Below are 112,496 nucleotides of genomic sequence, written 5' to 3' on the forward strand. Positions count from 1 at the left end.
AGACGAGCGGCTCACCCAGAATCGTCCGGCCGAGCAACTCCTCGCGCCCGACCTCGGTGCTGTAGGCGGCGACGTACCACTGGTTCCTGGCGAATGCGGTCGTGTGCGGCATCGTTGCGGCTCCCGTCTCTGCTGGTGGTCGCATCGTCGGGGCGGGCGTCATGGGGGCGCAATACGGCTTCCGTCTCGCGGAAGGGTCTTGATGAACAGCCTGGTCAGGACGACATGGGTTCTTCGCCGTCGAACTCGGCACCGCGCGGCTCGTCCTCCTTCTCCGAGGGGCCGGGCCGCTTCTCGCAGAAGTGAAGAGGCAAGCGGTCCCAGGCGCTCGCCTCCGAGCTGAGCACTCGTGGGACTGCGTCGCACGGTCGACGTGGCTCGTGCGGGGCACAACCCTTTGTTGGCGTCGCGAGTCTTCGTCGGTGATCACGTTGTGGTGATCGCACCGACGAGGAGACCATCATCACCGCCATACGAAAGACCTTGACCGCCACCGCAGTTGTCGGCGCTGTCCTGGCGGGTTCGGCCGCCTGCGGCACCGTGGAGCAGCTCACCGCCGGAAAGAAGCTCGACGAGGCCTTCGAGAAGCTCGCGAGCGAGAAGTCGATCTCCTTCGAGCTCGATCTCGACACGGACTCCCGGAGTCTGAAGGCGCTGGACGCCTCGATGGATCCGGAGCCCGGTGAGGAGCTGCCCGACGAGGTCGCCGACCTGCTGAGTGGCGCCAAGATCAGTGTCACCGTGCAGTCGAAGAAGCCGATCGGGGAGTCCGGAGAGAAGGACTACGTCGGGATGGCGCTGAAGATCAGCACCAAGGACGGGGACCTCACCGAGTACCGGGTCGTCGGCGACTACACCTATGTCCGCTCCGACGTGAACGCCCTCGGCAAAGCCATGGGCTTCCCTGTGCCGTCGATGAAGGACCTGCCCCCGGAGGCGAGCGGGCTCAAGAAGGTGCTCGACGGCGAGTGGGTGAAGGTCAACACCAAGGAGATGGAGCAGACCGCGGCGGAGATGGGAGCGGAGCCCGGTGCGACGCCCGCGCCGGAGCCCACCCTCGACGCCAAGGCGCAGAAGCAACTGCTGGAGGCGCTGCGCGGGACCATCGCCCGCGAGGTCGACTTCAAGACCGCCGGTGACAAGGACGGTTCCGAACACATCACCGCCACCGCTCCGTTCCGTACGCTGATCACGAAGTTCCTCGGCGAGATCCGCCCGCTCGCGAAGACCTTGCCGCCGGGCATGGAACTGCCCACGGACGAGGACCTCAAGGACGCCCCGAACGCCAAGGTCACGGCGGACTTCACGCTCAAGAACGGCGAGCTGACCCAGGTCTCCGTCGACCTCGCCGAACTGGCCGAGAACGCGAAGGTGAAGAAGCTGGGCCTGGTGGTGCGGATGAGCGAGGGCCGGAAGCCCACGGCCCCGGCCGACGCCACCGAACTGAACATGGACGAGATCCTGGGCGGATTCGGCGCCGCGATGATGGATGAGGATGCCTTCACCGAGGACGCGGCATAGACACGCGCCACGCCGCGCCAGCCCACGCACGCACGGAGGCGAGTACGCCCAAGTCGCCTTCGTGGTGATCAGGTCGTGGGCCCGACACCCCGCCGCCTCGACACGGCAGTATCGGGTCAGGGCCGGTCGAAGACCTGTACTGACCCGAACGGATGTGGACGAAGCAGTCGCAGAACTCGGTCACGATCCCGACGTCGCCCATCTGACCTTGCTGACGGCCCCGGACGGTACCTGACCGGGGCCGGTCGTCATGCGGATTCTGATCCGGGCCCGGTCGGCTGTTCGATGGCGGGCCGGGAATTCCAGCCGGCCTCGGGATCGAGGGGCAGTTCCGGGTGGTCGTGCTTGAACGCCTCTGCCTGTTGCTCGAGCTTCGGCAGGGCGTGGTCGGGCGCGCCGAAGCCGCGGAACAGGGTCGCGCAGTATTCGCGGGACAGGAACGCCGCGTCCCACTGCCCGTCCGTGCGTACCCACTGGTAGGTGTGATTGTGCAGATTGAGGAACTGGAGGGTGGCGAGCCGCGGTGGCATCGCGCGGAAGGTGCCCTGGTCGACGGCCTCCGCGAGCAGCCCCGAGATCACCTGTTCGAAGTCGGAACGCTGGCCCAGCAGGGTCTTCAGCTCCGCGCCGCTCAGACTGCGGTAGTCGTGCTCGTAGACCCAGATGTGGTCGAGCCTGCGGAAGATGATGGTGAGCAGCGATTCGGACAGCAGGCGCAGCCGCAGCAGGGGATCCGTGTCGAGGTCCGCGATCTGGCGGGCGCGGGAGAGCAGCGGCCCCATCACCCGCGCCTGGATCTCGACGAGCAGGTTCTCCTTGGAGCCGATGTAGTAGTACAGGGCTCCCTTGGCGAGGCCGACCGCCCGGCCCAGGTCGTTGATGGACGTCGCCGCGTACCCCTGCTGGGCGAACAGCGACGCCGCGATGTCGATGATCTTCTGGCGTCTGACCTCGAAACCCGGTCCATGGCCCGGCGGTCGTGGCATCGCTTCTCTCCCCGCTTGACGTGACGACGTCGATCAAGGGCGACCCCCCGGGACCACGTCGGACGGCTTTTTCGGCAGTTCCGGGGGAAGCGGGCTCCGGGGCGTCGCTCGGTTTGCTAGACCAGACGGTACGTCAAAGGGGCGAGCCCGGGTGGCGCGGTCACGGCTCCCCGGAGGCGCGACCGGCGTCCGGGCGGTCCCCGACGCCGTCGGCCGCGAGACACTCGTCCTGTGACGAGTGTCCCCAGTGAGGAGTGACGCATGACCACGGTAGGTATCGCCACCGGCGCGGGTCGCGGGACGGGAGAGGCGTGCGCGAGGCGTCTTGCCGACATGGTGGACGTGCTGTTGCTCGCCGACCGGAACGAGGCGGCGGCGGCCGCGGTCGCGAAGGACCTGGCCGGACGGGGCGTGCGGGCCGTCGTCGAGCCGTTCGAAGCGGACGTCACCGACGGGGAGGGCCTTGCCCGGCTGGCCGGACGGGCCGGGGAGCTCGGCACCCTCCGGGCGGTCGCGCACGCCGACGGCGTCGAGGCGGGGGAGGCCGGCTGGCGCCGGATCCTCGAGGTCGACTTCGTCGGAACGGCGCTGGTCGCCGAGGCGCTCCGTCCGTTGGCCACCGCCGGTACGGCGTTCGTGTACTGCGCCTCGGTGTCCCCGCTGATCGCTCACATCGACCCCGACCCGGTGGTCGCGGCCGTCCTGGACGATCCGCTCGAGGAGGGGTTCCTCGACGGGATCCGCGAGGCGATCGGACCGGCCGTCGAGGATCCCGCGTGGGCGTACCCGTGGGCCACCTACGGTGTGCACCGCTTCGCCCGCGCCGAGGCGGTGCGGCTCGGGCCGGTGGGCGCGCGCGTGTGCTCCTTGTCGCCCGGTGCCATCGACACCCCGGGGACCCGGCAGGAGGCGGCCCGGCACGAGTCGGTACGGCAGCTCATCGAGCGCACGCCGCTGGGCCGCACCGGCCGGTACGACGAGGTCGCCGCGGTCGCCGCGTTCCTGCTGTCGGACGAGGCGAGCTTCGTCAACGGCGTCGACATCGTCGTCGACGGCGGCCTGTGCGCGGCGGTGCAGGACGAGTGACGCCGGGCGGCGTGCCCTCGCGGTCACCACGGCTCAGGAGGACGTCGCCCTGAGGTCGTCGAGGTCCCGCCCGGCGCTGTGCCGTGCCGTGGATCAGGGGACCGACGCCGACCTGGACCGGCAGGGCGGCGCCGGGCGGGGGCACCTCAGCACTCACGGCCGTCGTCGATCTCCTCGATCTCGTCGACCAACCCCCACCGCAGGGCGGTCGACGCGTCGACGCGGGCGCCGCTCAGCATCATCCACGCCGCCCGCCACCGGCCGATCCGCCGCGGCACGCTCACCGTGCCGCCGGCGCCGGGCACCAGACCCATCGCGACCTCGGGCAGCTGGAAGAAGGCCGTGGGGGAGGAGACCACACGCCCCGCGAAGGCCGCCATCTCCACCCCCGCGCCGACCGCCGCGCCCTGCACGCGGACCGTCACCCGGTCCCGCATCCGGTCGATCAGCCGCCAGGGCGCCCGGTCCAGCCGTACCAGACAGGCCGCGACCGGGTCCGTGGCCGTCCCGAACTCGGAGAGGTCGCCGCCACTGGAGAACACCGGTCCGGCACCGGCCAGTTCGACCCGGTCGACCGTGCCGTCGAGCAGGGCGAGTTCCAGGGCCTCGAACAGCTCCTCGCGCATCCGGAAGCTGAACGCGTTGCGCCGGCGCGGGCGGTCGAGCAGGACGGACAGCCGATCGTCGTCCCGCCGGACGCGGACCGGTGGGCCCTCCTCCGGAGCAGCCCCGGGCGTCCCTCGCTCCGCGAGCCAGGACGCGAACTCCGTTCCGCCGAGAAGCATCGAGTAGGCCGCCGCCTCGGCCGCCAGGCCCTCCAGGGTGCCGAGGCGCGGCGTCCGGCGCAGCAACTGCCCCAGCATCAGGCTCGCCTGCGGGCGGCGACCGACGAGCCGGGCGAGCTCGCCGAACGCGGCCGGCGGATCGTGGACGGTCACCGACTCCCGTGTCTCGGCGCCCGCCCGGGGCGCCGCCAGGGTCAGCGTCACCGCCTCCAGCAGCGGTCGCAGCCGGTCCGGCGGCTGCCGGGTCGCGATGCCGAAGGTCAGCGGCAAGGAGTCGGCCAACCGGGCGGCCTCGGCCTCGACCCGGCTCGCGGCCGCGTCGTGCCAGTCGTCGAGAACCAGGCACCGCACGGGATTCCCCACCCGCCCGTCGGGACGGAGCATCAGCCCTTCGTCGCCGAGCGTCGGTATGGCGTCGTGCGCCGGGACGCCGCCGAGCGTCGGGTCGCCGCTGCCCGGCGGGCTCGTCGGCGCGGTCCGCGGGACCTCGTGAGCGGTCCGACGACGTTCCGCGCGGCCTCCGGACCGGTTCACGTCAGGCCGCGCCGCATGGCGTCGGCGACGAGTTCGCCGACGAGGACGGCGGTGGCCGCCGGGCCCCGCAGCGGGGGCGCGGGCAGGATCGACGTGTCCGCGACCCGCAGACCGCCGACATCGTGCACCCTGCCGTAGCGGTCGACGGCGGCCCGGGGATCACCGGCGGGGCCGAGCGGAACCGTGCCGCACGTGTGGTGGGCCGTGCCGAGACGGCCGAGGATCCACCGGTCGAGCAGGCGGTCGTCGTCCAGCACCCGCGTCCCCGGTTCCACGAGCCCGCCGGAGACCTCCCCGAAGGCACGCGTGGCCGCCAACTCCGCGGTGACACGCACCGCTTCCCGCATGCGCCGCCGGTCCCGCGCGGTCGACAGATAGTGGTAGTCGAGGCTCGGGGGTGTCGCGGGATCGGTGGAACGGGTCCGCATCCGGCCGCTCAGCCGCGGGGTCTGGACGGAGACGAGGAACGCGAGGGGCGCGCCGGGACCGGGAACGGGCACCCGTCCGCCCGTCAGCCCGGCCATGGGCACGAGGGACTGGAGTATCTCCAGGTCACCCGGGTGGTCCCCGTCCGGCGAGGACAGGTGCAGGGCCCCGCCGAGCCATGAGTCGGCGGGCGCCGGCAACGGCCGTCGGGGCGTCCACTCCACGGCTACCTGGGGATGGTCGCCGAACCGGGCCCCGACGGCGGGAGCGTCCCGGACGACGGGGACACCGAGGGCCTCCAGGTCCCGACGCGGCCCGATGCCCGACAGATGCAGCAGGTGGGGGGAGCGGAACGCCCCCGCACAGAGCACGACTTCGCCGCCGCCGACCAAGCGGCGGCGTCCGTGCCGCTCGACCTCCACGCCGGTCGCGCGGCCGCGCGTGACGACGACCCGGTGGACCGTACTGCCCCCTTCCACCCGGAGGTTGGGGCGGCCGGACGCGCCCAGCAGGTATCCGATGCCGGTGTTGACGCGCACCCCGTCCACGGCGTTGGACGGCACCGGACCGAAGCCCGGCGGTTCCTGGGCGTTCTTGTCCGGCTCCGCGGGAAAGCCCAGCAGGTGAGCGGCCGCCCGGAACGCGACGGCGGCGGGGTGGCCGAGCGCCGCACGGCGCACGGGTACCGGCCCGCGGTCGCCGTGCAGCGGGCCGGCACCGTGGTCGAGGTCGGTCTCCAGGGCGCGGAGCAGGGGCAGCGTCCGGTCGTAGGACCAGGCCGCGCCTCCCACGGCCGACCAGCGGTCGAAGTCGTCCCGCCGGGCGCGGACGAAGTACCCGCCGTTGACGGTGGTGGAGCCGCCGAGGCCGTGCCCCCGGACGACCGTGTACGGCCGCGTCGGAGTGAGGTGCACGGCGTAGGCCCGGACGGCCGGGTGGCCGGGCTGCGCGCCGGGGACGAGCCGCGCGTCCAGCAACTCAGGTGCGAACGCTCCCGGTTGACGCGGGACCGGGCCCGCCTCCAGCAGCAGTACGTTGCGGTCGGGGTCCTCGCTGAGCCGCGCCGCGAGCGCGGCGCCGCTGCCGCCGGCGCCCACCACGATGACGTCCGGGTGGCGTGCCCGGCGATGCCCGCGCCCGGCCTGCTCGGTCCGCTTCGGCCGCTCGGGCTGCTCGGTCCGCTCGGTCCTCTTCATGGGCACGTGATTGAAAGCGCGGTGGCCGGCCCGCGCTGCGGTGCGTCCCGGTGGCCGGGACCTGCCCGGGTACCGGGCGCGCCGCTGACCTAGCGTCGGACGCCGCACGCGAGTCGGCCGCGCGGACCTCCTCGGTCGCGGCGCGCACCTCTTTCCGTTCCGACACCGGGCGCCGAGGGCGCCCAGGGAGAGTCGCATGAACGAGCTCCGCTCCGCCCAGCCCGACGACGCCGTCACCGAGGCGCTCATCGATGCCGATGCCGAGGCCTTCACCTCGGATGTCATCGAGGCCGAGGATCTCCTGGAGGAGATCTCCATCGACGGCATGTGCGGCGTCTACTAGGCGCCGCCGGATGTCAGCGATGGACCTCGACCGCGCCTGGGACCTGCATCCGCAGGTCTCGGTGCGGCCCGAACCCTTCGGCGCGCTGCTCTACCACTTCGGAACCCGCAGACTCTCGTTCCTCAAGGACCGCCGGCTCCTGGCCGTCGTCCAGGGCCTCGCCCACGCGCCCACGGCCCGTGCCGCCTGCCGGGCCGCGGGTCTCGGAGAGGACGAGCTGCCCCGCTACGGCCGGGCCCTCGCCGTCCTCGTCCGGTCGTCGATGGTCGTCGGAAGGACCTCATGACCACCACGCCCCGGCTGGTCGACCTGTTCGAGCACGGGCTCGACGCACCGATCTGCCTCACCTGGGAACTCACCTACGCCTGCAACCTGTCCTGCACGCACTGCCTGTCCGGCTCCGGCCGGCGCGACCCCCGTGAGCTGAGCACCGCGCAGGCCAAGGCCGTCATCGACGAACTGGAGGCCATGCAGGTCTTCTACGTCAACATCGGCGGCGGCGAGCCCACCGTCCGCGCCGACTTCTGGGAGCTCCTGGACTACGCCACGGCACACCACGTGGGCGTGAAGTTCTCCACCAACGGCGTCCGTATCACTCCCGGGGCCGCCGAGCGACTCGCCCGCAACGACTACGTGGACGTCCAGATCTCGCTCGACGGCGCGACCGCCGACGTCAACGACGCGGTGCGCGGGGCCGGTTCGTACGCGACGGCGCTGCGGGCCATGGAGAACCTCGCCGCCGCCGGACTGCGCGACTTCAAGATCTCCGTGGTCTGCACCCGGCACAACATCCCGCAGCTGGACGACTTCAAGGCGCTGGCCGACCGCTTCGGCGCCCGGCTGCGGCTGACCCGGCTGCGCCCCTCCGGACGCGGCGCCGACGTCTGGGACGACCTGCATCCGACGGCCGCGCAGCAACGCGAGCTGTACGACTGGCTGTCGGCGCACGGCGAGCAGGTGCTGACGGGCGACTCGTTCTTCCATCTCTCCGCGTACGGCGAGGCGTTGCCCGGCCTCAACCTGTGCGGCGCCGGACGCGTCGTCTGTCTGATCGACCCGGTCGGGGACGTGTACGCCTGCCCGTTCGCCATCCACGAGGAGTTCCTCGCCGGGAACGTGACCGGGCCGGGCGGCTTCCGGGAGGTATGGCGCGGCTCCGAGCTGCTGCGGCGGCTGCGCACCCCGCAGCACGGCGGAGCCTGCGCCTCCTGCGCCTTCTACGACACCTGCAAGGGCGGCTGCATGGCCGCGAAGTTCTTCACCGGGCTTGCGCTGGACGGCCCCGACCCCGAGTGCGTGCAGGGGCACGGTGAGGCGCTGCTGGCCCGCCGCGACGCGACCGCGGTGCCCAGGCCGTCCGGCGACCACTCCCGCAGGACCGTGGCTCTCGTCCTCACCCGTCGGCCACCGGTCCGTCCCTGCGACGAGAACCCGCTGGCCGGGACGGCTGTGGCGCCGACCGGAAAGGACGCGGCACATGCCTAGGAACCCCTGGTTCGAGACGGTCGCCGAAGCACAGCGCAGGGCCCGCAAGCGGCTGCCGAGGCCGGTCTACGGCGCGCTCGTCGCGGGCTCGGAGCGCGGCCGTACGATCGACGCCAACGTGGCGGCCTTCGCCGAACTGGGCTTCGCCCCGCGGGTCGTCGGCCACCATGCCGACCGCGACCTGACCACGACCGTGCTGGGCGTGCCCACCGCGCTGCCCGTGCTCATCTCGCCGACCGGAGTCCAGGCCGTCCACCCGGACGGGGAGGTCGCCGTGGCCCGGGCCGCCGCGAGCCGGGGCGTCGTCATGGGGCTGAGTTCGTTCGCGAGCAGGCCCGTCGAGGAGGTGGCGGGCGCCCAGCCGGACCTCTTCTTCCAGCTCTACTGGAGCGGAACGCGCGCGACGATGACCCAGCGCATGGACCGGGCCAGGGCCGCCGGCGCGAAGGCGCTCATCGTCACCCTCGACTGGTCCTTCTCGCACGGCCGCGACTGGGGCAGCCCCGCCGTCCCGGAAAAGCTCGACCTCAGGACCATGCTGCGGTTCGCCCCCGACGTACTGCCCCGGCCCGGCTGGCTGTGGCGGTACGCCAGGTCCGGCCGTCTCCCCGAACTCACCGTGCCCAACCTGCGCGCCCCCGGCGGCGAGGCGCCCGGCTTCTTCGCGGCCTACGGCGAGTGGATGCAGACCACGCCCCCGACCTGGGAGGACGTCAAGTGGCTGGGCGAGGAGTGGGGCGGACCCCTGCTCCTCAAGGGCGTGACCCGGGTCGACGACGCCAAGCGGGCCGTCGACGCCGGGGTGACGGCCCTGTCCGTCTCCAACCACGGCGGCAACAACCTGGACACCACCCCCGCCACCATCCGGATCCTGCCCTCCGTCGCCGAAGCCGTCGGCGACGAGATCGAAGTACTCCTCGACGGCGGCGTCCGCCGGGGCGGCGACGTGGCGAAGGCACTCGCCCTCGGCGCCCGCGCCGTTCTGATCGGCCGTGCCTGTCTCTGGGGCCTCGCGGCGAACGGACAGGCCGGTGTCGAGAACGTGCTGGACATCCTGCGCGGTGGGCTCGACTCGGCCGTGCTGGGCCTCGGGCACTCCTCCGTCCACGAGCTGGGTCCCGAGGACCTGGTGATTCCTGCGGGCTTCCCGCTAGTCCTGGGCGGCGGGGGCCTGCCGGTGGGGCCCTCGGCGGCCCCGGCCGACGTCGAGTCCCCGGTCGCCTGAGCGGGGCGGGGGACGCCATGCCGCGAGTCCTGGCCGACACCGCCTGGCCGGCCGTGCCGCCCGGCGCGCTCGTCCTGGTGCCGGTCGGCTCCACCGAGCAGCACGGACCGCATCTGCCCCTCGACACCGACACCGTCGTCGCCCACGCCGTCGCCCGGCGGACGGCCGACGCCCTAGCCCCGGGAGCGCACGGCCCACCGTTCGTCGCACCGCCGCTCGGCTACGGCGCCAGCGGCGAACACGAGGACTTCCCGGGGACCGTCTCGATCGGGCACGAGGCGCTGCGCGTGGTCGTCGTGGAACTGGTGCGCTCGCTGTCCCGGTGGGCGGGCCGCGTCGTCTTCGTCAACGGCCACGGCGGCAACACCGCCACCCTCGACACCGCCCTCGGACTGCTGCGAGCCGAGGGCCACGACGCCGGCTGGACCGGCTGCGAGGTGCCGGGCGGCGACGCGCACGCCGGGCGTGCGGAGACCTCCGTGCTGCTGCATCTGGCCCCGGAGCGGGTACGACCGGACGCCGCCGTCGCCGGTGACGCCCGGCCACTGGCCGCGCTGCTGCCGGAGCTCACGGCCCGCGGTGTCCGCGCCGTCTCGCCCTCCGGCGTGCTGGGCGATCCCGCCGGGGCCAGCGCCGAGGAGGGCCGCCGGGCGACGGACGCGATGGTGGCCACGACGGTCCGCCGGATCACCGCGTGGAGCTGCGACGCCCGAGGCCGCCTCACCGATCCGGCGCACCCGAAGGCCGTACGCCGGTGACGCTTCCCGTCGGCTTCAGGGTCGAACTCGACCGGCACACCCGGGTGATCGACGGCGGCCGGGCCCTGCTCGGCGGGTTCCCGACCCGGTTGCTGAGGCTGACCCCGAGGGCGCGGCGGCTGTTCGACGGCCGGTCGCTCACCGTGCGGGACGCGGCGGGCGCGCTCCTCGCGGAGCGGCTGACCGACACCGGCATGGCCCATCCCGTCGCCGATGCGCTTCCGGCTCCTCCCGACCTCCGGTACACGGTCGTCGTACCCGTCCGCGACCGCCCACGCCCACTGGACCGGCTGCTGCGGAGCATCCGCGCGGACGCCCCGGTGATCGTCGTCGACGACGCCTCCCGGCGCCCGGCCGCCGTGGCGGCGGTCGCCGCGGGCCACGGCGCCCGGCTGGTCGCCCTGGCAGCCAACGCCGGACCGGCCGGCGCGCGCAACGCCGGGCTCCGTCTCGTCACCACCCCGTACGTGGTCTTCGCCGACTCCGACATCGTGCTGGACCCCGAGACCGTGCCCACCCTGCTGAGGCACTTCGCCGACCCCCTGGTCGCCATGGCGGTACCGCGCATCACCGGCCTGGCGGCCCCCGCCACGAGCTGGATCGAACGGTACGAGAACGCCAGGTCCTCGCTCGACCTCGGCGCGCACCCGGCCCGGGTCCGGCCCGGCACGCCCGTCTCCTGGGCGTCCTCGGCCTGCCTCGTGGCGCGGGTGGACGCGCTGGGGGAGGGCTTCGACGAGCGCCTGCGGGTCGGGGAGGACGTCGACCTGTGCTGGCGGCTGATCGCGGCCGGCCGGCGCGTGCGCTACGAACCCGCCGTCCGGGCCGCCCACGAGCATCGCGTGCGTGTGCGGGACTGGCTCCTGCGCAAGGCCGTGTACGGAACCGGGGCACAGCCGCTCGCCCGGCGGCACCCCGCGTACATCGCACCCGCGGTGTTCGCCCCGTGGGGCGCGGCGTTCGCCGCCGCGCTCGTCGTCCAGCGGCGCTGGTCGGTGCCGGTCGCGGGGGTCGTCCTCGGTGTCGTCACCCTGCGCATCGCCCGCAGGCTCGACGGCACCCCGCACCCGTACCGGCTGGCCGCGCGGCTCACCGCCGACGGGGCGCTCGGCACCCTGGCGCAGACCTCCGCGCTGCTGACCCGCCACTGGTGGCCGCTCACGGCCGTCGGCTGCCTGGTCTCCCGCCGGCTGCGCAGGGCCGCGGCGGTCGCCGCGGTGGCCGATATCGCACTCGAGTACCGGCGCGACGGCACTCCTCTCGACCCGCTCCGCTACGGCCTGGCCCGCCGCCTCGACGACCTCGCCTACGGGGCCGGCGTGTGGTTCTCGGCCCTGAAGGGCCGCTCCACCGCCGCGCTGCGGCCCCGCGTCACCCGCTGAGTCCACAGTCCCGGTCAGCGGAAAGCGCGCAGCGGGTGCCGGTCCCGGGCCCCGACACTGTGGCCGTCCCACCGTCGGCGACGCGCGGCGGATGCGAGGGACCAGTCACCAGGAGGTGTGCGGCGTGACGCATGAAGTGATCGGTCGTGTCGAGGAGCTGGGCGCCGAACTGGCAGCACTCGCCGACGAGAACGAGTCACTCGGCAGGCTGAGCGACCGGACCGTCGGACTGCTCCGCTCCGCGGGGGTCGTACGACTGCTCCAGCCGAAGGAGTACGGCGGATTCGGCGCCCACCCCCGGGACTTCGCCGAAGCGGTGATGGCCGTGGCCCGGCACGACGGAGCCGCCGGCTGGGTGTGCGGCGTCGTCGGCGTCCACCCGTGGGAGCTGGCCCAGATGGATCCGCGGCTCACCCACGAGGTGTGGGACGACGACCCGGACACCTGGATCGCCTCGCCCTACATGCCCAACGGCATCGCCGAGCCGGTGGACGGCGGCTATGTCCTCAGCGGACGCTGGCCGTTCTCCTCGGGCAGCGACCACTGCGGCTGGGACTTCCTCGGCGCGCTCCTCGGGGACGGCAAGGGCAGGCCGGCCGGGCCCATCACGGTGCTGCACGTCGTGCTGCCCCGCTCGGACTACGAGATCATCGACGGCACCTGGGACGTGATCGGACTGTCGGGGACCGGCAGCAAGGACGTCGTCGTGGACAAGGCGTTCGTTCCCGAACACCGCGTCATCCGGCAGGAGGCGGTCCAGGACGGGGCGGCCGCGGAGGCGGTCGGGCTGACCGACACCCTGTACAAGCTGCCCTTCAGCTCGATGTTCCCGCTCGGGATCACCGCGGCGGTCATCGGCATCTGCGAGGGCGCGCTCGACATCCACCTGGCCCAGCAGCGCGACCGGGTCGCGGTCACCGGCGTCCAGGTCCGCGACGACCCGTACGTCCTCTACGCCGCCGGGGAGGCCGCGGCGGAGATCGCCGCGTCGCGGGTGCAACTCATCGACGGCATCAGCCGGTTGTACGACCAGGTCGAGGCCGGCCGGCCGATCACCCTGGAGGACCGGGCGAACGTCCGGCGCAACCAGGTCCGTTGTGCCTGGCGGGCCGTCTCCGCCCTGGACGAGATCTTCGCGCGGTCCGGCGGGAACGCGATCCGGCGGGGCAACGCGATCCAGCGGTTCTGGCGCGACGCGCACGTCGGACTCCAGCACATGATCCATGTGCCCGGCTCGGCTTACCACGCGAACGCCCTTGCCCGGATGGGACTCGAGCTGCCCGAGGCGATGCGGATCCTGATCTGACGTGGACCCGGTGAGATCGCAGAGGCGAGGAGGCCGTATGAGCGACGGCGTGACGCGTCCCCGGACGACGGACGCGATCGACGGGCGCCGATTCCGCGACGTCCTGGGCAACTTCCCCACGAGCGTGGTCGCGATCACCACCACGGACGCCGAAGCCCGGCCGCACGGGATGATCGTGGGCACCTTCACCTCCGTGTCGCTGACCCCGCCCCTGGTGTCCTTCCTGGTCGACCGCTCCTCCACGACCCTGAGGACGATCAGGACCGCCGGCCGCTTCTGCGCCAACGCGCTCGCGGGTGACCAGGAGCGGCTGTCGCGCAAGCTGGCGGCCGGATCGGCCCGGCAGCGGTTCGCGGACACGAGCTGGCAGGCGTCGGCGCTGGGCAGCCCGGTCCTGGACGGAATCGTCGCGTGGGTCGACTGCACGGTGGAGCAGGTCGTCGAGATCGGCGATCACCTGCTCGTCGTCGGACGGGTCCACGATCTGCGCGTCGAGTCGATGAAGACCCCGCTGCTGTTCTTCCGGGGCGGATACGGCGACTACCTGTCGAGCGCGGCGCTGCTGCTCGACAGGCTCGTCGGGTGGGACGAGATCGGTCGACAGCAGTCGGCGAAATAAGGAGCCGCAGATGAAGAAGGACCTCTACACAAGACTGCAAAGAGTGTCGGCGTGGTGCGGTGTCATCCTCTTCGTGGGATTCTTCGCCGCGTTCGCCGTGGGCGATCTCGCCCCGCCCATGAGCCCTACGGAGAGCCCCGAGGACATCGTCGCCTTCCTCAAGGACCATCGCACGGGGATCCTCACCTGTGTGTCCCTGATGGTTCTGCTCATCCCGTTCGAGTACCCGTACGTCATCGTGACGAGCATGCAGCTGCGCCGGGTGGAGGGCGGCTGGGGGATGCTGTCCATGATCCAGCTCACCACGGGCATCATGGCCCCGGCCGGGTTCTTCTTCCCGCTCGCGATCCTCGCCGCCGCGGCCTACCGACCGGAGATCCACTCCGCCGACGTCCTGTCCGCGATGACCGACACCTTCTGGCTCATGTTCGTGGGCAACGCCTGCGTCTTCGTCCTCCAGGTCTGGTCGATCGGATACGCCGCCTTCATCGACCACACCCGGGAGAAGCCGGTCTTCCCGCGCTGGTACGGCTGGCTCAGTATGGCGCTGGGGGTGCTGCTCATCCCGGGCGCCTTCGTCTTCCTCAACCGGACCGGACCGCTCGCCTGGGACGGACTTCTCGCGTACCTGATCCCCTCGATCGCGTACGTCTTCTGGAAGGTCGCCACGCCGTACGTGCTGTTGAAGGCGATCACGTCCGAGGAGAAGGAGCTGGCCGGGAAGCCTGAGGCCGAACCGGTGACCGTGTAGGACAGCCGCACCACAGAGGCCGTGCCCCGCGATCCACCTCGCGGGGCACGGCCACCGGCGTTGTGCCGACGTCAGACCGAGAGCGCGAACCCGCCCGTCACGCGCAGCGTCTCCCCGGTGACGAAGGAAGCCCTCGACGAGACCAGATAGAGCAGCGCCTCGACGACGTCCTGCTCCCGGCCCTCCCGCTGGAGGATCTGTTCCCCGAGGACACGGTCCGCCTCGGCCTGCGACAGCTGGGCCCGCACCGTGTCGGTGAGGATCAGGCCCGGCGCGATCGCGTTGACCCTGATGCCGTCGGCGGCGAACTCGCGGGCGAAGGACACCGTCAGGCCCCGCACGGCGAGCTTGGACACGCCGTAGACGCTGCGGTTCGCGTAGGCCGCCGACGACGAGATGTTGACGATGGAGGCGCCGGCGCGGCCCTTCATCGCCTCCCGGGCCGCGAGGGAGCAGATGATGACGCCCATGACGTTGACGTCGAGCACCCGTCGTACGTCGGCGAGGCCCAGCTCGGTGAACGGCCTGTTGTAGGCGGCGTGCAGGCCGGCGTTGTTGACCAGGACGTCGAGTCCGCCGTGGCGTTCGGCGGCCTCGCTCACGACCGCGCCGACCTGGTCCTCGTCGGCCACGTCACAGGCGACTCCCGTCACCCGGCCGCCCCGTGGGTCGAGTTCCGCCGCCGCCCCGGCCGCGGCGGCGCCGTCGATGTCGGCGAGCACCACCTGCGCGCCGAGCGCCGAGAGCGCCGCGCCGAACGCCTTGCCGAAGCCCCGGCCCCCTCCCGTGACGAGGGCCACCTTGCCCTGGAGTGCGGTGTCCTGTGGCGTCAGCACCTGGTTGTCCGGCATCAGAACCTCACTTCGGGCCGAACCGCTGGCCCGCGTCCAGACGCAGGCACTGGCCGTTCAGCATGGGGTTGTCGATGATCGCCAGGGCGAGCCTGGCGTACTCCTCGGGGCGGCCCGGACGCCGGGGGAACGCGGCGTCCCGCACCAGCGCGGCCAGCTTCTCGGCGGGGATCCGCTCGGTGGCGCCGGTCTCGAACAGACTGGGCGCGATGGCGACGACGCGGATGCCGAGCGAGCCGAGGTCGCGGGCCATGGTGAGGCTCATCGCGGCGATCGCCGCCTTGGCGGCCGAGTAGGCGACCTGGCCGATCTGCCCCTCGAAGGCGGCGATCGACGACGTGTTGACGATGACGCCGCGTTCGCCGGTGGTCTCGGGATCCTCCGGTGCGTTGCGGCTCATGTGCGCGGCGGCCAGCCGGCTGATGTTGAAGGTGGCGACGGCGTTCAGGTCGAGCACCCGGCGGAAGGTCTCCAGGTCGTGCGGACCGTCCTTGCCGAGCGTGCGCCGTACGCTGCCGCCGCCGGCGGTGGTGACCGACACATGCAGCGCGCCGAGGGCCGCCACGGCGGCGTCCAGCGCGCTCCCGGTCGCCTCGAAGTCGGTCACGTCGACGGGATGGAAGCTGCCGCCGAGCGCGGCGGCGACCTCCTCGCCCGCCGATGCCGGACGGTCGAGCACGGCGACGTCGGCGCCGCGGGCCGCGAGCAGCTCGGCGGTGGCACGGCCCATGCCGGAGGCACCGCCGAACACCACGGCCTTCTTGCCCTTGATCTCCATCGGGAACCTTTCGGGTCGTCGGTTCAGGCGGACGCGGGGGGCCGCCGCAGGAGGGTGCAGAGCCGGTCGCGGTGCACGGCGGCGTCGCCGTACAGCACGCTGTCGGCCCTGGCCCGGCGCAGGTGGAGGTGGAGGTCGTGCTCCCAGGTGAAGCCGATGCCGCCGTGCAGCTGGAGCGCCCGGGCCGCGACCTCGCCGGTCCCGGCCGCGGTGTACGAGGCGGCGGCGCAGGCCGCCCGGGCGGCGTCGACGGCGCCCGCGTCGGCGGCCATCGCCGCGTAAGCCGTGGCGGCGCGGGCGCCGTGCACCAGCAGCGCCATGTCGGCGCACGCGTGCTTGACGGCCTGGAACGTCCCGATCGGCCGGGCGAACTGCACGCGCGACGTGGTGTGTCCGACGGTCAGCTCCAGCATCCGCTCCATCGCCCCGAGGGCGTCGGCGCACCGCAGCACCGACGCCTCGTCGAGCAGCCGCTGTATCTCCTCCGGTCCGCCGGCGAGACGGTGTGCGGGCGGCACCCGTACGCCCTCGAGCCGGACCTCGTGGAACGAGCGGGTCAGGTCCAGGGTCCGCTGCCGCCGGACGGTGACGCCGGGAGCCGACCGGTCCACCAGGAACGACCCGGGGACCCCGTCATGACGTGCGGTGACCAGGAGCCAGCGGGCGCCGCCCGCGTCCTGCACCGCCGTCTTGACCCCGTCGAGCACGATCGCGTCCCGGTCGGTGCGGGCGGTGGCGCGGATCCCGTCGAGGGACCAGGGGGCGCGCGGTTCGGCGAAGGCCCAGGTGGCCCAGCCCGATCCCGTGGCGAGCGCGGGCAGTACCGCGGCCCGCAGCTCGGGCGGCCCCGCGGCGGCCAGGGCCCGGCCGACGATCGCGGTCGGCGCGAGCGGACCCCGCCCGAGCGCGCGCCCCATCTCCTGGGCGACCAGCGCGAGTTCCACCAGGCCCTGGCCGGAGCCGCCGTACTCCTCGGGCAGGCCCAGACCGGGCCAGCCGAGGCCGGCCGTCAGCCGCCACACCTCCGGGTCGACGTCTTCGTCGCGATCCGCCCAGGCCCGTACGTGCGCCATCGGGGCCCGGTCCGACAGCAGCTCGCGTGCGGCCGCGCGCAGCATGCCCTGCTCCTCGCTGAGCTCGAAGTCCACGAAGGTAAGGTATCCTCTATTGTTCGTTCGGTCGATAAGCGTGACAGATTCAGCAGGTACTGGGCCCCGCTTCCCCCAATTTAAGTGCTCTGAATTGTGTCACGATCGCGGTCGGGTGCTCAGCGGGCGGCCCAGCTGACCGTCTTGGTCTGGAGGTACTCGTCCAGTCCGAACTCGCCCCACTCCCGGCCGAGTCCGCTCTGTTTGTAGCCGCCGAACGCGGCTCGCGGGTTCACCCCGGCGCTGCCGCCGTTGATCGTCACACCGCCGGCCCGGATACGGGACGCGATCTCGTACGCGGCCGCGGTGTCGGCGCTCCAGACGGCGCCCCCGAGGCCGTACGGGCTGTCGTTCGCGATCCGCACCGCCTCCTCGTCCGTGGCGAACGGGATGACGACGCCGACCGGTCCGAAGAACTCCGTACGCGCGACGGTCATGTCGTTGGCGACGTCGGCGAAGAGGGTCGGTTCCACGAACCAGCCCCGGTCGAGGCCCGCCGGACGTCCGCCGCCGTGGACGAGGCGCGCTCCCTCCTCCTCGCCGACCCGGATCAGCTTCTCGACCCTGTCCCGCTGCGCTTCGCTGATCAGCGGGCCCATGGTGGTGGCCGGGTCGGCCGGATCGCCGACCCTGACCTCGGCGAGGGCGGCGCTCAGCCGGTCGACGAACTCGTCGTGCACGGACTCGTGCACGAGCGTGCGGGTCAGCAGGGAGCAGCCCTGCCCGGCGTGGGTGGTGATACCGGAGAGCGCGGAGCGGACCGCGCCGCCGAGGTCGCCGTCGGCGCGGACGAGGGCCGCCGACTTGCCGCCTAGTTCGAGGACGACCTTCTTCAGGGAGGCGGCGGCCTGGGCGTAGACCATGCGTCCGACGGTGTCCGACCCGGTGAAGCTCACGAGGTCCACCATGGGGTGGGTGGTCAGCTCGCGGCCCGCCTCGACATCGCCGGTGACGATGTTCAGCACGCCCGGCGGCAGTCCGGCGGCGTCCGCGAAGTCGCCGATCAGCAGGGACTCCAGGGGAGTGGCGGGCGCCGGCTTCAGTACGGCCGTGCAGCCCGCCGCGAGCGCCGGGATCACCTTCATCATGCTGAGGAAGAACGGGAAGTTGTAGGCGGAGATCAGGGCGCACACGCCGAACGCCTCGCGGCGCAGCACCCCTTGGGAGATGCCGATGCCCGGCGCGATCGTCGCGTCCATCGGGCGCTCCCAGGCGAAGGCCGGGATCACCCGCTCGGCCATGTCGCGCAGATGCGCCACCGGGACCCGGGTCTGAAGGGTCTCGGCCAGCGCGCGGACCGAGCCCGCCTCCGCCATGTTGACGGCCACGAGTTCGGGCAGCCGACGCTCCATCTCGTCGGCCATGCGCAGCAGGACGGCGGCCCGTTCCGCGGGCCTCAGCCGCGGCCAGGGGCCCTCGTCGAAGGCGCGCCGGGCCGCTTCGACGGCCTGGCGTACATCCGCGGGCGACGAGCCCGGGACCTCCGCGACCCTCTCCTGCGTCGCCGGGTTGCGGACGGTCACCGGGGTGTCCGACCGGCCGTCGGTGCGGCGCCCGTCGATGTAGAGCCGCGAAGAGAACGAGTACGTCGTCACCATGTGCCGTCTCCTGGTCGCCTGCGGACGTCTTCCTTTTGAGTGTACTGAATTACGACTTCGACAGAAGGGGGGAGTGCCATCGGCTCTGTGTCAGCGTTCTGTCAGGTTTCGAGGCCTCGGCCGCTCGGTGAATCCGTATGCTGAATCATTGACTGGACCGGTCGGTACAGCTAACTTCGGCACCATCCGCGGGGTGGGTTCTGCAACGAACGACGAGGTTCGAAAGAGGTACCGCCTGTGTTCAAGGAATTTGTCGTGTCCGGTGATTCGCACATCATCGAGCCGGTCGATCTCTTCAAGACCCGGCTGCCCGAGCACCTCAGGGAACGGGCCCTCTGGGAAGAGGAGTTCACGCTCGACGAGCCGATCGTCGAGGGCGGCCACACCGAGTTCAAGAAGCTGCACACCATCGGATACGACGGCTGGACCATCTCCAAGTACCGGCAGTTCGGCGGGCAGACCCCGGACGGCGAGCCGCAGCACATCATCCGGGACATGGACCTCGACGGCGTCGACGCCTCCGTGATGTTCCCCAACCTCTCCCTCTTCGTCCTGTTCACCGACGACCACGAGCTGTCGATGGCGCACGCGCGCGTGTGGAACGACTACATCGCCGAGCGGTTCCTCCCGTACCGGGACCGGCTGCGCCCGACAGCGGCGATCCCCGTCACGGACATCCCCGAGGCCGTCGCCGAGATCGAGCGGTGCGCGCGCCTCGGGCTGGGCGCGATCCTGATCCCGGAGACCCCGCCCGTGCCGTACGCGTCACGGTCGTACGACCCGCTGTGGGCGGCCGCCCAGGCGAACGGGATGCCGGTCTTCATCCACGTCGCCACCGGCGGGGTGAAGACGAAGGAGAGCACCTCGGAGACGGCGCTGACCGTCCGGAGCATGATGACGGCCGTCAACATGGGCAAGGGCCAGTTGACCGACGACATGGTCTCGGGCCGGCTCCAGAACTCCGCCGCCGGTTTCTCCAGCCCGCAGCGCATCATCGCCGACCTCGTCGGCGGCGGCGTCTGCGAGCGGTTCCCCGGACTGCACTTCAACCTGATCGAGTTCAGCGCCGGCTGGCTGGTCTCCTACATGGGCTTCATGGACAAGTCCTTCCGGACGGGCATCGGCCAGGACCCCGACTGGTGGCTCGGCTTCTGGGACGACAGCCGCTCGCCGAAGGAGCAGCCGGCCATGGGACGGCTGTTCACCGTCAACGGCAAGTGGCCCTACCCCCTCAAGCCCAGCGAGTACATCCGGCGCCAGATCCACGTCCAGTTCGCGGACGACCCGACCGCCGTCAAGGCCCGCCACATCACCGGAGTCTCGACGGTCATGTGGGGGAACGACTACCCCCATGCCGAGGGCACCTTCCGCAGCAGCGCCGAGTGCATCGCGGACAACTTCGACGACACCGTCTCCGACGAGGACCGCGCGGCCATCCTGGGCGGCACCCTCGCCGGCGTCGTGCACTTCGACACCAGCAAGAAGCTGGCCCCCGTCACCGAGGACGCCTGACCGCGACCGGGCCGCGCACCGGGTCAGGAGCGGTCGCGCTCCGGGGCCGGTGCGCCGCGCCGGGTCAGGCCGGCTCCGGCACGGCGCCGACCAGGGCCAGCGCCGCCCTGGCGTACGCGGCCCGGCGCCGGTGGCTCACCATGAAGCTCGGCGGTGCGAAGTAGCCGACGTCGCGGGGGAGCGAACCGGCGCGGCGCGCGAGGGTGTCCTTCGCGTCGGCGGTCGTCCCGCACACGGCGATCCCGGTGAGCATCTCGTCGGTCACGGCGCGCGCCATGGCGTCGGTGTCACCGGTCCGGAACGCCGCCCGGAGCCGGGCGACGGGCTCCTCCCAGCCGTGGTGGGCGACGAACGGGTCGTACGTCCTGACGGTGAGGTAGAAGGCGATCATCCGCCGGGCGTCGGCGACGGCGCGTTCGGGTGCGGCGTCGTCGACCGCGGTGATGATCCAGCCGTGTTCCAGCGGACGCGCGCCGGCCCGGTCCCCTTCGCCCGTGCCGCCCGCGACCGAGGGGCGGACCACCTCGTTCCACCAGGAAGCGGTGAACAGCCCGTGCCCGACGACACCGTCGGCGACCCGGCCCGCGGTGGCGGCCATCCGGGTGTTGAACGCGGCGAGCAGTACGGGAATGTCCAGCCGGCCGAGCACCGGAGCGCGGACGTCGGCGTCGAGTGCGTAGAACTCGCCGGAGTAGCGGACCCGGTCACCGTTCTCGGCGTGCAGCCAGGCCCGGACGGCACCGACGGTCTCGGCGATCCGGGCCACCGGACGCTCGGCGGGCACGCCCAGCCAGTCCCGGTTGATCCGGAACGCCGCGCTGCCCAGGCCGAGGAACAGCCGGCCCGGTGCCCGGGCGTGCAACTGGCGCAGGGCGGTGGCGTGCGCGTAGGGGGTGCGGGCGAACGCGTAGGCGATGGCGGGGCCCGCCAGGGCGTGTTCGGTGTTCGCCACGATGTCGGCCACGGTGAGATAGGCGTCGTGATCGGCGAACTCCCCGGCACAGAAGGCGCCGACGCCCGCCTGCTCCGCCTCCCGTCCGACGTCCCGGCCGGGCCAGGGCATGCCGAACCGCATGAGAGCCTCCCGTTGGATGCCTGAAGCTGGGTTCGTGTACCCGCAAAAAAGTACACTTATTTAGGAGAGGCTAGGGGAGGCTCAGCGCAGTGTCCACCGCCCCCGGGGGACCGCGGAGCGGTCGACCCCGGCCTTCCCGACCGGGTTTCCGATCTGGGTGTACGACAGCCCGGTGCGCAGCGCCTGGGTGCGGGTCGAGTCGAGCGACTCCCAGATCGCCCGGACGGTGCCCTGGACGGCGGCGGGCGGTTTGGCGGCGATGAGGCGCGCGATCCCGTCGGCCCTGTCCCACAGTTCCTCGCGTGGCAGTACCTCGCTGACCAGGCCGATCTGGAGGGCACGGGCGGCCGACACGCGCTCGTCCAGGCCGAGCAGGGCGATGCGCAGCGCCTCGCCGAGCGGGATGCGCCGGGCGAGCCCGATCGGTTCCAGGGCCGCGGTGAGTCCGTAGCTGACATGCGGGTCGAAGAACGTGGCGTCCTGCGAACAGATCATGATGTCGGCCTCGTTGAGCCAGTAGAAGGCGCCGCCGGCGGCCATCCCGTGCACGGCGCACACCAGCGGCTTCCACACCTGGTTCAGCTTCGGCGAGAGGTACTCCCCGGGATCGGTCTGCGACCAGGCGTTGGAGTGCCGGTCGATCCCCTCCTTCACGTCCATGCCCGTGCAGAACGCCCGGTCACCGGCGCCGCGCAACACGACGACGCGCACGTCGTCGTCGGTCCTGACGGTGCGCCAGAGGGTGGCGAAGTCCTCCAGCATCCGCTGGTTGAAGCCGTTCATGACCTCGGGCCGGTTGAGGGTGATCGTGGCGACGTGGCCGGTCACCTCGAACAGGACGGTCTTGAGTTCCATCCAACAGCTCCGTTCTCGACGCGATCGAGGAAAGTAGTATACTTTTCTCTGGTTGCTCGATGCCACTGATCGGTACCACGAGAGCCGCGGAGGACACTGCGATGAGGCCACGCGTGGGGCAGATGCTCGCCAGTACGGTCGATCCGACGGTGGTGATCGTCGTCAGGTGCCCGGACGAGGAGCTGGAGATCACGTGCGGCGGCGCCGCCATGGTGGAGGGGGCCGGGACCGGCACCGGGACCGGATCTGCCGCCACCGGCACCGCCGACCCCGAACCGCCGGGCGGTTCGCTGCTCGGCAAGCGCTACGCCGCCGAGGACCTCGGCCTCGAACTCCTCTGCACGAAGCCCGGACCGGGCACGCTCGCGGTGAACGGCGTCCCGCTGCCGGTGAAGAGCGCCAAGCCGCTCCCGGCCTCGGACTGAGGGGCGGGGCGGCCCCGTGAACATATCGATGCTGTCGGACATGGCCGCCGAGGGTTTCGGCGACCGGGTCGTCATCGGGCGCGCGGACGACGGGCTGACCGCCCGGCGGTTGCGCCAACTGGCCGTGGGCGGAGCGCACTTGGTGCGGGCGGCCGACGCCGACGCGATCGTGTACCTCGCGGCGAACGGTCCCGCCCTCCCGGTCGCGCTGTTCGCCGCGGCCCGCGCCGGAGTCCCCCTGGTGCCGGTCAACTACCGCCTGGGCGAGGCCCAGCTCGACGCGCTGCTGGCCAACCACCCCCGCGCGCTGGGCATCGCCGACCCGGAGCACGGCGAGGCGCTGCGACGCGCCGGGCTGTCGGCGCACAGCCCGGCCGAGTGGCTGGCCCTGGCCGCGCGGAACTCCGGCCGCCCCGCCGCCGACGACGATCGGGCCCACCCCGTGCCGCCCCGGCCCGCACCGCCCGCCGTGCTCATCTACACGAGCGGGACGACCTCCGCGCCCAAGGGTGTGCTGCTGCGCCACCACCACCTGGTGTCGTACGTGCTCGGCACGGTCGAGTTCGCCGGAGCCGACCCCGACGCGGCGGCCCTGGTGAGCGTCCCGCCGTACCACATCGCCGCCGTCTCCGGCGTGCTGACGAACCTGTACGCGGGGCGCCGGACCCTGACCCTGGAGCAGTTCACGCCGGACGGCTGGCTCGGCCTCGTACGGGAGCAGCGGATCACCCACGCGATGGTGGTGCCGACGATGCTCGCCCGCATCATGGACACGGGCGGTCTCGACCTGTCGGTGCCGTCGCTGCGCGCGCTCGCCTACGGCGGAGCACGGATGCCGGTGCGGGTCATCGAGACGGCGCTGCGCGTCTGGCCGCAGGTGGACTTCGTCAACGCCTACGGGCTCACGGAGACCTCGTCCACGATCACGGTCCTGGGGCCGCGGGACCACCGGACGGCCGTGGCGAGCGACGATCCGGTGGTGCGGGCCCGGCTCGGCTCGGCCGGGCTGCCGGTGCCGGGTGTCGAGCTGGAGGTCCGCGACGCGTCCGGCGCGGTCGCGGCCCCCGGCGGGACCGGGCAGATCTGGGTGCGCGGCGAGCAGGTGTCGGGCGAGTACGCCGGGCAGGGCTCCGCGGTCGACGGGCGGGGCTTCTTCCACACCCGTGACCAGGGCCGCATCGACCGGGACGGCTATCTCCACATCGAGGGCAGGGCCGACGACACGATCATCCGCGGTGCCGAGAACATCGCGCCCGCAGAGATCGAGGACGTCCTGCTGGACCATCCGGACGTGCTCGACGCGGTCGTCGTCGGCGTCCCGGACGAGGAGTGGGGTCAGCGGATCGAGGCGGTGGTCGTCCTGCGCGACGGAGTGGCGACCGACGCTGACGCCCTGCGCGCGCAGGTGCGCGGCACGCTGCGCGGCTCGAAGACGCCGGACCGCATCACCCGCTGGCCCGAACTGCCCCGTACCCCGACCGGCAAGCTCGTACGCCGCGACATCGTCGAGGCGCTGACCGCTGACCGCTGACCGCCGAACACTGCCGGGCGGCCGTCGGCCGACAGGGATGAGACCCATGACCGCCATCGCCAACAGCACCGAACCGACCGAGGAGTTGGCGCGACGCACGGCCGTCGCGGTCCGCGACTGGGCTCCCGGGGCCACCGTGGAGTCGGTCGAACCGCTCACCGGCGGCACCTCCAGCCTCACCTACGTGGCCGCGCTGGCGGGTGTCCCGGCGGGCTACGGACGCGTCGTCCTCAAGGTGGCCCCGCCCGGCCTGGAACCGGTCCGCAACCGGGACGTACTGCGCCAGGCGCGGCTGATGCAGCTGCTGGCGGGTGTGCCCGGAGTGCGGGTGCCGAAGGTGCTGTTCTCCGACCGGGGGGCGCCGACGGCCCGTCAGCCCTTCGTGGCCATGGAGCTCGTGCCCGGTCAGTGCGTGGAGCCGGTGCTCGTGCCCCGGGGAACCGTTCCCGCGGGGCAGGTACGGGCCCGCGCCCTCGACGCGGCCCGGATGCTCGCGCACCTGCATCGGGTGGACCCCAAGCGGACCGCCCTGGCCGTGGAGCCCGTCGTCACCCTCGGCGCCGAGATCGACCGCTGGACCCGGGCGTTCACGACCGTGCCCGAGGACCTGCGCACCGGCTACGAGGCGGTCGAGGAGCGGCTGCGCGCCACGATGCCCGCCGCGATGATGCCGGTGTTCACCCACGGCGACTACCGGCTCGGCAACACCCTGTGCGACGCGGACGCGGTCAACGCCGTCATCGACTGGGAGATCTGGTCGCTCGGCGATCCCCGGGTCGACATCACCTGGCTGACCTTCTTCACCGACGAGGCCCGCCACCCGGCGTCCCCGTCGCGGGAGCCGACCGGGATGCCGGGCAAGGCGGAGCTGATCGACGCCTACCAGGAGGCGCGGGGCGGCCCGCTCCCGGACCTGCCCTGGTTCGAGGCGCTGACCAAGTACAAGGAGTCGGCCGCGACCGCCCTGTTGATCAAGCGCGGCCGCAAGGCGGGCCGGCTGACCGACATGCACCGGCGCATGCAGCCGGCCCTGCCGGTACTGCTGTCCGAGGCGACGGCCCTCCTCGGCCGAGCAGCCTGAGCCCCAGGGACACCGCGCCCCACCCCCCAGGGGCGCGGGTTACTGCGCGACCGGCCCCCACCGGCCCGCGGCCGAGGAACCGGCCCGCAGCAGAACGAACCGGCCGCGGCCGAGTAACCGGCCCGCAGCGAAACGCGCCGCGGAGCCGGCGGAGCCTCAGTACAGTCCGCCGTCCACCCGGATCAGTGACCCCGTGGTGTAGCTGGAGGCGTCGCTCGCCAGGTACAGCGCGGTGCCGATGATCTCCGTCGGGCGACCGGGGCGGCCGATCGCGCTGCGCGTGCTCCGGCGTTTCTCCTCGGACCAGGACCGGGAGACGTCGGTCAGGAACGGACCGGCCGAGATCGTGTTGACGCGCACCTTCGGGCCGTACTCCAGGGCGAAGACGGTGGCCAGCGCGTTGAGCGCGGCCTTGGCGCCGGCGTAGGGGCCGAACCTCGGCTGGGGGAACAGCGCTCCCGAGGAGGAGACGTTGATGATCGAGCCGCCGTCGCCCTCGGACATCCGCCGCCCGATCAGCGAGGTGAGCCGGAACGGGCCCTTGAAGTTGACCCCGATCACCTTGTCGAAGAGTTCCTCGCCGGTCTCCTGCGAAGAGGGCGCCAGCGGTGACATCCCGGCGTTGTTGACGAGGACGTCGACCCTCCCGAACTCCGCGTAGGCGGTGTCGGCCAGCCGGCCGAGGTCGTCCCAGTGGCCCACGTGCGCGGCGACCGGCAGCGCGCGCCGGCCGAGGTCGCGGACCTCCGCCGCGACCGTCTCGCAGGCGGGGAGCTTGCGGCTGGCGATCACCACGTCGGCGCCCGCGGCGGCGAAGGCGCGCACCATCTCCCGCCCCAGGCCCCGGCTGCCGCCGGTGACGAGCGCCACCTTGCCGGACAGGTCGAACAGACGGTCCGGGCCGGGGGTGTCGGCGTCGCTCATCCGTCCACCCGGCCGCTGAGGCTGTCGTCGCCGATGATGTGCGCGTACCGCTTGCGGGCGGCCTCCCGCTTCGGCGGGAGGTGTTCGCTGGGGAACAGTCCCTCGGCCGGCCGGTGATTCTTCAGCAGCTGCTTGGCGATCGTGGTGCGGTGCACCTCGGTCGGGCCGTCGGCGAGCGCGAGGTTGGGCACGGCCATCCACCACTTGGCGAGCGGGAGTTCGTCGGTGGTGCCGAGTGATCCGTGCAGGTGCACCGCCCGCTGGACGATGTCGTGCAGCACCTTGGCCGTCTGGACCTTGCACATGGCGATCTGGGTGCGGGCGGCGCCGTGCGGCCGGTTGTCGATGATCCAGGCGGTGTGCAGGACGAGCAGCCGGAACTGCTGAAGCTCCACCCAGGAGTCGGCGATGAACTGCTGCACCGCCTGCTTCTCGGCGAGCAGGGTCCCCTGGGTACGGCGGGACAGTGCCCGCTCGCACATCATGTCGAAGGCGCGCGCGCACTTGCCCACCGTGCGCATCGCGTGGTGCACGCGGCCGCCGCCGAGGCGGGCCTGGGCGACCTGGAAGCCCTCGCCGGGGCCGCCGAGCATGGCGTCGAGCGGGACGCGGACGCGGTGGTAGCGGAGGTAGGCGTGGATGCCTTCGTCGAGGGAGCCGCGCTCGTCCATGGTGCCGACGTTGCGCTTGATCTCGATGCCGGGCGTCTCGGCCGGCACGATGAACATCGACATCCGGGCGTGCGGCGGGGCCTGCGGGTCGGTGACGGCCATGACGATGAGGAAGGCCGCGTACCGGGCGTTGGAGGAGAACCACTTCTCCCCGTCGATCACCCACTCCTCGCCGTCCCGGCGGGCGTGGCAGACGAACTCCTTGGGGTCGGCGCCCGCCTGCGGTTCGGTCATCGAGAAGGTGGAGACGATCTCCCCGTCGAGCAGCGGACGCAGATAGCGGGCCTTCTGCTCCTCGGTGCCGAACAGGGCGAGGATCTCGGCGTTGCCGGTGTCCGGGGCGGCGGTGCCGAACACCGTCGGGGCCCAGTAGGAGCGGCCGAGGATCTCGTTGAGGAGGGCGAGCCGCACCTGGCCGTAGCCGGGCCCGCCCAGTTCGGGGCCCAGGTGACAGGCCCACAGGCCCTGCTCCCGGACCTGTTGCTGCAGCGGCCGCAGGATCGCGCGGGCCTTTTCGTTGCGGGTGTCGTACGGGTCGCCGCCGTGCGGGAACAGAAGGTCCAGCGGTTCGACCTCCTCGCGTACGAAGGCCGCCGCCCAGTCCAGCCGGGCCTGGAAGTCAGGGTCGATCGTGAAATCCAGCATGGCCAAAACAGTATACTTTTTGCTGCCCTCGGTCCATACTCTGGGGCAGACTTGGCACATTGGGTATGCGCAATTGCGATGAGCCGCAGAGGAGTTGGTCCGATGCAGAGGCCGATGGAGGGCGTGCGGGTGCTCGAGGTCGCACAGTTCACCTTCGTCCCGGCGGCGGGTGCCGTGCTCGCCGACTGGGGTGCCGACGTGATCAAGATCGAGCACGCCGAGCGCGGCGACGCCCAGCGCGGGCTGGTCCGGGTGCTCGGATACGAGGCCGCCAGCGAGGGGTCGTCCTTCTTCCCGATCATGGAGGGACCCAACCGCGGCAAGCGCAGCGTCGGCCTCGCCCTGGAGAAGCCCTCAGCGCGTCGCGTGCTGGAGGAACTGATCCGCACCAGCGACGTGTTCCTCACGAACTTCCTGCCCGAGGCGCGGGCGAAGCTGCGGATCGACCTGGAGGACGTGCGGGCGGTCAACCCCGACATCGTCTACGTCCGCGGCAGCGGCTTCGGTACCCGGGGGGACGAGGCCGGCAAGGGCGGCTACGACAGCACGGCCTTCTGGGCCCGCGGCGGAAGCGCCGCCGGTGTCACCGCGCCCGGCGCGGACCGGATGACCAGGATGCCCGCGGGCGCCTACGGCGACTCGATGGGCGGTATGACGCTGGCCGGTGGCATCGCCGCCGCCCTCTACTCCCGGGCCACGACCGGTGAACCGTCCGTCGTGGACGTGTCGTTGGTCGGAGTCGGCGCCTGGGCGACCCAGTTCACGGTCAACCTCGCGCTGATGACCGGCAGCCCGCTCCCCGCGCCCGCCCGGCCCCGGCACGGCTCGGCCACCAACCCGCTGATCGGGGCCTACCGCACCTCGGACGGCCGCTGGATCGAGCTGTCGATGCTGCAACCCGGCCGGTACTGGGCGGAGTTCTGCAAACTCGCCGGACGCGAGGAACTGAGCGGCGACACGCGCTTCGACAGCACCGAGAAGCTGATGGCCAACGCGGCCGAGGCCGCCGGGATCGTCGCCGGCATCATCGCCGCCCGCCCCTTCGCGGAGTGGACCGAGATCCTCTCCCGCGGGGAGGGCCAGTGGGCGGCCGTACAGAACGCCTGGGAGGTCGGCCAGGACCCCGCGCTGCGCGCCAACGGTCTGATCGCGCCCGTGGTGGACGCCGACGGAGTCGACCGTGAACTGGTCGCGAGCCCGGTCCAGTTCGACGAGACGCCGGCCGGCCTCACCCGGGCACCCCGGTTCGCGGAGCACACCGACGAGGTCCTGCGCTCGCTCGGCCTCACCGAGGACGAGCTGATCGCGCTCAAGATCGACGGCGCGGCGACATGACGGACGGACCGGACGCACGACGACAGGAGCCGTGATGCGTACGACGCCCGAACCCGACGGAACCCACGACGGCCTGCCCGCCTACCACTTCGACAACCGGCTCGGCGGCCCGGTCCTCAGCCACCAGGAACGCTGGGACGAACTGGCCGGCACCCACTCCGGGTTCCGCAGCACCGTCGCCCGCGGCTACTGGGTCGTCACGGACGGCCCGGAGGTGCAGAAGGCACTGCAGGACTGGCGGACCTTCTCCAACAGGTCGGTCACCGCGCTCGAGGCGGACCCGAAGTTCCTGTGGATCCCCGAGATGCTGGACCCGCCCCTGCACAACGTGTGGCGGCGGCTGCTCGGCCGCTACTTCTCGCCGGCCACCGTCGCCGCCCGGGAACCGGAGATCCGCCAGGTCGCGGCGGAGCTGATCGACGCCCTGAAGGGCTGCGACGGCGCCGATGTGCTGGACGAGTTCGCGCGCCGCTTCCCGACCCTGATCTTCATGCGCCTGATGGGCCTGCCGGAGGAGGACCTGGCCGTCTTCCTCGCGTGGACCCACGAGCTGCTGCACCTCTCCCACGCCGAGGACCCGGACGGCGCCCGGCAGTTGACCGCCATGCGGGAGGTGTCCTCGTACTTCGAGCGGCAGATCGCCCTGCGCCGCACGACGCCGCGCGACGACCTGCTCTCACACGCCATGACCTGGACGATCGACGGCGAGCCGATCGGCGACCGCGACATGCACGCCTTCTGCGTCCTGATGTTCCAGGCGGGCTTCGACACGGTCCCGATCTCGATCGGCTGGGCGCTGTACCACTTCGCCACGCATCCGGAGCAGCGGGCGGAGATCCTCGCCGACCCGTCGCTCGTCCCCACCGCGGTGGAGGAGATCCTCCGCGTCTACTCGTTCGTCGTCCCGGCCCGCAAGGCGACGAAGGACGTCGAGATCGGCGGCTGTCCGGTCAGGGCGGGCGAGATGGTGATGCTCCCGCTGGCGGTCACCAACCGCGATCCGGAACGCTACGTCAACCCGCTGGAGGTGGACCTGCACCGCAGGGACACCCACCACATCGCGTTCGGCTCGGGCCCGCACCGCTGTCTGGGCTCGCACCTCGCCCGCCTCGAACTCAACGTGGCGGTCGAGGAATGGCACCGGCGCATCCCCGGCTACCGGATCGCACCCGGCCAGGAGCTCTGGCAGCACGGGAACATGTACGGCATCAAGTCGCTCCGGCTCCAGTGGTGAGGGGCCGGCCATGACGCCTCCCCTCCGAGCGGCGGACCTGTACCACACCGGCATCGTCGTCCCGGACGTCGACGCCTGGAAGGACCGGATGGGCGCGGTCGCCGGACACCGGTGGACCGCGACGCTGTCCGCGGAGCTGCCGGTCCGGCTGGCGGACGGCGACCGGGTGCTGAACCTCCGCTACGCGTACTCGCTGGACGCCCCGCACATCGAACTCGTCCAGGAGATCCCCGGGACACCGTGGACGGCGTCCGAGCACCTCGCGACGCACCACCTCGGCTACTTCTGCGACGACCTCGCGACGACGTCGCTCCGGCTGGCGGAGTCGGGCTTCGCCCTGGAAGCCTGCGCGGTGATCGACGGGACACCGTCGGTCTTCGCCTACCACCTGGCCCCCTCCGGGCTCCGGATCGAGATCGTGGACCGCGCCCGGATCCCCGACTTATCCGCCTATCTGCGGTCGAAGACACCCCAGTGACAGCCCAGGACGGGAAGACGTGGCACCGACCTTCACCTCCACCTCCGACCCCACCCCCCATCCCACCTCCCACCCCCTCTCCCTGCTCACCTTCACCGAGGAGCACGAAGAGCTCCGCTCCACCCTGAGCCGTTTCCTCGCCGACAAGGCGCCGAGCGAGGCGGTCCGCCGCGCCATGGAGTCCGCGCCGGGCCACGATCCGGCGCTCTGGCGCCGGATGGCGGGCCAACTGGGCCTGCACGGACTGGCGTTGCCGCAGGAGTACGGCGGCTCCGGCGGCGGCCCCGTCGAGCTGGGGATCGTCCTCGAGGAACTCGGCCGGGCCCTGCTGCCCTCGCCCTACTTCGCCACGGTGGCCCTCGCCGGACAGGCGCTCGCCGTGTCCGGCGACGACACGGCGAAGGCACGCTGGCTGCCCGCGATCGCCGACGGTTCGCTGACCGGCACGCTGGCGCTGGCCGAGGAGAGCGGATCGTGGAACGTGGCGGACGTCGCGGCCGAGGCCGTGCCCGGCGACGACGCCTGGCGGGTCTCGGGCACGAAGATGTTCGTCGTCGACGGGCACAGCGCCGACCTGGTCCTGGTCGTGGCCCGCGCGGACACGGGCCCCGCGCTGTTCGCCGTCGACGGCGCCGCGCCCGGAGTGACCCGCACCCGCCTGGAGACAGTCGACCCGACGCGACGCCTGGCGCGGATCGACCTCGACGGCGCCCCGGCGCTGCGGGTCGGCCCGCCGGGCGACGCCACCGGATATCTGCGCACGGTGCTCGACCTCGCGGCCGTGGCACTGGCCGCCGAGCAGGTCGGCGGGGCGCGGGCGTGTCTGGACGCGGCGGTGGAGTACGCCGGGACGCGGGTGCAGTTCGGCCGCCCCATCGGGTCGTTCCAGGCCGTCAAGCACAAGTGCGCCGACATGCTGCTGAAGGTCGAGGCCGCGCGGTCGGCGGCGTACCACGCGATGTCCGTGGCCGCCGGGACAGCGGGCGAGCAGCCGCTGCCGGCGTCGGCCGGGCGACCGGACGCACTGTCCGTGTCCGCCGCGCTCGCCGCGGCGTACTGCGCGGACGCCTTCACCCACGCGGCCAAGGAGAACATCCAGATCCACGGCGGCATCGGCTGCACGTGGGAGCACGACGCACACCTCCACCTGAAGCGCGCGAAGTCGTCCGAGCAGCTCTTCGGCAGCCCCGCCGCGCACCGCAGACGGCTGGCCGACCTGGTCGGCATCTCCGTGACCACGGCGACGGGAGGCTGATCCCATGGGAATTCGCGACCGCCTGTCCCGGCTGCTGGCCGAGGCCGCAGCCGACGCCGAGGCGATCGAGTACGACGGCGGGTGGTGGACCTGGGGGCAGGTCCAGCGGACCGCGCGGGCGCTGGTCGAGACACTCGACGCGATGGGCGCGCAGGCCGGCGCCCGCGTCGGGGTCGTCCTGGAGAACCGGCCCGAGCACGTCGCCGTGGTCGCCGCGGTGATCGCCTCCGGGCGGTGCCTGGTGATGCTGAGCCCGCTGCAGCCCGCCGTACGGCTCGCGGCCGACATCGCCGCCTGCGAGCCGCCGGTGGTCGTCTCCGGCGCCGGACCGCTGGCCCGCGAGGGCGTCCTCGCGGCGGTGACCGCCCGGGGCGCCGTCCTGGAGCTGGGCACGGACGGCACCCTGCGCTCCGCGGGCGGCACGGCACCCGCCGGGGCACCCGCCGACCCCGGTGTCGCCGTGGAGATGCTCACCTCCGGCACCACCGGGCCCCCCAAGCGCGTACCGCTGCGCATCGGCCAGCTCGACCAGGCGCTGGTCTCCGGCGGACAGATCCCGAAGCCCGAGCGGCTGCTGTCGCGGTCGGCGTCGCTCGTGGCCACCCCGCTCGTGCACATCGGCGGGCTGTGGCGGGCGCTCGCGTGTCTCGCGACCGGGCGCCGCATGCTGCTGATGCCCAGGTTCGCCGTCGAACCATGGGTGGGCGCCGTGGAACGGCACGGGCTGAGGGCGGCGAGTCTGGTGCCGGCCGCCCTGCGCGCCGTACTCGACGCCGGGGTGCCGAAGGAGCGGCTGGCGAGCCTCCAGGTCGTCACCTCCGGAACGGCGCCCTGCCCGGCCGAACTCGCCGACGCGTTCCTGCGCACCTACGGCGTCCCCGTCCTGATGACCTACGGGGCCACCGAGTTCGCCGGCGCGGTGGCCGGCTGGACACTGCCGTTGCACGAGCGGTGGTGGCGGCGCAAGGCGGGCAGCGCCGGGCGCGCCTACGACGGCGTCGAGTTGCGGGTGACCGGCGAGGACGGCGCCGAAGTTCCGGTCGGCGGGACGGGACGCCTCGAGGTCCGGACCGAGCAGAGCACCCGGGGCGGTCGGGCCTGGGTGCGCACCAGCGATCTCGCCCGGATCGACGCGGACCGGTTCGTCTGGATCGAGGGACGCGCGGACGACGCCATCATCCGCGGCGGCTTCAAGGTGCAGCCGGAGACGGTCAGACGCGCGCTGGAGACGCACCCGGCGGTCCGGGAGGCGGCGGTGGCGGGGCTGCCGGACGCGCGGCTGGGCGAGGTGCCGGTCGCGGCCGTCGAGGTCGAGCCGGCCCGGCCCGCGCCGGACGCCGCCGAACTCGTCGCCCACTGCCGCGGCCGGCTCACCCCGTACGAGGTGCCGGCGCACATCGTCGTCCTCGACGCACTGCCCCGTACCCCGTCGAGCAAGGTGAGCCGCGTGGAGCTGCTGGATCTCGTGCGCGCCGGACTCACCAGGGAGGACCAGCGATGACGACCGCCGACGAACGCTTCGGCGTGCTGACCGACGAGGCGGTCGAGCGCTCCCGCCGCCGCCTCGGCGTCCCCCAGCCGCAGCGCAACCCGCCGCACAACTACGAGGTGACCCGGGACGGCGTACGCCACTTCGCGTACGGCTACGGCGACGACAACCCCCTCTACGCGGACCCGGCGTACGCGGCCACGACCCGCTGGGGCTCGCTCGTCGCACCGCCCACCTTCCTGTACACGATGGGGGAGGACGCCGCCCCGGCGCCGGACCCGCGGACGAGGGCGCTGCTGAGGGGCGACCCGTTCGCCGGACTCGGCTCCTACCAGGCGGTGATGGAGTTCGAGTGGTGGCGTCCCCTGCGACTCGGCGACCGGTGCCGGGTGCTGCAGACCCAGGTGGGTGTGCACCTCAAGCCCAGCAGCTTCGGCGGGCGCACCGCGCATGTCGTCCGCGACTACCTCTACGCCGACGGGCGCGGCGAGATGCACGCCCTGCGACGGGGCACCTGGATCAACGCCGAGCGGCACACCTCGAAGGCGAGGGCCAAGGAGCGACTCGTCCAGCCGCCCTACACCCCGGAGCAACTCGCCGAGATCGACGCGGCGTACGCGGCCGAGAGCCGGCGCGGCGCGCGTCCCCGGCACTGGGAGGACGTCGAGATCGGCGAGGAGCTCCAGCCCCGGGTGAAGGGGCCACTGACCACCACCGACGTGGTCGTCTGGCATCTGGGCTGGGGCATGCAGCTCACCCCGCCCGGCGCGTTCGGGATCGCCGCGAGGGTCCGGCGCAAGGCGCCCGGCCTCTATCCGCCGAACCCGCTGAACGTCCCCGACACCGTGCAGCGCCTGCACTGGGAGCCGGAGCGGGCACGGGAGCTGGGCCTGCCGGGCTCCTACGACTACGGCGGCATGCGCGAGACCTGGCTGTGCCATCTGCTCACCGACTGGATGGGCGACGACGGCTGGCTGTGGAAACTGCGCTGCGAGCACCGGAAGTTCAACTACCTGGGCGACACCACCTGGGTGCGCGGCACGGTCGTCGACAAACGGCGGGTGGACGGGCGGGCCGAGGTGCACGTCGACGTGCGGTGCGAGAACCAGCGGGGCGAGGTCACCACCCCCGGTACGGCCGTCGTCCTGCTGCCGACCCGCGACCGCGCCGTCCGGCTCCCGGCGCCGCCCGCCGCCGATCTGGACGGCATGGTCGCCCACGAACTGGCCCGATTCGCCGTCCCCGGCGATCAACCGCACGAAGCGAGGAGGTAGGCGTGTCCGACGAGGTACTGGTGGAGCGCCGAGGCGCGGTCCAGATCATCACGATCAACCGCCCGGCGAAGAAGAACGCGCTGGACGCCGCGGTGGCCGCCGGAGTGGCGGCCGCGGTGGACGAGCTCGACGCGTCGGACGAGTTGCGGGCCGGTGTGCTCACGGGGGCGGGCGGCACGTTCTCGGCGGGGATGGACCTCAAGGCGTGGCTGCGGGGCGAGACGCCCGCGATCGAGGGCCGCGGCCTGTGCGGGATCAGCATGACGCCGCCGCGCAAGCCGCTGATCGCCGCCGTGGAGGGCTGGGCCCTGGCCGGTGGCTTCGAACTGCTGCTGGCCTGCGACCTGGTGGTCGCCTCCCGCACCGCCCGGCTCGGCGTGCCGGAGGTGACCCGGTCGCTGGTCGCGCGGGCGGGTGCCGCTCTCCATCTGCCCCGCCGGATCCCGTACGCGATCGCTCTGGAGCTGCTGCTCACGGGCGCGCCGATCGACGCCGAGCGAGCCGCCGCGCACGGCCTGGTCAACCGGCTCACCGACGAGGGCGGCGCGCTCGACGGCGCGCTCGAACTCGCCGCGACCATCGCCGCGAACGGCCCGTTGGCGGTCGCGGCGACGAAACGGATCGCCCGCTCCACGGCCGACTGGACACTGGACGAGGCCTGGGGCAGACAGTTCGACATCGCCGAGCCGGTGTTCCGGTCGCAGGACGCCCGCGAAGGGGCGGCGGCCTTCGCCGAGAAGCGGGCGCCGGTCTGGAAGGGACGCTGACCATGACGACAGGACCGCTCGCCGGCTGCCGGGTCGTCGAACTCGGCGGCATCGGACCGGGGCCGTTCGCCGGGATGCTGCTGGCCGACCTGGGCGCCGAGGTCGTCCGCGTGGACCGGCCCGAGCGGGCCGGCGAACCGGACGCGGGCGGACCGGCGGACGTGCTGGGCCGGGGGAAGCGGTCCGTCGTCCTCGACCTGAAGGACCCGGCCGCGAGCGCCGCGCTCCTGCGGCTCGTCGAGCGTGCGGACGTGCTGATCGAGGGGTTCCGTCCCGGCGTCACCGAACGCCTGGGCATCGGACCGCACGACTGCCTGGCCCGCAACCCCCGGCTGGTCTACGGCCGGATGACGGGCTGGGGACAGGACGGACCGCTCGCCGCCTCGGCCGGACACGACATCACCTACATCGCGCTGACGGGCGCGCTCGGCGCCATCGGGGAGGCGGGCGGCCCGCCGCGGATCCCGCTGAACCTCGTCGGCGACTTCGGGGGCGGCGGCTGCTACCTCGTGATCGGCGTACTCGCCGCCCTGCACGCCACCGCCCGCACCGGCCGCGGCCAGGTCGTCGACGCGGCCGTCGTCGACGGCACCGCACACCTGCTCGCCAGCACCTTCGGCAAGCTCGGGCGCGGCGAGTGGAGCGACGAACGGGGTGTCAACCGGTTCGACGGCGGCTGGCCCTTCTACGCCGTGTACGGGACCAGGGACGGCCGCCACATCGCCGTCGGCGCGCTGGAGCGGCCGTTCTACCGAAGCCTGGTCGAACTGCTCGACCTGGAGGTGGACCCGGACCGGCAGCACGACCGGTCGACCTGGCCGCGGCTGCGCCGACTGCTGACGCAACGCTTCGCGCAGCGCACCCGGGACGAGTGGGCGGAGCTGTTCGAGGGCACCGACGCCTGCGTGGCCCCCGTGCTGAGTCTCACCGAGGCCGCCGCGCACCCCCATCTGGCCGCGCGCGCAAGCCTGTTCGCCCGCGACGGGGTGGTCCAGCCCGCCGCCGCCCCCCGGTTCTCGGCGACCCCGTCGAGCGCGGGCCGCGCGGCACCGGCGGTCGGCGCCGACACCCGGGCCGTGTTCCGGGACTGGGGCGTCGACCCCGCCGTGCAGTTCTCCGACTGACCCGAAGGAGCTTCCATGCGAGACGCCGTCATCGTCGACGCCGTACGCACCCCGATCGGCAAGCGGGGCGGCTCGCTCGCCCCGGTGCACGCGGCGGACCTGTCGGCCCGGGTGCTGAACGCCCTCGTCGAGCGCACCGGGGTGGACCCCGGCACGGTGGACGACGTGGTCTGGGGCTGTGTGACCCAGATCGGCGACCAGTCCAGCAACGTCGGCCGGTCCGCGGTGCTCGCCGCCGGCTGGCCCGAACACGTCCCCGCCGTCACGGTCAACCGGGCCTGCGGCTCGAGCCAGCAGGCGGTCGACCAGGCCGCCCACGCTGTGATGGCCGGCCAGTACGACCTCGTGGTCGCGGGCGGCGTGGAGACGATGAGCCGGGTGCCGCTCGGCTCGCACCGCACCACGGGACAGCCGTACGGGCCCGGCGTCCTCGCCCGGTACGACGGGTTCGAGTTCAACCAGGGCGTCGGCGCCGAACTCATCGCCGAACGCTGGGGGTTGAGCCGTACCCGGCTCGACGAGTTCGCCGCCGGGTCGCACGCCAGGGCCGCCGCGGCGATCGACGCGGGCGTCTTCGACGACCACCTCGTGCCGGTCGAGGTCGACGGCGCCGAGTGCACCGCGGACGAGGGGCTGCGGCGGGGGACGTCGGTCGAGACGCTGGCGAGGCTCAAGCCGTCGTTCAGGGAGGACGGCGTCATCCACGCCGGGAACGCCTCCCAGATCTCCGACGGCGCGGCAGCCCTGCTCGTCACCACCCCGGAACGGGCCCGTGAGCTGGGTCTCGCCCCGATCGCCCGCTACCACACCGGAGCGGTCAGCGGCGCGGACCCGATCACCATGCTGCTCGGCCCGATCCCCGCCACCGAGAAGGTGCTGCGCCGCTCCGGCCTGACCCTCGCCGACATCGGCGTCTACGAGGTCAACGAGGCTTTCGCACCGGTGCCGTTGGCCTGGCTGGCCGAGACCGGCGCCGACCCCGCGCGGCTCAACCCGCTGGGCGGGGCGATCGCGGTCGGCCACCCGCTCGGCGGGTCCGGCGCCATCCTGATGACCCGGCTGCTGGCCCGGATGCGGCGCGAGAACCTCCGCTACGGGCTCCAGACCATGTGCGAGGGCGGCGGCACCGCGAACGCCACCATCATCGAGCTGCTGCGATGACCGAACGTCCGCTGCCCCAACCGACACTCGCCAGCGCCGGGTTCTGGCGCTCCGGGGCCGACGGCGTGCTGCGCGTCTCCCACTGCGCCCACTGCGGGCGGTACTTCCATCCGCCGCTGCCGCTGTGCCCCTCCTGCCGCGGCCGCGACGTGGCGCTCGCCCCCGTCTCGGGCCGGGCGGTGGTCGTCGGGTTCAGCGTCAACCACCAGACCTGGCTGCCGAAGTTCCCGCCGCCGTACGTCGTCGCGGTGGTCGCCCTCGCCGAGGACGACCGGGCGCGTCTGACGACCAACGTCGTCGGCTGCGCGACGGACGAGGTGTACGTCGGCATGCCGGTCCGGGTGCGCTTCGAACAGCAACAGGACGTGTACGTACCGCTGTTCGAGCCCGATCCGGCGGCCGAGGGTCCTGGCCCGCTGCCCGGGCCCCGCGACATCGGCGCCTCCGTACGCCCCATGGCCTCACCCCGGAAGTACGAGGACCGGGTGGCGCTGACCGGCGTGGGACAGTCACGGGTGGGCCGGCGCCTGATGGTCGACCCGCTCTCGCTGACCGTCGACGCGTGCCTGGCCGCACTCGAGGACGCGGGCCTCGGCCCGGACGAGATCGACGGGCTCTCCACCTACCCCGGGCCGAGCCCCGACGGCATGAGCGAAGGCGGTGTCACCGCCCTGACCGAGGCCCTGCAACTGCGCCCCACCTGGGTCAACGGCGCCCGCGAGGTGCCGGGCCAGATCGGCTCGATCACCGCCGGCATGCTCGCGGTCGCCGCCGGGCTGTGCCGGCACGTGCTGTGCTTCCGCACGGTGTGGGAGTCCTCGCACGGCGCTCTGCTGCGGTCCGGGCAGTGGGAGTCCGGCGGCGGACGCGCCACGGGCATGTTCGAGTTCCGGGCGCCCTTCGGCGCCATGTCCGCCGCCCAGTGGATCGGCTGCCACGCCTCGCACTACCTGCACCGGTACGGCGTCGGCCGTGAGGCCCTCGGCGCGATCGCCGTCACCGCGCGGGCGAACGCGGCCCGCAACCCCGAGGCCCTGCACCGCGACCCGATGACGCTCGACGACTACTTCGACGCCCGCGTGATCACGACCCCGTTCGGCCTCTACGACTGCGACGTGCCCTGCGACGGCGCGGTGGCCGTCGTCGTCTCGGCGATCGAGGCGGCGTACGACCGGCCCCGGCCGCCCGTCCTGGTCGAGTCCGTCGGCACGGCCGTACTGGAACGGCTCAGCTGGGACCAGGACACCCTGACCCATCTGCCGCAGTCGCACGGCCCCTCCGCGCACCTGTGGAGCCGCACCGGCCTCACCCCCGCCGACGTCGACGTCGCCCTGCTCTACGACGGGTTCACCTTCAACGCCGTGTCCTGGATCGAGGGTCTCGGCTTCTGCGGGCCGGGTGAGGCGACCGACTTCATCGCCGGGGGCCGGACCATCGCCCTCGACGGCGACCTCCCGCTCAACCCGCACGGCGGCCAGCTCTCGGCGGGCCGGCTGCACGGCTACGGCTTCGTCCGCGAGGCGATGAGGCAGCTGCGCGGCGACGCGCACGGGCGTCAGGTCGAGGGTGCCCAGGTGGCGGTGGTCACGGCGGGCGGGGGAGTGCCGTCGGGGGCGATGCTGCTGAGGAAGGCGGAGTAGGCGGAGTAGGCGGAGTAGGCGGAGTAGGCGGAGTAGGCGGAGCGGGCGGTACGGATGGTGCGGCGGTCTTCGCTCAGCGCTCCTCGTCGAAGGTGACGACGACCCTCCCGGCCGCTCCGGGGGCAGCGCCGGTTCGAAGGCCCGCTGCACCTCGGAGAAGGGCACCCGTGGCTGATCAACCTGGCGAACCGCTCCCTGCGCTCCGCCGGTTCCGCCGTGACCTCGAAGATCTCGATGGGGTGGCCCTGGGAGGCGATGAGGGTCAGCTCGCTGCGGAGCATCCCGCCGAGGTCCATGTCGGCGCCCTTCCTCCGTACGGCGACCATGACCAGCCTCGCGCCCCACTCGGCCGAGTCGACGGCGGCGTTGACGACCGCCGGGGCGCCGGCGGCGTCGATGCAGATGTCCCGGTCGGTACGATCAACCCTGCCGACGGGGCTCCCGCGGGAGTCCAAGACCCCGTTCGGCGACCTGGGTGCGCAGCACCTCGTTCGCGCCGCCGGCGATCGTGTACGCGCGCGAGTACAGATGCGCGTCCTGCCACCAGCCGTCCGCCACGGTCTCCGGGTCGTCCTCGGTGAGCAGCCCGTCCGTGCCCTGGAGGCGCAGCCCGAAGTCCGCCAGGTCGTGATGGAGCTCGCTGAAGAAGATCTTGCCCAGCAGGGCGTCCTCCGGCCGTTCCGTGCCGTGCAGCATCCTCGACTGCGCGACACCGGTCATCGCGGCGTTCACCTGCACCCGCGCGGCGAGCTCCCCGAGCGACCGACGGGTCGCCGAGTCGTCGAGCGCGGGCCGGCCGCCCACCGGTGTCTCCTCCGCGAGCCGCAGGAGGTCGTCCAGGACGGCGGACAGCTCGGCGCCGCGCGCGGCCACGCCGGAACGCTCACGGCCGAGGCTGCTCATCGCCACCCGCCAGCCGTCGTGCACCCGGCCGATCACCCGGTCGGCCGGGATGCGGACGCCGTCGAGGAAGACCTCGTTGAAGTCGGTGGTCCCGGTGATCTCGCGCAGGGGCCGCACGGCGACGCCGGGGCTGCGCATGTCCAGGGCGAACGCCGTGATGCCCCGGTGTCCCGGGGCGTCCGCGTCGGTGCGCGCGAGCAGGTAACCCATGTCCGCGTGCTGGCCGTTGGTCGTCCACACCTTCTGGCCGTCGACGACGAACACCGCCTCGCCGCCCTCGCCCTCGAGGCGGGCGCGGGTGCGCAGCGCCGCCAGGTCGCTGCCCGCCTCCGGCTCGCTGAACAGCTGGCACCACACGTCCTCGCAGGTGCGGATGCGGGGCAGGAAGCGCGCCCGCTGTGCGTGGGTGCCGAAGTCGAGGAGGGCCGCCGAGGCGAGCGCGGCCGCGCCGACGGGCGGCCAGGTGCGGGCGCGGGCGATCTCCTCGGCGACGACGGACGGTTCGAGGGGGTGGGCGTCGGGCCGGCCGCCGTACTCGGCGGGCCAGTCGATGCCGAGAAGGCCCGCCTCGTACAGCTTCGCGGTCCATTCCCGGATCGCCGGCATCAGCGCAGGGTCGGGTGCGCGCACCCCGGAGTGCGGCTTGGTCCCGGGAGCGTGTTCCGCCACGAAGGCGCGCACTTGTCTCCGGAACGCCTCGAGGCCGGGTGTGGGTTCCAGTCGCATCGCCGCCGACTCCTTGGTCCTCATGCAAGCGATCTCAAAATGAGGGTACTCTAACGGAGTCATCGTGTCGGTTGCCAGAGCGGGACGCCGGAATCAGTAACCCGATCTCGCTGCTGGACGTCCGGCTCGCGTGTCCTGCGTCCTGGCGGCCAATAGACTGGGGATCCGCAATGTCCCCTCAGAGGAGTTGGCCCATGGCGACTGCCGTCGACCGCGAGCCCGCCGACGGCGAGACCGGTCTCCCGGTCGGCAAGCTGGCCGCGCAGACCGCGCAGCGCATCGAGGCGACCGTGATCCGCCAGGGCTGGCCCGTCGGTGAGTCGCTGGGCTCCGAGGTCGACCTGCGGGAGCGGCTCGGGGTCAGTCGCGCCGTGCTGCGCGAGGCGGTGCGGCTGGTCGAGCACCACCAGGTCGCCAGGATGCGGCGCGGGCCGGGCGGCGGCCTGATCGTCTGCGCGCCCGACGCGGGACCGGCGACCCGGGCCATGGTGATCTACCTGGAGTACGTCGGCACCAGCGTCACGGACCTGCTCCGGGCCCGCCAGCTCCTCGAACCGATCGCCGCCGGACTCGCCGCCGACCGCATCACCGAAGAGGGCATCGCCACGCTCCGGGCCACGCTCGACTCCGAACGCGGCCACTGGGACGACCCGTCGGTCCATTCGCAGGACCCGCTGCACCCGGTGCTCGGCAGGCTCTCGGGAAATCCGGTGCTGCACCTGTTCATCGACGTGCTCACCCGCCTGACCGCCCGGTACGCGCACACCTCCCGACGCATCTCCCGGGCGGAGATGCACGCGGCGAAGGAGACCTCGCACCGTGAGCACCGGGCCGTGGTCGACGCCGTCGTCGCCGACGACGGCGCACGCGCGCAGACCGAACTCACCGCGCACCTGGAGTCGGTGGCGGCCTGGATCGAGAAGCACCGCGTCCGTCGCGGCCAGCGGATCTCGGGCAACGTGGTCGAGCCCGAGCTGGTCGAGGGGCCGCGGGCCAAGCTCGCCGAAGTGGTGGCCGCCCGGATCCACGACGACATCGCCGCGCGGGGCTGGCAGATCGGCATGGTCCTCGGCTCGGAGGCGGATCTGCTGGCCCGCTACGAGATCAGCCGGGCCGTCCTGCGGGAGGCCGTGCGGCTGCTGGAGTACCACCAGGTCGCCCGGATGCGCCGCGGGCCCGGCGGCGGGCTGGTCGTCACCGCGCCCGAGCCGCAGGCCAGCATCGACACGATGGCGCTCTTCCTCGAGTACCAGGGCGTCACGGCCGACGACCTGCGGATCGTCCGCAACGCCATCGAGCTCGGCATGGTCGCCCGGGTGACCGCCCGGCACGCCGAGGGCGACACGGTGGTCGCCGAGCGCCTCGCCAAGGCCGTCCGGCGGCCCACCGAGGGCCCGGCCGGCGACCTCCGCAAGGCCGACCTGTTCCACTCCGAACTGGCCGATCTGGCCGACAATCCGGTGCTCTCGCTCTTCCTCGCCATCATCACCGAGCTGTTCCGCCGGCACGCCTCCGGCCATGACCGGCCGCTCCCCGGGGACACCGCGGCCGACGAGGTCCAGCACGTCCACCAGCGCATCCTCGACGCGATCGTGCAGGGCGACGCGGGGGTCGCCCGTCACCGGATGCGCCGTCACCTGGACGCGCTGATCCCCTGGTGGCACTGATCCCCCGGTGGCACTGATCGTCTGACGCCACTGAACCCTGGTGGCATTGATTTACTGACACTGATTCCCGACGCCCCATGTCTCCGCTTCGTGACATGGGGCGTACCGCTGTGCGGTGAGAGGCGATTGCGTATACTGAATAGGGTCGACGGTCGAAGGAGATCCGATGCGCCGGACCCTGTTCGAGCAGGACCACGAGGACTTCCGTCTCCTGGTCCGCGACTACCTCGCCCGCGAAGTGCTCCCGGTGTACGAGGACTGGCGGCGCGCCGCACTCGTCCCGCGCGAGCTGTTCACCTCGATGGGCGGGCTCGGCATCCTGGGCGCGGCCGTCCCCGAGGAGTACGGCGGGGGCGGCCGGGACGACTACCGCTTCAACGTCGTCATCCAGGAGGAGTGCGCCCGCGCCGGCGTCACCCTGGGCGGCCTGCGTACCCATCTCGACGTGGTCGTCCCGTACTTCACGGGTCTCGCCGACGCCGAGCAGCGGGCCCGCTGGTTCCCGGGACTGGCCTCGGGCGAGCTGTACACCGCGATCGCGATGAGCGAACCGGGCACCGGATCCGACCTCGCCGGCGTCACGACCCGGGCGGTGCGCGACGGCGACCACTACACACTCGACGGAGCCAAGACCTTCGTCACCGGCGGCCACCACGCCGACCTGGTGATCGTCGTGGCCCGCACCGCCACCGACCCGGACGACCGGCGCGCCGGACTGTCCCTGCTCGTGGTGGAGAAGGGCACGCCCGGCTTCACGGTCGGGCGCCGGCTGGAGAAGATCGGCCTCGCGGTGCAGGACACCGTGGAGCTGTTCCTCGACGGCGTCCGGGTCCCCGCCGCCAACCTGCTGGGCGAGGAGGGCGCCGCCTTCACCCACCTCGGCCGCAACCTGACCCAGGAACGGCTGGCCATCGCGGTCGGCGCCGTCGCCCAGACCCGCGCCGCGATCGACCTGACCCTCACCTATGTCCGCGACCGGACGGTGTTCGGCAGGCCGGTCGCCCACTTCCAGAACACGAAGTTCGAACTCGCCGCGATGTCGGCCGAGTCGGCGGCCGCCCAGACCCTGCTGGACGCGGCGGTCGCGGCGCTGGTCGCCGGTGAACTCGATCCGGCCGACGCGGCCCGCACCAAGCTGTTCTGCACGGAGACCCAGGGCCGTGTCGTCGACCGCTGCCTGCAACTGCACGGCGGCTACGGCTACCTCGTCGAGTCCCCGATCGCCCGGCTGTACGCCGACGCCCGGGTGACCCGCATCTACGGCGGGACCAGCGAGGTCCTGAAGACCATCATCGGCAAGTCCCTCGGCCTGTGAGGAGATCCAAGTGAACATCGACGGTTCAGCGGCGCTGGTCACCGGCGGCGCCTCCGGCCTCGGACTGGCCACCGCGCGCCGCGTCATCGACCGGGGCGGCCGCGTCGTGCTGGCCGACATCTCCGAGGAACAGGGCGTCAAGGCGGTCGCCGACCTCGGCGACGCGGCCCGCTTCGTCCGCGCGGACGTCACCGACGAGGACTCGGTCACCGCCGCCCTCGACGCGGCACGACAACTCGGCCCGCTGCGCTTCGTCGTGCACTGCGCCGGACGCGGCGGCGACCGTGCCAGGATCATCGACCGTGACCGCACCCCGGGCGAACTCGCCTCGTTCGCCGAGGTCGTACGGGTCAACCTGATCGGCAGCTACAACGTGCTGCGCCTGGCCGCCGCCCGTCTCTCCGGCAACGACGTCGTCGACGGCGACCGCGGCGCCGTCGTCCTGACCGCCTCCGTCGCCGCCTTCGACGGGCAGATCGGCCAGACCTCCTACACCGCAGCCAAGGCGGGCGTCCACGGCATGACCCTGGTCGCCGCCCGGGACCTGGCGAGCTGGCAGATCCGGGTGAACACCATCGCGCCGGGCATCATGGACACCCCCATGCTCGGCCGGCTGCGCGCCGACATCCGCGAGGGCCTCGCGGCGACCGTGCCGCACCCCGGGCGGCTCGGTGACCCCGACGACTTCGCCCGCCTCGCCGTGGAACTGCTGGAGAACCCCTACCTCAACGGCCAGACGGTGCGGCTCGACGGCGCCCTCCGTATGGCTCCGCGCTGAACGGGCGGGGGAGTCCGATGAGTTCGGCCGACGACTTCCGGTCCCGTCTGCGCGCCTTCCTGACCGAGCACCACCCGGGCCGGCGTCCGAGGGATCCCGTCGCCCGGCTGGCCTGGCAGAAGGCCTGGCTGGCCACGCTGTTCGACGCCGGGTACGCGGGCCCTGGCTGGCCGCGCGAATACGGCGGTATGGGCCTGGACTTCGCCCGCCAGGTGATCTACCAGGAGGAGTACGCGCTCGCCCGGGTGCCCGGCCCGCTCGGCACCGGGCTCGGGATCGCGGCCCCCACCCTGATCACGTACGGCACAACCGAGCAGAAGGACCGCTTCCTGCGCCCCATGCTGCGCGGCGACTCCGTGTGGGCGCAGGGCTACTCCGAGCCCGAGGCGGGCTCCGACCTCCCGGCACTTCGTACGACGGCCCGCCGCGAGGGGGACGTGTACGTCGTCAACGGGCAGAAGGTGTGGACCAGTTCGGCTGACATCGCCGACGTCCTCTTCACACTGGTGCGCACCGGGCCCCCCGACTCCCGCCAGGACGGCATCAGTTATCTGCTGATCGACGCCCACGCCCCGGGAGTCGGGGTGCGCCCGCTGCGGGACCTGACCGGGGACGCGCACTTCTGCGAGATCTTCCTCGACGACGTACGCGTGCCCGTCGACGACCGGATCGGCCCCGAGAACGGCGGCTGGCCGCTGGTCCGGACGAGCCTCGGCCATGAGCGTGCCGCCGGAGCGATGAACCAGGCGGCCCTGTACCGGCGGGTGCTCGACGAGCTGGTCGAGCTGGCGCACGAACGCGGGGCGACCGCCGACCCGCTGGTGCGCGACCGGCTCGCGGACTTCGAGATCCGGGTGACGATCATGCGGCTGACCGGGATGCGGACCATCGCCGACATCCTGGCGAAGGGCGAGCCGGGACCGGCCTCCTCGACGGCGCGGTTGTTCATCGTGACCTTCGAGCAGGAACTGCACGAGTTCGCCCTGGAGTTGCTGGGGCCTCACGGGATGCTCGGCCGTCACGATCCGCACGCCGTCCAGCGCGGACGCTGGGTGTGGGGCTTCCTGCGCACCCGGGCCTCGACGATCGGCGCGGGCACCGCCGAGATCCAGCGCAACACCATTGCCGAACAGGTCCTCGGCCTGCCCCGGGACCCGGTGACACCGACCGCCGGGAGGGCACGATGAGAGCCGCGCGCTGTACGCACCACGGGCCCCCGGACGGTCTGGAGGTCGTGGAGCTGGACGACCCGGAACCCGGCCCGGGCGAGGTACTGGTCCGGGTGCACGCCGCCGCGGTCAACTTCCCGGACGTGCTGCTCGTGGCCGGCCGCTACCAGGTGTCCGTGCCGACGCCGTTCACACCGGGCAGCGAGTTCGCCGGTGTGGTGGCGGCGCTGGGGCCGGGCGTGCCCGGTCCCGCGGTGGGCACAGCGGTGGCCGGAGCGGTGCTGACGGGCGCGTTCGCCGAGCAGGTCGTGGTGCCCGTCGAGGGTCTGCGCCCCGTCCCCGACGGGCTCGACATGGTCCGTGCCGCCGCCTTCCACGTGACGTACGCGACCGCCTACCACTCCCTCGTCACGGTCGGGCGGGGCGCGGCGGGGGAGTGGGCGGCGGTCCTCGGGGCGGCGGGCGGGGTCGGCACCGCGGCCGTCGACATCGCGACCCGGCTGGGGATCCGCGTCGTCGCGGCGGCATCGAGCCGGGAGCGGCTCGCGGTCGCCCACGAACTCGGCGCGCAGGCCGGCGTCGACTACGTGCGGGAGGACCTGAAGACCCGGATCCGGGAGCTGACCGGCGGCGACGGCGTCCACCTCGTGGTCGACCCGGTGGGCGGAGACCACGCCGAGGCCGCCCTGCGCGCGCTGCGGCGGGGCGGCCGGTTCGTGACCGTGGGCTACGCCGACGGAAGGATCCCCCGGATCCCTCTGAACCTGGTGCTGCTCAAGGACGCGGTGGTGCGGGGTTTCGAGATCCGCATGCTGCGCCGGTACGCCCCGGACGCGGTGGCCGCCGGGGACCGGGAGCTCGCCCGGCTGGTCCGGGACGGGATGCGCCCGCTCGTCTCCCGCGTCCACCCCCTCGCCGAGGTGGCCTCCGCCCTGACCGACGTGGCGGAACGGCGCACCACCGGCAAGGTGGTCATCGACCTGACCGGGACCTCGTGAACTGCCCTCAGAACGTGGGTGGTTGCGGACGCCGCTTGACATACCCGCCGGCGTCGACGCGCAACTGCACACCGGTGACGTAGCGGGACTCGTCGGAGACCAGGAAGAGCACGGTGTCGGCGATGTCCTCCGGCTCGACGTACGGGATGCCGAAGCCGGTCGTCGCGGGGAAGGAGGGCAGCGCGTCCTCGCGGCCGGGGTTCTCCAGGTCGGGCCGGAACGACCGGTACATGAGGTCGCTGTTGAGCATGTCGGTGTTGACGTTCGTGGGATGCACCGCGTTGACCCGGATCCGTCGCGAGGCCAGCACCGTCGCCAGGTCGTGCACGAACGCGGCCACCTGGCGCTTGGCGAACGAATAGCCCAGCCCGCCGGGCCCGTTGGCCGGGTTGTCGGTGGTCGCCGGGATCAGCGCGGCGATCGATCCGGTCGCGACGATCGAGGCGCCGTCCGGCAGATGGTTCAGCGCCGCGTCGACGGCGTGCACCACCCCGTGGAAGTCGACGGTGACCGCGTCGAGGAAGGCCTGCGCGGTCTGCCCGGGGCCCAGCGGGCAGATCCCGGCCTGGGCGACCACGGCGTCGAGCCGCCCCAGTTCGGCCACCCCGTCGGCCACGGCGGTCTTGAGCGCCGCCGGATCCCGCACGTCCGCCTTGCGCGCGACGACGCGCCGGCCGAGCTTCTCGACCTCGCGCACCGTCTCGTCCAGGTCCTCCTCGGTGGCCAGCGGATAGCCGTTGGTGGCGATGTCCGCGCAGAGGTCCACGGCGATGATGTCGGCTCCCTCCGCGGCGAGCCGGACCGCCTGGGCCCGGCCCTGGCCGCGCGCGGCCCCGGTGATGAAGACGACCTTGTCCTGCACTCGACCCATGGGGTCTCCTTCCCTCGAAAAAAGAGTAGCCTGAATAGCGACACAGCGAATCGGATGTTTCTTGATGATCTCGGAAATCCGCGTGTTGTTGCTGATCGTTTCCGCTGAACGGGACTTGTTCAGTGCACACAATGTCACCAGTGCTAGAGAGTCCCCGAGACCGAGGGAGCACAAGGATGCCGTTGCAGCCATGGATGAAGTTGCTGTCGACCGACGACCATCTGATCGAGCCCCCACGCCTGTGGTCGGACCGTCTGCCGGCGAGGTTCCGGGAGGCGGGTCCACGCATCGTGGAGCAGCCGCGGGGAGCGGGCCGGGCACCCGCCGAGGTGTGGGTCTACGAGGACCGGATCCACCCCTACATCGGCCTGAACGCCGTCGCGGGAAAGAAGCCGGAGGAGTTCGGCCTCGAACCGACCCGTTACGACGAGATGATCCCGGGCTGCTACGACCCCGCGGCCAGGATCCGCGACATGGATCTGGACGGGGTGTGGGGCGCCCTGTGCTTCCCGTCCTTCCCGGGGTTCTCCGGCCATGTCTTCCTGGACGGCAAGGACCGAGAACTGGCGCTGCTGTGTGTGCAGGCGTGGAACGACTTCGTCCTCGACGAGTGGTGCGCCACCGCGCCGGGGCGGCTCATCCCCCTGGTCATCATGCCGATGTGGGACGTGCAGGCCTGCGTCGCGGAGATCCACCGGACCGCGGCCAAGGGGGCGAAGGCGATCTCCTTCCCGGAGAACCCGGCCCCGCGCGGCCTGCCCTCCTTCCACACCGACCACTGGGACCCCATGTTCTCGGCGGCCGAGGAGACCGACATGCCGCTGTGCCTGCACTTCGGCACCTCGGGCAAGCCGCCGAAGACGGCCGAGGAGGCCCCGTTCGCCGTGACGATCGCCCTGTTCGGCTGCAACGCCATGTTCGCCACCGCCGACCTGCTGTTCTCCCCGGTGCTGCACAAGCACCCCAGGCTGAAGATCGGCCTGTCCGAGGGCGGCATCGGCTGGATCCCGTATCTGCTGGAGCGCAGTGACGGCACCTGGGAGCGGCACCGCTTCTACCAGAACGTCAACCAGAGCGTGCGGCCCTCGGACCTGTTCCACAAGCACTTCCACGGCTGCTTCATCGACGACCGGTTCGGCGTCGAGGTACGCCACCACGTCGGCGTCGACAAGATCACCTGGGAGTGCGACTACCCGCACTCCGACTCCTACTGGCCCAAGTCCCGCGCCTACGCGGCGGAGGTGCTGGCCGACGTCCCGGACGACGAGGTGCACAAGATCGTGGAGCTCAACGCCCGCCGCCTCTACAACCTCCCCGCATGAGCCGGCGCCCGGAGTCCGAGCGGTCCGACTGGACCGACCTGGACCTGCTCACCCGCGAGGAGGCGCACGGCCGGCTCCTCGCGGAGATCGCCGAGACGGACGTACGGCTGGCCGGGCTCGATGCGTCCGACGAGGCCGAACGCGAACTCCTCGGGTCCCGGCTGCGCGCCCTGCGCGAGGCCGCCGAGGACCTGACCGACCACGCGAGGAAGGACTGAGGCCGCCATGGGGCGTGTGGAGGGCAAGGTCGCGCTCATCACGGGAGCGGCGCGGGGGCAGGGCCGCTCCCATGCCGTGCGGCTGGCCGAGGAGGGCGCGGACGTCGTCGTCACCGACGTCTGCCACGACATCAGCGACGAACTGCCGTACCCGCTCGCGTCGAAGGACCAGCTGGAGGAGACCGCGCGGCTGGTCAGGGCGACCGGCCGGCGGTGCGTCGTCGTGCAGGCCGACGTCCGCTCGATCGCCGAGGTACGGGCGGCCGTCGACGCGGCGCGGGCCGAGTTCGGGCGGCTCGACGTGGTCGTCGCCAACGCCGGTGTCATGAGTTCGGGCTCCGCCTGGGAGCTGTCCGAGGAGGTCTGGGACGTCGTCGTCGACGTCAACCTCAAGGGCGCCTGGAACACGGCGCGGGCCGCGATCCCCTGGATGATCGAGGCCGGGGAGGGCGGCTCGATCGTCCTGATCAGCTCCGCCGCCGGCATCCGCGGGCATGTGCCGTACGCCCACTACGTGGCCGCCAAGCACGGCGTGGTCGGCCTGATGAAGGCCCTGTCCAACGAACTCGCGCCGCACCGCGTCCGGGTGAACACCGTCCACCCCACCGGCGTCAGCGACACGGGCATCACCGTCGGCGTGCCCGTGGAGGAACTGGCCGCGCGGGAACCGCTGTTCGCCCTCGCGGCGATGAACCCGCTGGCCCCGTACGTCGAACCGCGGGACGTGTCCAACGCCGTGCTGTTCCTCGCCTCCGACGAGGCGCGGTACGTCACCGGCCTTCAGTTCACCGTCGACGCGGGGTCGACCAACAAGCCGTAGAACGAGGTGGGTTGTATGAAGATCACCGTCGACACGTCGTCGTGCTCCGGGCACGCCCGCTGCTGGGCGGCGGCACCCGGACTGTTCCGCCTGGACGACGACGGCTACGCGCTGCCCCTCGACGCGGAGGTGCCCGAGGACCTCCTGCAGGCCGCCCGGGACGGCGAGTCGGCCTGCCCGGAACGGGCGATCACCGTCGAGTGACACGGCTGAGCCCCACGGCCGTCACGGGCCGTGGGGCTCAGCCGTGTCCGCCCGCTCAGCCGGCCGGCTGCGGCGGCGGGGTGAAGTGATGGCCCCAGAACGCGCCGTCCGTGATCTCGTACACGGGGACGGGCTCCGGCACCTTCAGGCCGTTCCAGCCGAACTCGACGGCGTAGTTCTCCGGCGACCACACGTAGAACGACACCATGTGGTCGTTGGTGTGCTTGCCGAGCGAGTGCATCATCGGCACCTCGTACCGGGCGGCCCGGTCGAGGGCGCGCCCGACGTCGTCCAGGGTCGCGCCCTCCACCATGAAGTGCAGCAGCCGCCCGGGACCCGGCATCGGGGTGACACCGAGCGTGTGGTGGCGGGCGTTGCACCCCATGAACCACGTCGTGCCGGCCGGTGAGCGCATCGTGTTGCGCTCGATGAAGCCGAGGACACCGACATAGAAGTCGAACGTGGTCCGGGCGTCCTCGGCGGAGACGATCGCGTGCCCGAAGCCCATGTCGCCGGTGACGAACCTCGAGACCAGCGGGGTGTGCACGGGCACATGGTCGAGAACCGTGCCGTAGAACAGCTCGACCGGGTTGCCGCCCGGATCGTTGAACCTGACGAAGCCCGTGACCCTCCGCTCCGCCGCCTCGGCCTCGGTGCCGGCCGTCACCTTGATCCCGGCCTTCTCGACGTCCGCGGCCAGACGCGCCAGCTCCCGCTCGTCGAGGACCTCGAAGCCCAGCGCCGTCATGGCGCTCTGGGCCCCCGCCGAGACCACGATCCGGGCCGGGTGGTCGTCCATCCTGAAGGACAGCGACTCGGCGTCGCCGCCCTCTACGGGCATCAGGCCGAGGAAGTCGGCCCCGAAGGTCCTCCACTTGCCGAGGTCGTCGGACTCCAGACGCAGGTACCCGAGTGAGCGCACACCCATCAGGCCCTCCCCTCACAGTCGGTCAGGTCCGGGCCGGCCCGACGGGCTCCCGGTATCGGTATGTCCGCGACGCTAGACAGCCCGGGACGCCCGTGGCCGGGAGCGTCCCACTGATCGGGAGACGCACGGCGCACGGCGTCACCCGGGTGCGACGGTGACGGCCATGACACTCAGCCACGAGGACACCCTGCGCGAACTGCACACCGACGACGGCATCCTGCGCTACCACGAGGCGGGCGACGGACCGCCGCTGCTCCTGCTGCACGGGTCGGGGCCGGGAGTCACCGGCTGGCGCAACTACCGCGCCAACCTTCCCGTCCTCTCCCGCCACTTCCGCTGCCTCGCGCTGGAGTTCCCGGGCTTCGGGGTGAGCGACCCGACCGCCGAGAACCCGATGGCGGCCGGCCCGAAGGCGGTCCTGCGCTTCCTCGACGGCCTCGGTCTCGACCGCGTCGACGTCATCGGGAACTCCATGGGCGGGTTCGTCGCCGTGGGGCTCGCGGTCGCCCACAAGGACCTGTTCCGCAGGATCGTCACCATCGGCGGAGTGGGCCGCAACATCCTCTCGCCCGCGCCCAGCGAAGGGCTCAACCTGCTGGTGGAGTTCGCCGAGGACCCCACCCGGGAGAAACTCGTCCAGTGGCTGCGGGCCATGGTCCACGACCCGGCCCTGCTGACCGAGGAGCTCGTCGGGGAACGCTGGGCGAGCGCCACCGAACCGGCGACGCTGGAGGCGTCCCGCCGGATCTACGGCAGGCAGGCGATGGCCGCCGTCCTGGCCGCCCAGGCCCAGTCGGACCAACCCGTCTGGGCCGCACTGCACAAGATCGCCGTGCCCACCCTGCTGACCTGGGGCCGGGACGACCGGGTGACACCGCTGGAGAACGCGCTGCTGCCGCTGCGCACCATCCCCAAAGCCGAACTGCACGTGCTGCCGGACTGCGGGCACTGGGCGATGATCGAGCAGAAGGCGGCCTGGGAGAGCGCGGTACTGGCCTTCCTGACCCGCCCGGAGGCCGGCTGAGTGCCGACGGCGGGAGCAGCCGACGACAGGGGGGACGACGACGTGCCAAGACCCGCACAGGCCCGGCGGCCCGCCGACCCGGCGTCGAGCCGCCAGGCCGCCCGGCGGGTCCGTATCCTGAGCGCCGCCTCCGCACTCGGAGCGCGCGAGGGACTCTCCCGCGTGCAGATGCACGACGTGGCCAAGGAGTCCGGCGTCGCGATCGCCACGCTGTACCGCTACTTCCCGTCCAAGCCCTACCTGTTCCTCGCGGTCCTCGAATGGCACATCGAACAGTTCCTCGGAGGCCGCGACGGCGGTCCGGCGGCGGACGGACCGGTCGCGGACGGACCGGCCGACCCCGCGACGGAGGTGGCGGAGACGCTCGTCGCGCTGACCGGGAAGCTGCTGGGCAGCCGTCTGCTGGCCTCGGCGGTGGCGCTGTCGTCGTTCACGGAGTACGCGAGCGTCGTCCCGACCCGGATCGACATCGTCGAGAGGGCGCTGGGACAGCGGCTCCTGCGACTGCTCGGGGGCCGCGCCGACCCGGAGACCGAGCGCGGCAGGGTACGGCTGCTCGTCTACAGCTGGTGGGGGCTGTTCGTGGCCGTGCTGACCGAGGAGATCTCCCCCGAGCAGGGGGAGACGGACCTGCGGCTCGCCGCGCGGCTGATCGCCGCGGCATAGCGCCCGGCGCGGCGAACGGCTCGGCGCCCGGGACACCCACCGTGTCCCGGGCGCTGCCGTACCGTCAGTCCGTCGCCCCCGCCATGTCCAGCACCGCGAGATATCCGAACGCCAGGCTCGAACCGATCGGAGTGCCCGCACCCGGGTACACGCGCCCCGACATCGCGGCCGCGGTGTTCCCGGTCGCGTACAGACCTTCGATCGGCTGGCCGTCGGGCCGCAGCACCCGCGCGCGGGTGTCGATCTTCAGACCGCCCTTCGTGCCGATGTCGGACGGCACGATGGTCGCCGCGTAGAACGGCGGTGCGTCGATGGGCAGGAGCAGCGGGTTCGGCCACTCCGGCGCCGGCTTCGCCGCGAAGTTCTGCCGGGGGTCCGCGGGCAGCGGGACGATGTGCTGGAACATCCGGTCCCACGGGGTCTCACCGCGGTGGAACCGCTCGTCCACCCCGGTCCGCGCGTATCCGTTGAACTCCTCGACCGTCTGCTTCAGCGCCTCGAACGGGACGTCGATCAGGCGCGCCAGTTCCTCGAGCGTGTCGGCCTTCTTCAGCGCGCCCGACGCCAGCCACTGCGGGCCCGGCGGCTCGTCCGGCGGGCCGCCGATGCTGTCCCGGTCCAGCTGCCGCTGGTCGAACACCCAGTGGGCCGGGATGTGACGCACGCCGGTGGCGGCGTGCAGCCGGACGATCTCGTGCCCGGCCTGGTCGTACGGCCGCGTCTCGTTGACGAAGCGTTCGCCCGCGCCGTTGACCCAGATCCCGCCCCGGGTACCGGTGTGGAAGACCGGCAGACCGTCCGGGTGGATGAGCCCCGGCACGAACCAGGCCTCGTCCAGCAGGTCGGTGTCCGCACCCACCGCGATGCCCGCCCGCAGGGCGTCGCCGGTGTTGGCCGGGGCGCCTTCGGACCACTCCCCGGTGAGCGGCCACTGGTGCTTCTCGCGGAGTTCACGGTCGCGCTCGAAGCCGCCGGCCGCGAGCAGCACGCCCCGCCCGGCCCGGATCCGGACCCGTTCACCGTCGCTGACGACCTCCACACCGGTGACCCTGCCGTCCTCGACGACCAGGCTCTCCAGCGCGGTGTTCAGCCGCAGTTCGCCGTTGCCCGTCTCCAGGAACGCCGACAGCGCCCGGCCGATCAGCGCCCGGCCACCGACCAGGACCGGACCCTCGTCGAAACCGAACCGCTCGGTCGGAAGCGAGTCACGGACCAGCGCCCTGCGCTCGCGGAGCTCCGCGGCCTCGAGCGGCGGCGGGAAGACGGTGTGTCCCGTGGGTGACGCCCCCGGATCCGCCGCGTAGTAGTCCGGCACCGGCCCGTGGACGAAGGACCGGAACCAGGGGTTCTGCTCCAGCTCGTCGATCAGTCGGACCCCGGCCGCCAGATACGCGTCCTGGAGCGGCTCGCGGGCCGGGTCGTCGACGACACTGCGCAGATACGCCCGTGCCTCCTCGACGTCGTCACCCAGCCCGGCCCGGCTCAGCGGAGCGGACCCCGGGAACCACAGACCCGCGCCGGAGTACGCCACGGTGCCGCCGACCCGGTCGGTCTTCTCGACGACGAGCGTGCGCAGGCCGCGCGAGGCCGCCACGTACGCCCCGACCAGACCTCCGCCCGACCCCACGACGATCACGTCGTAGGCATCCTCGTTGATGCTCATCCGAACCTCCTCATGAGTGCCGACGTTCTGGGTGGGGGGTGGGGCCCCGGCGCGTGCCGCGGTTCACGGAGCCGGGCAGGGCGAACTCCCGGGCGGCCACGGCGAAGGTAACGAGGCGGCGTGGGCCCGCCGTCGCGGCATCTCGCTGACCGAGACCCGCCCCGTGCCCGGTCCGCGAGTCCCGGTGAGCGGAACACCCCGGGCCCCCGTCCGGTACGGCGGCCCAGGCTGAAGGCCGGCACGACCTGAGGAGGGCAATGACAGACGTCCGGGAACCGACGGCCGTCGCGCACCGTGAGACCGCGGTGGCCGAGGCGGCCGCACGACTCACCCGCGCGGCCGATGACCGCCGGCCCTGCGCGCCGGTGCGCGAGCTGCTCGGCGCGACCGACATCGGCCTCGCGTACGCCGTCCAGCGACGCGTCGTCGGCGACCGGATCGCCTCCGGGGCACGGGTCGTCGGCCGCAAGATCGGGTTGACGTCCGCGTCGGTGCAGCGTCAGGTAGGGGTCGACCGGCCCGACTTCGGCGTCCTCCTGGACGACATGGACGTCTCCGCCCTGTCCGCCGTACCGGGCCACCGGCTGCTCCAGCCCAGGGTCGAGGCGGAGATCGCGTTCGTGCTTGCCGCCGACCTGGACGACGACGACCTCGATGTCGAGCGGGTCCGGTCGGCGGTCGGACACGCCGTGGCCGCGCTGGAGATCGTGGACAGCCGGGTGGCCGACTGGGACATCGCGATCACCGACACGATCGCCGACAACGCGTCCAGCGGCCTGTTCGTGCTCGGCCGGCAGCGGGTCGGTCTCGGGGAGTTCACCCCCCGGGACGTGACCATGCGGCTGTACGCCGACGGCGAGCTCGTCTCCGAGGGCGACGGCGCGGCCTGTCTCGGCGATCCGCTCGCCGCGCTGCTGTGGCTGGCGCGCACGGCCAGGGAGTTCGGCGACCCGCTGCGCGCCGGACAGGTCGTGCTCTCGGGCGCCCTCGGCCCGCTCGTCCCCACCCCGCCCGGCGTCACCGTACGGGCCGAGCTGTCGGGCCTGGGCTCGGTGACGGCGACCTTCGCGCCGGAGGATCCCGAGCCTGCCGAGGCACCCGGAGCTCCCGAGGCGCCCAAGGCTCTTGAGGTACCCAGGCCCCCCGAAAAGCGCGAGGAACTCGAGGAACGCGGATGACGAAGACCAAGGTGGCCGTTGTCGGCTCCGGCAACATCGGCACCGACCTGATGATCAAGGTACTGCGCCTGTCCGACACCCTGGAGATGGCCGCGATGGCCGGCATCGACCCGGACTCGGACGGCCTGGCGCGCGCCGCGCGTCTGAAGGTCCCCGTCACGCACGAGGGCGTGGACGGCCTGATCCGCATGGCCGGCTTCGAGGACATCGAGATCGTCTTCGACGCCACGTCGGCGAAGGCCCATGTCGCGAACGCCGAGAAGCTCGCCCCGTACGGCAAGCGGCTCGTCGACCTCACCCCCGCCGCGATCGGTCCCTTCGTGGTGCCCACGGTGAACCTCGACGAACACCTGGAGAGCGCCGCGAGGTCCGGCAGCGCCGTCGACAACGTCAACATGGTCACCTGCGGCGGCCAGGCGACCATCCCGATCGTCCACGCGGTCAGCCGGGTCACACCGGTGCCCTACGCCGAGATCGTCGCCTCGATCGCGTCCAGGTCGGCCGGACCCGGCACCCGGGCCAACATCGACGAGTTCACCGAGACCACGGCCGGCGCCATCGAGCGGGTGGGCGGTGCCCGCCGGGGCAAGGCGATCATCGTCCTGAACCCGGCGGAACCGCCGCTGATCATGCGGGACACGGTGTACTGCCTGATCGGCGAGGCGGACCACGACGCGGTCCGGACCTCCGTCGAGGAGATGGTGGCCGAGGTCGCCGAGTACGTGCCGGGCTACCGGCTCAAGCAGAAGGTCCAGTTCACGCCGGTGCCCGCCGACGACCCGGTGCACACCCTGCTGCCCGACGGCGACCGCACCGCGGCGACCACGAAGGTCTCCGTGTTCCTGGAGGTGGAGGGCGCCGCCCACTACCTGCCCGCCTACGCCGGCAACCTCGACATCATGACCTCGGCCGCCCTGCGCGTCGCCGAGCGCATCGCCCGGCGGCCGATCACCGAGGTGACCCCGTGACCGCCACCCGCAGGCTCTACGTGCAGGACGTCACCCTCCGGGACGGGATGCACGCCGTCCGGCACCGGATCACGCCCGAGTTCGTGGCCCGGATCTCCGCCGCCCTCGACCGGGCGGGGGTGGACGCGATCGAGGTCGCCCACGGCGACGGACTCGCCGGCGGCAGCCTCAACTACGGGCCGGGCAGCAACACCGACTGGGAGTGGATCGAGGCGGCCGCGGACGCCGTCGACCGCGCGGTCCTCACCACCCTGCTCCTGCCGGGCATCGGCACCGTCGCCGAACTGAAGCGGGCCTACGCCCTCGGGGTCCGCTCGGTGCGCATCGCCACCCACTGCACGGAGGCGGACGTGGCCGCCCAGCACATCGGCACCGCACGGGAACTCGGCATGGACGTCTCGGGCTTCCTGATGATGAGTCACATGACGTCCCCGCAGACCCTGGCCGGCCAGGCCCGGCTGATGGAGTCCTACGGCGCGCACTGCGTGTACGTCACCGACTCCGGCGGCCGGCTGACCATGGACGGGGTGCGCGACCGGATCCGCGCCTACCGGGAGGTGCTCGACCCGGACACCCAGATCGGCGTCCACGCGCACGAGAACCTCTCCCTGTCGGTGGCGAACTCCGTGGTGGCGGTGGAGGAGGGGGCGACCCGGGTCGACGCCTCGCTCGCGGGACAGGGCGCGGGCGCCGGGAACTGCCCGATCGAGCCGTTCGTCGCCGTCGCCAACCTCCAGGGCTGGAAGCACGACTGCGACCTGTACGCCCTTCAGGACGCCGCCGAAGACCTGGTCCGCCCGCTGCAGGACCGGCCGGTGCGGGTCGACCGGGAGACCCTCACGCTGGGCTATGCCGGCGCCTACTCCAGCTTTCTGCGTCACGCCGAGGCCGCGGCGCAGCAGTACGGCCTCGACGCCCGCACCGTCCTGGAGGAGGTCGGCAGGCGCGGCCTCGTCGGCGGGCAGGAGGACATGATCGTGGACATCGCCCTCGACCTCACCCACGGCTGACAGCGGCAGGACGCACCTCGCCGGACGTACCGCTCGCCGGACGTACCGCTCCCCGGAAAGACTCTCCCGGGAGCGGTACGTTTTTGCGTTCCCTTATAAATGGACCGATCGTCCCAATAAATCGGTGCACGAGTCTTTCATCGCGGCCCGGGGCATTGATACCTTGACGCCGGCGCCGAACTAGAATTGATTTCAGTTTGATCAGAGAGGCACCGACGATGACGTCTGCCCTTCGCCTGAGCTCGCGATCCTCCGAGGTCGACGGGTCCGCGTCGCCTCCGTCGATGATGGAGCGCGTAACGCTGATCATGGACCTGTTCGATCGTCCCCAGACCCATCTGACGCTCGAATCCGTCTCGCGCAGGACCCATCTGCCCCGCTCGACCACGCACCGGATACTCGACCAGCTGGTCCGGCTGGACTGGCTGCGCCACACGGTGGCCGGATACACGCTGGGCAGCCGTGCGCTCGGCCTGGGCGGCCGGGAGATCGGGCACAGCGCGCTGCGCGCCGCGGCGGCACCCCACCTGCTGGACCTGGCCGTGCGGACCAGGATGGTCGTCCATCTCGCGGTGCTCGACGGGCCGGAGATCTACTACCTGGACAAGGTGGGGGGCCGGGCCGCGGTGGACATCCCGTCGAAGGTGGGCGGCCGCGCGATCGCCCACTGCACCGGCCTCGGCAAGGCCATGCTCGCCTGGCTGAGCCCGGAGGAGATCGACACGCGGTACGCGCAGCTGATCGAGCGTCGCACCCAGCACAGCATCGGTCATCTCGGCCAACTCCACCGCGAGCTGGGCCTGGTGCGCCGACGAGGCGGACTGGCCATCGACCGGGGAGAGTGCTTCCCGGAGCTCGGCTGTGTCGGCCTCGCGCTGCGTGGTCCGGCCGGACCGGTCGGGGCGATCTCGGTGGTCGGCGACGGCCGTTCCTCGCTGGAGCTCGTCGCCCCGCTGGTGGTCGGCGCGGTGCGGGCCGTCTCCGAGGAGCTCTTCGGCCTGCCGGAGTCGTACCGCCGGGACGTCTCGGACGTCCTCGGATAGCGCGCGGCCGCCCCGGCGGGGCCCGGGGCGGCGCTCCTCGGTCCGGGCCGCGTCAGCCGGCCGCCCGGACGGCGGTCACCACGCCGTCCAGCCGCCGTCCACGGTGACCGTCGTACCCGTGACGAAGCGGGAGGCGTCCGAGGCGAGGAACACCGCCGCGCCGCCCAGTTCCCCGGCGTCGCCCACCCGGCCGAGCGGAGTGCCCCGCACGATCCGCTCACCCCAGCGGCTGTCCAGCAGCCCCGAGCTGAGGTCCGTACGGAAGTAGCCGGGCGCGAGGGCGTTGACGCGCACCCCCCGGGCCGCCCACTCGACGGCGAGCGCCCTGGTGAGGGCCTCGACACCGCCCTTGCTCGCGGCGTACGCGGCGATCCGCTCGAAGCCCGTGCGCGCGTGCACCGACGACACGTTGACGATCGAACCGGATCCCTGCTCCAGCATGACCTTGCCGGCCTCGCGGCAGCAGGAGAAGGTGCCCTGGAGGTTGACGTCGAGCACCCGCCGCCAGTCCTCGTCGGTGACGAACTCGCTGCGGGTGAAGTGCGGACTGACCCCCGCGCAGTTGACGAGGACGTCCAGGCGCCCCGTCGCGTCGGTGATCCGCCCGGCCGTCGCGCGGACCGTGTCCGGATCGGCGACGGAGCCCGGCAGGACCAGCACCTTGCCGCCGTGCCCGGCGAGTTCGGCCTCCAGGCTCCCCAGGTCGGCGGCCGTGCGCGCGGTCACCGCCACGTCCGCCCCGGCCTGGGACAGGGCGACGGCGATCGCCCGGCCGAGACCCTTGCCCGCGCCGGTCACCCAGGCGGTCCTGCCGTCCAGGCGCAGATCGGTGTTGACGTCGGCCATCGTTCAGCCCTCCACGGGGATGTCGCGCAGGGTCCGCTTGAGGACCTTGCCCGAAGGGGTGCGGGGCAGTTCGCCGACGAGGTCGAAACGGGCCGGCACCTTGAACTTGGCCAGGCGCTCCCGGCAGAACTCCCGCAGCTCGTCCGCCCCGGCGGCGGCCCCGGGCCGGAACACCACGAAGGCCCGCGGGACCTCGCCCCAGCGGGGGTGGGTCAGGCCGACCACCGCGGCCTCCAGAACGGCCGGGTGCTCGTAGAGGACCCGTTCGACCTCGGGCGTGGCGATGTTCTCCCCGCCGGAGACGATCATGTCCTTCTTGCGGTCGTCGATGTAGAGGAAGCCGTCCTCGTCGACGTGCCCGATGTCCCCGGTGTGGAACCAGCCGCCCCTGAGCGCCGCGGCCGTGGCCTTCTCGTCACGCCAGTAGCCCGCGAAGACCTTCGGGCCGCGCAGCGTGATCTCGCCCAGTTCGCCGGCCGGGACCTCCTGGTCCGTGTCGTCGACGATCCTGACCCGGGTGTGCGGTACGGGACGGCCGACCGAGCCCAGCTTGGACAGCGCGTGCTCCCGGTCGAGGAAGGTGTCGCCGGAGACCGTCTCGGTCAGTCCGTAGGCGTCGGCGAACCAGGCGTTGGGGAAGGCGTTCATGATCCGCCGCAGCACCGGCTCGGGGGTCTTCTCGCCGCCGCCCACGATGAAGCGCATCGAGGTGGTGTCGTACGACTCCCGGTCCGGGACCTCCAGGACCGCGTTGACCATGACGGGGGCCAGCCAGGCGTTGGTGACCCGGTGTTCCTGGATGGCCCGCAGGACGCCCGCGGCGTCGAACCTGCGCTGGAGGACCACCCCGCCGCCCGCGTACAGCACCGGGAGGGCGGGCATGTCGAGGCCGCCGACGTGGTACAGCGGACCCGCCACCAGTGTCGTGTCCGCCGCGGTCAGGCCGAACTGCACGATCTGCGCCACGTTCTTGGCGTGCAGGTTCCCGTAGGTGATCCGCACGCCCTTGGGCCGCGAGGTGGTGCCGGAGGTGTACATCAGACGCTGGAGGTCGTCCGGCTCGACGTCCACCGGCTCCACCCGCGCGCCCCGGTGCCTCTCCAGCAGCGCCTCGTAGCCGGTCCACCGGTCCGAGGGGGCCGCGCCGTCCACCAGGATCCGCCGCTCCAGGCCGGTCAGCCTTTCGGCGATCCGGTCCGCGGCCCGCAGGAACTCCGGCTCGGTGACGACCGCCTTCGCCCGGGAGTGGTCGAGGATGTACGCCCACTCGTCCTCGGACAGACGGTAGTTCAGCGGCAGGAAGACGGCTCCGACGCGATTGACGGCGTACACCAGCTCCAGGAACTCCGGCCGGTTGTAGAGCAGCAGGCCCACGACGTCGCCGCGCCCGACGCCCAGTTCCGTCAGGCCGGCGGCCAGCCGGTTGACCCGGTCATGGAGGGTGCGCACCGTCAGGCGGCGGTCCTCCTGTGTCACGGCCACGGCGTCGGGCCGCTGGGCCAGATGGTGATCGAGGATGCTCGAGAAATTGTGCACGGCGACTCTCCGGCTCGGCGGCCGGGATTGTCCCGACCGGTCGGTTGCCCGCTCTCAAGATTTAGTGTACCTCTTGGTCTATAAAACTCTTGCCGCACTTTACGACGGAGCGCACCGGTCGACAACCATCCAGGCGGGCGTGATGTCGCTTCCCACGGAGGAGGCCCCGTGCCCCGTATCCGCCTCGACACCGACGGACCCGTCGTCACGGTCCGGCTCGACCATCCGCCGATGAACGCCTTCGACACCGCCCAGCGCGGCGAGCTGGCCGCCCGGGTGCGCGAGCTGGCCGACAGCCGTGCGGTGCGGGCCGTGGTGCTGTACGGAGGTGAGCGGCTGTTCGCCGCCGGGGCGGACGTCGGGGCCCTGGCGGCCATGGACCCCGAGGAAGTACGGGGCTGGAACCGGGCGTTGCAACGGACCTTCGACGAGGTCGCCCGGCTGCCGGTGCCGGTCGTCGCGGCGATCACCGGGTACGCGCTCGGCGGCGGCCTCGAACTGGCCCTCGCCGCCGACTACCGGGTGGCGGCCGACGACGCGGTCCTCGGTCAGCCCGAGGTGCAGCTGGGGATCATGCCGGGCTCCGGCGGCACCCAGCGGCTGACCCGGCTGATCGGGCCGTCGCGGGCCAAGAACCTGCTGATGACCGGCCGCCGGGTGGGCGCCGACGAGGCGCTGCGGCTCGGGCTGGTGGACGAGGTCGTGCCCGCCGGCGAGGTGCACGGCACGGCTCTGCGCTACGCCCGGCGGCTCGCCGAGGGGCCCGCCGCCGCGCTGGAGGCGATCAAGGAGGCCGTGGACCACGGCGCCGACTCCGGCCTGTCCGCCGGGCTCGCGCTCGAACGGTCCCTGTTCACGGGGGTCTTCGGCACCGCCGACGCCACCACCGGGATCCGGTCCTTCCTCGAACACGGCCCCGGCAGGGCGCGCTTCGGGGGTCCCGCGGACGACAGCTGACCGCGCGAGGGGACCGTACGACACGAAAGGGGTGGAGACGATGAAGGCACTGCGCTGGCACGGCGCGCGCGACCTGCGGCTGGAGGAGGTACCCGACCCGCCCGAGCCGGGGCCGCACGAGGCCGTGGTCGAGGTCGCCTGGTGCGGGGTGTGCGGCACCGACCTGCACGAGTTCCTGGAAGGGCCGCACATGATCCGCTCCGGTCCGCACCCGCTGACCGGAGCCAGTCCGCCTCTCGCCCTGGGGCACGAACTGAGCGGCACCGTGGTGGCGTTGGGCGCCGACGTGCCCGGCGTCGCGGTCGGCGACCGGGTCGCAGCCGACCCCGTCTGGCGGTGCGGCGTCTGCTTCTGGTGCGCACGCGGCGAGTACCACATCTGTCCCCGCAGCGGCTCCGTGGGCCTGGCCTCGCCCGGCGCCTTCGCCGACCGCGTCACCGTGCCGATCGCGGGGCTCACGCCGCTTCCCGACAACGTGAGCGACGAGATGGCGGCCGCCGCCGAACCCCTCGCGGTCGGTCTGCACGCCGTCACCCGGGCCGGCGTCCGGCCGGGGGACAACGTCCTCGTCGTCGGCGGCGGACCGATCGGCGTCGCGGTCGTCCTGGCCGCCCGTATCGCCGGCGCGGCCGGACTCTATGTGAGCGAACCCCTCGCCGCGCGCCGCGAGGCGCTCCTCGGACTCGGCGTCACCGAGGCCTTCGACCCGCGCGCGACCGACGTACGCCGCGAGGTGTTCGTCAAGACCGGCCGGATCGGCCCGGACGTCGTCATCGACGCGACCGGTGTCCCCGCGCTCGCGGCGCAGGCCGTCACCACCGTCCGGCGCGGCGGCCGGGTGGTGCTCGCCGGCGTCGGCCACGGCAGCGTCGAGTTCGACATGGGCCAACTCGTCTTCTACGAGCGGTCGGTGGTCGGCACGCTCGGCTACAACTTCGACATCCCCCGGGTGATCGACCTGATGAGCACCGGACGCCTGGACGCGTCCGCCCTGATCACCGGACGTTTCCCGCTCTCGGAAGGAGCCGGGGTCTTCGCGGACCTGGCCGCTGACCGGGCCCGCCACCTCAAGGTTCTGCTGACCCCGAAGGGACTGTGACATGGATTTCGACCTGCCGGAGGAGACCCGGGACCTACAGGACATGGTCCGCGAGTTCGCGGCCAAGGAGATCTCCCCGAACGCGGCCCAGTGGTCGGAGAACGAGGAGTTCCCCACCCCTGTCTTCACCAAGCTCGGCGAACTCGGCCTGATGGGCATGCTCGTCCCCGAGGAGTACGGAGGCGCGGGTTCCGACATGGTCTCCTACGTCGCCGTCATGGAGGAACTCGGCGCCGCCGACCAGTCGGTGGCCTCCTCCTGGAACGCGCACTCCACCATCGCCACCCTTCCGCTGCTGGCCTACGGCACCGAAGAGCAGAAGCAGCGCTGGCTGGCGCCGCTGGCCCGGGGCGAGGCACTCGGCGCGTTCGGCCTGACCGAGCCGGGCGCCGGGTCCGACGCGGCCGGCATCACCACCACCGCCCGCCGGACGGACGGCGGTTGGGTGATCGACGGCACCAAGATGTTCATCACCAACGCCGGCACCGACATCAGCCAGGGCGTCACCCTGCTGGCCACCACCGGCCGTGACGAGGACGGGCGGAAACGCTTCGCCACCTTCTACGTGCCGACCGGCACGCCCGGGTACACGTGTGGGGCCAAGCTGAGGAAACTCGGCTGGCACGCCATGGACACCCGTGAACTGGTCTTCGCCGACTGCTTCGTCCCCGACGGCCATCTCGTCGGCGAGGAGGGGGGCGGGCTGCGCCAGTTCCTCTCCGTGCTGGACAAGGGCCGCATCAGCGTCGCCGCCCTGGGGCTGTCGCTGGCCAAGGCGGCCCTCGCGCTCGCCGTCAAACACGCCACGGAACGGCACCAGTTCGGCCGTCCGCTGTCGGCGTTCCAGGCCGTCGCCCACAAGATCGCCGACATCGGCACGGAGTTCGAGGCCGCCCGGTGGATGGTCTACCGGGCCGCCTGGCTCGCCGACCAGGGGCGCCCGTACGGCACGGAGGCCGCCATGGCGAAGCTGTACGCCTCCGAGGTCGCCAACCGGGCCGCCTCCCAGGCGGTGCAGATCCACGGCGGATACGGCTATGTGCGGGAGTCGGAGATCTCGCGGTTCTACGCCGACGCCAAGATCCTCGAGATCGGCGAGGGCACGAACGAGATCCAGCGCGATGTCATCGCCAGGGCGCTGGTGAAGCAGGTGTGAGCGGCGAAGGGGCCCGCGGCGGGTGCCGCGAGCCCCTTCGATCAGCTCGCCACCGAGGCGGACCGCCACTCGGTTTCCGGATCGAGGGGCAGATCGGGGCGCTCGCGCTTGAACGCCGCCGCCGCCTCCTCGACGTCCGGCAGGGCGGCGGCGGGCGCGCCGAACCCGCGCAGCAGGGTGTCGCAGTAAGCGCGGGACAGATACGCGGCGTCCCAGCGGCCGTCCGGCTTCACCCACTGGTAGGTGTGGTTGTGCAGGTTGAGGAACTGGAGGGTGGCCACGTGCGGGTCGACCGCGCGGAAGCTGCCCCGCTCCATGGCCTGGGTGAGCAGACCCCGGACCAGCCGCTCGAACTCGGCGCGCTGGCCGAGCAGGGTCGTCAGGTGGTCGCCGGTGAGGCTGCGGTAGTCGTGCTCGTAGACCCAGATGTGGTCGAGCCTGCGGAAGATGATCGTCAGCAGCGACTCCGACAGCAGCCGCAGCCGCACCAGCGGATCCGCGTCGAGCGCCGCGATCTCCCTCGCCCGGGAGAGCAGCGGGGCCATCACCCGGGACTGGATCTCGATCAGCAGGTTCTCCTTGGAGTCGATGTAGTAGTACAGCGCCCCCTTGGCGAGCCCGACCGCCCGGCCCAGGTCGTTGACGGAGGTCGCCGCGTAGCCCTGGCGGGCGAACAGTTCGGCGGCCGTGTCGATGATCTTCTGGCGTCTGACCTCGAAACCCGGCCCGTGGCCCGGTGGTCTGGGCATTGCTCCACTCCCCGCCTGATGTGCCGACGTGTCGGTACGACCTGTCCCGGGCCCGCGTCCGGACTGCCCGTGGGCACGTCCGGGGGGAAGCGGGCCCGGGGACATCGTTTCTGTTGTGCTCGAAGAAGTTTGCTAGACCAGACGGTACATTAAAAGTAGGACTCAGACGGTGCGGCCTTGAGCCGCCCCGGCGAGCATTGCGAGGACGCGCATGACGACGACCGAGGCACCCCAGCAGACCGGAGCGGGATCCGCGCACGCGGACCAGCTCCTGGAGATGTATCGCCGGATGCGCCGTATCCGGCGTTTCGAGGAGCGGGCGTCCGAGCTGTACAAGGCGACGGAGATCCCCGGCTTCCTGCACCTGTCGATCGGTCAGGAGGCCAGCGCCGTGGGCGCCTGCTGGCCGCTCGGTCCCCGTGACGGGATCACCTCCACCCACCGCGGTCACGGCCATGTCCTGGCCAAGGGGCTGGACTCGGCGTCCATGATGGCCGAGCTGATGGGCAAGGAGGCGGGTACGTGTCACGGCCGCGGCGGCTCGATGCACATCGCGGACCCCGGCCTCGGCATCTACGGCGCCAACGGGATCGTCGGCGCCGGACTCCCGATCGCCACCGGCGTGGCGACCGCGGCCAAACTGCGTGCCGCGGGTGACGTGGTGGTGGCGTTCTTCGGGGACGGAGCGGTCGCGCAGGGCATGTTCCACGAGGCGGTCAACCTGGCCGCCGTGTGGGACCTGCCGGTCGTCTTCCTCTGCGAGAACAACCACTACTCCGAGTTCTCGCCCGCCGCCGAGCAGCACCGGGCCCCGCTCTCCGCCCGGGCCGCGGGGTACGGCATCGGGTACGCGCACGTCGACGGCAACGACGTCCTGGCGGTGGCCGGGATGATGACCGACGTGGTGGAGCGGCTGCGGGGCGGCGGCGGTCCGGTCCTGGTGGAGGCCGAGACCTATCGCTGGCACGGCCACTACGAGGGCGACCCCGAGCGCTACCGCAGCACGCAGGAGGTCGCCGCCGCCAAGGAACGCGACCCGTTGTTGGTGGCCCGCCGGCACCTGGCGGCGGCGGGCGTGCCGGCCGCGGCCGCCGACGCGGTCGACGAGGAGATCGACAAGGAGATCGAGGCGGCGGTCGAGTGGGCCAGGGGCCTGCCCGAGCCGGCCCCCGAGACCCTGTACGACTTCGTCTCGGCCCCGCGTCCCGCCCGGCCCGAGCCCGCCCCGGCCACCGGCGAGGTCTTCCGCTCGATGGACGCCGTACGGCTCGCCCTGGAGCACGAACTCGCGGCCGATCCCGCCGTGTTCGTCGCCGGTATCGACGTCGGCGCGGGCGGGAACGTCTTCGGGCTGACCCGGGGCCTGGCCGAGGCGTTCCCGGGCCGCGTCCGGGACACGCCGATCAGCGAGAGCGCCGTCCTCGGCACGGCGGTGGGGGCGGCCATGGCCGGAATGAAACCGGTCGTCGAGATCATGTACATGGACTTCATCGGCGTCTGCCTCGACATGCTGCTCAACCAGGCCGCCAAGCTGCGCTTCATGACCGGCGGCCGGGCCGCCATGCCCCTGGTGGTGCGCACCCAGTTCGGTGCCGGGCGCTCCTCCGGCAGCCAGCACTCGCAGAGCCTGGAAGCGCTGCTGGCCCACATCCCGGGGCTGACGGTGGTGATGCCGTCCAACCCGGCCGACACCTACGGCCTGCTGCGCGCCGCCATCCAGGACCCCAACCCGGTCGTCTTCGTCGAGAACCGGCTCCAGTACGGCTTCAAGGGCCCGAAGCCACCGGTCGACCACATGGTCCCGCTGGGCCGGGCGAAGGTGGTCCGCGAAGGCACCGACATCACGCTCGTCTCCTGGTCGCGGATGGTCCAGGACGCCCTGGCCGCCGCGGAGTCGCTCGCCGCCGAGGGCGTGAGCGTGGAGGTGATCGACCTGCGCACCATCGCCCCGCTGGACCGGGAGACGGTGCTCGCCTCCCTCGCCAGGACCAACCGGCTGGTCATCGCGCACGAGGCGGTACGGGACTTCGGCGTCGGCGCCGAACTCGCGGCGCTCGCCGTCGACGAGGGGTTCTGGCACCTGGACGCGCCCGTCACCCGGGTGGCGCCGCCCCCGATGCCCGCGCCCTACGCGCCCTCGCTGGAACGGCTGTGGCTGCCCTCGGCCGACACCATCGCCGACACGCTGCGGCGTATCGCGGCGGTGTGAGAAGGATGCGACGGCAAGGGGGAGGCCCCGGGACGTTCGTCCCGGGGCCTCCCCCTTGTGCGGACCGCCGTCGGCCCGGCTGTGCCGGCAGGGCCAGGGCGTGGGCCGACGGCGGATCCGGTCCCGCCCGTGTGTCAGACGGTCGCGACCGGGGTGAGCGGACTGCCCTGGGTGCCGGGCAGGTTGAGCGGGGGAGCGGTGAGCAGGAAGCGGCTGCGGCCGTGCTCGCGGAGCCAGGCCGCGAGGTCGTGCAGGTACCACAGTTCGCCCAGCGGGACGCCGAGCTTGAACAGGCACAGATGGTGGATGGGCAGCAGCGTGTGCGGGCCCTGGGCCTGGGTGACGCCCACGCCCTCGACCGCGTAGTTGTCGGCCACCAGCCCCGCGATCTGCGACTCGGCGATCCAGTCGAGCAGCGCCGGGTCGTCCGCGTCGAGATAGGCGGCGGTCCGGTGGATGGCCACCGGGTCGGGGTTCTTCTCCCAGGCCAGCAGTTGGGTGGCGAAGCCGGTGTGCAGCAGGAGGATGTCGCCGGGCTCCACCACGACGTCGTCGGCCGCCATGATCTCCTGGAGTTTCGCCAGGTCGACCGCCTGGTAGCCGGTGCCCAGGTGGTGCGCGAGGTCGATCAGGACGCCCCGGCCCTGCACCCCGTGCTCCGCCATGTGCTCCAGGCCGAGGTGGCGGGCGAAGCTGAGGCTCCCGCTGCCGTCCCCCTTGGCGTCCTCCCGCGGTCCGACGAGGTCGGTGTCCGGCCGGTAGCCGTTGTAGTAGACCGGCTCGGCGACGCCGTCGCCGTCGGCGTCGAACTCGGCGCCCTGGTGGGCGAGGGAGTCCCACTGGGTCGAGTACTGGAGCCACAGGGTCACCACGTCGTCGGACCACACGTCGACCAGGTCCGGCGAGAAGTGCTCGCTCGCCTTGATGTTGTAGAAGACGTCCTGCTGGTGCTGGAGATCCTCGGTGGGCCGCAGGATCGGCGGGTAACGGCGCTGGTTCAGGGAGGTGCCGCCCGGATAGTCGAGCGGCAGGCTCAGGCTGAAGGTGATCCCGTGCTCGACCTCGCGGACCCCCTGGAGGACCTTCTCCGGCGTCATCAGGTTGATGCGCCCCAGTTCGTCGTCCTCACCGAACTCGCCCCATGTCGAACCGGGCGGCCGCTGCTTCCAACGCTTCGTCACGATAAACGCCTCCTCAGGCGACAGGTCCCCGTTGACTGCCATCCGCATGCTATGAAGATTGTACCGTTCGGTCAACAAGTCTGATTGCTTGAAATTGCGGCTTCAGATTATCCGGGCTTCAGTAATAGACTGACTGGTCGAAACGTCTATCCCTTGGAGGGGCAATGAGCGAATCCACACAGGCGTGGGTCGCGGCGGGCGTGCGTGCCGTGATCGGGGCGCACACACAGGCCCAGGACGCCGGCCGCACCGACGACGTCGTCGCGCTGTACACACCCGACGCGGTCCTGGAGCTGCCGGGGACGGATCCCCTCCAGGGGCACGACGCGCTGCGCGAGGCCTTCAAGGGATGGGCGCCCGTCCAGCCGCAACTGCACCTGGTGACCAACACCGTCGTCACCGCCCTGGGGCCCGACGAGGCGACGGCGGCGAGCGACGTGGCCTTCCTCCAGCGCGGCGAGGCGGGCTGGGCGGTGCAGGTCGTCGGGCACTACGACGACACGCTGCGCCGCGTCGACGGCACCTGGCTGCTGCGGCGCAGGAAGACGACGTATCAGGTCTGACCGCCGTCCTCCCGTCCCACCCCTTCGACCCTGGAGAGAGATGAGTACGACTTCTGCCGACACCGAGGCCTCGGTCGCCGCCGGTGTGCACTTCGCCATCGCCGCCTACGCGCAGGCGCTGGACGCCAGCCGCACCGACGACCTCGCCGACCTCTTCGTGCCGGACGGCGTCGCCGAGATAGCCGGCCTGGCCACCTTCGAGGGCCGGGACGCGATCAGGGAGGGCTTCGCCGGCTTCGCGCCGACCGAGCCGCAGCTGCACCTGGTGGCCAACACGGTGCTCACCTCGTACACCGACGAGGAGGCCACGGCCGTCAGCGACCTGGCGTTCTTCCAGCGCGGAGAGTCGGGCTGGACGGTACAGCTGGTCGGCCGCTACGACGACACGCTGCGCCGGCACGACGGCGTCTGGAAGTTCGGTCGCAGGGTGACCACCTTCCGGTCCTAGCGGACCGCCTTTGTCCTGGCGGACCGCCTTTGTCCTGGCGGACCGCCAGGACCCGGACGCCCGTGCCGCCCGCGAAGCAGGCGGCACGGGCGTTCCGCCTGCTCAGACCCCCGGATCCGGGGCCTGGGCCTTGGTGAAGGCGAAGGCCGGGAAGTCGTTCTCCACCGACTCGCGGATCAGCTCCTGGAGCTTCCAGCGCCCGGTCGGGTTGAGCAGCTGCTTGACCGGCTTGCCGGGGATGTTGGCACCGTAGAAGTAGCTGCTCTTGAGGAAGGACGACTGTCCCGAGCTGTCGTTGACGAGGTCCGTCCACTCCTGCTCGGCGGCGGTCGTGACCTCGACGACGTCGTGGCCGTGTTCGCGCGCGTGGACGAGCAGGTCCATGACGTAGTCCACCTGGTCGCCGGAGTAGCGCGGGTTGTTGCCGAGCGCGCCGTGCGGTCCGCCGGGGAACCAGAAGTTGGGGAAGCCGGCGGTCGTCACCCCGAGATAGGTCGACGGCCCGTCCGCCCAGTGCTCCTCCAGGGGGAGACCCCGGCGGCCGCGCACGCCGAGGCGGTTGAGGGCGCCGGTGCCGAAGTCGTAGCCGGTGGCCCAGATGATGATGTCGAACTCCTGGTGGCCCTCGGAGGTCTCGATCCCGGTCTCGGTGATGCGGACGATCGGCGTCTCGTTGATGTCGACGAGCTGGACGGCCGGCTTGTTGTACGCCTCGTAGTAGCCGGTGCCGAACGGGGGCCGCCGGCCGCCGTAGCCGTGCCCCTTGGGGATCAGCTTCTCGGCCGTCGCCGGATCCTCGACGATGGAGCGGATCTTGGCGGCGATGAACTCGCACCACTCCTCGTTGACCGTGGGGTTCGTGGTCATGTCGTAGTAGTGCTCGGAGAGCTTCGTGAAGCCGGGGCCGTTCCACCGCGTCTCGTAGAACTCCTGGCGCTGCTCGGGGGAGTCCTCCAGGCCCGACCGCATGGTGATCTGGTGCAGGAAGCCGCTCGGCGAGGCGTCGAGGGTGTCCCGGATGGACTCGTAGCCGCCCTTGAGCTCGGCCTGTTCCTCGGACGTGATCGGCCGGTTGTTGAGCGGGGTCAGCCAGTCGGCCACCTTCTGGTACACCGTCAGTCGTGCGACCTCGTCGGCGATCGCGGGCACGATCTGGACGCCGCTGGATCCGGTGCCGATCTGGGCCACCCGCTTGCCGGCGAAGTCCACCGGGGTCGCGGGCCAGCGGCCGGTGTGGTGCTGCTCGCCGCGGAAGTCCTCGCGGCCCGGGATGCCGGGGACGAAGGGCACGGAGAGGATGCCGGTCGCGGCCACGACGTGACGCGCCCGGTGTTCGGTGCCGTCCTCGGTGCGCACGGCCCAGGTGCCGGACGCCTCGTCCCAGACCGCCTCGGTCACCTTCGCGTCGAACAGCATGTGGCGTCGCAGGTCGAACCGGTCGACCACGTGGTTGAAGTAGCGCTCGATCTCCGGCTGGCCGGCGAAGTGCTCCGACCACTCCCACTCCTCCCACAGCTCCTTGGAGAACAGGTAGCCGTAGGTGTAGCTCTCGGAGTCGAAGCGCGCCTCGGGGTAGCGGTTCCAGTACCAGGTGCCGCCCACGCCGCTGCCCGCCTCGAGCAGCTTCGTCGAGAACCCGGACTCCCGGGCCCGGTACAGCTGGCCGATGCCGGTGACACCGGCGCCGATGACCAGTACGTCCACGAGGCCCTGGTCCGCCGGGCCCGTCTTCGTGGTGTCGCTCATGTGCTCTCCCGCGTGAGCCTTGATTGTTATGTCGACCGGTCGATCGAATATTGAGGTGAGAGTAGAGGAGGTGTCGGATTCGTTCAATGGATGCGAATCTCGGCCGGGACATTGATTGTACCGACCGTCTGGTCTAACTTTCGCTTCAGGGACGCGAAGCCGCGCGACGGGAGCAGTCATGAGTGACAACAGCGTCGAGGAATCCACCGATCTGCGGGCCGCGGGCTGGAAGGCCATGCGGGCCGCCCTGCCGGGCGTCTTCCCCGAGGACGACATCGATCTGCGGGACGGCCGCTTCGGGGAGGAACTCGTCGACATCGGTCTCACCAGCGTCTGGGGAGCGCTGTGGGGGCGCGAGGGGCTCGCCCCGCGCGACCGCAGCCTGGTCACGCTCGGGATCCTCATCGCCCTCGGCGCCGAGACCGAGCTGAAGACCCACGTCCGGATCGCCCTGACGAACGGCCTGACCCAGGACGAGATCGCCGAGGTCGTCTACCACTCCAGCGGCTACACCGGGTTCCCGCGGGCGGTCGCCGCCCGCACCGCCGCCCGCGAGGCGCTGGAGGGCTGACGGCCCCGCCCGGGTGTACTCCGCGCCCGGGTGACAGCGAGCGGGGGCCCACACCGAGCACACGAGGAGCACACATGTCACTTCAGGGAAAGGTCGCGGTCGTCACCGGCGGCGCGCGGGGAATCGGACGCGGGATCGCGACCGTGCTCGCGGCCAAGGGCGCCGCCGTGGCGGTCTGGGACCTGAACACCGAGGGCGCCGAGAAGACCGCCGCGGAGATCCGGGCGGCCGGCGGCACGGCCCTCGCGGTGGGCGGTGACGCCGCCGACGCCGCGGCCGTGGCCCGCTCCGCGGCACGCACCCGCGACGAACTGGGGCCGGTCGCGATCCTCGTCAACAACGCGGGGACGACCGCCTACGAGCCCTTCACCCGGATCAGCGAGGCGTCCTGGGACCGCATGATCGGGATCAACCTCAAGGGACCGTTCCTGGTCACCCGGGAGCTGGTGCCCGACATGCTCGAGGCGGGCTGGGGCCGGATCGTCAACATCTCCTCGTCCTCCGCCCAGACCGGCGCGCCCGCCATGGCGCACTACGCGGCCTCCAAGGGCGGCGTCATCGGCCTCACCAGGGCGCTGGCGGTCGAGTACATCGACAAGGGGATCACCGTCAACCACGTCCCGCCGGGGTTCATCGACACCCCGCTGGTGCGCCAGGGCCCCGTCGACGTGGACGCGGTCGCGGCCACCATGCCGATGAAGCGGGCCGGTACGCCCGAGGACGTCGCACACGCGGTGGCCTACCTGGCCTCGCCGGAGGCGGGCTATGTGACCGGCCAGACCTTCAGCGTCAACGGCGGGCGCTACCTCACCTGACCGAGCCGTCCGTCCGCACCCGGAACACCGCACCGACACCGCACCAACGCCGCACTGGAGCCGAGAATGAGCATCGACGACGTCAGGGCGCCGGCCCGCGTCCTGGTGGTGGGCGCCTCCGCGTCCGGACTGACCACCGTGGAGACCCTGCGCCGCAAGGGCTACGAGGGCCGGATCACGGTGCTCGGCGACGAGCCGCACGCCCCGTACGACCGGCCGCCGCTGTCCAAGCAGGTGCTCTCCGGCGCCTGGGAGCCGGAGCGGGCCGCACTGCGCACCCAGGACGTGCTGGCGGCGCTCGACGCCGAGTTCGTCCTGGGCGACCCGGCGGTCGCACTGGACCGGGCGTCGCGCGGTGTCCGTACGGAGTCCGGGCGGGAGCTGCGGGCCGACGCGATCGTCATCGCCACGGGGGTCCGGGCCCGGCGCCTGCCCGGCTCGGCCGACCTCGCCGGCGTCCACGTACTGCGCACCCTCGACGACGCGCTGGCCCTGCGCGCCGGTCTGCCGGCCGGCACCCGGCTGGTGGTCGTCGGCGAGGGCGTGCTCGGCTCCGAGATCGCGGCCACCGCACGGACCCTGGGCCTGGACGTCACGCTCACCGGCCCGCTGTCGGCGCCGATGGCGCTCCAGGTGGGCCCGTTGGTGTCGGGCGTGCTGGCCGACCTGCACACCGAGCGGGGCGTCGAGCTCAGGCTCGGACACGGCGTCGTCGGACTCACGGCCGGGGGCGGCCGGGTCACCGGCGTCCGGCTCGCCACCGACGAGGTGCTCCCGGCCGACGCGGTGGTCGTGGCGATCGGCGCGACCCCGGCGACGGAGTGGCTCGCCGACAGCGGGCTGGAGCTCGACAACGGGGTGGTGTGCGACTCCCACTGCCGGGCGGAGGAGGGGATCTACGCCGTCGGCGACGTGGCCCGCTGGCACCACGAGGGACTCGGCCGGCTCGTCCGCCTGGAGAACCGGACCAACGCCACGGAACAGGCCATGGCGGTCGCCGGGGAGATCCTCGGCGCGGACCGGCCGTACGCACCGGTGCCGTACTTCTGGACCGACCAGTACGACGCCAAGCTCCAGGTGCACGGCTTCCTGCCCGCCGACGCCGAAGTGGACGTCGTCGAGGGTGATCTGACGGCCCGCCGTTTCGTCGCCCGGTACCGCAGCGAGGGCCGGGTCACCGGGGTGCTCGGCTGGAACATGCCCAAGCAGGCCCGCATGCGCCGTCAGGAGATCGTCGACGGTCTCGTCGCTCCCGCCCCGACCCACTGAACGATCAGGAGAGATTCCCATGAAGGTTGTCGTCGACGAGGAGAAGTGCGTCGCCGCCGGACAGTGCGTGGCCGCCGCCATGGACGTGTTCGACCAGCGCGAGGACGACGGCATCGTCGTCCTGCTGGACGAGAACCCGCCGGCCGAACTGGCCGAGGACGTCCGCAACGCCGCCGCGGTGTGCCCGGCGCTCGCGATCCGCCTCGAGGAGTAGACCCCGAACTTTGCCCCATCCCCCCATCCCTCACCGGAGGAACACCCATGGCCGAGGCAGACACCCGGGACGCGCCCGACGAGTCCCTCTACTTCTACCAGGACGAGCGGGACGCCAAGTGCCCCTTCGCCCCGCCGCCCGGACTGCGCGCCCTGAACGACAAGGGTCCCGTGACCCGCGGCCGGATCTGGGACGGCAGCACCCCGTGGCTGGTCACGGGCCACGCCGCCCAGCGCGCCATCCTGTCCGACCCCCGGGTCAGCTCGGACGACAAGCGGCCGGGATTCCCGTATCCCAACCGGGCCATGGCGGAGACCGCCCCGCACCACCCGCTCACGATCTTCAACGCCGACGGCGCCGACCACACGCGGATCCGCCGCATGATGACCCGCCCGTTCACCCGCCCCCGTATGGAGGCGCTGCGGCCGGACATCCAGCGGTTCACGGACGAGCTCATCGACAGGATGCTGGCGGGCCCGAAGCCGGTGAACCTGGTGACGGCGCTGTCGCTGCCGCTGCCCTCGCTGATGATCTGCGCGCTGCTCGGTGTGCCGTACGAGGACCACGACTTCTTCCAGGAGCACGCCTCCTTCGCCACCAGGAGCGACAAGACGGCCGACGACGACCGCCGGGCGAGCGAGGCGCTGGGCGGCTATCTCGCCGGGCTGCTCCGGAAGAAGATGGAGGAACCCGCGGACGACGTGCTCTCCGACTTCGCCGCGCGGATCAAGGAGGGCGACCTCACCCTCCCCGAGGCCACCCTGCTCTCCATGATCCTGCTGATCGCAGGTCACGAGACCAGCGCGACCATGATCACGCTGGGCACCGCCCTGCTGCTGGAGAACCCCGACGAGATCGCGCGGCTGCGCGAGGTCGAGGACACCCGGGACGCCGCGGGCGCGGTCGAGGAGATCCTGCGCTACCTGACCGTCGCGATGTTCGGACAGCGGCGCATCGCCGCCGAGGACTTCGAGTTCGAGGGCGCGCAGATCAAGGCGGGGGACGGCATCGTCGTCCCGCTGCCGGCCGGCAACTGGGATCCCGAGGCGTTCCCCGAGCCCGAGAAGCTCGACCTCACCCGCAAGGCGAACCACCACCACGCCTTCGGCTGGGGCATCCACCAGTGCCTGGGTCAGCAGCTCGCCCGGATCGAACTCCAGGTCGTCTACGGCACGCTCTACCGGCGCGTCCCGACCCTCCGTCTCGCGGTCGACCGCGACGAGCTCGCGTTCCGTCCGGCCGACGCGCTCGCCTTCGGGATCAGCGAGCTGCCGGTGACCTGGTAGCGCCGCATCGCCGCACCACCCCGGGCGCCTCGGCGCCGACCGGCCGGTCCCACCCACCCGGGCGGGACCGGCCAGCGCATCCACCACCGGCATCCGCCAGCGACATCCACCACCGCATCCGCATCCGCACACGGCAGCACAACAGGAGTCAGGCATGAGTGAGTTCAGCTTCGAAGGACGCGTCGCGGTCGTCACCGGCGCCGGCCGGGGGATCGGCCGGGCCCACGCCCGCCTGCTGGCGGAGCGCGGGGCGAAGGTCGTCGTCAACGACCTGGGTGGATCCATGGAGGGCGACGGCTCGGACACCGGACCGGCGCAGAGGGTCGTCGAGGAGATCGTCGCGGCCGGCGGCGAGGCCGTCGCCGACACCGACGACATCTCCACACCGGCGGGCGGACAGGCCGTCATCGACTCCGCGATCGAGCACTTCGGCCGCATCGACGTCCTCGTCAACAACGCGGGCATCATCCGGTGGGCCGGCCTGCCGGAGGTCGACGCGGAGAACCTGGAGCGCCACCTCGCCGTCCACCTCGTCGGCTCGTTCAACACGCTGCGCGCCGCCTGGCCGCACTTCGTCGAGCAGCAGTACGGCCGCGTCGTACTGACCACCTCAAGCGGCCTGTTCGGGCTCGACAACAACCTGTCGTACGCGGCGGCGAAGGCGGGCACGGTCGGGCTGGCCCGCAGCGCGAAACTCTCCGGCGAACCCCACGGGATCAAGGTCAACCTGATCGCCCCCGCGGCGATGACCCGGATGGGCGGCGGCCCCGAGGAGGAGCCCGCCCAGGCCGCTCCCGCCCAGGCCGCTCCGGGCCTGCCGTACATGCCGTCGGACGCGGTGGCGCCGATGGTGGCGTACCTCGCGCACGAGAGCTGCCCGGTCAACGGGGAGATCTACACCGCCGGCGCCGGCCGCTTCGCGCGCCTGTTCATCGCCTCGACCGAGGGTTATGTCCACGACGGCGACGGTTCCGTCACCGTCGAGGACGTGGCGGGGAACTGGGACGCCATCAACGACGAGAAGGGCTACTACGTGCCGTCGGACCTGATGGCCTGGTCGGGCGCGTTCCTGAAGCACCAGTTCACACCGATCGCCGATTCCGCGAACGCGTAGGCGTAGGCGTACGGCGGTGGCCGAGGGCCGGGCGAAATGCCCGGCCCTCGCGGCGTTTCACCGTGCACATCGGCAGCAGCCGAGGGATTGTCTGCGGTCTGCGGTCTGCGGTCTGCGGTCTGCGGTCTGCGGTCTGCGGTCTGCGGTCTGCGGTCTGCGGTCTGCGGTCTGCGGTCTGCGGTCTGCGGTATGGCGTATGCGATATGAGGTCTGGCGCACGCGGTATGCAGCTCACGGTCTGCGGTATGCCGCTCAACGTCTGCAGTGTGCGGACGGTCGCGTACGACCGTGAAGGCCGGTGGCGCCTCGGGCGTGATGACCCGACCCGGGCCCGTGGGGCAGCCGCCACGCGGGGTGGCGCGGCAAGCGGGACAGGTGCGGGACGGCGCGGGACTGCTCGGGGTGGCGGGAGCAGGGCCGGTGAAGGCCGGGGCGGCGCGCCGCAAGCCGGGTGGGACCGGCTCCGCCGCGCCGTCCTGTCCGGCCGAACGGCCGGGGGAGGGAAGCGAGCGGAGCCGGTCCCACGTGGGGCATGCCGAGGGGTGCGGTCAGGCCGCCTGGCCGACCTCGGCCTCGTCGAGGCGCTTGCTCCGCGGGATGAGAAGGACGAGCAGCGCGCCCAGTGCGCAGCAACCGACCACCAGCCAGAGGCCGTTCGTGAACCCGGCGTCGAGGTAGAACTGGGTGCCCTTGAGGATCGCGCCGTGCTGGGCCATCACGACGAAGGCCAGCTGCGAGACGATGATCTGTGCGACGCCCTGGCCGAGGGTCTGGGCGCCGTTGGCCAGCGCCTGCTCCTCGGGGGTGACCACCTCGATGATCATGATGGGCGCGATGGCCATCACCATGCCCGTGCCGAACCCGGCGATCAGGCCCATCTCCACGATCTGGGCGGCGTTGTGGTGCAGTTGGGTGCCGATGCCGTAGCCGAGGACCGTGAGCGCGGATCCGGTGCCCAGCAGGATGCGCGCGTCCACCCGGCGGGCGAGCCAACCGGTGCCGACGGCCGCCACGATGATCATCGCGCTGATCGGGCTGGTGACGATGGCGTTGTGGGTGCCGGACCAGCCCAGTCCCTCGGAGACCGTGGGGATGTTCGGCATCAGGATCAGCATCTGGATCACCACGCCGACGGCGCTCAGCGAGCCGGCCGCGATGGACGTGGCCAGCAGGACGGTCCACACCGGCCGGCGCCGTGTCATGGCCGGCGGGAAGAGCGGTTCGGCGACCCGGCGTTCGACGAAGACGAAGGCGGCCAGCGCGATCAGTGACCCGGCGATGTACGTGGCGAACCTGCCGCTGTCCCAACCCCAGTGCGATCCCTGGCCGACGGCGTAGACGATCGCGGTGATGCCGCCGCCGAGCAGGATTCCGCCGATCCAGTCCATCCGGCCGCCCGCCGCGCGGATCGGGCTCTCGGGCACGAACGCGGCCACCAGGACGAAGCTCACCGCGGTGCTGATGGCCATGAACCACAGCACCCCGCGGAAGCCGTAGTCGTCCAGCAGCCAGCCGGACAGGAACGGCCCGCCGAAGGCGACGAGGCCGACACCGCCGGCGAGTATCCCGCTGGCGAGTCCGACCCAGCGGCGGGGGAACACATCGCGGGTGATCGCGTAGGCGAGCGGGGCGGTGGCCGCGTACACGCCCGCGATGCCGCGCCCGATCAGCAGCGTGCGGTAGTCGGTCGCGACGGCGGCGATCAGGTCGCCCACGAAGCCGAGTCCGGTGGCGACGAGCAGGACGCGCTTCTTGCCGAAGAGGGCCGCGGCCTTGACCGCGAACGGCAGGAAGAAGGTCCCGGTCAGCAGGGTCATCAGGGTGAACCAGGCGATCTCGGTGGTCCGGAAGTGGATCGCGACCTCGGCCTGCGCGATGCCGGACAACGCGGCCATGAGCGCGACCAGTTGGACGGTCCACACGAGCGCGACGACCATGAGGACGTTGCGCGAGGTGGTGGCGGATCTCTCCGGGGCCGGCGGAGCGACGGTTGGTGTCTGCGACATCGGGGCCTTCCATGGGTGAGCGGAGAACCAGGGAACGGCCCGAGTGACTGCGGGCCGGGAAGTGGGGGACGAGCGCGCGGTGCATGAAGCTTCGGTGCGGCTGCCGGAAAGATAGACCCAGCGGTCGGTACAATCAATGAAACGCGCAGAAGCCGGGCTTCTCCCGATACCGAAGGCCTCTGCGTGACCGTCCTCGCGGCTGCCGTGACCAGCGGCTCTCTCCTCGAGAGCGGCGGGGTGTGCAGCACGGCGCGTCCGGATTCCGTCCCGCTCAGTGGGACGTGCCCCTGCTCCGCTCCGCCGGGAGCCATGCGCGTCCGGAAGGCGGGTCGCGGCACGGATCGGCTCCCTCGCGCGGGGTCGGCTCGTCGATGCGGTGGGCCGGTTCGGCGCGTACCGATCGGGCCGGCCCGCCGTCGGCGCGGCCCGGCGGACGCGCGTGGCGCGGGTTCCCGGCCGACCACCGATTTCCGGCCCCGAGTCGGCGGACCGGAGCGGCTTGGGGATCTCTTGGCCCGTCGCACACCCCTCGTACCGTCGACTTTCACGCCGGCGTCATCCGGGCCTTCCCTGACGTTCGGTGCCCTTGGAACACTCCTTGCGCGCGCATTGCGTCACGAACCGGCAGGCGCAGCCCCTTCCGTACGAGAGGTGCCTCACCCATGCCCGAAGTCAACCGGCGCCGATTCCTCCAACTCGCGGGCGCCACAACGGCGTTCACCGCTCTCTCCGGCAGCATCGAACGCGCCGCCGCGCTGCCCGCTAACCACCGCACGGGGTCGATCGAGGACGTCGAGCACATCGTCGTCCTGATGCAGGAGAACCGCTCCTTCGACCACTACTTCGGCAAGCTGCGGGGTGTCAGAGGCTTCGGCGACCCGCGTCCGGTCACCCTCCCGAACGGCAAGTCGGTCTGGCATCAGGCGGACGGCGCGGGCAAGGACGTCCTCCCCTTCCACCCCGACGCGGACGACCTGGGTCTCGCCTTCCTCCAGGACCTCCCGCACGGCTGGAACGACGGCCATGTCGCCTTCGACGGCGGCAGGTACGACAAGTGGGTGCCCGCCAAGAGCGCCACGACGATGGCGTACCTGACCCGCGAGGACATCCCCTTCCACTACGCGCTCGCCGACACCTTCACCGTCTGCGACGCCTACCACTGCTCCTTCATCGGCTCCACCGACCCCAACCGCTACTACCTGTGGACCGGACACACCGGCAACGACGGCAAGGGCGGCGGCCCGGTCCTCGGCAACGACGAGGCCGGCTACAGCTGGACGACCTACCCCGAACGCCTGGAGCGGGCCGGGGTCTCCTGGAAGATCTACCAGGACATCGGCGACGGCCTGGACGCGAAGGGCAGCTGGGGCTGGATCCAGGACGCCTACCGCGGCAACTACGGCGACAACTCGCTGCTCTACTTCAAGCAGTACCAGAACGCCGAGCCCGGCGACCCGCTGTACGACAAGGCCCGCACCGGTACCGACGCCCGCACGGGCGAGGGGTACTTCGAGCAGCTGAAGGCGGACGTCAAGGGCGGCCGGCTGCCGCAGATCTCCTGGATCGCCGCCCCCGAGGCCTTCACCGAGCACCCCAACTGGCCCGCGAACTACGGTGCCTGGTACATCGCCCAGGTCCTCGACGCGCTCACCTCCGACCCGAAGGTGTGGGCGAAGACGGCCCTGTTCGTCACCTACGACGAGAACGACGGCTTCTTCGACCACCTGCTCCCGCCGTTCCCGCCGGCCTCGGCCGCGCAGGGCCGCTCGACGGTCGACGTCGGCCTCGACGTCTTCCCGGGCGACAGCGGCCACACCGCCGGTCCCTACGGACTCGGCCAGCGGGTGCCCATGCTCGTCATCTCTCCCTGGAGCAAGGGCGGTTACGTCTGCTCCGAGACGCTGGACCACACCTCGGTCATCCGGTTCATGGAGCGCCGCTTCGGCGTCCACGAGCCGAACATCTCGCCGTGGCGGCGCGCGGTGTGCGGCGATCTGACCTCCGCGTTCGACTTCACCCGCCCGGACACCCGGCCGGTCGCCCTGCCGGACACCGACGGCTACGAGCCCCCGGACCGCGGCCGCCACCCCGACTACGTGCCCACCCCGCCGGCCGTCCCCGTCCTGCCGAAGCAGGAGCGCGGCACACGGCCCACCCGCCCGCTCACGTACGCGCCCGCCGTGCACGGTTCGGTCGACCCGACCGCGGGGACCCTCACCCTCACCTTCGCCTCCGGGGCCAAGGCCGGAGCAGCCTTCCTGGTCACCTCCGGCAACCGCGCCGACGGACCGTGGAGCTACACCACCGGGGCGGGCGCGACCGTCTCGGACACCTGGAACCCGGCGTACTCGGGCGGCTCGCACGACCTGACCGTGCACGGACCGAACGGATTCCTGCGCGTCTTCAAAGGGGCGGGCAAGGCGGCCGGGGCCGAGGTGACCGCCCGGCACGTCGACGACGGACTGGAACTGACCTTCACCCACCGGGGCTACAGCACGGTGGAGCTGAGGGTGGCCGACGGCTACGGCGGGCGGCCCACGACCGTCAGGCTGCGGCCCGGCGGATCGGTCAGGCGCACCCTGGACCTGCGGGCGAGCCGCCGGTGGTACGACCTCACCGTCACGTCCGGCGCAGACCCGGCGTTCCTGCGGCGGTTCGCCGGACACGTCGAGAACGGCCGTCCCGGCGTGAGCGACCCGGCGATCGTCACGGAGTGACCCGCTTGGGCCGCCGTCACGGTAAATGCGCGGTGAACACCGCATCGTGGGGGCTGGTCAGGTCGCGGTGGGCTCGGGGTAATGTGCCCCGGTGACCACGCATTCGAACACACCTTCAGGCTGGTACCCGGACCCGCACGGCGCGGACCGGATCCTGCGTTACTGGGACGGCGCCCAGTGGACCGAGCACACGCACGAGGACGGCAAGGGCCAGGCCGCGCCGCAGGTGCCCCGTCAGGCGGGGCCGGACGAGCGAGTCCAGCGTCAGGTGCATCAGCAGGCCGGGGTCGCGGCGGGCGGCCCCGGCGGCGGCACGCTGTTCAGCGAGCCGGTGCTGGTGGTGAACCAGAAGGCCAAGCTGATCGAGCTGACCAACGAGTACAAGGTCATGGACCAGCAGGGCGGTCAGCTCGGCTCGGTCGTCCAGGTCGGCCAGAGCGCGCTGCGCAAGATCCTGCGCTTCGTCGTCAGCATCGACCAGTACCTGACGCACAGGCTGGAGATCCGCGACGTCCACGGGCAGCCGGTGCTGCTGCTGACGCGTCCGGCGAAGTTCCTCAAGTCGCGGGTGGTCGTGACGCGCCCCGACGGGCAGCCGGTCGGCGAGATCGTCCAGCAGAACGTCTTCGGAAAGATCAACTTCGCCATCAACGCCGACGGCCGTCAGGTCGGCGCGATCAAGGCGGAGAACTGGCGGGCCTGGAACTTCGCGATCGTCGACCACGCCGACAACGAGGTCGCCCGGATCACCAAGACCTGGGAAGGCCTCGCCAAGACGATGTTCACCACGGCGGACAACTACGTCCTCCAGATCCACTACCAGCTGCCCGAGCCGCTGTTGAGCCTGGTCGTCGCCACGGCCCTGACCGTGGACACCGCGCTCAAGCAGGACGCGCGCGGCCTGGGCTGACGCCCCTCGCGCGGAGGTGACACCCCCGCCGGGGTGTCACCCGCTGAGCGCCGGGGCTACAGCGCGGTGAGGTGCTCCGGCCCGGTCGTCGGCCGGGGCAGCAGGGCCGGTTCGGCCGACGCCGTCTCCGGCCTCAGGGCCAGCACCGCCGCCACGGGGTGATCCTCGTCCTGGACGGCACCGGGTTCCGGCGCGGCCCGGGACAGCAGCACCACACCCCAGCCCGCGATGCCCGCTCCGGCCAGCGCCAGGAGCACACCCGCCGCCCCGCCCTGGAGGCGTTCGCCCAGCAGCGCGAGGCCGATCGCCGCGGCGGCCATCGGGTTCGCCAGGGTCACCATCGCCAGCGGCGCGCCGAGGCCGCCCCGGTAGGCGGTCTGCGACAGCAGCAGCCCGGCCGCCGCGAAGGCCGCGACCAGCAGCGCCACGCCGATCACCTGCACGCTGAGCAGCGGGCCCGACCGGTCCGTCACGGCCACCGTCACGGTCTGGGTGAGCGCCGAGGCGACTCCCGAGGCGAAGCCGGACGCGGTCGCGTGCCGCAGTCCCGGCTTGGCGCCGCGCCGGGCCAGCAGCCCGATGAGCGCCGCCGTCGCGCCCGCCACCGCCACCGCCTCCGGCACGCTCAGGACGTCCTCGGGAGCCGGACCCGACGCGGTGACCAGGATCGCCGCCAGGCCGGCCAGGGTGAAGGCGGTGCCCCGCCACTCGGCGGCGCTGACCTTGCGCCCGGCGACCCGCGCGCCCATCGGCACCGCCGCGACCAGGGTGAGCGCGCCGAGCGGCTGCACCACGGTGAGCGGTCCGTACTTGAGGGCGACCACGTGCAGCAGGGCCGCGGCCGCGTTCAGCCCCACCGACGACCACCAGGCGCCGTTGCCGAGCAGACGCAGCAGGCCCGTGCCGGGGTGCCGGGAGGCCAGTCGCTCCTGGGCGACGGCGGCGGCCGCGTAGGCGACGGCCGAGAAGAGGGACAGGACGACGGCGACCAGGGTGGCGTTCATCGGCCCGCTCCCACGAGGACCGGTTCCTCGGCCGGGACGAGGGTGCGGGTACCGCGTCCCGTCGTCGTGGCCGTGCGCCGGGGGGCGTGGATCAGCGTGAGCGCGAGGCCGAGCAGCGCGCCCGCCACGATCGCGTCGAGCCAGTAGTGGTTGGCCGTGCCCACGATCACCAGCAGGGTCAGCAGCGGATGCAGCAGCCACAGCCACCGCCACCGTGACCGGGTGGCGACGACGAGGCCGATCGCGACCATCAGGGCCCAGCCGAAGTGCAGCGAGGGCATCGCCGCGAACTGGTTCGACAGATGGTCCGTCCGCGGCGGGCCGTACACCGACGGCCCGTACACGCGCGCGGTGTCGATCAGTCCCGTCGCCGTCAGCATCCGCGGCGGGGCGAGCGGAAGGGCGAGGTGCAGCACCAGGGCGGCGGCGGTGACCGCGGCCAGCACCCGGCGGGCCCACACGTAGTGGGCCGGGCGCCGCAGGTAGAGCCAGACCAGGAAGGCCAGGGTGGCGGGGAAGTGCACGGTCGCGTAGTAGGTGTTCGCGACCTTGACCAGGGTGTCGCCGTGCAGCAGCAGGGCCTGGACGGCGTCTTCCCGGGGCAGCCGGAGCAGGCGTTCGACGTGCCACACGTCGTGTGCGTTGCGGAAGGCCTCGCCGGTGTGGCCCGCGGCCAGCTGCCGGCCGAGCTTGTAGACGAGGAAGAGCCCTGCGACCAGCAGGAGCTCTCGGACTATGGGCGGCCGCGCCGGCGTGACCGGCTCCGCTTCCCCAGGCTCGGTGCGGGCATTCATCCCCCGGCCCCTTCACTGACGGTGGTGCGTGTGGGTGGTGCTGCCGTGCTCGTGACTCGTGCATACACCATCGATACGATGTCGTACCGATACGTCAGTGTACCGATACGCACGCGTACCGGTACACTGACGTATCGATTGATGTGCGCCACACTGGACAGAGGCTCTCGCGGGGGCCTCGAGGCACGCCACAGAGACGGTGGAGAAGCGAGGGAACGGCAGATGATGTCGCAGGCAGCGGACGGACCCGAGTCGGGCGCCGCCACGAGCCGCTCCAAGCTCACGCCCGAGCGTGAGCAGGAGTTCTTCGACGCCGTTCTGAACCAGGTCCGTGAATGCGGTTACGAAGCCGTCACCATGGAGGGCATCGCCGCCAGCACCCGGTGCAGCAAGTCCACGCTCTACCGGCAGTGGAAGACCAAGCCCCAGTTCGTCGTGGCCGCCCTGCGCTCGCGTCGCGAGGCCCGGCTCACCGGTATCGACACCGGCTCGCTCGCCGAGGACCTGCGCGAGGCCGCGCGGGCCACCGGCCGCTGGTCGACGAACGACACCAAGCTGCTGCAGGCGCTCGGCCACGCCGTCACCGGCGACCAGGACCTCGCGCTGGCGCTGCGGGAGGCGATCGTCGACCCCGAGATCGAGGCGCTGCGGGAGATCCTGCGGCGCGGGGTCGAGCGAGGCGAGGTCGCCCGCGACCACCCGGCGCTGGAGTACATCCCGGCGCAGATGTTCGGCGTGATCCGCGCCCGTCCCGTCGTCGACGGGGAGTACGCGGACCAGGAGTACCTGGTCCGCTTCGTGGAGGCCGCCGTCCTGCCGGCGCTCGGCCTCACCTAGGGGCCGGCGCGGAGACCGAAACAGAGATCAGTACAGAGATCGACACAAGGCTCAGGCCGCCGTCCACGGGATGACTGGACGGTGACCTGTCTCGCGCCGCACCGTGGGGACGGGGGCGGCGCGCACCACCCGGCCGGGTGGGGCCCCCTTGAGCGGAGGGGTGCCCCACCCGGCCGACCGTGTCAGACGTCCTGTCCGCTGCCGCCGCCCGTCGACACCTTGATGCCCTTGGTGATGGTGTCGATGATCGACACGCTCTGGTCGGCGTCGACCCCGAAGCGGAGCACGACCAGCCGCTTGGTGTCCGCGGGCGCGGGGAACGCCAGCGACTCGACATAGCCGTCCGCACCCTTGCTCGTGACCGCCTTCCAGCGCACCAGGTAGCCCTTCTGCCCGGCCACCGTCACCGCCTTGGAGGCGAGCACCTGGTGCGAGGTGATCGCGCCGTACGTCGTGCCGCCGTAGGACTCCTCGGCGTTGGCCGAGATGTCCGCCTTCGCGACCGCCTCGGCGGTCTCGCCCTTGGTCTCCAGCACCTCGACGGGCGCCGAGTACACGCCCCCCTTGGTGCAGGTCTTCGAGGTGTCGCCGGGGCACTTGTAGGAGGAGTCCGAGGTGATCTGCGCGCCCACGCTCAGCTCCTGGCCGGTCCAGCCGTCCGGGATGGCGATGCTGATCCCGTTGAGCGCGTCGGTCACCGCACCGCTCTTGATCTTCGGCGCCTCGGACTCCCCGGGCGAGGGAGAGGCCCCGCCCGAGCCACCGGAGTCGCCGAAGGGCCCGCCCTGGCCGCCGCTGCCGTCCTGGCCGCCCGTGCCGCCGGGCCCGCCCTGCCCGCCCGGTCCCTGGGCCGTGCCACTGCCGCCGCCCGAGCCGTCGTCCTTGGCCAGCGCGTACACGCCGACCCCGATGCTCGCGAGGACCGCCACGGCCGCGGCGACGGCTATGCCCGTCCGCAGTCCGCGCCGCGGGCCCGGGCCCGGTGGCGCCGCGGGATACCCCGGATAACCGGGATACGCCGGGTACGCGCCGTCCGCCGGGGTCTGCGCCGGCGGACCCCATACGGCGGCCGAGCCCGCTGCGCGGGTCTGGTCCGTCCATGCCTTGCCGTCCCACCAGCGTTCGGTGGCGGGACCGTCACTTGTCTGCCCCGGATCGGGATACCACCCGGGAGGAGTCACCTGCGTCATGACCCCACCGTATGAGGCGTCGGTGAAAGCCGGATGAGAGGGAGGGCACTCTGTTGAAATCCGTTCCGGGCGCACCACCGCCCGGCTGGCGTGAAATGGACGTCAATTCGGTGCCCGTCACTCGCCGTTGACGTCGGGGGACCACTTCCGCAGGCCCGCCGGGGCGTTCCGGACCGTCGCGTGTCACCCTGGAGGCGGGACCTGCCCGGACCGCCCTCCGCACGAGCCTCCGGAAGGCTACGCTCGACGTCGGTACGTCGTTCGGGCGACTTGGGGAGGTAGCGGGATGACGGAGGTCAGGCCGACGACGGCCGCCTCGGCTTCCCTGTGGGAGCGCGAGCGGGAAGTCGCCGCCATCGCGGAGGCGGTGGAGACACTCTGCGCCGACCGGTCATCGTCGGGTCACCTGCTGGTGCTCCGGGGCGAGGCGGGGTTCGGCAAGACCGCGTTGTTGGCCGAGACACGCCGTATCGCCGAGCGCCACGGCTGCACGGTCTGGTCGGCCCGCGGCGGCGAGACACTGAAATCCGTCCCCTTCAACGTGGTACGGCAGTTGCTTCAGCCAACCCTGCTGTCCCTGCACCCGGAGGAGGCCCGCGAGTACCTCGGCGACTGGTACGACATCGCCGGCCCCGCCCTCGGCATATTGGAGCCCGGCGAGGGCCACGCCGACCCGCAGGGCGTCTGCGACGGCCTCGTCGCCGCCGTGACCCGGCTGGCCAGGCGCGACTACCCGCTCGTCCTGCTGATCGACGACGCGCACTGGGCCGACCAGGAGACCCTGCGCTGGCTCGTCGCGTTCGTCGAACGCCTCGACGAACTCTCCGTCCTGGTCGTGGTGGCCCGCCGGCCCGGCGAGGTCAAGGGCGACGCCGCCCGCCACCTCGACGCCATCGGCGTGGCCGCGGGCCGAGCCGTCACCAGCCTCAGCGCCCTCACCCCGCCCGCGGTCGCCGGTCTCACCCGCGCCACCCTCGGCCCCCACGCCGACGCCGCGTTCTGCCGCGAGGTGTGGGCCGTCACCGACGGCAACCCCTACGAGACCGTCGAACTCCTCGCCAAGGTCCGCGACAGCGAACTGGAGGCGAGCGAGTCCTCGGCCGGCGAACTGCGCGCCCTGAACCGCGCGGCCCGCGGCGGCGGCCTCGTCGACCGCCTGGAGAAACTGGGCGTCGACGCCACCAAGTTCGCCATGGCCGCCGCGATCCTCGGCGCCGACATCTCCGTCGCCCAGGCCGCCCTGCTCGCCGGACTCGGCCGCGACGACGCGGCGCGCTGCGCCGAACTGCTGCGCAACGCCCGCATCCTCACCGAGCCCGTCCCCGGGGCCGTCCCGGCGGGCGACGGCGATCTGGAGTTCGTCCACCCGCTGATCGCCTCCGCCGTCTACGACTCCATCCCCGGAGGCCTGCGCACCGCGATGCACGGCATCGCCGCCCAGGTCGTCACCGACGCCGGCAAGGGCCTCGCGGCCGCCTCCCGGCACCTGCTCCAGGTGCACGCGGAGGGCGACGAGGAACTCGTCGAGCAGCTGCGCGAGGCCGCCCGCGAGCACCTCGCCGTCGGCGCCCCCGACGCGGCCCGCCGCTGTCTGGAACGGGCCCTGAGCGAACCGCCCGCCGCCGAGGTGCACGCGCACGTGCTCTACGAACTGGGCTGCGCCACCCTCCTCACCGCCCCCGCCAGGACCATCGACCACCTGCGTACCGCACTCTCCATGCCGGGCCTCGACGGCACCGAGCGCGTCGACGCCGTCTACCGCCTCTCCCAGGCCCTCCTGCACAACGACCAGCTGGAGGAGGCCGTCCGCACGGTCGAGGCGGAGGCCGCCCGGCACGCCCCCGGCCCCGCGCGGCTGCGGCTCCAGGCGGTGCAGTTCATGTGGGAGGGCGTGCACGCCGGCGAGACGACCACCCCGCGCCGCTCCGAGCGGCTCGCCGAGCTGGCCGCGACCTGCACCGGCCGGGACAACGCCGAGCGCGCCCTGCTCATCCTGCGCGGCTTCGACGCCATGACCCACGGCGAGAACGCCGAGGAGGTCGCCGAATTCTGCGACCGCGCCCTCGTCAACGGCGCTCTCGCCCCCGGGCTCGGCTGGACCGACCAGGAGTGGGGCATCGAACTGCTGATGATGCTCGCCAGCTCCTACGCCTACACCGACCGGCTGGACCGCGCCGACGCCCTCTTCAACGAGGCGTTGCGCGCCTACACCTCCGCCGGGTGGAGCGGCGGCCATCTCGCGCTGGCCCACGCCTACCTCGGACTGGGCCTGCGCCGCCGGGGCCGTCTGAAGGAGGCGGAGGAGTCCCTCAGGGAATCCCTGCGGGTCGCCGAACGCGTCGGCCGCGGCCTGCCCCTGTACTGGTCGGCCACCTGCAACCTCGTCGACACGCTGCTGGCCCGCGGCCATGTCGCCGAGGCCTGGGAGACCGCCGAACAGTACGGTTTCGCCCCGCCGTACCCGTCGACGATCGTGCTGCCCGACCCGCGCTCGGTGCGCGGCCGGCTGCTGCTGGCCGTCGGCCGGGTCAAGGACGGCATCAACGAGCTGGAGGCGGCCGAGAAGGCGGCCGCCGCGCGCGGCCACCTCAACCCGGTGATGGTGCCCTGGGCCGTCGAACTCGCCCGGGCGCTGGCCACCGAGGATCCGGACCGGGCGAACCGGCTTGTGTCCGAGGCCCGTCGTCAGGCCGAACGCTTCGGCACCGACACCGCGATCGGCGAGGCCCTGCGCTGCGCCGCCGCCCTGGAGACCGGCCAGCGCGCGGTCCGGCTGGCCCAGCAGGCGGTCACCTTCCTGGAGTCCTCGCCCTGCCAGTACGAACACGCGGCCGCCCGCGTCGAGTACGGCATCCTCTCCCGCTCGGTGTCCGAACTCGGCCGGGGCCTGTCACTGGCGCGTTCCTGCGGAGCCGACGGCCTGGTGGACCAGGCCCAGCAGGCACTGCGGGGGATGGGCGCGCCGCAGGTGGGCCTGGTCCCCGGACAGACCCGGAGGTAGCCGCGGCAGGCCGCCGGTGGAGGTGACACCGACGGCCTCCCGCGGCGGTTCACGGAACGAGCGCGGGACATCCGCCGTCAGGCGCCCAGCAGCTCCTCGGTGAGCCGCGCGAGGCGCGCCCGAACCTGCGGGTCGTACGTCGCCTCGTGCGCCCGCGCCGGACGCGTTCCGTCGAAGAAACCGCCCGTGCCCGACTCCTGGGTGGCCAGCGCCAGGACCCCCGGCGCCCCGTCGGCGACCGTGCTCCAGGGCGCGACCCCGCCCTCGCGGACCATCGCGGTGTCCATGAACGTCGCCGGATGCAGCACGTTCACCGACACCCCACTGCCCGTCGACTCCGCCGCCAGAGCGAACGTATGGGCCGCCAGCGCGAACTTGGCCCGGCAGTAGGCGGCGAACCCGTCGTAGCCACGGGTGAACCCGGGGTCGTCGAAGTCGACGGGTTCCTGGCCGACCGAGCCGACGTTGACGATCCGCGCCGGCGCCCCCGCCCGCAGGGCGGGCAGCAGGGCACGGGTCAGGGCCACCGGCGCCAAGTAGTTCACCGCCAGCCGCAGTTCGTGACCGTCGGCGCTCACCTCACGGCCCGAACCGGGCGAACCGGCGCCCACCCCCGCGTTGTTGACGAGCACATCGAGCGCGGGGTGGGCCTCGGCGACCCGCGCGCCGAGCTCGCGCACCTGCGCCAGCGAGGCCAGATCGGCGACGAACCCCTCCGCCTCGCCCTCGGCGCGCAACTCGGCGACGAGCCGCTCCGTACGGCCGGGGTCGCGGCCGTGGGCGAGGACGAGATGGCCGGAGCGGACGAGCGCGAACGCGACGTACCGGCCGAGGCCGGAGGTGGCGCCGGTGATCAGGATGGTGGACATGCCCCCACCGTAGGCACGCGACAACGGTTTGCGGGTGATGCCGCCGGAACCACCACCGGCAGTGTCACCCTCGGCCGTACGCGCCTCAACCGGTCCCGTCCTCCTCGGCCAGCACCCGCTGAGCCGTCGCGAACGCCGAGTTCGCCGCCGGAACCCCGCAGTAGACGGCGGTCTGAAGCAGCACGGCGCCGATCTCCTCGGGCGTGAGCCCGTTGCGCCGGGCCGCCCTCACATGCATGGCCAGCTCGTCGTAGTGGCCGTGCGCCACCAGCGCGGTCAGCGTGATCATGCTGCGCTCGCGGCGGCTCAGCGTCGGGTCGGTCCAGATCTCGCCCCAGGCGTAGCGGGAGATGAAGTCCTGGTAGCGCGCGGTGAACGCGTTCTGCCGGGCCTGCGCCCGGTCCACGTGCGCGTCCCCGAGCACCTCCCGGCGCACCTCCATGCCCCGCTTGGCTCCGCCGTCGAGGTGGGTGCGCAGCACGGTCAGCACGGCCTCGGGGCACTCGGCGGGCGCGAGATGCGAGGCGCCCGGGAGCTCCACCAGCGCGGCGCCCGGCACCGCGTCCGCGATCTCCCGCAGATGCGCGGGCGGCGTCGCCGGATCCTGACGCCCCGCGACCACCACGGTCCGTACGGCGATCTCCGGCAGCCGCTCGCGCAGATCGAACGCGCCCAGCGCGTCACAGCACGCCGCGTAGGCCTCCGGATCGGCGTCGCGGTGGTCGGCGACCAGGCCCGGCACGGTGAACCCGGGCGTGAACCAACGGGAGTTCGCACTTTCGGCGAGCCCCGCCAGTCCCTCGCGGCGCACCAGCGCGGCCCGCTCCTCCCACGGCGTGGACCCGTTGAAGTGGGCCGACGAACAGATGACCGCCAGGGCCGACACCCGCTCCGGGTGATGCAGCGCCAGATGCAGACCCACCGCTCCGCCCAGGGACACGCCCGCGTACGCGAACCGCTCCAGGCCGAGCGAGTCGGCCAGCGCCAGCACCAGGTCGGCGAGGTCACCCATGGTGGCCCCGGGACCGATCAGGTCGGCCGCCGAGCCCCCGTGCCCCGGCAGGTCCCAGCGGACCACCCGGTGCGTGGCGGACAGCTCCGGCGCGACCTTGTCCCACAGGGCGTACGAGGTGCCCAGCGAGGGGCCGAGCAGCAGCGCCGGAGCGGAAGTCGGGCCCTCGGCAAGGTGGTTGAGCAGCTTCTCGGTCAACGTCGCTCCAGCGCACGGTCGGTGAGGATTCCGGCGGAGCCGGTGTAGCGGGCGGGGTCGGTGAGGTCGCCGAGGTCGACGCCCTTCAAGTCGGTTTCCAGGGCGAGGAGTTCGCCCAGTGGTCGGTCCTCGGTGTAGGTGCGCCGGGCGAGCTCGGTGAGCAGTTCCTTGGCGCGGGCACGGCCGAGCGCGGCCGACAGCGCCGCGGACAGCCGTTCGGAGACGATCAGCCCGTGGGTGAGGTCGAGGTGCGCCCGCATCGCGTCCGCGTCCACCCGGAGCCCCTCGGTCAGCTCGGCCGCGTCCCGGGCCGCCCCGCCGGTCAGCCGGAGCAGTTCCCTGAGCGGCTCCCACTCGGCGTGCCACGCCCCGGCCGGCCGCTCGTCCTCGGCGGCCAGGGACCCGTACAGCGTGGCCGCGAGCTGCGGAGCGCGCCGGGCGGCGGCCGCGATCAGCGTGGACCGCACCGGGTTGGCCTTGTGCGGCATGGCCGAGGACCCGCCTCCGCTGCCCTCCGCCACCTCGGCGATCTCGGTGCGGGCGAGGGTCAGGACATCCGTCGCGACCTTCCCCAGCGCGCCCGCCGCGAGAGCCAGACAGCCGGCCAGGTCGGCGATCGGCGTGCGCAGGGTGTGCCACGGCAACAGCGGTGCCCGCAGGCCGAGTTCACGGGCGAAGGCGGCGGGCAGCGCGGTCGCGTCGGTGGCGCCGTACGCCGTGAAGGCCGCCAGGGTCCCGGCCGCGCCGCCGAGTTGGGCGGGCAGCGCGTCCCGTACCGCCGTCACCCGGTCCCGCGCGTCCAGCACCAGCGACCGCCAGCCGGCCGCCTTCAGTCCGAAGGTCGTCGGCACGGCGTGCTGGGTGAGCGTCCGGCCCGGCATCGGCGTGTCACGGTGCTCGGCGGCCAGTCGGGCCAGCGCCCGCTGGACGCGGTCGAGGTCGGCCAGCAGGAGACCGAGGGTGCGCGCCGCGACCAGCATCGTCGCCGTGTCCATGATGTCCTGGCTGGTCGCGCCCCGGTGGACGTACGGGCCGTACTCCTCGCCGACCGCCTTCGTCAGATCGGCGACCAGCGGGATCACCGGGTTCCCGCCGCCGCGCGCCCGCCCGGCGAGGGAGCGCACGTCGAACTCGCCGTCGTCGGCCGCCGAGGTGACCGCCGCTCCGGCACCCTGCGGGGCCAGCCCCAGCGCCTCCTGGGCGCGGGTCAGCGCGGCCTCCGCGTCGAGCAGCGCCCGCAGATAGGCGCTGTCGCCGGTCGCGGCGGCGGCGGGGGAGCCGGTCCACCCGGGGGCGAGCAGACCGGCGTCGTGGTGCGCAGTTGTCACTGGAACTCCAGGAAGACCGTCTCGCCTTCGCCCTGAAGGCGGATGTCGAAACGGTAGGTCCCCAGCTCGCCCCGCGTGGCGATGAGCGTGTCGCGCCGCGCCGGGTCCACCCGCGTCAGCAGCGGGTCGGCGGTCAGCGCGGCCTCGTCGTCCGGCAGGTAGATCCGGGTGAACAGGTGCACCAGCAGCCCGCGGGCGAACACACAGACACTCAGGTACGGGGCGCTGTGCCCACGCGCGCCGGGCCGCAGCGTCCGCGCCGACCAGTGACCGTTGGCATCCGTCTGGATGCGGCCCCAGCCGGTGAACTCCAAGCCGTTGCGGCCGAGGAAACCGCCGCTCGACGCATCCCGCCGCATCGAGCCGTCCACCTGCGGCAGATTGCCCTCGGGGTCCGCGCCCCACAGTTCCACGAACGCGTCCGGCAACGGGTTGCCCTCCCCGTCGTACACATAGCCCTGGAGCGCGATCGTGTCCGGGTGGCCGAGCGGGGCGATGTCACCACCGCCGGGAAACGGCAGGGCATGTCCGTAGAAAGGGCCGACCGTGTGCGACGGAGTGGGGAGCACGGTCTCCGGACGGCTCGTGTCGATCTTCGTCATGGCAGGTCAGCGTCCTTCTTCGATCCAGGTGGCGTGCGGCCCGTCGAGCACGATGTCCCAGTGGTAGCCCATCGAGAACTCCGGCACCGACAGGCTGTGGTCGTAGGTGGCGACCAGCCGCTGCCGGGCCGCGTCGTCCGTGACCGACTGGATGATCGGGTCGTACGGGAACAGCGGGTCGCTCGGGAAGTACATCTGCGTCACCAGCCGCTGGGTGAACGCCGAGCCGAAGAGCGAGAAGTGGATGTGGGCCGGCCGCCAGGCGTTGACGTGCTGACGCCACGGATAGGGGCCCGGCTGCACGGTGGTGAAGTGGTAGAAACCGCTGTCGTCCGTCAGCGTGCGGCCGACACCCGTGAAGTTCGGGTCCAGCGGGGCGTCGTGCTGCTCGCGCTGGTGGGCGTAGCGGCCCGCCGAGTTGGCCTGCCAGATCTCGACCAGCTGACCGCGGATCGGACGCCCGTCGCGGTCCAGCAACCGGCCGGAAACCGTGATCCGTTCGCCGATCGGCTCGCCGTTGTGCTGCCGGGTGAGGTCGTTGTCGATCTCGGTGATGTCCCGTTCGCCGAAAGCGGGGGAGACCAGCTCCACCAGCTCCGGGTCCTTGCTGACGTCGATGGCGACCGGCGGCTGTTTCGGGTGGCGCAGGACGGAGGAGCGGTACGGCGCGTAGTCGCGGCGCGGTTGGTGCTCGACCGGCGCGCCGTCGGCGATCCGCTTCTCGTACGCGGCGTGCTCGGCCGCGATCTCCTGGTCGATGTCGGCTTGCGTGAGAGTCATGGGAGTTCCTGGGTTTCTTATCGTTCGAGGACGAGGGCGAGGCCCTGGCCCACGCCGATGCAGAGGGTGGCGACCCCGACGCCGCCGCCCCGACGGGCGAGCTGGTGGGCGACCGTACCGGCGAGACGGGCACCGGAGGCACCGAGCGGATGACCGAGGGCGATCGCGCCGCCCTGCGGGTTGAGGACCGCAGGGTCGAACTCGGGCCACTCGGCCACACAGCCGAGCACCTGGGCCGCGAAGGCCTCGTTCAGTTCGAGCACCGACAGATCGGCGAATCCCCTGCCCGCCTTGGCGAGCGCGCGGTTGACGGCCTCGACGGGGGCGAGCCCGAAGTACTGCGGGTCGATCGCGGACACCCCGGTGGCGCTGACCCGGGCGAGCGGCTCACGTCCGGTCGCCCTCAACCCCTCCTCGTCCACGAGCAGCAGGGCCGCGGCGCCGTCGTTCAGCGGCGACGCGTTGCCTGCCGTCACGGTCCCCTCCTCGGTCCGGAACGACGGCCTGAGCCTGGCCATCGCCTCCAGCGAGGCGTCCGCACGTACACACTCGTCGGCGTCGAACACGACAGGGTCGCCCTTGCGGCGCGGGATCGACACGGGCGCCAGCTCGGCGTCGAACAGGCCCGCCTGCTGGGCCGCGGCGGCCTTGCGGTGGCTGGCGAGGGCGAACTCGTCCTGCTGTTCGCGGCCGATCTTGTGCTTGTCGGCGATCAGCTCGGCCGACTCGCCCAGCGGGATCGTCCACTGCGGGTCCATCCGCGGATTGACCATCCGCCAGCCCAGCGTCGTCGAGTACAGCTCGGTGTGCCCGGCGGGGAACGCCCGGTCCGACTTCGGCAGCACGTACGGCGCGCGGGTCATCGACTCCACACCGCCGGCGACGGCGACGGAGGCGTCGCCGGCCGCGATCGCGCGGGCCGCCTGGATGACCGCCTCCAGACCGGAGGCGCACAGCCGGTTGACGGTGACACCCGGTACGGAGGTGGGCAGGCCCGCGAGCAGCGCGCCCATGCGGCCGACGTTGCGGTTCTCCTCGCCGGCCCCGTTGGCGTTGCCGAAGTACACGTCCTCGATGCGGGATGGGTCCAACGCGGGTGTACGGGCGACGAGTTCACGGATGGCGTGCGCGGCGAGGTCGTCCGGGCGCACCGAGGCCAGAGCGCCGTTGTAGCGGCCGATCGGGGTGCGGACCGCGTCGACGATGTAAACGGTTCTGAAACCGTTGCTCATGACTGGACCTCCTCGGCGAGACGGACCTCGGCGGCCGTCTTCGTCACGATCTCCTCGGCGGTGACGCCCGGCGCGGTCTCCACCAGCACCAGGCCTTCGTCGGTGACGTCGAGGACACCCAGGTCGGTGATGATGCGGTTCACGCACGCCTTCCCGGTCAGGGGCAGCGCGCAGTCCGTGAGGATCTTGGGGCTGCCGTCCTTGGCGGTGTGGGTCATGACGACGAGGACCGTACGGGCCCCGTGCACCAGGTCCATCGCCCCGCCGATCCCGGTGATCAGCTTGCCGGGGATCGCCCAGTTCGCCAGGTCGCCACGCTCGGAGACCTGCATCGCACCCAGCACGGCGACATCGATGTGCCCGCCGCGGATCATGCCGAAGGACAGCGCGGAGTCGAAGAAGGACGCGCCCGGCAGGACCGTCACGGTCTCCTTGCCGGCGTTGATCAGGTCCGGGTCGACGGCGTCGTCGGTGGGGTAGGGGCCGGTGCCCAGGATGCCGTTCTCGCTCTCCAGCACCACCTCGACGTCCGCCGGGAGGTAGTTGGGGATCAGGGTCGGCAGCCCGATGCCGAGATTGACGTACTGACCGTCCCGCAGCTCGCGCGCGGCGCGGGCGGCCATCTCCTCACGTGTCCAGGCCATCACTCGCTCACCGTTCCCTCTGCCGCGGGCGCGGAGACCGTCCGCTGCTCGATCCTCTTGTCCGCCGCCTGCTCCGGGGTCAGCGCGATCACGCGCTGCACGAAGATGCCCGGCAGATGGACCGCGTCCGGGTCGATCTCACCGGGTTCGACGAGCTCCTCGACCTCGGCGATCGTGATCCGTCCGGCCATCGCGGACAGCGGGTTGAAGTTGCGGGCGGACTTGTTGAACACCAGGTTGCCGTGCCGGTCGCCCTTCGCGGCCCTGACCAGCGCGAAGTCGGTGCGGATACCGTGCTCCAGCACATACTCCGCGCCGTCGAACTCCCGGACCTCCTTCGGCGGCGAGGCCAGGGCGACACCGCCCTCGCCGTCGTAGCGCCACGGCAGCCCGCCCTCGGCGACCTGGGTGCCCACGCCCGCGGGCGTGTAGAAGGCGGGGATCCCGGCGCCGCCGGCCCGCAGCCGCTCGGCCAGCGTGCCCTGCGGGATCATCTCGACCTCGAGCTCGCCGGACAGGTACTGGCGGGCGAACTCCTTGTTCGCGCCGATGTAGGAACCGGTTACCCGGGCGATCCGCCCGGCCGCGAGCAGCACCGCGAGGCCCGACTCCATCGCGCCGCAGTTGTTGGAGACGACCGACAGTCCGGCGACGCCCCGCTCGTACAGAGCCTGGATGAGGACGTTGGGCACGCCGCTCAGTCCGAATCCACCCACCGCCAGAGACGCGCCGTCCGGCACGTCGGCCACCGCCTCCAGGGCCGTGGCGACCACCTTGTCCATCCGTGAAGCCCCATCTCTTCCGCGCGCCCCCGGCCGTCAATTAATCAGGGCACTGATTATTTCTCCGAGGTTTCCCACACGCTGCCACCGCAGCGTGGAGCAGTCAAGACCCCAGGCCGGAGGTCTGACCAGGGTCACACAGGCACAAGACCAGGTCCGTCGCACGCGGTATCGTTCAGTGCACCGACGAACTCTCACGCTGAGGAGCGCACATGGCCGCGGTGGATCTCACCAGCCACCCCGGGCACCTGGCCCGGCGGCTCCAGCAGGCGCACTACCTGCTGTGGAACACGATGGTCTCCGAGGAGATCACCTCGCCGCAGTTCGCGGTCCTCAACGCGCTCGTCGCCGAGCCGGGCCTCGACCAGCGCACCGTGGGGGAGCGGGTGGGCCTCGACCGCTCCACCATCGCCGAGGTGATCAGCAGACTCATCCGCCGAGGGCTGCTCGACAAGGTCCGCGACCCGCAGGACGGGCGGCGCTACCTGCTGGGGCTCACCGACGAGGGACTGCGCACCCACCGTCGGCTGACCGTCCGCACGGCCCGGATGAACCAGGTCTTCCTGTCCCCGCTCTCGGCCGCGGAGCAGACCCTGTTCCTCGAGCTCATCCAGCGCGTCTCGGACGCGGCGGAGGGGCTGCGCAACCCGGGGGAGCAGCCCCTGGTCGCACCGTCCTGATCGAGGTTGCGCCTGGGTGCCAGTGGGCCGCGGACGAGGATGCGGGGCGGCCTCAGGATGGCCACGAGGGTCAGGGTGCCTGGCCGGCGTCGGGGGTCTGCGCGAACACCACCCACACCTGGCCCTCGGCGAAGGCGACCGGGGCGCCGTCGGCGGTCGTGAAGTCCGTGCCGTCCGTGGCCGTCGCCCGCTTCCAGTTCACGTCGTGGACCCGTCCGTCGCGCAGCACCCGCGCCTTTCCCGAGCCCACCGTCTCGGTGTACGGCGTGTTGTTGCCGAGGAAGTCGTGGAAGCCCGACGCGCGCACCTTCACGTACTGCACGACCACCGTGGCCGGGGCCACCCGCGTCCCGTCGGTCGTCAGCGTCGGCGCCCCGTCCGTCGAGACCAGCCAGCGAGCCCGGCTCGCGGACCAGGTGAAGGTGAAGCGGGCCGCCGGGTAGCGCACGGTGAGCGAGGGCTGCGCCGTACCGCCGGACGGCGCGGTGCCGTAGCGGAACCCGGTGGTCAGCGCGGCGGAGCCCGGCGCGGAGGGCAACAGGCGACCCGGGCGCACGTAGAGGTTGTGCGGCGCGGCCCTTTCCGCGCCCCGGTAGTAGGCTCCGGCGCCGGCCGCGTCCTCGGGCGTGACGGCGTCCAGCGGTGCCCGGTCGATCAACGGCAGCAGCTTGCCCTGCGCCCCGGAGAACGCCAGCACCGGCCGCGCGAACTGGCCCAGCAGCTCCAGATCGGACTCGCGGGCACTGCGCACGGGACCGACGGCCTTCGGCACCTTGGTCGAGTACACGGCCATCAGCCGGCTCAGCCCGCCCTCGACCTGCTCGACGTAGACGATGTCCGCGGAGTCGAGGCCGGTCTGCGGCCGGGCGCCGGGGGCGTTGTCGATCTTCACGGCGAGCACGGAGCCGACGGCAGCGGTGGGGCTGGTGCTACCGCTCGGGCTCGGCTTCTGCGACGCGCTCCGACCGTCGTCGTTCCTCGACGGCTCGCGGGACGTCGTACAGCCGGCCGCGAGGACGAGAGCCAGCATGGCGGCCAGCAGCGCGGCGGCCACCGCGGAGGGGCCGGCACGCGTCGCGCGTGCCGGGCGACCCGGATGGTTCGGGCGACCCGGATGACCCCGATGACCCGAACGGTTCGGGTGACCCGGATGTCTTTGACGCCTCGGATGTCTCGAACGACCTGTGCCTGTCATGGCCACCCCCGTTTCGTGTCTTGATTGTGCGCTCATCCGTTCGAGAGTGGCTATGCGTGGCGGCGGACTGCGGACTGCGGACTGCGGACTGCGGACTGCGGGGCAGAAGGGGCTGGGGGCTGCGGGCGTCGTGATTCGGGGGCCGGGTGGTCGGGTACCCGGGCCGCAGCCAGGACCCGGTACTTCCGGACCAGCCGGGACGGACCGGTCGACGGAGGGAGCGCGGCGCGATGAAGGCAGTGACCTGGCAGGGCAAGCGCGACGTACGGGTGGACACCGTGCCCGACCCGACGATCCAGGAACCGACGGATGCCGTCATCCGCATCACGTCCACCGGGCTGTGCGGCTCCGACCTGCACCTGTACGAGGTGCTCACCCCGTTCATGACCCCGGGCGACATCCTCGGCCACGAGCCCATGGGCATCGTCGAGGAGGTCGGCGCCGGCGTGCCCGACCTCAAGGCCGGTGACCGGGTCGTGGTGCCCTTCCAGATCGCCTGCGGCAACTGCTGGATGTGCCTGAACGCGTTGCCCACCCAGTGCGAGACCACCCAGGTCACCGGCGAGGGCATGGGCGCCGCCCTGTTCGGCTACACCCGCCTGTACGGGGCGGTGCCCGGCGCCCAGGCGGAGTATCTGCGGGTGCCGCAGGCCCAGTTCGGCCCCATCAAGGTGCCCGAGGGGCCGCCCGACGACCGCTTCGTGTACCTCTCCGACGTCCTGCCCACCGCGTGGCAGGCCGTCGCCTACGCGGATGTCCCCGAGGGCGGCAGCGTCGCGGTACTCGGCCTCGGGCCCATCGGCGACATGGCCTGCCGTATCGCCCAGGTGCGCGGCGCGGGCCGGGTGTTCGGCGTCGACCTGGTCGGCGACCGGCTGCGCCGGGCCCGTGCGCGGGGCGTGGAGACGTACGACCTCCGCAGCTTCGACACCGAGAAGGAACTCATCGCCGCGATCCGCGACGAGACCGACGGTCGCGGCCCGGACGCCGTGATCGACGCCGTCGGCACCGAGGCGCACGGCAGCGCGGCCGCCCGTATGGTCCAGAACGCCGCCGCCATGCTGCCGCGGAAACTGAGCGGCCCGCTCGCGGAACGCTTCAGCGTCGACCGGCTCGCCGCCCTGTACACCGCCATCGAGCTGGTGCGCCGCGGCGGCACCCTTTCCCTCGTCGGCGTCTACGGCGGCACGGCCGACCCGCTGCCGATGCTCACCATGTTCGACAAGCAGCTCCAGATCCGCATGGGGCAGGCCAACGTGCGTCGGTGGAGCGACGAGATCCTGCCGTACCTCACCGAGGAGGACCCGCTCGGCGTCGACGACTTCGCCACCCACCGCGTGCCGCTGTCGGACGCCCCGCACGCGTACGAGATGTTCCAGCACAAGCAGGACGGCGCGGTGAAGGTCCTCATGACGCCGTGAAGCGTGAACCGGGAACCGGGAACCGGGAACCGTGAAAGCGGTTGCGGCGGTTGTGAAACGGTTGCGGATCAACGGCGAGGGTGCAAACGGTTACGGAACAAGTCGCCGCGTGAAACCGATTGTGGATCAAGCTCTGCGCCGGAAACCGGTTGTGAATCAGGTCGCGCCTGATACCGGTTGCGAATCAGGTGCTGCTCCCGGAACCGCTTGTGGCATGTGGCACCCAACCGATCTTCCACGAAGGAACCGATCTTCCACAAAGGCGCAAGCGCTTGTGGATCACGTCGCCGCCCGTGGATCACGTCGAGGGCGGCGCCCCGAGGATCTCCGCCAGGTCGTAGCGCACCGGTTCCTCCAGTTGCGCGTACGTGCAGCCGTCCGGGGTGCGGTCGGGGCGCCAGCGGCGGAAGCGGGCGGTGTGCCGGAAGCGCGCCCCGTTCTCCATGTGGTCGTACGCCACCTCGACCACTCGTTCGGGCCGCAACGGCACCCAGGAAAGGTCCTTCTTGCCCGACCAGCGGCTCGGCGCCCCGGGCAGCCGCGCCGTCTCGTGTGCGGACTCCTGCGACCAGGCCGCCCACGGATGACCCGCCGCGTCCTCCATGCGCAGCGGCTCCAGCTCCTCGATCAGCTCCGCCCGGCGTTTCATGGAGAAGGCGGCCGACACGCCGACGTGCTGGAGAACGCCCCGGTCGTCGTACAGACCCAGCAACAGCGAGCCGACCACCGGTCCGCTCTTGTGGAAGCGGTATCCGGCGACGACGACGTCCGCGGTGCGCTCGTGCTTGACCTTGAACATGGCGCGCTCGTCCTGGCGGTAGTGCAGGGTGAGCGGTTTGGCGATCACCCCGTCCAGGCCCGCGCCCTCGTACTCCTCGAACCACTGCCGTGCCACCTCGGCGTCGGTCGTCGCCGGCGCCAGGTGCACGGGTGCCGTCACCCCGGCGAGCGCCCCGGTCAGCAACTCACGCCGGTCGCTCAGCGGCACGTCCAGGAGCGACCGGTCGGCGAGCGCCAGCAGGTCGAAGGCGACGAACGACGCCGGGGTCCGTTCGGCGAGCGTGCGCACCCGGGAATCCGCCGGATGGATGCGCTCCGTGAGGGCGTCGAAGTCGAGCCGCCCCTCCCGGGCGATCACGATCTCCCCGTCCAGCACACACCGCTGCGGCAACCGTTCCCGCAACGCCTCCACCAGTTCCGGGAAATACCTGGTCAGCGGCTTTCCGGTGCGGCTGCCCAGTTCGATCTCGGCACCGTCGCGGAACACGATCGCCCGGAAGCCGTCCCACTTCGCCTCGTACTGCATGCCCGGCGGAATCGCCGCCACCGACTTGGCGAGCATCGGCTTCACGGGCGGCATCACCGGCAGATCCATGCTCCGATTCTGCGCGAGGATCACCGGGACCGCCCGGTGTGCGGACCGTCCGGCGTACGGGCCGCAGCGAGCTGATGCGAGCTGTCGGAGGTGTGTCTACCGTGGCTCGCATGGGCGATGCGGTGGAACTGGAAGTGGCCGGCCGGACGGTACGGCTGTCCAGCCCCGACAAGGTCTTCTTTCCGGAGCGCGGCTTCACCAAGCTGGACCTCGCCCGCTACTACCAGGCGGTCGCGCCCGGCATCCTGCGCGCGCTGCGCAACCGCCCCACCACCCTGGAGCGGTACCCGGACGGCGTGGGAGGCGAGTCCTTCTTCCAGAAGCGGGCGCCGAAGAACATGCCCGACTGGATCCCGACCGCCCACATCACCTTCCCCAGCGGACGAAGCGCCGACGAGATGTGCCCGACCGAGGAGGCGGCCGTCCTGTGGGCCGCCCAGTACGGCACCCTCACCTTCCACCCCTGGCCCGTGCGCCGCGACGACGTCGACCGCCCCGACGAACTGCGTATCGACCTCGACCCACAGCCCGGCACCGACTACGACGACGCGGTCCACGCCGCGCACGAACTACGCGCAGTCCTCGAGGAGTTCGGCGGTCTGCGCGGGTGGCCCAAGACCTCCGGCGGCCGGGGGCTGCACGTCTTCGTGCCGATCGAGCCCCGCTGGACCTTCACCCAGGTCCGGCGCGCCGCCATCGCCGTCGGCCGGGAGATGGAACGGCGGCTGCCGGAGCGGGTGACGATCAAGTGGTGGAAGGAGGAACGGGGCGAGCGCATCTTCCTCGACTACAACCAGACCGCTCGCGACCGCACCATCGCCTCCGCCTACTCCGTACGTCCCCGTCCGCACGCGCCCGTCTCGGCGCCGCTGCGCTGGGAGGAGGTCGGCGACGCCCATCCCGCCGACTTCGACCTCGCGACCATGCCGGCCCGGTACGCCGAACTCGGCGATGTGCACGCCGACATGGACGACCACGCGTTCTCCCTGGAGGCCCTGCTCGAACTCGCCCGCCGCGACGAACACGACCACGGCCTGGGCGATCTGCCGTATCCGCCGGAGTACCCGAAGATGCCCGGAGAGCCGAAGCGGGTGCAGCCGAGCCGGGCCCGGCACGAGGACGCCCCGGGCGGGCCCGGGGCGTCCTAGCGCGACCGTCCGGCGCCGGCCGGACGGTCGCTGTCACAACTCCTTGACGCGGATGTCCCGGTACGAGACGACGTCCGTCGTGCCGTGCACCTGGAGCCCGAGGTATCCGGAGGCGAAGCGCCGTCCGTCCGTGCCCGGGTCGTCCGCGCGCGGCGGGGAGAACTCCTGGCCGCCGGTGTTGTCGAACTCGTTGATCAGCACACCGTTGCGGTAGACCGAGTAGTGCTGGTCGACCACCCTGATCTCGTAGTCGTTCCAGGTCCCCTTCTGGGTGACGCCCGCGCCCGCGAGTCCCACCCGGTCGAAGCCGTACACCGACCCGGTCTTGTACATGTCCCCGTCCGGCCGGTCCAGTACCTGCACCTCGTGCCCGTACTTGATGGCGACCCACTCCGGTCGCGACTCCTCGGCGTGGTCATGGACCCACGGGAAGCGCACGAACACACCGGAGTTGGCGTTGCCCGTGCCCGGAGCGTCGTCGCGCCACTGGAGCTTCAGCGAGAAGTCGCCGTACTTGCGCTCGGGGAACCACAGCATGCCCAGGCCCTCGCGGGTTGTCCCGCTGGTGATCGAGCCGTCGGCGTTCTGCGCGAACGATCCGCCGCCCACCTGCTGCCACTTCGCGAACGAGCCCGCGCTGCCGTCGAGGATCGTGCGGTAGCCCTCGGTCTGTCCGGGCTTGCCGATCCCGGAGCGGCCGGCGGCCTCCTGCACGGCGTCGTACTCGCGCTGGTCCACGACCCCCTCGCCGAACAGCCCGTCGAGGACCGTCCTCACATGCTTGAGGAACAGCGCGTGGGACGTCCACTCCTTCTCGTCCTCGATCAACTCGTTGATCCGGCACCGCTTGTCGGTCAGCCGGTTCGGCACCCCCGAGTCGACCGTGCCGACGATCACCGTCAACCGCTCGTCGTATTCGGGGCAGTTGGGGGCCGGGACCTGGCTCGACACCACCGTGAAGGTCACCGTGCGCGCGGTGGAGGTGTTGCCCGCCTTGTCGGTGGCGCGGTAGGCGAGGGTGTGCGGGCCCGCACGGTCGACCACCACCGGGACGGTGTATGCGATGTACGGTCCACCGTCGAGTGAATACTCGATCCGGTCGACACCCGACCCGTGCTCGTCCGTCGCGCTCACGGTCACCTTGGCATTGCCGACAAAGGCACCGGCGGAGTTCTTCGTGCCTTCGACGGCGACGCCGGTCACCGGTGGTGTGGTGTCCTGCGGGGTCGCCGCGACCACGGTGAACCGGACGCTCTTCTCGGCCGCCGCGTTGCCCGCCTTGTCGGTGGCCCGGTACCGCACGGTGTGGGTGCCGACCTGGTGCACCATCACGGGCGCGGTGTACGGCTGCCAGGCCCCGGAGCCGACGGCGTACTCGATCGTGTTGACGCCGGATCCGGTGTCGGAGGCCGACACGGTGACGGTCGCCATGTCGATGTACGCGCCGTCGGGGTTCCGCTCGCCGCTCACCGTCCCGGAGGTGTCCGGGGGCGTCGTGTCGTCGGAGGGCGGGGCGACGACCGTGAAGGCGACCGTCTTCTCCGCGGAGACGTTGCCGGCCTTGTCGAACGCCCGGTAGCGGATCTGGTGGCTGCCGATCTGGTCGACGACGACCGGTGCGGTGTACGGGATCCAGTCACCCGCAGTGCCGACCGCATACTGGATACCGTCGACCCCCGACCCGCCGTCGTCGGTCGCCCCGATCGCGACACCCGCCGAGCCGACGTACTCGCCCTGCGCGTTCTGCGTGCCGGTGACCTGCGCCGTCGTCTCGGGCGGTGTCGTGTCCTCGCCGCCGCCCTCGGTCACCACGAGGATGCCCTGCATCTGACCGTGGCCGGGGATCGTGCAGTGGTAGAAGTAGCGCCCCGGGGTCAGGGTGACCTCGGCGGTGTGCCGGCCGCCCGTGTCGTCGTTCGGGTTGGCCAGGATGTTCAGCGTGACGTCGTCGTTGAACTCGGGGTCGCTGGTCGCGAACGTCAACGTGTGCGGCATGCCCATGGTGTTGCCGGTCGCCACGCTGTTCTCGAAGACGATCGTCGCCCGACCCGCCACGGCGGTCGTCGGCGCCGAACCGTATGTGGTGATGTCGTCGCCGGCGGTCCAGGTGAGCACCTGGGCGGCGGCTGCCGGCTCGGACTGTGCCGCGGTGGGTGCCGCCTGAAGCCCGAGCGTCATCAGCACGGCGGCCAACAGGGCTGTCCAGATTCTTCGTTGCCGTGACTGTCGTGTCTGTGGTGTCCGCCGTATCACTGCGCCCCCCTCGCCAGCCGGTCGGCGGCCGGCGTCGGGCCGCCGCCCTTGTAAGTGACCCTCCACAGTGCCGACTTGGCGTCCGAAGTGAAGAAGCCTCGGCCGTAGTCGAGGACGTACAGGGCGCCGTCCGGGCCGAACTTCCAGTCCATGAGGTTCTTGATGCCGTCGTTGCCGACCGGCACGATCTTCTTCAGCGACTCCGAGTGGACAGGCAGCCCGCCCGACCCTTGCGTCCTCGGGTCCATGACCACCGCGTTGCGCGGCTGATCGGCGTCGTAGAAGTCGCCGACGAACCACTTGCCGTCCCAGTACGCGGGCCACCTGGCCCCGCTCGCGCCGGCGGCGTCGTACCGGTAGACCGGACCGTTCATCGCCGCCTGCCCGCCGCCCTTGAGCCACGGCAGCCGGTACGTCGCCTGGTCCTGCCGGTAGGAGGGGATGCCGCCGGCGTCGCGCGGGTAGTCCGGTGCGCCGCCCTGGGGCGAGTACCAGATGTTGTTGCCGGTGACCGGCGGCAGGTTGACCAGGCCGTCGTTGTTCGGCGACTCGTTCTTCGGGTGGTCGCAGTCGTACCAGCCCAGCGGCTGCGACGGATCCGGCAGGTTGCGGTCCCGGTAGGGCTGCTTGTTGCCCATGCAGTACGGCCAACCCCGGTTGCTCGCCTGGGTGATGACGGCGAACGTGTCGTACTTCGCCGGTCCCCAGACGGGCGACGGCTCGCCCGCGTCCGGGCCGACCCAGCCCGCGTAGAGGATGTCGGTGGTGCGGTCGACGAAGATGCGCGCGGGGTTGCGGACGCCCATCACATAGATCTCGCCGCGGGTCTTGCCGCCGCCCTCGTCGGTCTCGCGGCCCGTGAACAGGTTCCCCGCCGGAAGCGTGTACGTGCCGTCGGGCTCCGGATGGATGCGCAGGATCTTGCCGTTGAGGTTGTGGGTGTTTCCGGCCGTACGACGCGCGTCGGCGAAGGAGACACCCCTGAAGTTCGGCTGCGGGTTGTTTCCGGAGTAACCCCCGCTGAAGCCGCTGGAGTTGTTGTCACCGGTGGCGATGTACAGGTTGCCTTTCGAGTCCCAGGCGAGCCCGCCCCCGGCGTGACAGCAACTGTGCACCTGCACCGGCCACTTGAGCAGCACCTTCTCGCTGTTCAGATCGAGCCGGTTCGTGGCGAGGTCGAGCGTGAAGCGGGAGACGCGCCGCTCGGCCGTCCGGGTGTCACGGTCGACACCGGAGTGGGGCGTGTAGTGCAGGTACACCCAGCCGTTCTGCTCGAAGCGCGGATCGAGCTCGATACCGAGGAGGCCTTCCTCGACCTTGACGAGCTCGTCGCCGCCGCCCTTGTTGCCGAAGACCGTGAGTTCCCCGGCCAGGGTGACCTTCTTGGTCGCCGGGTCGTAGACGTGGATCTGTCCCCTGCCCTTGCCCACGTCCGGGTTGTTCCAGTCGGTGATCACCGGCCGGGAGGAGTCGGCGCCGCCCCGCCCGATGTAGAGAACCCGGCCGTCGGGGGCCGTGACCAGGCCGTGCGGCTCGCCGATCTGGTCGTTCTGGCCGGGTTGGTTGGCCGGGGTCAGCCGCTCGGCCTTGTAGTTCCCGGTGATGGTGGCCTTGCAGTCGGCCTGCACCAGCCGGGACGTCCAGAGCAGGGCGCCGCGCAGATGCGTACGGAAGTCCGTCTCGTCGTACGACGAGACCGTGCCGCCCATGCCGGTGTAGAAGGAGCGGCCGCCGTCGTAGTCGCGGCACCAACTCACGGGGTGGTCCGCGCCGTTGGCGCCCGCGCCCGGCCGGTAGGTGGACTCGCGCACCCGGGCGACGGTGTGCACCTCGCCGGACGGGTTCTTCACCCAGTTCGGCCACAGGTCAGGGCGCTTCCACTCCAGCGGCAGCGCTCCGGTGGCCGGATGCCGCCGGTCGCCGACCTCGACGGTGGCCCGCTGCACGGCCGTCGGGCTCGACGCGGCGGGACGGGCGCCGATCAGGCCGGTGAACCAGTCCGAATAGGGCTCGGCGCGGGCCGCGTCGTGGACCCCGACGAATCCGCCGCCGGCCTCCATGTACGCCTCCAGGCCCGCTTCCTGCTCCGGGTCGAGGACGTCACCGCCCCCGGTCAGGAACACGACCGCGTTGTAACCGCCCAGCCGCGTCTCGCTGGTGAAGACCGAGGCGTCGTCCGTGGCCTCGACCTCGAAGCGCTGGTCCGTCGGCCCGGACAGGCCGATCCGCTCGATGGCCTCGATACCGGCGTTGACGACCGGTGACTCGTCCCCGGCCGCGGCCGACCCGTGGTAGATCAGCACCCGTACGTTCGGGCCGCCCGGTGGCGACTTGATGGACATCGTTGTCAGGGGTGGCTCGGGTGCCGGGCGCGCGTCCGCGGCCGGCGCGGAGAGCAGGCCGGCGACGAGCGTTGCGCACGCCACGGCGGTCACCCGGATTCGTCTTCTCGTACTCAACCCTCGTAAGTGCATGGGCACCTCCTCGGTCACAGCGACAGCGCCACGGAAGGTAGACCCCATTTGCATGACTCGCCAATACCTATGACCGCAATGGCATGAACTTTGTCCTGGGTGTGGAGAAACGGCGGAACGACCGGTACCGTCTCACAGGTTCATCACAGGCTCGTCTTCTTCATCGTCGCAAATTCCGTACCAGGGTGGGGAGTTCGGCATGGACAGACGCGGGTTCAACCGCCGGGTGCTGCTGGGCGGTGCCGCCGCCGCGACATCGTTGTCCTTGGGGCCGAGGGCGGTGAGCGCCGACGGACCGGCGAAGGCCGCCCCCGCGGGCGGAGCGGTCAGACACCTCAAGCTGTACGCGGAGAAGCTCGCCGACGGACAACTCGGCTACGGCTTCGAGAAGGGGAAGGCGACCATCCCCGGGCCGCTGATCGAAATCAACGAGGGCGACACCCTGCACATCGAGGTGGAGAACACCCTGGACGTGGCCGCGAGCCTGCACGTCCACGGCCTGGACTACGAAATCTCCAGCGACGGAACGAAGTTGAACCGGAGTGACATCGAGCCCGGCGGCACGCGCACCTACACCTGGCGCACCCATGCCCCCGGTCGCCGCGCCGACGGCACCTGGCGGGCGGGCAGTGCGGGCTACTGGCACTACCACGACCACGTCGTGGGAACGGAACACGGCACGGGCGGCATCCGCAAGGGCCTGTACGGACCGGTGATCGTCCGGCGCAAGGGCGACATCCTGCCCGACGCCACCCACACGATCGTCTTCAACGACATGACGATCAACAACAGACCGGCCCACTCGGGCCCCGACTTCGCGGCGACGGTGGGCGATCGGGTCGAGTTCGTGATGATCACGCACGGCGAGTACTACCACACCTTCCATATGCACGGTCATCGTTGGGCCGACAACCGCACCGGCCTGCTCACCGGCCCCGACGACCCCAGCCAGGTCGTCGACAACAAGATCGTGGGCCCGGCCGACTCCTTCGGCTTCCAGGTCATCGCGGGGGAGGGGGTCGGCGCCGGCGCGTGGATGTACCACTGCCATGTGCAGAGCCACTCCGACATGGGGATGGTCGGACTCTTCCTGGTGAAGAAGCCCGACGGCACGATCCCGGGATACGAACCGCATGGGCCGCACGAGTCGCTTGAGCCGGACGGGGCCGGCGACGCGCACGAGCACTGAGGGGCGGAGGTCGGAGAGCGCTCTCACCTCGGCCGTCCCCCGGAGTTATCCTGAGCCGCAGCCGGCCAGGAGGAGCCCCGAAGTGACCGAGACAGCGTCACGTCCCACGCTGGAGGCCGTGGCCGCACGGGCCGGGGTCTCCCGGGCGACCGTGTCGCGCGTCGTCAACGGCGGGGACGGCGTCCGCGAGCCGCTCGTCGAGCGGGTCCGGCGGGCCGTGGAGGAGCTCGGGTACGTCCCCAACCAGGCGGCCCGCAGCCTGGTGACGAAGCGCCACGACGCGATCGCCGTGGTCATCGCCGAACCGGAGACCCGGGTCTTCGCCGACCCCTTCTTCGCGCTCCAGCTCCGCGGCATCAGCAAGGAACTGACGGCCCACGACAACCAGTTGGTGCTGCTGCTCACCGAGGGCCGCGACGACCACGCCCGGGTCGCCCGCTACCTCGCCGGCGGCCATGTCGACGGGGCCCTGGTCTTCTCGCTGCACCTCGACGACCCGCTCCCCGGGCTGATCCAGGGCGCCGGCGTTCCGACCGTGTTCGGCGGCCGTCCCGGCTGGAGCGACGGCACACGGGACGTGGTCTACGTCGACAGCGACAACCGCGGCGGTGCCCGCGAGGCCGTAACCCTGCTGGCCGGGCTCGGCCGCACCCGTATCGCGCACATCACCGGCCCCCTCGACCAGACCTCCGCGGCGGACCGGCTCGACGGATACCGGGAGGTCATGGGCGAGGACGACCCGCGGCTCGTCGTCGAGAGCGACTTCACCCCCGGCGGTGCCGAGCGGGCCATGCGGGAACTCCTCGACCGGTGCCCCGACCTGGACGCCGTGTTCGCCGCCAACGACCTCGCCGCCTCGGGCGCCCTGCGCGTCCTGCGCGAACGCGGGCGGCGGGTGCCCGAGGACGTCGCCGTGGTCGGCTTCGACGACATGCTGCCCGTCGCCGAACAGAGCGACCCGCCGCTGACGACGGTCCGTCAGGACATCGAGGAGATGGGCCGGATCATGGCCCGTCTGCTGCTGCGCCGTCTCGACCGGCGCGTCGCCGAGGAGGCACCGGGCGGTGTGGTCCTGCCGACCACTCTGGTGCGCCGAGCCTCGGCCTGACCGGGGCCGCCACCCCGCTCGCATCCGGCCTGTTCCGGACCTTGCCTGCCAGGCTTCGCCCAGCCGCCCAGCCGCCCAGCCGCCCAGCCGCCCAGCCGCCCAGCCGCCCAGCCGCCCAGCCCAGCACCTGCTCTTCCGTGCCGCCTCACATCTCCTGCGGCACGCTCTTGATCACGGCGAAGCGTGCCCCGTAGGGGTCGGCGAGCTTGGCGATGCGGCCGACGCCCTCGACGTCCGTGGCGGGCATCCGCACCCTGCCGCCCAGCTCCTCCGCCCTGGCCACGACCCGGTCCGTGTCGGCGACCTCGAAGTACGGCAGCCAGTAGGCGCCGGTCTCGGCCTCCGTGGGGTCGTCGGCCAGCGGCACGATCCCGCCGAACATCGCCTCCTCCCCGGCGCCGGCCGGGTTGACGCAGGTGTATGTGCCGCCGGGGAAGGGGGCGGCCGAGGTCTCCAGGCCCAGCGTCGCGTTGTAGAAGGCGGCCGCCGCCGCGACGTCCGGCGTGTACAGCTCGACCCAGCACAGTGCGCCGGGTTCGTTCGCCACGTCCACGCCCACGGTCTGTCCCGGCTGCCAGAGGCCGAACGGCACGCCCGCCTGGTCGGCGAGGACCGCCATCGTGCCCTGGCCCATCACGTTCATCGGCGCGAAGAGGACCGTGCCGTGCTTCTGCTCGGCGGCCTGCGCCGTGGCCTGCGCGTCCGGTGTCCGGAAGTAGACCGTCCACGAGGGCGGGCCCTGGCCGGGTACGGTCTGCATGCCGCCCGCCACGGTCTTCCCGTCCAGCTCGAAGAAGCCGTAACCGCCGGCGTCGGGTCCCGCCGACCGGAACCGCCAGTCGAAGAGAGCGCCGTAGAAGGAGGTGGCGCCGTCGATGTCGGACGTGCCGACATCGATCCAGTTCGGAGCGCCGTTGACGAAACGGGTGGTGAGCATCGTGCCCTCCTCGAAGGGGTCCCGTTCTCTGCACTGCCGAGTCTCGCACCGCCCACTGACAATCGCTGCCGGAGCACGACCACCGGCGCGGCCCCGCCGCACGGTCACGGAAGGTGATGGTCGGTCGCGAGGCGTCGTGGGGGTGTGTCGAGCCCTCGTCCGGCGTTCCGAGAGTGTGCCGGGTGCACCGCGCGCCGCCGTGCGTACGGGTGGGCGGCAGGAGCATCATCGGGCGGCCGGGGGTCTCGGGCGCCGCGTATATCCGGCGTTGATCGAACGTTTTTCGCCGCCGGGCACGATCCTGGCCATGTATACCGACACGATTCCGACACCCGACCTCGGCTGGCAGCGCGAGGCGCTGTGCGCACAGACCGGGGCGGAGTTCTTCTTCCCCGAACCCGGCAGCTCGGTGCGGGAGGCCAAGCGCATCTGCGGCATGTGCGAGATGCGTCCAGCCTGCCTCGAGTACGCCCTGGACAACGATGAGCGCTTCGGCGTCTGGGGCGGCATGTCCGAGAAGGAGCGCCTGAACCTGAGGCGCACGGCACGCTGAACCGTGCGGTCGCGGCGACCCCGAATCCGAGTGACCGCGTCGCGGGGGTGCGGTTAGGATCCGGGGGCGTGTCCGGACGTGGCGCAGAGGCGCAGGCACAACGCGCAGGCGCATCACGCCGGTTCGCATCCGGTCGTCCGGATGCGTGCGCGGTCCCGTAGAGCAGAGGCAGACTCGCCACCTTCTCAGGGTGGATACGCCGGTTCGAATCCGGTCGGGACCACGGTACGGCGAGCACGGGGCGGGGACGGGGCGGGGCGGCGACGGATGGGCGAGGACAGCGGAGGGGCGGCGTTCGGCCCGGCGGTCACCGAGGCGGAGCTGGCCGCCTTCCACGACGTCGTGGGCAGGCTGCGCGCGCTGCCCGTCGACGATCCCGTACGGCTGCGGGCCGAGCAGGTCGCCGCGTCCTTCGCGCGTGACGGGCGGCTGCGGCGGCGCAAGGAGCGGAGCGCCGAGGTGGCGGCCGCCGACGCGGCGGCGATGGCGGCGACCGCGACCGGGGCCCTGGACCGGCGCGAGGACGCGCCCCTGCCGGCCGCCGGACGCGGAGGGCGTTTCCACCGGCCGCGCACCTGCTACGTCTGCAAGTCGGCCTATCGAGAGGTCGACACCTTCTACCACCGGCTCTGCCCCGCCTGCGCCGCGGACAACGCGGCCCGCCGTTCGCTGAGCACCGACCTGAGCGGGCGTCGTGTCCTGCTCACCGGCGGCCGGGTGAAGATCGGCTTCCAGCTGGCGCTGATGATGCTGCGGGACGGCGCGCGGACCGTCGTCACCTCCCGTTTCCCGCACGACACCGTCCGCCGGTTCCGCGCCGAGCCCGGCAGCGCGCAGTGGCTGGACCGGCTCACCGTCGTCGCCGTCGATCTGCGCGACCCGCGCCAGGTGCTGGGCCTGTGCGAGGAGCTGCGCCGGGAGGGCGAACCGCTCGACATCCTCGTCAACAACGCGGCGCAGACCGTGCGTCGTCCGCCGGAGGCCTACGCCCTGCTGGCCGCCGGAGAGCGCGACGCGCTGCCCGAGGGGACGCGCCGGGCGCCCGGGTTCACCCCGATGCGGATGCTGGAGGGCCTCGGCGGCTCGCTCTCCGCGCTGCCCGCCGCTCTGCGGGAGGCCGACGAGGCCGGACTGCTGCCCGATCCCTCCCCGGAGAACTCCTGGTCGGCCCGGCTCGGTGCGCTCGACCCGGCCGAGGTACTGGAGACCCAGCTCGTCAACGCCCTCGCGCCCGCGCTGCTCTGCGACCGGCTGCTGCCGCTGCTGCTGGCCTCCCCGCATCCGCGCCGGTACGTGGTGAACGTGACGGCCGTCGAGGGTCGGTTCGCGGTGCGCAACAAGATGCCCGGGCATCCGCACACCAACATGGCCAAGGCCGCCCTCAACATGCTCACCCGTACCAGCGCGGCCGCGCTCGCCGAGCAGGGTGTGCACATGTGCGCCGTCGACACCGGCTGGATCACCGACGAGAACCCGGCGCCGAAGAAGGCCCGGATGGCGGGCGCGGGCTTCCGTACCCCGTTGGACATCGTGGACGGCGCGGCCCGCGTGTACGACCCGATCGTGCGCGGCGAGGCCGGCCACCCGGTGTCGGGCGTGTTCCTCAAGGACTACCGGGAGGCGCAGTGGTGAGCGAGGAGAACACGGCGGGGCCGTGTGCCGAGCCGGAGTCGGAGTCGGAGCCGGAGTCGGGGTCGGGGTCGGGGTCGGTCCGCTTCGCCGGAGTGCCCCACGTGGTGCCCCGCCCCCTCGCCGATCTCGCCCCGCTGCTCG

The 112,496-nt window shown here is 72.1% G+C and carries 103 protein-coding genes and 1 tRNA gene (2 of these 104 cut by a window edge); 65 read left to right on the forward strand and 39 right to left on the reverse strand.

Annotated features, from left to right (window positions below; genetic code table 11):
* Positions 1–112, reverse strand: partial view of an aromatic ring-hydroxylating dioxygenase subunit alpha gene (locus OG736_RS35680; protein WP_327186068.1) — the 5' end (the start) only. 956 nt of this gene lie to the left of the window's left edge; 112 of the gene's 1,068 nt are visible here — the first part of the coding sequence; its start codon is at positions 110–112; its stop codon lies beyond the left edge, outside the window.
* A gap of 371 nt (positions 113–483) precedes the next feature.
* On the opposite strand from OG736_RS35680, the gene OG736_RS35685 reads away from it, so the two are divergent.
* Positions 484–1,521 carry a hypothetical protein gene (locus OG736_RS35685; protein WP_327186069.1) on the forward strand — a complete coding sequence of 346 codons (1,038 nt, stop codon included), beginning with the start codon at positions 484–486 and terminating at the stop codon, positions 1,519–1,521.
* 248 nt (positions 1,522–1,769) lie between these two features.
* Here OG736_RS35685 and OG736_RS35690 read toward each other — a convergent pair whose 3' ends face one another.
* Positions 1,770–2,507 (reverse strand): TetR/AcrR family transcriptional regulator, encoded by a 738-nt coding sequence (locus OG736_RS35690; RefSeq protein ID WP_327186070.1) that lies wholly within the window; start codon positions 2,505–2,507, stop codon positions 1,770–1,772.
* Between the two features lie 261 nt (positions 2,508–2,768).
* Here OG736_RS35690 and OG736_RS35695 point away from each other — a divergent pair, with 261 nt between their 5' ends.
* Positions 2,769–3,593 carry an SDR family oxidoreductase gene (locus OG736_RS35695; protein ID WP_327186071.1) on the forward strand — a complete coding sequence of 275 codons (825 nt, stop codon included), beginning with the start codon at positions 2,769–2,771 and terminating at the stop codon, positions 3,591–3,593.
* A gap of 146 nt (positions 3,594–3,739) precedes the next feature.
* Here the strand turns inward: OG736_RS35695 and OG736_RS35700 are convergent, their stop codons facing one another.
* Positions 3,740–4,912 (reverse strand): enoyl-CoA hydratase/isomerase family protein, encoded by a 1,173-nt coding sequence (locus tag OG736_RS35700; protein ID WP_327186072.1) that lies wholly within the window; start codon positions 4,910–4,912, stop codon positions 3,740–3,742.
* A complete protein-coding gene (gene mftG / locus OG736_RS35705; RefSeq protein WP_327186073.1) occupies positions 4,909–6,534 on the reverse strand; it encodes a mycofactocin dehydrogenase MftG in 1,626 nt (541 codons plus the stop codon). The genes OG736_RS35700 and mftG overlap by 4 nt, the downstream gene beginning before the upstream one ends.
* Positions 6,535–6,730: 196 nt before the next feature.
* Here mftG and mftA point away from each other — a divergent pair, with 196 nt between their 5' ends.
* The 9 genes from mftA (at position 6,731) to OG736_RS35750 (ending at position 14,403) form a co-directional block, all read left to right on the forward strand.
* Positions 6,731–6,877, forward strand: a complete 147-nt coding sequence (gene mftA / locus OG736_RS35710) for a mycofactocin precursor MftA (RefSeq protein WP_327186074.1) — start codon at positions 6,731–6,733, stop codon at positions 6,875–6,877.
* Positions 6,878–6,887: 10 nt separating this feature from the next.
* On the forward strand, positions 6,888–7,163 hold the full coding sequence (mftB, locus tag OG736_RS35715; RefSeq protein ID WP_327186075.1) for a mycofactocin biosynthesis chaperone MftB: 276 nt from the start codon (positions 6,888–6,890) through the stop codon (positions 7,161–7,163).
* Complete coding sequence (gene mftC / locus OG736_RS35720; RefSeq protein WP_327186076.1) at positions 7,160–8,362, forward strand: mycofactocin radical SAM maturase; 1,203 nt, start codon at positions 7,160–7,162, stop codon at positions 8,360–8,362. Before mftB ends, mftC begins: the two co-directional genes overlap by 4 nt.
* On the forward strand, positions 8,355–9,587 hold the full coding sequence (gene mftD, locus OG736_RS35725; RefSeq protein WP_327186077.1) for a pre-mycofactocin synthase MftD: 1,233 nt from the start codon (positions 8,355–8,357) through the stop codon (positions 9,585–9,587). Before mftC ends, mftD begins: the two co-directional genes overlap by 8 nt.
* 17 nt (positions 9,588–9,604) lie before the next feature.
* Entirely contained in the window at positions 9,605–10,345 is a 741-nt protein-coding gene (gene mftE, locus OG736_RS35730; RefSeq protein ID WP_327186078.1) for a mycofactocin biosynthesis peptidyl-dipeptidase MftE, read from the forward strand.
* Positions 10,342–11,727, forward strand: coding sequence for a mycofactocin biosynthesis glycosyltransferase MftF (mftF, locus tag OG736_RS35735; RefSeq protein WP_327186079.1), 1,386 nt, complete (start codon positions 10,342–10,344; stop codon positions 11,725–11,727). Before mftE ends, mftF begins: the two co-directional genes overlap by 4 nt.
* Positions 11,728–11,851: 124 nt before the next feature.
* Entirely contained in the window at positions 11,852–13,033 is a 1,182-nt protein-coding gene (locus tag OG736_RS35740) for an acyl-CoA dehydrogenase family protein (RefSeq protein WP_327186080.1), read from the forward strand.
* Positions 13,034–13,070: 37 nt separating this feature from the next.
* On the forward strand, positions 13,071–13,652 hold the full coding sequence (locus OG736_RS35745) for a flavin reductase family protein (protein ID WP_327186081.1): 582 nt from the start codon (positions 13,071–13,073) through the stop codon (positions 13,650–13,652).
* Positions 13,653–13,662: 10 nt separating this feature from the next.
* Complete coding sequence (locus tag OG736_RS35750) at positions 13,663–14,403, forward strand: hypothetical protein (RefSeq protein ID WP_327186082.1); 741 nt, start codon at positions 13,663–13,665, stop codon at positions 14,401–14,403.
* 71 nt (positions 14,404–14,474) lie between these two features.
* On the opposite strand, the gene OG736_RS35755 is transcribed toward OG736_RS35750, so the two are convergent.
* The 4 genes from OG736_RS35755 to OG736_RS35770 form a co-directional block, all read right to left on the reverse strand.
* Positions 14,475–15,254 carry an SDR family NAD(P)-dependent oxidoreductase gene (locus OG736_RS35755; RefSeq protein WP_327186083.1) on the reverse strand — a complete coding sequence of 260 codons (780 nt, stop codon included), beginning with the start codon at positions 15,252–15,254 and terminating at the stop codon, positions 14,475–14,477.
* A gap of 7 nt (positions 15,255–15,261) precedes the next feature.
* Complete coding sequence (locus OG736_RS35760) at positions 15,262–16,032, reverse strand: SDR family NAD(P)-dependent oxidoreductase (protein ID WP_327186084.1); 771 nt, start codon at positions 16,030–16,032, stop codon at positions 15,262–15,264.
* Positions 16,033–16,055: 23 nt separating this feature from the next.
* Positions 16,056–17,180, reverse strand: a complete 1,125-nt coding sequence (locus OG736_RS35765; protein WP_327186085.1) for an acyl-CoA dehydrogenase family protein — start codon at positions 17,178–17,180, stop codon at positions 16,056–16,058.
* A 119-nt stretch (positions 17,181–17,299) separates the two neighbouring features.
* Complete coding sequence (locus tag OG736_RS35770) at positions 17,300–18,778, reverse strand: aldehyde dehydrogenase family protein (RefSeq protein WP_327186086.1); 1,479 nt, start codon at positions 18,776–18,778, stop codon at positions 17,300–17,302.
* Between the two features lie 255 nt (positions 18,779–19,033).
* Between OG736_RS35770 and OG736_RS35775 the strand changes: the two genes are divergently transcribed.
* Positions 19,034–20,290 carry an amidohydrolase family protein gene (locus OG736_RS35775; RefSeq protein ID WP_327186087.1) on the forward strand — a complete coding sequence of 419 codons (1,257 nt, stop codon included), beginning with the start codon at positions 19,034–19,036 and terminating at the stop codon, positions 20,288–20,290.
* Between the two features lie 64 nt (positions 20,291–20,354).
* Here OG736_RS35775 and OG736_RS35780 read toward each other — a convergent pair whose 3' ends face one another.
* Both OG736_RS35780 and OG736_RS35785 read right to left on the reverse strand, forming a co-directional pair.
* Positions 20,355–21,365, reverse strand: a complete 1,011-nt coding sequence (locus OG736_RS35780; RefSeq protein WP_327186088.1) for an LLM class flavin-dependent oxidoreductase — start codon at positions 21,363–21,365, stop codon at positions 20,355–20,357.
* Between the two features lie 81 nt (positions 21,366–21,446).
* The gene (locus OG736_RS35785; protein ID WP_327186089.1) at positions 21,447–22,220 is read right to left on the reverse strand and encodes an enoyl-CoA hydratase/isomerase family protein; all 774 of its coding nucleotides are present in this window, start codon (positions 22,218–22,220) and stop codon (positions 21,447–21,449) included.
* Between the two features lie 101 nt (positions 22,221–22,321).
* Between OG736_RS35785 and OG736_RS35790 the strand changes: the two genes are divergently transcribed.
* From OG736_RS35790 to OG736_RS35800, 3 genes are read left to right on the forward strand one after another with little or no spacing between them, the layout of a single operon-like run.
* Positions 22,322–22,645, forward strand: a complete 324-nt coding sequence (locus OG736_RS35790; protein ID WP_327186090.1) for a hypothetical protein — start codon at positions 22,322–22,324, stop codon at positions 22,643–22,645.
* A 16-nt stretch (positions 22,646–22,661) separates the two neighbouring features.
* Complete coding sequence (locus tag OG736_RS35795) at positions 22,662–24,176, forward strand: class I adenylate-forming enzyme family protein (RefSeq protein WP_327186091.1); 1,515 nt, start codon at positions 22,662–22,664, stop codon at positions 24,174–24,176.
* Between the two features lie 46 nt (positions 24,177–24,222).
* Complete coding sequence (locus tag OG736_RS35800) at positions 24,223–25,257, forward strand: phosphotransferase family protein (RefSeq protein WP_327186092.1); 1,035 nt, start codon at positions 24,223–24,225, stop codon at positions 25,255–25,257.
* Positions 25,258–25,413: 156 nt separating this feature from the next.
* On the opposite strand, the gene OG736_RS35805 is transcribed toward OG736_RS35800, so the two are convergent.
* Positions 25,414–26,181, reverse strand: coding sequence for an SDR family NAD(P)-dependent oxidoreductase (locus OG736_RS35805; RefSeq protein ID WP_327186093.1), 768 nt, complete (start codon positions 26,179–26,181; stop codon positions 25,414–25,416).
* Positions 26,178–27,497 carry an acyl-CoA dehydrogenase family protein gene (locus OG736_RS35810; RefSeq protein WP_327186094.1) on the reverse strand — a complete coding sequence of 440 codons (1,320 nt, stop codon included), beginning with the start codon at positions 27,495–27,497 and terminating at the stop codon, positions 26,178–26,180. Before OG736_RS35810 ends, OG736_RS35805 begins: the two co-directional genes overlap by 4 nt.
* Before the next feature lie 102 nt (positions 27,498–27,599).
* Here OG736_RS35810 and OG736_RS35815 point away from each other — a divergent pair, with 102 nt between their 5' ends.
* The 10 genes from OG736_RS35815 (at position 27,600) to OG736_RS35860 (ending at position 39,254) form a co-directional block, all read left to right on the forward strand.
* A complete protein-coding gene (locus tag OG736_RS35815; protein ID WP_327186095.1) occupies positions 27,600–28,832 on the forward strand; it encodes a CaiB/BaiF CoA transferase family protein in 1,233 nt (410 codons plus the stop codon).
* Positions 28,833–28,866: 34 nt separating this feature from the next.
* Positions 28,867–30,066 carry a cytochrome P450 gene (locus OG736_RS35820; protein WP_327186096.1) on the forward strand — a complete coding sequence of 400 codons (1,200 nt, stop codon included), beginning with the start codon at positions 28,867–28,869 and terminating at the stop codon, positions 30,064–30,066.
* A 10-nt stretch (positions 30,067–30,076) separates the two neighbouring features.
* Positions 30,077–30,544: a VOC family protein gene (locus OG736_RS35825; RefSeq protein ID WP_327186097.1), complete on the forward strand. Its 468-nt coding sequence runs from the start codon at positions 30,077–30,079 to the stop codon at positions 30,542–30,544.
* Between the two features lie 82 nt (positions 30,545–30,626).
* The gene (locus tag OG736_RS35830; protein ID WP_327187806.1) at positions 30,627–31,799 is read left to right on the forward strand and encodes an acyl-CoA dehydrogenase family protein; all 1,173 of its coding nucleotides are present in this window, start codon (positions 30,627–30,629) and stop codon (positions 31,797–31,799) included.
* A gap of 4 nt (positions 31,800–31,803) precedes the next feature.
* A complete protein-coding gene (locus OG736_RS35835; RefSeq protein ID WP_327186098.1) occupies positions 31,804–33,300 on the forward strand; it encodes a class I adenylate-forming enzyme family protein in 1,497 nt (498 codons plus the stop codon).
* Entirely contained in the window at positions 33,297–34,562 is a 1,266-nt protein-coding gene (locus OG736_RS35840; protein WP_327186099.1) for an FAS1-like dehydratase domain-containing protein, read from the forward strand. Before OG736_RS35835 ends, OG736_RS35840 begins: the two co-directional genes overlap by 4 nt.
* Before the next feature lie 2 nt (positions 34,563–34,564).
* Positions 34,565–35,329 (forward strand): crotonase/enoyl-CoA hydratase family protein, encoded by a 765-nt coding sequence (locus OG736_RS35845; RefSeq protein WP_327186100.1) that lies wholly within the window; start codon positions 34,565–34,567, stop codon positions 35,327–35,329.
* A gap of 2 nt (positions 35,330–35,331) precedes the next feature.
* Positions 35,332–36,453, forward strand: coding sequence for a CaiB/BaiF CoA transferase family protein (locus OG736_RS35850; protein WP_327186101.1), 1,122 nt, complete (start codon positions 35,332–35,334; stop codon positions 36,451–36,453).
* Positions 36,454–36,468: 15 nt separating this feature from the next.
* Entirely contained in the window at positions 36,469–37,614 is a 1,146-nt protein-coding gene (locus tag OG736_RS35855) for a thiolase family protein (protein WP_327186102.1), read from the forward strand.
* A complete protein-coding gene (locus OG736_RS35860) occupies positions 37,611–39,254 on the forward strand; it encodes a thiolase C-terminal domain-containing protein (protein ID WP_327186103.1) in 1,644 nt (547 codons plus the stop codon). The genes OG736_RS35855 and OG736_RS35860 overlap by 4 nt, the downstream gene beginning before the upstream one ends.
* On the opposite strand, the gene OG736_RS35865 is transcribed toward OG736_RS35860, so the two are convergent.
* Together OG736_RS35865 and OG736_RS35870 are read right to left on the reverse strand one after the other, a co-directional pair.
* The gene (locus OG736_RS35865) at positions 39,170–39,709 is read right to left on the reverse strand and encodes a hypothetical protein (protein WP_327186104.1); all 540 of its coding nucleotides are present in this window, start codon (positions 39,707–39,709) and stop codon (positions 39,170–39,172) included. The two genes, OG736_RS35860 and OG736_RS35865, sit on opposite strands and share 85 nt — an antisense overlap.
* Positions 39,675–40,883 (reverse strand): acyl-CoA dehydrogenase family protein, encoded by a 1,209-nt coding sequence (locus OG736_RS35870; protein ID WP_327186105.1) that lies wholly within the window; start codon positions 40,881–40,883, stop codon positions 39,675–39,677. The genes OG736_RS35865 and OG736_RS35870 overlap by 35 nt, the downstream gene beginning before the upstream one ends.
* A gap of 194 nt (positions 40,884–41,077) precedes the next feature.
* On the opposite strand from OG736_RS35870, the gene OG736_RS35875 reads away from it, so the two are divergent.
* From OG736_RS35875 to OG736_RS35895, 5 genes are all read left to right on the forward strand, one after another.
* Positions 41,078–42,550: a FadR/GntR family transcriptional regulator gene (locus OG736_RS35875; RefSeq protein WP_327186106.1), complete on the forward strand. Its 1,473-nt coding sequence runs from the start codon at positions 41,078–41,080 to the stop codon at positions 42,548–42,550.
* Positions 42,551–42,716: 166 nt separating this feature from the next.
* Positions 42,717–43,865, forward strand: coding sequence for an acyl-CoA dehydrogenase family protein (locus tag OG736_RS35880; RefSeq protein WP_327186107.1), 1,149 nt, complete (start codon positions 42,717–42,719; stop codon positions 43,863–43,865).
* 10 nt (positions 43,866–43,875) lie between these two features.
* Positions 43,876–44,643: an SDR family NAD(P)-dependent oxidoreductase gene (locus tag OG736_RS35885; RefSeq protein WP_327186108.1), complete on the forward strand. Its 768-nt coding sequence runs from the start codon at positions 43,876–43,878 to the stop codon at positions 44,641–44,643.
* A gap of 17 nt (positions 44,644–44,660) precedes the next feature.
* Positions 44,661–45,830 (forward strand): acyl-CoA dehydrogenase family protein, encoded by a 1,170-nt coding sequence (locus OG736_RS35890; RefSeq protein WP_327186109.1) that lies wholly within the window; start codon positions 44,661–44,663, stop codon positions 45,828–45,830.
* On the forward strand, positions 45,827–46,810 hold the full coding sequence (locus tag OG736_RS35895; protein WP_327186110.1) for an NADPH:quinone oxidoreductase family protein: 984 nt from the start codon (positions 45,827–45,829) through the stop codon (positions 46,808–46,810). Before OG736_RS35890 ends, OG736_RS35895 begins: the two co-directional genes overlap by 4 nt.
* Positions 46,811–46,817: 7 nt before the next feature.
* On the opposite strand, the gene OG736_RS35900 is transcribed toward OG736_RS35895, so the two are convergent.
* Positions 46,818–47,681, reverse strand: a complete 864-nt coding sequence (locus OG736_RS35900) for a mycofactocin-coupled SDR family oxidoreductase (protein ID WP_327186111.1) — start codon at positions 47,679–47,681, stop codon at positions 46,818–46,820.
* Between the two features lie 176 nt (positions 47,682–47,857).
* Here OG736_RS35900 and OG736_RS35905 point away from each other — a divergent pair, with 176 nt between their 5' ends.
* From OG736_RS35905 to OG736_RS35920, 4 genes are read left to right on the forward strand one after another with little or no spacing between them, the layout of a single operon-like run.
* Positions 47,858–49,003 (forward strand): amidohydrolase family protein, encoded by a 1,146-nt coding sequence (locus OG736_RS35905; RefSeq protein ID WP_327186112.1) that lies wholly within the window; start codon positions 47,858–47,860, stop codon positions 49,001–49,003.
* Positions 49,000–49,221: a hypothetical protein gene (locus OG736_RS35910; RefSeq protein ID WP_327186113.1), complete on the forward strand. Its 222-nt coding sequence runs from the start codon at positions 49,000–49,002 to the stop codon at positions 49,219–49,221. The genes OG736_RS35905 and OG736_RS35910 overlap by 4 nt, the downstream gene beginning before the upstream one ends.
* Positions 49,222–49,228: 7 nt before the next feature.
* Complete coding sequence (locus OG736_RS35915; RefSeq protein WP_327186114.1) at positions 49,229–50,041, forward strand: mycofactocin-coupled SDR family oxidoreductase; 813 nt, start codon at positions 49,229–49,231, stop codon at positions 50,039–50,041.
* Positions 50,042–50,056: 15 nt separating this feature from the next.
* The gene (locus OG736_RS35920) at positions 50,057–50,245 is read left to right on the forward strand and encodes a ferredoxin (RefSeq protein WP_327186115.1); all 189 of its coding nucleotides are present in this window, start codon (positions 50,057–50,059) and stop codon (positions 50,243–50,245) included.
* Between the two features lie 55 nt (positions 50,246–50,300).
* On the opposite strand, the gene OG736_RS35925 is transcribed toward OG736_RS35920, so the two are convergent.
* On the reverse strand, positions 50,301–51,173 hold the full coding sequence (locus OG736_RS35925; protein WP_327186116.1) for a VOC family protein: 873 nt from the start codon (positions 51,171–51,173) through the stop codon (positions 50,301–50,303).
* Positions 51,174–51,336: 163 nt separating this feature from the next.
* Between OG736_RS35925 and OG736_RS35930 the strand changes: the two genes are divergently transcribed.
* Positions 51,337–52,197: an alpha/beta fold hydrolase gene (locus OG736_RS35930; RefSeq protein ID WP_327186117.1), complete on the forward strand. Its 861-nt coding sequence runs from the start codon at positions 51,337–51,339 to the stop codon at positions 52,195–52,197.
* A gap of 42 nt (positions 52,198–52,239) precedes the next feature.
* Positions 52,240–52,863 (forward strand): TetR/AcrR family transcriptional regulator, encoded by a 624-nt coding sequence (locus OG736_RS35935; RefSeq protein WP_327186118.1) that lies wholly within the window; start codon positions 52,240–52,242, stop codon positions 52,861–52,863.
* 64 nt (positions 52,864–52,927) lie between these two features.
* On the opposite strand, the gene OG736_RS35940 is transcribed toward OG736_RS35935, so the two are convergent.
* Positions 52,928–54,526: an FAD-binding protein gene (locus tag OG736_RS35940; RefSeq protein WP_327186119.1), complete on the reverse strand. Its 1,599-nt coding sequence runs from the start codon at positions 54,524–54,526 to the stop codon at positions 52,928–52,930.
* A gap of 257 nt (positions 54,527–54,783) precedes the next feature.
* On the opposite strand from OG736_RS35940, the gene OG736_RS35945 reads away from it, so the two are divergent.
* From OG736_RS35945 to OG736_RS35960, 4 genes are all read left to right on the forward strand, one after another.
* Entirely contained in the window at positions 54,784–55,704 is a 921-nt protein-coding gene (locus tag OG736_RS35945; RefSeq protein ID WP_327186120.1) for a 2-keto-4-pentenoate hydratase, read from the forward strand.
* Positions 55,701–56,672, forward strand: coding sequence for an acetaldehyde dehydrogenase (acetylating) (locus tag OG736_RS35950; protein WP_327186121.1), 972 nt, complete (start codon positions 55,701–55,703; stop codon positions 56,670–56,672). The genes OG736_RS35945 and OG736_RS35950 overlap by 4 nt, the downstream gene beginning before the upstream one ends.
* Positions 56,669–57,682 carry a 4-hydroxy-2-oxovalerate aldolase gene (gene dmpG / locus OG736_RS35955; protein WP_327186122.1) on the forward strand — a complete coding sequence of 338 codons (1,014 nt, stop codon included), beginning with the start codon at positions 56,669–56,671 and terminating at the stop codon, positions 57,680–57,682. The genes OG736_RS35950 and dmpG overlap by 4 nt, the downstream gene beginning before the upstream one ends.
* Before the next feature lie 284 nt (positions 57,683–57,966).
* Positions 57,967–58,725, forward strand: a complete 759-nt coding sequence (locus OG736_RS35960; protein ID WP_171400623.1) for an IclR family transcriptional regulator — start codon at positions 57,967–57,969, stop codon at positions 58,723–58,725.
* A 75-nt stretch (positions 58,726–58,800) separates the two neighbouring features.
* On the opposite strand, the gene OG736_RS35965 is transcribed toward OG736_RS35960, so the two are convergent.
* The gene (locus OG736_RS35965; protein WP_327186123.1) at positions 58,801–59,571 is read right to left on the reverse strand and encodes an SDR family NAD(P)-dependent oxidoreductase; all 771 of its coding nucleotides are present in this window, start codon (positions 59,569–59,571) and stop codon (positions 58,801–58,803) included.
* 3 nt (positions 59,572–59,574) lie between these two features.
* Positions 59,575–61,107, reverse strand: coding sequence for an acyl-CoA synthetase (locus OG736_RS35970; protein WP_327186124.1), 1,533 nt, complete (start codon positions 61,105–61,107; stop codon positions 59,575–59,577).
* 168 nt (positions 61,108–61,275) lie between these two features.
* Between OG736_RS35970 and OG736_RS35975 the strand changes: the two genes are divergently transcribed.
* The 3 genes from OG736_RS35975 to OG736_RS35985 are packed head-to-tail and all read left to right on the forward strand — an operon-like array spanning position 61,276 to position 64,319.
* Positions 61,276–62,064: an enoyl-CoA hydratase/isomerase family protein gene (locus tag OG736_RS35975; RefSeq protein ID WP_327186125.1), complete on the forward strand. Its 789-nt coding sequence runs from the start codon at positions 61,276–61,278 to the stop codon at positions 62,062–62,064.
* A gap of 40 nt (positions 62,065–62,104) precedes the next feature.
* A complete protein-coding gene (locus OG736_RS35980; RefSeq protein ID WP_327186126.1) occupies positions 62,105–63,163 on the forward strand; it encodes a 2,3-butanediol dehydrogenase in 1,059 nt (352 codons plus the stop codon).
* Position 63,164: 1 nt separating this feature from the next.
* The gene (locus tag OG736_RS35985) at positions 63,165–64,319 is read left to right on the forward strand and encodes an acyl-CoA dehydrogenase family protein (protein ID WP_327186127.1); all 1,155 of its coding nucleotides are present in this window, start codon (positions 63,165–63,167) and stop codon (positions 64,317–64,319) included.
* 41 nt (positions 64,320–64,360) lie between these two features.
* Here the strand turns inward: OG736_RS35985 and OG736_RS35990 are convergent, their stop codons facing one another.
* Positions 64,361–65,068 (reverse strand): TetR/AcrR family transcriptional regulator, encoded by a 708-nt coding sequence (locus tag OG736_RS35990; RefSeq protein WP_327186128.1) that lies wholly within the window; start codon positions 65,066–65,068, stop codon positions 64,361–64,363.
* A 211-nt stretch (positions 65,069–65,279) separates the two neighbouring features.
* Between OG736_RS35990 and OG736_RS35995 the strand changes: the two genes are divergently transcribed.
* Positions 65,280–67,277 carry an alpha-ketoacid dehydrogenase subunit alpha/beta gene (locus OG736_RS35995; RefSeq protein ID WP_327186129.1) on the forward strand — a complete coding sequence of 666 codons (1,998 nt, stop codon included), beginning with the start codon at positions 65,280–65,282 and terminating at the stop codon, positions 67,275–67,277.
* A 134-nt stretch (positions 67,278–67,411) separates the two neighbouring features.
* On the opposite strand, the gene OG736_RS36000 is transcribed toward OG736_RS35995, so the two are convergent.
* Entirely contained in the window at positions 67,412–68,458 is a 1,047-nt protein-coding gene (locus OG736_RS36000; protein WP_327186130.1) for a cyclase family protein, read from the reverse strand.
* A gap of 164 nt (positions 68,459–68,622) precedes the next feature.
* On the opposite strand from OG736_RS36000, the gene OG736_RS36005 reads away from it, so the two are divergent.
* Together OG736_RS36005 and OG736_RS36010 are read left to right on the forward strand one after the other, a co-directional pair.
* Entirely contained in the window at positions 68,623–69,021 is a 399-nt protein-coding gene (locus OG736_RS36005; RefSeq protein WP_327186131.1) for a nuclear transport factor 2 family protein, read from the forward strand.
* 40 nt (positions 69,022–69,061) lie between these two features.
* Positions 69,062–69,469 (forward strand): nuclear transport factor 2 family protein, encoded by a 408-nt coding sequence (locus OG736_RS36010; RefSeq protein WP_327186132.1) that lies wholly within the window; start codon positions 69,062–69,064, stop codon positions 69,467–69,469.
* Positions 69,470–69,571: 102 nt separating this feature from the next.
* Here the strand turns inward: OG736_RS36010 and OG736_RS36015 are convergent, their stop codons facing one another.
* Entirely contained in the window at positions 69,572–71,215 is a 1,644-nt protein-coding gene (locus OG736_RS36015; protein ID WP_327186133.1) for a flavin-containing monooxygenase, read from the reverse strand.
* Between the two features lie 178 nt (positions 71,216–71,393).
* Between OG736_RS36015 and OG736_RS36020 the strand changes: the two genes are divergently transcribed.
* The 6 genes from OG736_RS36020 to OG736_RS36045 all read left to right on the forward strand — a co-directional run bounded on the left by OG736_RS36020 (position 71,394) and on the right by OG736_RS36045 (position 76,484).
* Positions 71,394–71,786, forward strand: coding sequence for a carboxymuconolactone decarboxylase family protein (locus tag OG736_RS36020; RefSeq protein ID WP_327186134.1), 393 nt, complete (start codon positions 71,394–71,396; stop codon positions 71,784–71,786).
* Positions 71,787–71,860: 74 nt separating this feature from the next.
* Positions 71,861–72,601 carry an SDR family NAD(P)-dependent oxidoreductase gene (locus OG736_RS36025; RefSeq protein WP_327186135.1) on the forward strand — a complete coding sequence of 247 codons (741 nt, stop codon included), beginning with the start codon at positions 71,861–71,863 and terminating at the stop codon, positions 72,599–72,601.
* A gap of 66 nt (positions 72,602–72,667) precedes the next feature.
* Positions 72,668–73,870: an NAD(P)/FAD-dependent oxidoreductase gene (locus tag OG736_RS36030; RefSeq protein ID WP_327186136.1), complete on the forward strand. Its 1,203-nt coding sequence runs from the start codon at positions 72,668–72,670 to the stop codon at positions 73,868–73,870.
* A 19-nt stretch (positions 73,871–73,889) separates the two neighbouring features.
* Positions 73,890–74,084, forward strand: a complete 195-nt coding sequence (locus tag OG736_RS36035; protein WP_020129392.1) for a ferredoxin — start codon at positions 73,890–73,892, stop codon at positions 74,082–74,084.
* A gap of 47 nt (positions 74,085–74,131) precedes the next feature.
* Positions 74,132–75,370, forward strand: coding sequence for a cytochrome P450 (locus tag OG736_RS36040; protein ID WP_327186137.1), 1,239 nt, complete (start codon positions 74,132–74,134; stop codon positions 75,368–75,370).
* Positions 75,371–75,524: 154 nt separating this feature from the next.
* Complete coding sequence (locus OG736_RS36045) at positions 75,525–76,484, forward strand: SDR family NAD(P)-dependent oxidoreductase (protein WP_327186138.1); 960 nt, start codon at positions 75,525–75,527, stop codon at positions 76,482–76,484.
* A 548-nt stretch (positions 76,485–77,032) separates the two neighbouring features.
* Here the strand turns inward: OG736_RS36045 and OG736_RS36050 are convergent.
* Positions 77,033–78,490 carry an MFS transporter gene (locus tag OG736_RS36050; RefSeq protein WP_327186139.1) on the reverse strand — a complete coding sequence of 486 codons (1,458 nt, stop codon included), beginning with the start codon at positions 78,488–78,490 and terminating at the stop codon, positions 77,033–77,035.
* A 662-nt stretch (positions 78,491–79,152) separates the two neighbouring features.
* Between OG736_RS36050 and OG736_RS36055 the strand changes: the two genes are divergently transcribed.
* A complete protein-coding gene (locus tag OG736_RS36055; RefSeq protein WP_327186140.1) occupies positions 79,153–81,207 on the forward strand; it encodes a phosphocholine-specific phospholipase C in 2,055 nt (684 codons plus the stop codon).
* Positions 81,208–81,298: 91 nt separating this feature from the next.
* Positions 81,299–82,117 carry an LURP-one-related family protein gene (locus OG736_RS36060; protein ID WP_327186141.1) on the forward strand — a complete coding sequence of 273 codons (819 nt, stop codon included), beginning with the start codon at positions 81,299–81,301 and terminating at the stop codon, positions 82,115–82,117.
* Positions 82,118–82,173: 56 nt separating this feature from the next.
* On the opposite strand, the gene OG736_RS36065 is transcribed toward OG736_RS36060, so the two are convergent.
* Complete coding sequence (locus tag OG736_RS36065) at positions 82,174–83,121, reverse strand: hypothetical protein (RefSeq protein WP_327186142.1); 948 nt, start codon at positions 83,119–83,121, stop codon at positions 82,174–82,176.
* On the reverse strand, positions 83,118–83,915 hold the full coding sequence (locus OG736_RS36070) for a phosphatase PAP2 family protein (protein ID WP_327186143.1): 798 nt from the start codon (positions 83,913–83,915) through the stop codon (positions 83,118–83,120). Before OG736_RS36070 ends, OG736_RS36065 begins: the two co-directional genes overlap by 4 nt.
* Positions 83,916–84,137: 222 nt before the next feature.
* On the opposite strand from OG736_RS36070, the gene OG736_RS36075 reads away from it, so the two are divergent.
* Positions 84,138–84,752: a TetR/AcrR family transcriptional regulator gene (locus tag OG736_RS36075; protein WP_327186144.1), complete on the forward strand. Its 615-nt coding sequence runs from the start codon at positions 84,138–84,140 to the stop codon at positions 84,750–84,752.
* A gap of 182 nt (positions 84,753–84,934) precedes the next feature.
* On the opposite strand, the gene OG736_RS36080 is transcribed toward OG736_RS36075, so the two are convergent.
* The gene (locus OG736_RS36080; RefSeq protein ID WP_327186145.1) at positions 84,935–85,942 is read right to left on the reverse strand and encodes a DUF2510 domain-containing protein; all 1,008 of its coding nucleotides are present in this window, start codon (positions 85,940–85,942) and stop codon (positions 84,935–84,937) included.
* Between the two features lie 286 nt (positions 85,943–86,228).
* Between OG736_RS36080 and OG736_RS36085 the strand changes: the two genes are divergently transcribed.
* Positions 86,229–88,943 carry an ATP-binding protein gene (locus OG736_RS36085; protein ID WP_327186146.1) on the forward strand — a complete coding sequence of 905 codons (2,715 nt, stop codon included), beginning with the start codon at positions 86,229–86,231 and terminating at the stop codon, positions 88,941–88,943.
* A gap of 77 nt (positions 88,944–89,020) precedes the next feature.
* Here OG736_RS36085 and OG736_RS36090 read toward each other — a convergent pair whose 3' ends face one another.
* The 8 genes from OG736_RS36090 to OG736_RS36125 all read right to left on the reverse strand — a co-directional run bounded on the left by OG736_RS36090 (position 89,021) and on the right by OG736_RS36125 (position 96,390).
* On the reverse strand, positions 89,021–89,812 hold the full coding sequence (locus tag OG736_RS36090) for an SDR family NAD(P)-dependent oxidoreductase (protein ID WP_327186147.1): 792 nt from the start codon (positions 89,810–89,812) through the stop codon (positions 89,021–89,023).
* 85 nt (positions 89,813–89,897) lie between these two features.
* Positions 89,898–91,022: a bifunctional 3-oxoadipate enol-lactonase/4-carboxymuconolactone decarboxylase PcaDC gene (pcaDC, locus tag OG736_RS36095; RefSeq protein ID WP_327186148.1), complete on the reverse strand. Its 1,125-nt coding sequence runs from the start codon at positions 91,020–91,022 to the stop codon at positions 89,898–89,900.
* A complete protein-coding gene (pcaB, locus tag OG736_RS36100) occupies positions 91,019–92,350 on the reverse strand; it encodes a 3-carboxy-cis,cis-muconate cycloisomerase (RefSeq protein WP_327186149.1) in 1,332 nt (443 codons plus the stop codon). The genes pcaDC and pcaB overlap by 4 nt, the downstream gene beginning before the upstream one ends.
* Positions 92,347–92,952 carry a protocatechuate 3,4-dioxygenase subunit alpha gene (gene pcaG, locus OG736_RS36105; protein ID WP_327186150.1) on the reverse strand — a complete coding sequence of 202 codons (606 nt, stop codon included), beginning with the start codon at positions 92,950–92,952 and terminating at the stop codon, positions 92,347–92,349. Before pcaG ends, pcaB begins: the two co-directional genes overlap by 4 nt.
* Positions 92,953–92,958: 6 nt before the next feature.
* Complete coding sequence (gene pcaH / locus OG736_RS36110) at positions 92,959–93,732, reverse strand: protocatechuate 3,4-dioxygenase subunit beta (protein ID WP_327186151.1); 774 nt, start codon at positions 93,730–93,732, stop codon at positions 92,959–92,961.
* Between the two features lie 17 nt (positions 93,733–93,749).
* A complete protein-coding gene (locus OG736_RS36115) occupies positions 93,750–94,964 on the reverse strand; it encodes a thiolase family protein (RefSeq protein WP_327186152.1) in 1,215 nt (404 codons plus the stop codon).
* A complete protein-coding gene (locus OG736_RS36120; protein WP_327186153.1) occupies positions 94,961–95,608 on the reverse strand; it encodes a CoA transferase subunit B in 648 nt (215 codons plus the stop codon). Before OG736_RS36120 ends, OG736_RS36115 begins: the two co-directional genes overlap by 4 nt.
* Positions 95,608–96,390: a CoA transferase subunit A gene (locus tag OG736_RS36125; protein WP_327186154.1), complete on the reverse strand. Its 783-nt coding sequence runs from the start codon at positions 96,388–96,390 to the stop codon at positions 95,608–95,610. Before OG736_RS36125 ends, OG736_RS36120 begins: the two co-directional genes overlap by 1 nt.
* Before the next feature lie 212 nt (positions 96,391–96,602).
* On the opposite strand from OG736_RS36125, the gene OG736_RS36130 reads away from it, so the two are divergent.
* The gene (locus tag OG736_RS36130; RefSeq protein WP_327186155.1) at positions 96,603–97,070 is read left to right on the forward strand and encodes a MarR family winged helix-turn-helix transcriptional regulator; all 468 of its coding nucleotides are present in this window, start codon (positions 96,603–96,605) and stop codon (positions 97,068–97,070) included.
* A 70-nt stretch (positions 97,071–97,140) separates the two neighbouring features.
* Here OG736_RS36130 and OG736_RS36135 read toward each other — a convergent pair whose 3' ends face one another.
* On the reverse strand, positions 97,141–98,100 hold the full coding sequence (locus tag OG736_RS36135; RefSeq protein WP_327187807.1) for a DUF3048 domain-containing protein: 960 nt from the start codon (positions 98,098–98,100) through the stop codon (positions 97,141–97,143).
* Between the two features lie 395 nt (positions 98,101–98,495).
* Here OG736_RS36135 and OG736_RS36140 point away from each other — a divergent pair, with 395 nt between their 5' ends.
* Positions 98,496–99,686, forward strand: a complete 1,191-nt coding sequence (locus OG736_RS36140) for a zinc-dependent alcohol dehydrogenase (protein WP_327186156.1) — start codon at positions 98,496–98,498, stop codon at positions 99,684–99,686.
* 298 nt (positions 99,687–99,984) lie between these two features.
* On the opposite strand, the gene OG736_RS36145 is transcribed toward OG736_RS36140, so the two are convergent.
* Positions 99,985–101,061: an ATP-dependent DNA ligase gene (locus tag OG736_RS36145; RefSeq protein ID WP_327186157.1), complete on the reverse strand. Its 1,077-nt coding sequence runs from the start codon at positions 101,059–101,061 to the stop codon at positions 99,985–99,987.
* 110 nt (positions 101,062–101,171) lie between these two features.
* Here OG736_RS36145 and ligD point away from each other — a divergent pair, with 110 nt between their 5' ends.
* On the forward strand, positions 101,172–102,209 hold the full coding sequence (ligD, locus tag OG736_RS36150) for a non-homologous end-joining DNA ligase (RefSeq protein WP_020129418.1): 1,038 nt from the start codon (positions 101,172–101,174) through the stop codon (positions 102,207–102,209).
* Between the two features lie 33 nt (positions 102,210–102,242).
* Here ligD and OG736_RS36155 read toward each other — a convergent pair whose 3' ends face one another.
* Together OG736_RS36155 and OG736_RS36160 are read right to left on the reverse strand one after the other, a co-directional pair.
* Positions 102,243–104,387 (reverse strand): OmpL47-type beta-barrel domain-containing protein, encoded by a 2,145-nt coding sequence (locus OG736_RS36155; protein ID WP_327187808.1) that lies wholly within the window; start codon positions 104,385–104,387, stop codon positions 102,243–102,245.
* A 71-nt stretch (positions 104,388–104,458) separates the two neighbouring features.
* Positions 104,459–106,936, reverse strand: a complete 2,478-nt coding sequence (locus tag OG736_RS36160) for a ThuA domain-containing protein (RefSeq protein ID WP_327186158.1) — start codon at positions 106,934–106,936, stop codon at positions 104,459–104,461.
* A 199-nt stretch (positions 106,937–107,135) separates the two neighbouring features.
* Here OG736_RS36160 and OG736_RS36165 point away from each other — a divergent pair, with 199 nt between their 5' ends.
* Together OG736_RS36165 and OG736_RS36170 are read left to right on the forward strand one after the other, a co-directional pair.
* Positions 107,136–108,125, forward strand: a complete 990-nt coding sequence (locus OG736_RS36165; RefSeq protein WP_327186159.1) for a multicopper oxidase domain-containing protein — start codon at positions 107,136–107,138, stop codon at positions 108,123–108,125.
* Between the two features lie 82 nt (positions 108,126–108,207).
* Positions 108,208–109,233 (forward strand): LacI family DNA-binding transcriptional regulator, encoded by a 1,026-nt coding sequence (locus tag OG736_RS36170; protein ID WP_327186160.1) that lies wholly within the window; start codon positions 108,208–108,210, stop codon positions 109,231–109,233.
* 145 nt (positions 109,234–109,378) lie between these two features.
* On the opposite strand, the gene OG736_RS36175 is transcribed toward OG736_RS36170, so the two are convergent.
* Positions 109,379–110,170 carry a VOC family protein gene (locus tag OG736_RS36175; RefSeq protein WP_327186161.1) on the reverse strand — a complete coding sequence of 264 codons (792 nt, stop codon included), beginning with the start codon at positions 110,168–110,170 and terminating at the stop codon, positions 109,379–109,381.
* A gap of 307 nt (positions 110,171–110,477) precedes the next feature.
* Here OG736_RS36175 and OG736_RS36180 point away from each other — a divergent pair, with 307 nt between their 5' ends.
* The 4 genes from OG736_RS36180 to OG736_RS36195 all read left to right on the forward strand — a co-directional run.
* The gene (locus tag OG736_RS36180) at positions 110,478–110,723 is read left to right on the forward strand and encodes a WhiB family transcriptional regulator (RefSeq protein WP_327186162.1); all 246 of its coding nucleotides are present in this window, start codon (positions 110,478–110,480) and stop codon (positions 110,721–110,723) included.
* A gap of 151 nt (positions 110,724–110,874) precedes the next feature.
* A tRNA-Glu gene (locus tag OG736_RS36185) sits at positions 110,875–110,946 on the forward strand.
* A gap of 44 nt (positions 110,947–110,990) precedes the next feature.
* The gene (locus OG736_RS36190) at positions 110,991–112,355 is read left to right on the forward strand and encodes an SDR family NAD(P)-dependent oxidoreductase (protein ID WP_327186163.1); all 1,365 of its coding nucleotides are present in this window, start codon (positions 110,991–110,993) and stop codon (positions 112,353–112,355) included.
* Positions 112,352–112,496 carry the 5' end (the start) of a leucine-rich repeat domain-containing protein gene (locus OG736_RS36195; RefSeq protein ID WP_327186164.1) on the forward strand. 1,109 nt of this gene lie beyond the right edge of the window, so only the first 145 of its 1,254 coding nucleotides appear in the window; the start codon lies at positions 112,352–112,354; its stop codon lies beyond the right edge, outside the window. Before OG736_RS36190 ends, OG736_RS36195 begins: the two co-directional genes overlap by 4 nt.

Source organism: Streptomyces sp. NBC_01334 (genome assembly GCF_035983595.1).
Taxonomy (GTDB): domain Bacteria; phylum Actinomycetota; class Actinomycetes; order Streptomycetales; family Streptomycetaceae; genus Streptomyces; species Streptomyces coriariae.

Excerpts from the sequence above, each read along its gene's own strand:
- OG736_RS36155 (WP_327187808.1), bottom strand. The coding sequence starts at position 104,387 with ATGACGCTCGGGCTTCAGGCGGCACCCACCGCGGCACAGTCCGAGCCG.
- OG736_RS35910 (WP_327186113.1), top strand. The coding sequence starts at position 49,000 with ATGAGCCGGCGCCCGGAGTCCGAGCGGTCCGACTGGACCGACCTGGAC.
- OG736_RS36050 (WP_327186139.1), bottom strand. The coding sequence starts at position 78,490 with ATGTCGCAGACACCAACCGTCGCTCCGCCGGCCCCGGAGAGATCCGCC.
- OG736_RS35880 (WP_327186107.1), top strand. The coding sequence starts at position 42,717 with ATGCGCCGGACCCTGTTCGAGCAGGACCACGAGGACTTCCGTCTCCTG.
- OG736_RS35915 (WP_327186114.1), top strand. The coding sequence starts at position 49,229 with ATGGGGCGTGTGGAGGGCAAGGTCGCGCTCATCACGGGAGCGGCGCGG.
- OG736_RS36020 (WP_327186134.1), top strand. The coding sequence starts at position 71,394 with ATGAGTGACAACAGCGTCGAGGAATCCACCGATCTGCGGGCCGCGGGC.
- OG736_RS36130 (WP_327186155.1), top strand. The coding sequence starts at position 96,603 with ATGGCCGCGGTGGATCTCACCAGCCACCCCGGGCACCTGGCCCGGCGG.
- OG736_RS35990 (WP_327186128.1), bottom strand. The coding sequence starts at position 65,068 with ATGCCCAGACCACCGGGCCACGGGCCGGGTTTCGAGGTCAGACGCCAG.
- OG736_RS35945 (WP_327186120.1), top strand. The coding sequence starts at position 54,784 with ATGACAGACGTCCGGGAACCGACGGCCGTCGCGCACCGTGAGACCGCG.
- OG736_RS36025 (WP_327186135.1), top strand. The coding sequence starts at position 71,861 with ATGTCACTTCAGGGAAAGGTCGCGGTCGTCACCGGCGGCGCGCGGGGA.
- OG736_RS35895 (WP_327186110.1), top strand. The coding sequence starts at position 45,827 with ATGAGAGCCGCGCGCTGTACGCACCACGGGCCCCCGGACGGTCTGGAG.
- OG736_RS35925 (WP_327186116.1), bottom strand. The coding sequence starts at position 51,173 with ATGGGTGTGCGCTCACTCGGGTACCTGCGTCTGGAGTCCGACGACCTC.
- OG736_RS35855 (WP_327186102.1), top strand. The coding sequence starts at position 36,469 with ATGCGAGACGCCGTCATCGTCGACGCCGTACGCACCCCGATCGGCAAG.
- OG736_RS35800 (WP_327186092.1), top strand. The coding sequence starts at position 24,223 with ATGACCGCCATCGCCAACAGCACCGAACCGACCGAGGAGTTGGCGCGA.
- OG736_RS36055 (WP_327186140.1), top strand. The coding sequence starts at position 79,153 with ATGCCCGAAGTCAACCGGCGCCGATTCCTCCAACTCGCGGGCGCCACA.
- mftD (WP_327186077.1), top strand. The coding sequence starts at position 8,355 with ATGCCTAGGAACCCCTGGTTCGAGACGGTCGCCGAAGCACAGCGCAGG.
- OG736_RS35755 (WP_327186083.1), bottom strand. The coding sequence starts at position 15,254 with ATGCCGGACAACCAGGTGCTGACGCCACAGGACACCGCACTCCAGGGC.
- OG736_RS35985 (WP_327186127.1), top strand. The coding sequence starts at position 63,165 with ATGGATTTCGACCTGCCGGAGGAGACCCGGGACCTACAGGACATGGTC.
- OG736_RS35890 (WP_327186109.1), top strand. The coding sequence starts at position 44,661 with ATGAGTTCGGCCGACGACTTCCGGTCCCGTCTGCGCGCCTTCCTGACC.
- OG736_RS36190 (WP_327186163.1), top strand. The coding sequence starts at position 110,991 with ATGGGCGAGGACAGCGGAGGGGCGGCGTTCGGCCCGGCGGTCACCGAG.
- OG736_RS36070 (WP_327186143.1), bottom strand. The coding sequence starts at position 83,915 with ATGAATGCCCGCACCGAGCCTGGGGAAGCGGAGCCGGTCACGCCGGCG.
- mftE (WP_327186078.1), top strand. The coding sequence starts at position 9,605 with ATGCCGCGAGTCCTGGCCGACACCGCCTGGCCGGCCGTGCCGCCCGGC.
- OG736_RS35695 (WP_327186071.1), top strand. The coding sequence starts at position 2,769 with ATGACCACGGTAGGTATCGCCACCGGCGCGGGTCGCGGGACGGGAGAG.
- OG736_RS36075 (WP_327186144.1), top strand. The coding sequence starts at position 84,138 with ATGATGTCGCAGGCAGCGGACGGACCCGAGTCGGGCGCCGCCACGAGC.
- OG736_RS35750 (WP_327186082.1), top strand. The coding sequence starts at position 13,663 with ATGAAGAAGGACCTCTACACAAGACTGCAAAGAGTGTCGGCGTGGTGC.
- OG736_RS35770 (WP_327186086.1), bottom strand. The coding sequence starts at position 18,778 with ATGGTGACGACGTACTCGTTCTCTTCGCGGCTCTACATCGACGGGCGC.
- OG736_RS35820 (WP_327186096.1), top strand. The coding sequence starts at position 28,867 with ATGCGTACGACGCCCGAACCCGACGGAACCCACGACGGCCTGCCCGCC.
- OG736_RS35790 (WP_327186090.1), top strand. The coding sequence starts at position 22,322 with ATGAGGCCACGCGTGGGGCAGATGCTCGCCAGTACGGTCGATCCGACG.
- OG736_RS36175 (WP_327186161.1), bottom strand. The coding sequence starts at position 110,170 with ATGCTCACCACCCGTTTCGTCAACGGCGCTCCGAACTGGATCGATGTC.
- pcaG (WP_327186150.1), bottom strand. The coding sequence starts at position 92,952 with ATGACGAAGATCGACACGAGCCGTCCGGAGACCGTGCTCCCCACTCCG.
- OG736_RS36165 (WP_327186159.1), top strand. The coding sequence starts at position 107,136 with ATGGACAGACGCGGGTTCAACCGCCGGGTGCTGCTGGGCGGTGCCGCC.
- OG736_RS35810 (WP_327186094.1), bottom strand. The coding sequence starts at position 27,497 with ATGCTGGATTTCACGATCGACCCTGACTTCCAGGCCCGGCTGGACTGG.
- OG736_RS35870 (WP_327186105.1), bottom strand. The coding sequence starts at position 40,883 with ATGCGACTGGAACCCACACCCGGCCTCGAGGCGTTCCGGAGACAAGTG.
- OG736_RS36180 (WP_327186162.1), top strand. The coding sequence starts at position 110,478 with ATGTATACCGACACGATTCCGACACCCGACCTCGGCTGGCAGCGCGAG.
- OG736_RS36085 (WP_327186146.1), top strand. The coding sequence starts at position 86,229 with ATGACGGAGGTCAGGCCGACGACGGCCGCCTCGGCTTCCCTGTGGGAG.
- OG736_RS35825 (WP_327186097.1), top strand. The coding sequence starts at position 30,077 with ATGACGCCTCCCCTCCGAGCGGCGGACCTGTACCACACCGGCATCGTC.
- OG736_RS35965 (WP_327186123.1), bottom strand. The coding sequence starts at position 59,571 with ATGGCCGACGTCAACACCGATCTGCGCCTGGACGGCAGGACCGCCTGG.
- OG736_RS35905 (WP_327186112.1), top strand. The coding sequence starts at position 47,858 with ATGCCGTTGCAGCCATGGATGAAGTTGCTGTCGACCGACGACCATCTG.
- OG736_RS35785 (WP_327186089.1), bottom strand. The coding sequence starts at position 22,220 with ATGGAACTCAAGACCGTCCTGTTCGAGGTGACCGGCCACGTCGCCACG.
- pcaH (WP_327186151.1), bottom strand. The coding sequence starts at position 93,732 with ATGACTCTCACGCAAGCCGACATCGACCAGGAGATCGCGGCCGAGCAC.
- OG736_RS35860 (WP_327186103.1), top strand. The coding sequence starts at position 37,611 with ATGACCGAACGTCCGCTGCCCCAACCGACACTCGCCAGCGCCGGGTTC.
- OG736_RS35690 (WP_327186070.1), bottom strand. The coding sequence starts at position 2,507 with ATGCCACGACCGCCGGGCCATGGACCGGGTTTCGAGGTCAGACGCCAG.
- OG736_RS36145 (WP_327186157.1), bottom strand. The coding sequence starts at position 101,061 with ATGGATCTGCCGGTGATGCCGCCCGTGAAGCCGATGCTCGCCAAGTCG.
- OG736_RS35930 (WP_327186117.1), top strand. The coding sequence starts at position 51,337 with ATGACACTCAGCCACGAGGACACCCTGCGCGAACTGCACACCGACGAC.
- OG736_RS35780 (WP_327186088.1), bottom strand. The coding sequence starts at position 21,365 with ATGCGGTTCGGCATGCCCTGGCCCGGCCGGGACGTCGGACGGGAGGCG.
- OG736_RS35940 (WP_327186119.1), bottom strand. The coding sequence starts at position 54,526 with ATGAGCATCAACGAGGATGCCTACGACGTGATCGTCGTGGGGTCGGGC.
- OG736_RS35850 (WP_327186101.1), top strand. The coding sequence starts at position 35,332 with ATGACGACAGGACCGCTCGCCGGCTGCCGGGTCGTCGAACTCGGCGGC.
- OG736_RS36120 (WP_327186153.1), bottom strand. The coding sequence starts at position 95,608 with ATGGCCTGGACACGTGAGGAGATGGCCGCCCGCGCCGCGCGCGAGCTG.
- OG736_RS36040 (WP_327186137.1), top strand. The coding sequence starts at position 74,132 with ATGGCCGAGGCAGACACCCGGGACGCGCCCGACGAGTCCCTCTACTTC.
- OG736_RS36015 (WP_327186133.1), bottom strand. The coding sequence starts at position 71,215 with ATGAGCGACACCACGAAGACGGGCCCGGCGGACCAGGGCCTCGTGGAC.
- OG736_RS36005 (WP_327186131.1), top strand. The coding sequence starts at position 68,623 with ATGAGCGAATCCACACAGGCGTGGGTCGCGGCGGGCGTGCGTGCCGTG.
- OG736_RS36135 (WP_327187807.1), bottom strand. The coding sequence starts at position 98,100 with ATGCTGGCTCTCGTCCTCGCGGCCGGCTGTACGACGTCCCGCGAGCCG.
- OG736_RS36045 (WP_327186138.1), top strand. The coding sequence starts at position 75,525 with ATGAGTGAGTTCAGCTTCGAAGGACGCGTCGCGGTCGTCACCGGCGCC.
- OG736_RS36125 (WP_327186154.1), bottom strand. The coding sequence starts at position 96,390 with ATGGACAAGGTGGTCGCCACGGCCCTGGAGGCGGTGGCCGACGTGCCG.
- OG736_RS35980 (WP_327186126.1), top strand. The coding sequence starts at position 62,105 with ATGAAGGCACTGCGCTGGCACGGCGCGCGCGACCTGCGGCTGGAGGAG.
- OG736_RS36115 (WP_327186152.1), bottom strand. The coding sequence starts at position 94,964 with ATGAGCAACGGTTTCAGAACCGTTTACATCGTCGACGCGGTCCGCACC.
- OG736_RS35745 (WP_327186081.1), top strand. The coding sequence starts at position 13,071 with ATGAGCGACGGCGTGACGCGTCCCCGGACGACGGACGCGATCGACGGG.
- OG736_RS36030 (WP_327186136.1), top strand. The coding sequence starts at position 72,668 with ATGAGCATCGACGACGTCAGGGCGCCGGCCCGCGTCCTGGTGGTGGGC.
- OG736_RS36035 (WP_020129392.1), top strand. The coding sequence starts at position 73,890 with ATGAAGGTTGTCGTCGACGAGGAGAAGTGCGTCGCCGCCGGACAGTGC.
- OG736_RS35835 (WP_327186098.1), top strand. The coding sequence starts at position 31,804 with ATGGGAATTCGCGACCGCCTGTCCCGGCTGCTGGCCGAGGCCGCAGCC.
- OG736_RS36080 (WP_327186145.1), bottom strand. The coding sequence starts at position 85,942 with ATGACGCAGGTGACTCCTCCCGGGTGGTATCCCGATCCGGGGCAGACA.
- OG736_RS35995 (WP_327186129.1), top strand. The coding sequence starts at position 65,280 with ATGACGACGACCGAGGCACCCCAGCAGACCGGAGCGGGATCCGCGCAC.
- OG736_RS36090 (WP_327186147.1), bottom strand. The coding sequence starts at position 89,812 with ATGTCCACCATCCTGATCACCGGCGCCACCTCCGGCCTCGGCCGGTAC.
- mftG (WP_327186073.1), bottom strand. The coding sequence starts at position 6,534 with ATGAAGAGGACCGAGCGGACCGAGCAGCCCGAGCGGCCGAAGCGGACC.
- OG736_RS36140 (WP_327186156.1), top strand. The coding sequence starts at position 98,496 with ATGAAGGCAGTGACCTGGCAGGGCAAGCGCGACGTACGGGTGGACACC.
- OG736_RS35960 (WP_171400623.1), top strand. The coding sequence starts at position 57,967 with ATGATGGAGCGCGTAACGCTGATCATGGACCTGTTCGATCGTCCCCAG.
- OG736_RS35900 (WP_327186111.1), bottom strand. The coding sequence starts at position 47,681 with ATGGGTCGAGTGCAGGACAAGGTCGTCTTCATCACCGGGGCCGCGCGC.
- mftC (WP_327186076.1), top strand. The coding sequence starts at position 7,160 with ATGACCACCACGCCCCGGCTGGTCGACCTGTTCGAGCACGGGCTCGAC.
- OG736_RS35950 (WP_327186121.1), top strand. The coding sequence starts at position 55,701 with ATGACGAAGACCAAGGTGGCCGTTGTCGGCTCCGGCAACATCGGCACC.
- mftB (WP_327186075.1), top strand. The coding sequence starts at position 6,888 with ATGTCAGCGATGGACCTCGACCGCGCCTGGGACCTGCATCCGCAGGTC.
- OG736_RS36160 (WP_327186158.1), bottom strand. The coding sequence starts at position 106,936 with ATGCACTTACGAGGGTTGAGTACGAGAAGACGAATCCGGGTGACCGCC.
- OG736_RS35815 (WP_327186095.1), top strand. The coding sequence starts at position 27,600 with ATGCAGAGGCCGATGGAGGGCGTGCGGGTGCTCGAGGTCGCACAGTTC.
- OG736_RS35760 (WP_327186084.1), bottom strand. The coding sequence starts at position 16,032 with ATGGAGATCAAGGGCAAGAAGGCCGTGGTGTTCGGCGGTGCCTCCGGC.
- OG736_RS36010 (WP_327186132.1), top strand. The coding sequence starts at position 69,062 with ATGAGTACGACTTCTGCCGACACCGAGGCCTCGGTCGCCGCCGGTGTG.
- OG736_RS35805 (WP_327186093.1), bottom strand. The coding sequence starts at position 26,181 with ATGAGCGACGCCGACACCCCCGGCCCGGACCGTCTGTTCGACCTGTCC.
- mftA (WP_327186074.1), top strand. The coding sequence starts at position 6,731 with ATGAACGAGCTCCGCTCCGCCCAGCCCGACGACGCCGTCACCGAGGCG.
- ligD (WP_020129418.1), top strand. The coding sequence starts at position 101,172 with ATGGGCGATGCGGTGGAACTGGAAGTGGCCGGCCGGACGGTACGGCTG.
- OG736_RS35840 (WP_327186099.1), top strand. The coding sequence starts at position 33,297 with ATGACGACCGCCGACGAACGCTTCGGCGTGCTGACCGACGAGGCGGTC.
- OG736_RS36065 (WP_327186142.1), bottom strand. The coding sequence starts at position 83,121 with ATGAACGCCACCCTGGTCGCCGTCGTCCTGTCCCTCTTCTCGGCCGTC.
- OG736_RS35920 (WP_327186115.1), top strand. The coding sequence starts at position 50,057 with ATGAAGATCACCGTCGACACGTCGTCGTGCTCCGGGCACGCCCGCTGC.
- OG736_RS35875 (WP_327186106.1), top strand. The coding sequence starts at position 41,078 with ATGGCGACTGCCGTCGACCGCGAGCCCGCCGACGGCGAGACCGGTCTC.